Source organism: Corynebacterium sp. NML180780 (assembly GCF_007786415.1).
GTDB classification, from domain to species: domain Bacteria; phylum Actinomycetota; class Actinomycetes; order Mycobacteriales; family Mycobacteriaceae; genus Corynebacterium; species Corynebacterium gottingense.
Window position 1 is genome coordinate 55,811 of sequence record NZ_VNKN01000005.1, and the last position, 112,813, is coordinate 168,623.

General features: G+C 65.5%; 110 protein-coding genes, 1 tRNA gene and 3 pseudogenes (2 of these 114 cut by a window edge). 52 read left to right on the top strand and 62 right to left on the bottom strand.

The window, feature by feature from the left end; translation table 11 throughout:
- A protein-coding gene (metG, locus tag FPP74_RS04285; RefSeq protein WP_244213324.1) for a methionine--tRNA ligase crosses the window boundary here: on the top strand, positions 1-700 show its 3' end. 1,154 nt of this gene lie to the left of the window's left edge; only the last 700 of its 1,854 coding nucleotides appear in the window; the start codon falls outside the window, past its left edge; it ends in the stop codon at positions 698-700.
- A gap of 4 nt (positions 701-704) precedes the next feature.
- Positions 705-1,502, top strand: a complete 798-nt coding sequence (locus FPP74_RS04290; RefSeq protein ID WP_144717235.1) for a PHB depolymerase family esterase — start codon at positions 705-707, stop codon at positions 1,500-1,502.
- Here the strand turns inward: FPP74_RS04290 and FPP74_RS04295 are convergent.
- Both FPP74_RS04295 and FPP74_RS04300 read right to left on the bottom strand, forming a co-directional pair.
- Positions 1,499-1,957, bottom strand: coding sequence for a GyrI-like domain-containing protein (locus FPP74_RS04295; RefSeq protein WP_144717236.1), 459 nt, complete (start codon positions 1,955-1,957; stop codon positions 1,499-1,501). The genes FPP74_RS04290 and FPP74_RS04295 overlap by 4 nt on opposite strands.
- Before the next feature lie 22 nt (positions 1,958-1,979).
- Positions 1,980-2,375 (bottom strand): DUF3806 domain-containing protein, encoded by a 396-nt coding sequence (locus tag FPP74_RS04300; protein WP_144717237.1) that lies wholly within the window; start codon positions 2,373-2,375, stop codon positions 1,980-1,982.
- A 12-nt stretch (positions 2,376-2,387) separates the two neighbouring features.
- On the opposite strand from FPP74_RS04300, the gene FPP74_RS04305 reads away from it, so the two are divergent.
- The 7 genes from FPP74_RS04305 (at position 2,388) to FPP74_RS04335 (ending at position 10,306) form a co-directional block, all read left to right on the top strand.
- Positions 2,388-3,224 (top strand): TatD family hydrolase, encoded by an 837-nt coding sequence (locus FPP74_RS04305; RefSeq protein ID WP_144717238.1) that lies wholly within the window; start codon positions 2,388-2,390, stop codon positions 3,222-3,224.
- A 164-nt stretch (positions 3,225-3,388) separates the two neighbouring features.
- A complete protein-coding gene (locus FPP74_RS04310; RefSeq protein ID WP_144717239.1) occupies positions 3,389-4,531 on the top strand; it encodes a resuscitation-promoting factor in 1,143 nt (380 codons plus the stop codon).
- 39 nt (positions 4,532-4,570) lie between these two features.
- On the top strand, positions 4,571-5,419 hold the full coding sequence (gene rsmA / locus FPP74_RS04315; RefSeq protein ID WP_144717240.1) for a 16S rRNA (adenine(1518)-N(6)/adenine(1519)-N(6))-dimethyltransferase RsmA: 849 nt from the start codon (positions 4,571-4,573) through the stop codon (positions 5,417-5,419).
- Positions 5,416-6,402 (top strand): 4-(cytidine 5'-diphospho)-2-C-methyl-D-erythritol kinase, encoded by a 987-nt coding sequence (locus FPP74_RS04320; protein ID WP_144717241.1) that lies wholly within the window; start codon positions 5,416-5,418, stop codon positions 6,400-6,402. Before rsmA ends, FPP74_RS04320 begins: the two co-directional genes overlap by 4 nt.
- Before the next feature lie 13 nt (positions 6,403-6,415).
- Positions 6,416-8,218, top strand: a complete 1,803-nt coding sequence (locus FPP74_RS04325; RefSeq protein ID WP_144717242.1) for an ABC-F family ATP-binding cassette domain-containing protein — start codon at positions 6,416-6,418, stop codon at positions 8,216-8,218.
- A 145-nt stretch (positions 8,219-8,363) separates the two neighbouring features.
- Positions 8,364-9,527 (top strand): NRAMP family divalent metal transporter, encoded by a 1,164-nt coding sequence (locus FPP74_RS04330; protein WP_186439386.1) that lies wholly within the window; start codon positions 8,364-8,366, stop codon positions 9,525-9,527.
- A complete protein-coding gene (locus FPP74_RS04335; RefSeq protein WP_370511789.1) occupies positions 9,518-10,306 on the top strand; it encodes a putative hydro-lyase in 789 nt (262 codons plus the stop codon). Before FPP74_RS04330 ends, FPP74_RS04335 begins: the two co-directional genes overlap by 10 nt.
- Before the next feature lie 6 nt (positions 10,307-10,312).
- On the opposite strand, the gene FPP74_RS04340 is transcribed toward FPP74_RS04335, so the two are convergent.
- The 4 genes from FPP74_RS04340 to FPP74_RS04355 all read right to left on the bottom strand — a co-directional run bounded on the left by FPP74_RS04340 (position 10,313) and on the right by FPP74_RS04355 (position 15,147).
- Positions 10,313-12,061, bottom strand: a complete 1,749-nt coding sequence (locus tag FPP74_RS04340; protein WP_144717245.1) for a biotin carboxylase N-terminal domain-containing protein — start codon at positions 12,059-12,061, stop codon at positions 10,313-10,315.
- Positions 12,054-13,610: an urea amidolyase family protein gene (locus tag FPP74_RS04345; RefSeq protein WP_144717246.1), complete on the bottom strand. Its 1,557-nt coding sequence runs from the start codon at positions 13,608-13,610 to the stop codon at positions 12,054-12,056. Before FPP74_RS04345 ends, FPP74_RS04340 begins: the two co-directional genes overlap by 8 nt.
- Positions 13,607-14,377, bottom strand: coding sequence for a LamB/YcsF family protein (locus FPP74_RS04350; RefSeq protein ID WP_095535722.1), 771 nt, complete (start codon positions 14,375-14,377; stop codon positions 13,607-13,609). Before FPP74_RS04350 ends, FPP74_RS04345 begins: the two co-directional genes overlap by 4 nt.
- Before the next feature lie 128 nt (positions 14,378-14,505).
- Positions 14,506-15,147 (bottom strand): GntR family transcriptional regulator, encoded by a 642-nt coding sequence (locus tag FPP74_RS04355; protein WP_095545963.1) that lies wholly within the window; start codon positions 15,145-15,147, stop codon positions 14,506-14,508.
- Between the two features lie 191 nt (positions 15,148-15,338).
- Between FPP74_RS04355 and FPP74_RS04360 the strand changes: the two genes are divergently transcribed.
- The gene (locus FPP74_RS04360; protein ID WP_095276950.1) at positions 15,339-15,665 is read left to right on the top strand and encodes a putative quinol monooxygenase; all 327 of its coding nucleotides are present in this window, start codon (positions 15,339-15,341) and stop codon (positions 15,663-15,665) included.
- 47 nt (positions 15,666-15,712) lie between these two features.
- Positions 15,713-16,594 carry a polyphosphate kinase 2 gene (gene ppk2, locus FPP74_RS04365; protein WP_095537708.1) on the top strand — a complete coding sequence of 294 codons (882 nt, stop codon included), beginning with the start codon at positions 15,713-15,715 and terminating at the stop codon, positions 16,592-16,594.
- 2 nt (positions 16,595-16,596) lie between these two features.
- On the opposite strand, the gene FPP74_RS04370 is transcribed toward ppk2, so the two are convergent.
- Entirely contained in the window at positions 16,597-17,160 is a 564-nt protein-coding gene (locus FPP74_RS04370) for a DNA-3-methyladenine glycosylase (protein WP_095535719.1), read from the bottom strand.
- Positions 17,157-17,951: an HAD family hydrolase gene (locus FPP74_RS04375; RefSeq protein ID WP_144717247.1), complete on the bottom strand. Its 795-nt coding sequence runs from the start codon at positions 17,949-17,951 to the stop codon at positions 17,157-17,159. The genes FPP74_RS04370 and FPP74_RS04375 overlap by 4 nt, the downstream gene beginning before the upstream one ends.
- Positions 17,952-18,013: 62 nt before the next feature.
- On the opposite strand from FPP74_RS04375, the gene FPP74_RS04380 reads away from it, so the two are divergent.
- A complete protein-coding gene (locus FPP74_RS04380; protein WP_144717248.1) occupies positions 18,014-19,015 on the top strand; it encodes a 3-hydroxyisobutyryl-CoA hydrolase in 1,002 nt (333 codons plus the stop codon).
- 6 nt (positions 19,016-19,021) lie between these two features.
- On the opposite strand, the gene FPP74_RS04385 is transcribed toward FPP74_RS04380, so the two are convergent.
- Positions 19,022-19,207: a hypothetical protein gene (locus FPP74_RS04385; RefSeq protein ID WP_095276937.1), complete on the bottom strand. Its 186-nt coding sequence runs from the start codon at positions 19,205-19,207 to the stop codon at positions 19,022-19,024.
- 277 nt (positions 19,208-19,484) lie between these two features.
- On the opposite strand from FPP74_RS04385, the gene FPP74_RS04390 reads away from it, so the two are divergent.
- A complete protein-coding gene (locus tag FPP74_RS04390; RefSeq protein ID WP_095537704.1) occupies positions 19,485-20,936 on the top strand; it encodes a glyceraldehyde-3-phosphate dehydrogenase in 1,452 nt (483 codons plus the stop codon).
- 8 nt (positions 20,937-20,944) lie between these two features.
- Positions 20,945-21,385 carry a hypothetical protein gene (locus FPP74_RS04395; protein ID WP_144717249.1) on the top strand — a complete coding sequence of 147 codons (441 nt, stop codon included), beginning with the start codon at positions 20,945-20,947 and terminating at the stop codon, positions 21,383-21,385.
- Here FPP74_RS04395 and FPP74_RS04400 read toward each other — a convergent pair.
- Together FPP74_RS04400 and FPP74_RS04405 are read right to left on the bottom strand one after the other, a co-directional pair.
- Complete coding sequence (locus FPP74_RS04400) at positions 21,363-22,481, bottom strand: glycosyltransferase family 1 protein (protein ID WP_144717250.1); 1,119 nt, start codon at positions 22,479-22,481, stop codon at positions 21,363-21,365. The two genes, FPP74_RS04395 and FPP74_RS04400, sit on opposite strands and share 23 nt — an antisense overlap.
- Before the next feature lie 4 nt (positions 22,482-22,485).
- A complete protein-coding gene (locus FPP74_RS04405; RefSeq protein WP_144717251.1) occupies positions 22,486-23,682 on the bottom strand; it encodes an NAD-dependent epimerase/dehydratase family protein in 1,197 nt (398 codons plus the stop codon).
- A gap of 295 nt (positions 23,683-23,977) precedes the next feature.
- Here FPP74_RS04405 and FPP74_RS04410 point away from each other — a divergent pair, with 295 nt between their 5' ends.
- From FPP74_RS04410 to FPP74_RS04435, 6 genes are all read left to right on the top strand, one after another.
- Entirely contained in the window at positions 23,978-27,298 is a 3,321-nt protein-coding gene (locus tag FPP74_RS04410; protein WP_186439379.1) for a YPDG domain-containing protein, read from the top strand.
- Positions 27,299-27,310: 12 nt separating this feature from the next.
- Complete coding sequence (locus FPP74_RS04415) at positions 27,311-29,626, top strand: hypothetical protein (RefSeq protein ID WP_144717253.1); 2,316 nt, start codon at positions 27,311-27,313, stop codon at positions 29,624-29,626.
- 515 nt (positions 29,627-30,141) lie between these two features.
- The gene (locus FPP74_RS04420) at positions 30,142-32,289 is read left to right on the top strand and encodes a hypothetical protein (RefSeq protein WP_144717254.1); all 2,148 of its coding nucleotides are present in this window, start codon (positions 30,142-30,144) and stop codon (positions 32,287-32,289) included.
- Positions 32,290-32,325: 36 nt separating this feature from the next.
- Positions 32,326-33,840 (top strand): YPDG domain-containing protein, encoded by a 1,515-nt coding sequence (locus FPP74_RS04425; RefSeq protein ID WP_144717255.1) that lies wholly within the window; start codon positions 32,326-32,328, stop codon positions 33,838-33,840.
- Positions 33,810-36,107 (top strand): hypothetical protein, encoded by a 2,298-nt coding sequence (locus FPP74_RS04430; RefSeq protein WP_144717256.1) that lies wholly within the window; start codon positions 33,810-33,812, stop codon positions 36,105-36,107. The genes FPP74_RS04425 and FPP74_RS04430 overlap by 31 nt, the downstream gene beginning before the upstream one ends.
- A 190-nt stretch (positions 36,108-36,297) precedes the next feature.
- A complete protein-coding gene (locus FPP74_RS04435) occupies positions 36,298-37,749 on the top strand; it encodes a DASS family sodium-coupled anion symporter (protein WP_095535706.1) in 1,452 nt (483 codons plus the stop codon).
- A 4-nt stretch (positions 37,750-37,753) separates the two neighbouring features.
- Here the strand turns inward: FPP74_RS04435 and FPP74_RS04440 are convergent, their stop codons facing one another.
- Positions 37,754-38,158: a hypothetical protein gene (locus FPP74_RS04440; RefSeq protein WP_095553206.1), complete on the bottom strand. Its 405-nt coding sequence runs from the start codon at positions 38,156-38,158 to the stop codon at positions 37,754-37,756.
- Positions 38,159-38,167: 9 nt separating this feature from the next.
- On the bottom strand, positions 38,168-39,652 hold the full coding sequence (locus FPP74_RS04445; protein WP_143340120.1) for an HNH endonuclease signature motif containing protein: 1,485 nt from the start codon (positions 39,650-39,652) through the stop codon (positions 38,168-38,170).
- A gap of 214 nt (positions 39,653-39,866) precedes the next feature.
- On the opposite strand from FPP74_RS04445, the gene FPP74_RS04450 reads away from it, so the two are divergent.
- Positions 39,867-41,003, top strand: a complete 1,137-nt coding sequence (locus FPP74_RS04450; protein ID WP_095553204.1) for a YihY/virulence factor BrkB family protein — start codon at positions 39,867-39,869, stop codon at positions 41,001-41,003.
- Here the strand turns inward: FPP74_RS04450 and FPP74_RS04455 are convergent.
- Both FPP74_RS04455 and FPP74_RS04460 read right to left on the bottom strand, forming a co-directional pair.
- Positions 41,000-41,575, bottom strand: coding sequence for a TetR family transcriptional regulator (locus FPP74_RS04455; RefSeq protein WP_158221598.1), 576 nt, complete (start codon positions 41,573-41,575; stop codon positions 41,000-41,002). The two genes, FPP74_RS04450 and FPP74_RS04455, sit on opposite strands and share 4 nt — an antisense overlap.
- Positions 41,556-43,910 carry an MMPL family transporter gene (locus FPP74_RS04460; protein WP_095553202.1) on the bottom strand — a complete coding sequence of 785 codons (2,355 nt, stop codon included), beginning with the start codon at positions 43,908-43,910 and terminating at the stop codon, positions 41,556-41,558. The genes FPP74_RS04455 and FPP74_RS04460 overlap by 20 nt, the downstream gene beginning before the upstream one ends.
- A gap of 83 nt (positions 43,911-43,993) precedes the next feature.
- On the opposite strand from FPP74_RS04460, the gene FPP74_RS04465 reads away from it, so the two are divergent.
- On the top strand, positions 43,994-44,884 hold the full coding sequence (locus FPP74_RS04465; protein ID WP_095537759.1) for a patatin family protein: 891 nt from the start codon (positions 43,994-43,996) through the stop codon (positions 44,882-44,884).
- Between the two features lie 21 nt (positions 44,885-44,905).
- Positions 44,906-45,790, top strand: coding sequence for a patatin family protein (locus tag FPP74_RS04470; protein ID WP_095553201.1), 885 nt, complete (start codon positions 44,906-44,908; stop codon positions 45,788-45,790).
- On the opposite strand, the gene FPP74_RS04475 is transcribed toward FPP74_RS04470, so the two are convergent.
- Complete coding sequence (locus tag FPP74_RS04475) at positions 45,777-47,366, bottom strand: peptide chain release factor 3 (protein WP_095548458.1); 1,590 nt, start codon at positions 47,364-47,366, stop codon at positions 45,777-45,779. The two genes, FPP74_RS04470 and FPP74_RS04475, sit on opposite strands and share 14 nt — an antisense overlap.
- 63 nt (positions 47,367-47,429) lie before the next feature.
- Between FPP74_RS04475 and FPP74_RS04480 the strand changes: the two genes are divergently transcribed.
- The 3 genes from FPP74_RS04480 to FPP74_RS04490 all read left to right on the top strand — a co-directional run bounded on the left by FPP74_RS04480 (position 47,430) and on the right by FPP74_RS04490 (position 50,063).
- Positions 47,430-48,782, top strand: coding sequence for a TrkH family potassium uptake protein (locus tag FPP74_RS04480; protein ID WP_095548457.1), 1,353 nt, complete (start codon positions 47,430-47,432; stop codon positions 48,780-48,782).
- Positions 48,775-49,449, top strand: coding sequence for a TrkA family potassium uptake protein (locus tag FPP74_RS04485; RefSeq protein WP_095548456.1), 675 nt, complete (start codon positions 48,775-48,777; stop codon positions 49,447-49,449). The genes FPP74_RS04480 and FPP74_RS04485 overlap by 8 nt, the downstream gene beginning before the upstream one ends.
- A 77-nt stretch (positions 49,450-49,526) precedes the next feature.
- Positions 49,527-50,063 carry an NADPH-dependent FMN reductase gene (locus FPP74_RS04490; RefSeq protein WP_095535697.1) on the top strand — a complete coding sequence of 179 codons (537 nt, stop codon included), beginning with the start codon at positions 49,527-49,529 and terminating at the stop codon, positions 50,061-50,063.
- Between the two features lies 1 nt (position 50,064).
- On the opposite strand, the gene pth (FPP74_RS04495) is transcribed toward FPP74_RS04490, so the two are convergent.
- Positions 50,065-50,643 (bottom strand): aminoacyl-tRNA hydrolase, encoded by a 579-nt coding sequence (pth, locus tag FPP74_RS04495; protein ID WP_144717257.1) that lies wholly within the window; start codon positions 50,641-50,643, stop codon positions 50,065-50,067.
- Between the two features lie 4 nt (positions 50,644-50,647).
- On the opposite strand from pth (FPP74_RS04495), the gene FPP74_RS04500 reads away from it, so the two are divergent.
- Positions 50,648-51,559, top strand: coding sequence for a nitronate monooxygenase (locus FPP74_RS04500; RefSeq protein WP_095553198.1), 912 nt, complete (start codon positions 50,648-50,650; stop codon positions 51,557-51,559).
- A gap of 581 nt (positions 51,560-52,140) precedes the next feature.
- On the opposite strand, the pseudogene FPP74_RS12405 reads toward FPP74_RS04500, so the two are convergent.
- The 9 genes and pseudogenes from FPP74_RS12405 to FPP74_RS04540 all read right to left on the bottom strand — a co-directional run.
- A pseudogene (locus FPP74_RS12405) lies at positions 52,141-52,938 on the bottom strand (fumarylacetoacetate hydrolase family protein); the annotation flags it as partial.
- A 9-nt stretch (positions 52,939-52,947) separates the two neighbouring features.
- On the bottom strand, positions 52,948-53,511 hold the full coding sequence (pth, locus tag FPP74_RS04510; RefSeq protein ID WP_144717259.1) for an aminoacyl-tRNA hydrolase: 564 nt from the start codon (positions 53,509-53,511) through the stop codon (positions 52,948-52,950).
- Between the two features lie 20 nt (positions 53,512-53,531).
- Positions 53,532-54,185, bottom strand: coding sequence for a 50S ribosomal protein L25/general stress protein Ctc (locus FPP74_RS04515; RefSeq protein WP_095276890.1), 654 nt, complete (start codon positions 54,183-54,185; stop codon positions 53,532-53,534).
- 192 nt (positions 54,186-54,377) lie between these two features.
- Positions 54,378-54,530, bottom strand: coding sequence for a hypothetical protein (locus tag FPP74_RS12180; protein ID WP_165765816.1), 153 nt, complete (start codon positions 54,528-54,530; stop codon positions 54,378-54,380).
- Positions 54,531-54,628: 98 nt separating this feature from the next.
- Complete coding sequence (hisC, locus tag FPP74_RS04520; protein ID WP_144717260.1) at positions 54,629-55,663, bottom strand: histidinol-phosphate transaminase; 1,035 nt, start codon at positions 55,661-55,663, stop codon at positions 54,629-54,631.
- Positions 55,664-55,669: 6 nt separating this feature from the next.
- Complete coding sequence (locus FPP74_RS04525) at positions 55,670-57,031, bottom strand: amino acid permease (RefSeq protein ID WP_255456064.1); 1,362 nt, start codon at positions 57,029-57,031, stop codon at positions 55,670-55,672.
- Between the two features lie 79 nt (positions 57,032-57,110).
- Positions 57,111-58,088, bottom strand: coding sequence for a ribose-phosphate diphosphokinase (locus tag FPP74_RS04530; protein WP_095535692.1), 978 nt, complete (start codon positions 58,086-58,088; stop codon positions 57,111-57,113).
- 9 nt (positions 58,089-58,097) lie between these two features.
- Positions 58,098-59,537: a bifunctional UDP-N-acetylglucosamine diphosphorylase/glucosamine-1-phosphate N-acetyltransferase GlmU gene (gene glmU, locus FPP74_RS04535; RefSeq protein ID WP_095276884.1), complete on the bottom strand. Its 1,440-nt coding sequence runs from the start codon at positions 59,535-59,537 to the stop codon at positions 58,098-58,100.
- Between the two features lie 66 nt (positions 59,538-59,603).
- Entirely contained in the window at positions 59,604-60,839 is a 1,236-nt protein-coding gene (locus tag FPP74_RS04540; RefSeq protein WP_095276881.1) for an MFS transporter, read from the bottom strand.
- Positions 60,840-60,919: 80 nt separating this feature from the next.
- On the opposite strand from FPP74_RS04540, the gene FPP74_RS04545 reads away from it, so the two are divergent.
- Entirely contained in the window at positions 60,920-62,377 is a 1,458-nt protein-coding gene (locus FPP74_RS04545; RefSeq protein WP_233125716.1) for a multicopper oxidase family protein, read from the top strand.
- On the opposite strand, the gene FPP74_RS04550 is transcribed toward FPP74_RS04545, so the two are convergent.
- Positions 62,352-64,394, bottom strand: a complete 2,043-nt coding sequence (locus FPP74_RS04550; RefSeq protein WP_095276878.1) for an acyltransferase family protein — start codon at positions 64,392-64,394, stop codon at positions 62,352-62,354. The two genes, FPP74_RS04545 and FPP74_RS04550, sit on opposite strands and share 26 nt — an antisense overlap.
- Positions 64,395-64,663: 269 nt before the next feature.
- On the opposite strand from FPP74_RS04550, the gene FPP74_RS04555 reads away from it, so the two are divergent.
- Together FPP74_RS04555 and mfd are read left to right on the top strand one after the other, a co-directional pair.
- Positions 64,664-65,347 carry a TetR/AcrR family transcriptional regulator gene (locus FPP74_RS04555; RefSeq protein ID WP_095276876.1) on the top strand — a complete coding sequence of 228 codons (684 nt, stop codon included), beginning with the start codon at positions 64,664-64,666 and terminating at the stop codon, positions 65,345-65,347.
- Positions 65,344-68,976, top strand: coding sequence for a transcription-repair coupling factor (gene mfd / locus FPP74_RS04560; RefSeq protein WP_144717261.1), 3,633 nt, complete (start codon positions 65,344-65,346; stop codon positions 68,974-68,976). The genes FPP74_RS04555 and mfd overlap by 4 nt, the downstream gene beginning before the upstream one ends.
- Positions 68,977-69,389: 413 nt before the next feature.
- Here the strand turns inward: mfd and FPP74_RS04565 are convergent, their stop codons facing one another.
- The gene (locus FPP74_RS04565) at positions 69,390-70,274 is read right to left on the bottom strand and encodes an NgoMIV family type II restriction endonuclease (RefSeq protein ID WP_095276872.1); all 885 of its coding nucleotides are present in this window, start codon (positions 70,272-70,274) and stop codon (positions 69,390-69,392) included.
- Complete coding sequence (locus FPP74_RS04570; RefSeq protein WP_095535688.1) at positions 70,271-71,296, bottom strand: DNA cytosine methyltransferase; 1,026 nt, start codon at positions 71,294-71,296, stop codon at positions 70,271-70,273. The genes FPP74_RS04565 and FPP74_RS04570 overlap by 4 nt, the downstream gene beginning before the upstream one ends.
- A gap of 156 nt (positions 71,297-71,452) precedes the next feature.
- Here FPP74_RS04570 and FPP74_RS04575 point away from each other — a divergent pair.
- Positions 71,453-71,526, top strand: a tRNA-Leu gene (locus tag FPP74_RS04575).
- A 4-nt stretch (positions 71,527-71,530) separates the two neighbouring features.
- Here FPP74_RS04575 and FPP74_RS04580 read toward each other — a convergent pair.
- Genes FPP74_RS04580 through FPP74_RS04600 form a run of 6 tightly spaced genes read right to left on the bottom strand, consistent with a single transcriptional unit; the run spans position 71,531 to position 76,427 of the window.
- Positions 71,531-72,322, bottom strand: coding sequence for a hypothetical protein (locus FPP74_RS04580; protein WP_133064748.1), 792 nt, complete (start codon positions 72,320-72,322; stop codon positions 71,531-71,533).
- Positions 72,323-72,349: 27 nt separating this feature from the next.
- Positions 72,350-73,906, bottom strand: a complete 1,557-nt coding sequence (gene crtI, locus FPP74_RS04585; RefSeq protein ID WP_144717262.1) for a phytoene desaturase family protein — start codon at positions 73,904-73,906, stop codon at positions 72,350-72,352.
- Positions 73,907-73,943: 37 nt separating this feature from the next.
- Positions 73,944-74,702, bottom strand: a complete 759-nt coding sequence (locus FPP74_RS04590; RefSeq protein WP_144717263.1) for an SDR family NAD(P)-dependent oxidoreductase — start codon at positions 74,700-74,702, stop codon at positions 73,944-73,946.
- A gap of 44 nt (positions 74,703-74,746) precedes the next feature.
- Entirely contained in the window at positions 74,747-75,322 is a 576-nt protein-coding gene (locus FPP74_RS04595; RefSeq protein ID WP_255456065.1) for an FAD-binding domain-containing protein, read from the bottom strand.
- Entirely contained in the window at positions 75,319-75,414 is a 96-nt protein-coding gene (locus FPP74_RS12410) for a deoxyribodipyrimidine photo-lyase (RefSeq protein ID WP_205691175.1), read from the bottom strand. The genes FPP74_RS04595 and FPP74_RS12410 overlap by 4 nt, the downstream gene beginning before the upstream one ends.
- Positions 75,415-75,434: 20 nt before the next feature.
- The gene (locus FPP74_RS04600) at positions 75,435-76,427 is read right to left on the bottom strand and encodes a suppressor of fused domain protein (RefSeq protein WP_144717264.1); all 993 of its coding nucleotides are present in this window, start codon (positions 76,425-76,427) and stop codon (positions 75,435-75,437) included.
- Positions 76,428-76,543: 116 nt separating this feature from the next.
- Here FPP74_RS04600 and FPP74_RS04605 point away from each other — a divergent pair, with 116 nt between their 5' ends.
- A complete protein-coding gene (locus tag FPP74_RS04605) occupies positions 76,544-77,347 on the top strand; it encodes a Bax inhibitor-1/YccA family protein (protein ID WP_144717265.1) in 804 nt (267 codons plus the stop codon).
- 91 nt (positions 77,348-77,438) lie between these two features.
- On the opposite strand, the gene FPP74_RS04610 is transcribed toward FPP74_RS04605, so the two are convergent.
- The 3 genes from FPP74_RS04610 to FPP74_RS04620 form a co-directional block, all read right to left on the bottom strand.
- The gene (locus FPP74_RS04610) at positions 77,439-77,936 is read right to left on the bottom strand and encodes a hypothetical protein (protein ID WP_144717266.1); all 498 of its coding nucleotides are present in this window, start codon (positions 77,934-77,936) and stop codon (positions 77,439-77,441) included.
- Between the two features lie 68 nt (positions 77,937-78,004).
- On the bottom strand, positions 78,005-78,523 hold the full coding sequence (gene greA / locus FPP74_RS04615; protein WP_095276849.1) for a transcription elongation factor GreA: 519 nt from the start codon (positions 78,521-78,523) through the stop codon (positions 78,005-78,007).
- A 126-nt stretch (positions 78,524-78,649) separates the two neighbouring features.
- Positions 78,650-79,135, bottom strand: a complete 486-nt coding sequence (locus FPP74_RS04620; RefSeq protein WP_255456066.1) for a DUF4307 domain-containing protein — start codon at positions 79,133-79,135, stop codon at positions 78,650-78,652.
- Positions 79,136-79,268: 133 nt separating this feature from the next.
- On the opposite strand from FPP74_RS04620, the gene mca reads away from it, so the two are divergent.
- Genes mca through FPP74_RS04635 form a run of 3 tightly spaced genes read left to right on the top strand, consistent with a single transcriptional unit; the run spans position 79,269 to position 81,244 of the window.
- Positions 79,269-80,129 (top strand): mycothiol conjugate amidase Mca, encoded by an 861-nt coding sequence (gene mca / locus FPP74_RS04625; RefSeq protein WP_144717267.1) that lies wholly within the window; start codon positions 79,269-79,271, stop codon positions 80,127-80,129.
- Positions 80,126-80,440: a hypothetical protein gene (locus FPP74_RS04630; RefSeq protein ID WP_095535680.1), complete on the top strand. Its 315-nt coding sequence runs from the start codon at positions 80,126-80,128 to the stop codon at positions 80,438-80,440. Before mca ends, FPP74_RS04630 begins: the two co-directional genes overlap by 4 nt.
- 15 nt (positions 80,441-80,455) lie before the next feature.
- Entirely contained in the window at positions 80,456-81,244 is a 789-nt protein-coding gene (locus FPP74_RS04635; RefSeq protein ID WP_186439380.1) for an isoprenyl transferase, read from the top strand.
- Positions 81,245-81,260: 16 nt separating this feature from the next.
- On the opposite strand, the gene coaA is transcribed toward FPP74_RS04635, so the two are convergent.
- Complete coding sequence (gene coaA, locus FPP74_RS04640) at positions 81,261-82,196, bottom strand: type I pantothenate kinase (protein WP_095276839.1); 936 nt, start codon at positions 82,194-82,196, stop codon at positions 81,261-81,263.
- 168 nt (positions 82,197-82,364) lie between these two features.
- On the opposite strand from coaA, the gene glyA reads away from it, so the two are divergent.
- A complete protein-coding gene (gene glyA / locus FPP74_RS04645) occupies positions 82,365-83,657 on the top strand; it encodes a serine hydroxymethyltransferase (RefSeq protein ID WP_095276837.1) in 1,293 nt (430 codons plus the stop codon).
- A 4-nt stretch (positions 83,658-83,661) separates the two neighbouring features.
- Here the strand turns inward: glyA and FPP74_RS04650 are convergent, their stop codons facing one another.
- On the bottom strand, positions 83,662-84,012 hold the full coding sequence (locus FPP74_RS04650; RefSeq protein ID WP_095276835.1) for a DUF5997 family protein: 351 nt from the start codon (positions 84,010-84,012) through the stop codon (positions 83,662-83,664).
- Positions 84,013-84,036: 24 nt separating this feature from the next.
- Between FPP74_RS04650 and FPP74_RS04655 the strand changes: the two genes are divergently transcribed.
- From FPP74_RS04655 to FPP74_RS04670, 3 genes are all read left to right on the top strand, one after another.
- The gene (locus FPP74_RS04655; RefSeq protein WP_095276833.1) at positions 84,037-84,702 is read left to right on the top strand and encodes a LysR family transcriptional regulator; all 666 of its coding nucleotides are present in this window, start codon (positions 84,037-84,039) and stop codon (positions 84,700-84,702) included.
- A 164-nt stretch (positions 84,703-84,866) separates the two neighbouring features.
- A complete protein-coding gene (locus FPP74_RS12185) occupies positions 84,867-85,469 on the top strand; it encodes an LGFP repeat-containing protein (RefSeq protein ID WP_095276831.1) in 603 nt (200 codons plus the stop codon).
- A gap of 113 nt (positions 85,470-85,582) precedes the next feature.
- Entirely contained in the window at positions 85,583-86,113 is a 531-nt protein-coding gene (locus FPP74_RS04670) for a GNAT family N-acetyltransferase (protein ID WP_095276829.1), read from the top strand.
- Positions 86,114-86,187: 74 nt separating this feature from the next.
- On the opposite strand, the gene FPP74_RS04675 is transcribed toward FPP74_RS04670, so the two are convergent.
- The 5 genes from FPP74_RS04675 to glpX all read right to left on the bottom strand — a co-directional run bounded on the left by FPP74_RS04675 (position 86,188) and on the right by glpX (position 91,543).
- Positions 86,188-87,765: an MDR family MFS transporter gene (locus FPP74_RS04675; RefSeq protein WP_095276826.1), complete on the bottom strand. Its 1,578-nt coding sequence runs from the start codon at positions 87,763-87,765 to the stop codon at positions 86,188-86,190.
- Positions 87,738-88,382, bottom strand: coding sequence for a TetR/AcrR family transcriptional regulator (locus FPP74_RS04680; RefSeq protein ID WP_133064045.1), 645 nt, complete (start codon positions 88,380-88,382; stop codon positions 87,738-87,740). The genes FPP74_RS04675 and FPP74_RS04680 overlap by 28 nt, the downstream gene beginning before the upstream one ends.
- Before the next feature lie 45 nt (positions 88,383-88,427).
- Positions 88,428-88,943 carry a hypothetical protein gene (locus FPP74_RS04685; RefSeq protein WP_095548439.1) on the bottom strand — a complete coding sequence of 172 codons (516 nt, stop codon included), beginning with the start codon at positions 88,941-88,943 and terminating at the stop codon, positions 88,428-88,430.
- A gap of 57 nt (positions 88,944-89,000) precedes the next feature.
- On the bottom strand, positions 89,001-90,401 hold the full coding sequence (locus tag FPP74_RS04690) for a class II fumarate hydratase (protein ID WP_095548438.1): 1,401 nt from the start codon (positions 90,399-90,401) through the stop codon (positions 89,001-89,003).
- 122 nt (positions 90,402-90,523) lie between these two features.
- The gene (gene glpX, locus FPP74_RS04695; protein ID WP_144717269.1) at positions 90,524-91,543 is read right to left on the bottom strand and encodes a class II fructose-bisphosphatase; all 1,020 of its coding nucleotides are present in this window, start codon (positions 91,541-91,543) and stop codon (positions 90,524-90,526) included.
- A gap of 231 nt (positions 91,544-91,774) precedes the next feature.
- Between glpX and FPP74_RS04700 the strand changes: the two genes are divergently transcribed.
- On the top strand, positions 91,775-92,350 hold the full coding sequence (locus FPP74_RS04700; RefSeq protein ID WP_095276816.1) for a DUF4245 domain-containing protein: 576 nt from the start codon (positions 91,775-91,777) through the stop codon (positions 92,348-92,350).
- On the opposite strand, the gene FPP74_RS04705 is transcribed toward FPP74_RS04700, so the two are convergent.
- Together FPP74_RS04705 and xseA are read right to left on the bottom strand one after the other, a co-directional pair.
- Positions 92,347-92,622 carry an exodeoxyribonuclease VII small subunit gene (locus FPP74_RS04705; RefSeq protein ID WP_095537665.1) on the bottom strand — a complete coding sequence of 92 codons (276 nt, stop codon included), beginning with the start codon at positions 92,620-92,622 and terminating at the stop codon, positions 92,347-92,349. The two genes, FPP74_RS04700 and FPP74_RS04705, sit on opposite strands and share 4 nt — an antisense overlap.
- 10 nt (positions 92,623-92,632) lie before the next feature.
- Positions 92,633-93,883, bottom strand: coding sequence for an exodeoxyribonuclease VII large subunit (gene xseA, locus FPP74_RS04710; protein ID WP_095545707.1), 1,251 nt, complete (start codon positions 93,881-93,883; stop codon positions 92,633-92,635).
- A gap of 154 nt (positions 93,884-94,037) precedes the next feature.
- On the opposite strand from xseA, the gene FPP74_RS04715 reads away from it, so the two are divergent.
- Positions 94,038-95,009, top strand: coding sequence for a 4-hydroxy-3-methylbut-2-enyl diphosphate reductase (locus tag FPP74_RS04715; protein WP_095276810.1), 972 nt, complete (start codon positions 94,038-94,040; stop codon positions 95,007-95,009).
- Positions 95,010-95,012: 3 nt separating this feature from the next.
- Here FPP74_RS04715 and FPP74_RS04720 read toward each other — a convergent pair whose 3' ends face one another.
- Genes FPP74_RS04720 through FPP74_RS04730 form a run of 3 tightly spaced genes read right to left on the bottom strand, consistent with a single transcriptional unit; the run spans position 95,013 to position 98,119 of the window.
- Positions 95,013-95,642, bottom strand: coding sequence for a DUF6542 domain-containing protein (locus tag FPP74_RS04720; protein ID WP_186439381.1), 630 nt, complete (start codon positions 95,640-95,642; stop codon positions 95,013-95,015).
- Between the two features lie 11 nt (positions 95,643-95,653).
- Entirely contained in the window at positions 95,654-96,697 is a 1,044-nt protein-coding gene (locus tag FPP74_RS04725; RefSeq protein ID WP_144717270.1) for a DNA recombination protein RmuC, read from the bottom strand.
- 30 nt (positions 96,698-96,727) lie between these two features.
- On the bottom strand, positions 96,728-98,119 hold the full coding sequence (locus FPP74_RS04730) for an AI-2E family transporter (protein WP_370511792.1): 1,392 nt from the start codon (positions 98,117-98,119) through the stop codon (positions 96,728-96,730).
- 87 nt (positions 98,120-98,206) lie between these two features.
- On the opposite strand from FPP74_RS04730, the gene ychF reads away from it, so the two are divergent.
- On the top strand, positions 98,207-99,292 hold the full coding sequence (gene ychF / locus FPP74_RS04735) for a redox-regulated ATPase YchF (RefSeq protein ID WP_144717271.1): 1,086 nt from the start codon (positions 98,207-98,209) through the stop codon (positions 99,290-99,292).
- On the opposite strand, the gene FPP74_RS04740 is transcribed toward ychF, so the two are convergent.
- A complete protein-coding gene (locus tag FPP74_RS04740; protein ID WP_095278920.1) occupies positions 99,293-99,643 on the bottom strand; it encodes a VOC family protein in 351 nt (116 codons plus the stop codon).
- A 327-nt stretch (positions 99,644-99,970) separates the two neighbouring features.
- On the opposite strand from FPP74_RS04740, the gene FPP74_RS04750 reads away from it, so the two are divergent.
- Together FPP74_RS04750 and FPP74_RS04755 are read left to right on the top strand one after the other, a co-directional pair.
- Entirely contained in the window at positions 99,971-100,252 is a 282-nt protein-coding gene (locus FPP74_RS04750) for a type II toxin-antitoxin system RelE/ParE family toxin (protein WP_095537047.1), read from the top strand.
- A gap of 8 nt (positions 100,253-100,260) precedes the next feature.
- Positions 100,261-100,566: a HigA family addiction module antitoxin gene (locus tag FPP74_RS04755; RefSeq protein WP_095537046.1), complete on the top strand. Its 306-nt coding sequence runs from the start codon at positions 100,261-100,263 to the stop codon at positions 100,564-100,566.
- A gap of 3 nt (positions 100,567-100,569) precedes the next feature.
- Here FPP74_RS04755 and FPP74_RS04760 read toward each other — a convergent pair.
- From FPP74_RS04760 to relB, 4 genes and pseudogenes are all read right to left on the bottom strand, one after another.
- Positions 100,570-101,360 (bottom strand): annotated as a pseudogene (locus tag FPP74_RS04760) (alpha/beta hydrolase).
- A gap of 21 nt (positions 101,361-101,381) precedes the next feature.
- On the bottom strand, positions 101,382-101,825 hold the full coding sequence (gene arfB, locus FPP74_RS04765) for an alternative ribosome rescue aminoacyl-tRNA hydrolase ArfB (RefSeq protein ID WP_095548359.1): 444 nt from the start codon (positions 101,823-101,825) through the stop codon (positions 101,382-101,384).
- Between the two features lie 61 nt (positions 101,826-101,886).
- Positions 101,887-102,171, bottom strand: coding sequence for a type II toxin-antitoxin system RelE/ParE family toxin (locus tag FPP74_RS04770; protein WP_095545698.1), 285 nt, complete (start codon positions 102,169-102,171; stop codon positions 101,887-101,889).
- 8 nt (positions 102,172-102,179) lie between these two features.
- Positions 102,180-102,395: a type II toxin-antitoxin system RelB family antitoxin gene (relB, locus tag FPP74_RS04775; RefSeq protein WP_165765720.1), complete on the bottom strand. Its 216-nt coding sequence runs from the start codon at positions 102,393-102,395 to the stop codon at positions 102,180-102,182.
- A gap of 171 nt (positions 102,396-102,566) precedes the next feature.
- Here relB and FPP74_RS04780 point away from each other — a divergent pair, with 171 nt between their 5' ends.
- A complete protein-coding gene (locus tag FPP74_RS04780) occupies positions 102,567-102,932 on the top strand; it encodes a DUF2200 family protein (RefSeq protein WP_255456068.1) in 366 nt (121 codons plus the stop codon).
- A gap of 61 nt (positions 102,933-102,993) precedes the next feature.
- Here the strand turns inward: FPP74_RS04780 and FPP74_RS04785 are convergent, their stop codons facing one another.
- Together FPP74_RS04785 and FPP74_RS04790 are read right to left on the bottom strand one after the other, a co-directional pair.
- Positions 102,994-103,305 carry a hypothetical protein gene (locus FPP74_RS04785; RefSeq protein ID WP_255456069.1) on the bottom strand — a complete coding sequence of 104 codons (312 nt, stop codon included), beginning with the start codon at positions 103,303-103,305 and terminating at the stop codon, positions 102,994-102,996.
- A gap of 182 nt (positions 103,306-103,487) precedes the next feature.
- Positions 103,488-104,102, bottom strand: a complete 615-nt coding sequence (locus tag FPP74_RS04790) for an HdeD family acid-resistance protein (protein ID WP_186439382.1) — start codon at positions 104,100-104,102, stop codon at positions 103,488-103,490.
- A 309-nt stretch (positions 104,103-104,411) separates the two neighbouring features.
- Between FPP74_RS04790 and FPP74_RS12190 the strand changes: the two genes are divergently transcribed.
- On the top strand, positions 104,412-104,570 hold the full coding sequence (locus FPP74_RS12190) for a hypothetical protein (protein ID WP_186439383.1): 159 nt from the start codon (positions 104,412-104,414) through the stop codon (positions 104,568-104,570).
- A 525-nt stretch (positions 104,571-105,095) separates the two neighbouring features.
- On the opposite strand, the pseudogene FPP74_RS04795 reads toward FPP74_RS12190, so the two are convergent.
- Positions 105,096-105,290: pseudogene (locus tag FPP74_RS04795) on the bottom strand (aminoacyl-tRNA hydrolase); the annotation flags it as partial.
- Between the two features lie 122 nt (positions 105,291-105,412).
- Between FPP74_RS04795 and FPP74_RS04800 the strand changes: the two are divergent.
- Entirely contained in the window at positions 105,413-105,775 is a 363-nt protein-coding gene (locus tag FPP74_RS04800) for a DUF2200 family protein (RefSeq protein WP_144717274.1), read from the top strand.
- 22 nt (positions 105,776-105,797) lie between these two features.
- Here FPP74_RS04800 and FPP74_RS04805 read toward each other — a convergent pair whose 3' ends face one another.
- From FPP74_RS04805 to FPP74_RS04815, 3 genes are read right to left on the bottom strand one after another with little or no spacing between them, the layout of a single operon-like run.
- Positions 105,798-106,550: an ABC transporter ATP-binding protein gene (locus FPP74_RS04805; protein WP_095278917.1), complete on the bottom strand. Its 753-nt coding sequence runs from the start codon at positions 106,548-106,550 to the stop codon at positions 105,798-105,800.
- Between the two features lie 4 nt (positions 106,551-106,554).
- The gene (locus FPP74_RS04810) at positions 106,555-107,679 is read right to left on the bottom strand and encodes an iron ABC transporter permease (protein ID WP_144717275.1); all 1,125 of its coding nucleotides are present in this window, start codon (positions 107,677-107,679) and stop codon (positions 106,555-106,557) included.
- Positions 107,680-108,885, bottom strand: a complete 1,206-nt coding sequence (locus FPP74_RS04815; RefSeq protein ID WP_144717276.1) for an ABC transporter substrate-binding protein — start codon at positions 108,883-108,885, stop codon at positions 107,680-107,682.
- Positions 108,886-109,106: 221 nt separating this feature from the next.
- On the opposite strand from FPP74_RS04815, the gene FPP74_RS04820 reads away from it, so the two are divergent.
- Genes FPP74_RS04820 through FPP74_RS04840 form a run of 5 tightly spaced genes read left to right on the top strand, consistent with a single transcriptional unit; the run spans position 109,107 to position 111,926 of the window.
- On the top strand, positions 109,107-109,910 hold the full coding sequence (locus FPP74_RS04820) for a type II CAAX prenyl endopeptidase Rce1 family protein (protein ID WP_186439384.1): 804 nt from the start codon (positions 109,107-109,109) through the stop codon (positions 109,908-109,910).
- 47 nt (positions 109,911-109,957) lie between these two features.
- Positions 109,958-110,407: a VOC family protein gene (locus FPP74_RS04825; protein WP_095278913.1), complete on the top strand. Its 450-nt coding sequence runs from the start codon at positions 109,958-109,960 to the stop codon at positions 110,405-110,407.
- A gap of 11 nt (positions 110,408-110,418) precedes the next feature.
- Positions 110,419-110,907 carry a GNAT family N-acetyltransferase gene (locus FPP74_RS04830; RefSeq protein ID WP_144717292.1) on the top strand — a complete coding sequence of 163 codons (489 nt, stop codon included), beginning with the start codon at positions 110,419-110,421 and terminating at the stop codon, positions 110,905-110,907.
- Positions 110,908-110,939: 32 nt separating this feature from the next.
- Positions 110,940-111,404: a hypothetical protein gene (locus tag FPP74_RS04835; RefSeq protein ID WP_095278912.1), complete on the top strand. Its 465-nt coding sequence runs from the start codon at positions 110,940-110,942 to the stop codon at positions 111,402-111,404.
- 21 nt (positions 111,405-111,425) lie between these two features.
- Positions 111,426-111,926, top strand: a complete 501-nt coding sequence (locus FPP74_RS04840) for a 2'-5' RNA ligase (protein WP_144717278.1) — start codon at positions 111,426-111,428, stop codon at positions 111,924-111,926.
- On the opposite strand, the gene FPP74_RS04845 is transcribed toward FPP74_RS04840, so the two are convergent.
- Positions 111,859-112,813, bottom strand: partial view of an FUSC family protein gene (locus FPP74_RS04845; RefSeq protein WP_144717279.1) — the 3' portion only. The gene runs 134 nt beyond the window's last position; only the last 955 of its 1,089 coding nucleotides appear in the window; its start codon lies off the right edge, out of view — the gene reads right to left on this strand; it ends in the stop codon at positions 111,859-111,861. The two genes, FPP74_RS04840 and FPP74_RS04845, sit on opposite strands and share 68 nt — an antisense overlap.

The following is a 112,813-nucleotide window of genomic DNA, read 5'->3' on the forward strand; positions in this document are numbered from 1 at the left end:
GGCCGGCCCCGAGAACAATGACACGGACTTCACCTGGGACGAGTTTGTCCGCCGCGTGAACAACGAGCTCGCGAACGGCTGGGGCAACCTGGTCAACCGCACCGTGTCCATGGCGCACAAGAACTTCGGTGCCGTGCCCACCCCGGGACACCTCGACGACGCGGACCGAGCCATCCTGGACCTGGCCGAGCAGACCTTCGCCACCGCCGGCGAGGACCTGTCCAAGGCGCACTTCAAGGCGGCGATTACGAAGGTCATGCACGTCGTCGGCGAGGCGAACGCCTACATCGCGGACCAGGAGCCGTGGAAGCTGGCAAAGGATGACACGCAGCGTGAGCGCCTGGCCACCGTCCTGTGGACCGCCCTGCAGGTGGTCTCGGACTGCAACGCAATGCTCACCCCGTTCCTGCCGCACACCGCGCAGAAGGTCCACGAGACCCTCGGCCGCTCCGGCGTGTGGGCCGCGGAGCCGCGCATCGAGGAGATCACCGACGACGCTGACTACGACCTCGTCGGCGTCGGTCTGCCGGAGAAGGGGCAGACGTACCTGACCATCACCGGCGATTACACCAGCCAGCAGGCGGTGTGGCAGCGCGTGGACATCGAGGCCGGCACTGAGCTTGCCAAGCCGAAGCCGCTGGTGGCCAAGCTGGATCCGGAGCTGGGGCAGACGGGCCCCGAGTGGGCGCCCGTCCAGTAGCAGGGTGACCGAGCAACGACCGCGGAAGCGCTCGCTGGAATTCGGCGGGCGCACGCGCACCTGGGTCGAGGTCCCCGGCGGGGACACCGGCACGCTGATCCTGTTTTTGCACGGCTCGCGCCAGTCGGGCAACGTCGCACGCAACTTCACGGACCGCACCTTCGAGTCGCTCGGACACACCATCATCTACCCGGACGGGGTGGGCCGTCACTTCAACGACCTGCGCCGCGGCTTCCGCGAGTCGGCCCGCACGCTCGGCGTCGACGACGTCGGCTTCCTCACCGCGCTCCTCGCGCGTTACCCCCACGAGCGCGTCATCGGCTGCGGATTCTCCAACGGGGGCCAGATGCTCATCCGCATGCTTATCGACGCCCCCGCCACCCTCCACGCAGCCGCCCTCTTCGGGGCATCCATGCCCACCGAGGAGAACACGCTTCCCCCGCGTGACCCATCGCACGCCTGGAACCCGACCCCGATCCTGTGCGTGCAGGGGACCGCCGACCCGCTCGTCCCGTACGAGGGAGGCATGGCCGGTATCGGCGGCAACAACCGCGGCGTGACCCGCTCGGCGGTCGATTCCGCCGCGTACTTCGCGGCGCGCAACGGCGCCTCGTTTCGGGGGCGGACGCAGCTGAGCGAGCACGTCCACCTCGATACCTGGGACGGGGATGCCCCGGTGCACCTGGCCACCATCGAGGGCTTCGGCCACATGGTGCCGTGTGCAAAGGACCTTGACCCGCGCCTGGGGCCGGGGACGCGCGAGGTGACGGGGGCGGGGCTCGTCGACAAGCTGCTTTGCTAGCGCAGGTGCAGGTAGAGGTCCGTCACGGTATCGGACATGAGCTCCTCGAAGCTGCCCGCGCCGAGCGGCTCGCCGGCGGCCTCGGCCTCGGCGGCGAACTCGCGCCACGCCCCAGAGAGTTCAGTGCGCGGGCCGGTGTGGCGGTGGACAAGCGCCGTCGTCGCATCGAAGTGCGCCAGCTCGACGCGGTCATCGCCAGTATCCCCAGCGAACGGCTCCACCAGTGGCAGATCCTGCTCGTCCACCACAAAGCCGACGCCGACGTCGAAGGTGCCGTGAGGTTCGGACAAGATGTAGGCGCGCGCGGCCCCTGGCTCGGCGCCGGTGGAGATGAGGAACTCGCGCAGGTTGGGCAGAGCCTGGCCGGTCAGCGCGGCCATCTCGGTGGGGCTGACGGTGTCGCGCACGAGGATTGCGGTGTGCGCGGGGACGGTGACGCGATCAAAGGAAGCCATGGGCTTGAACCTAGCAAAGTGCTCACAGGAACTGCTGCACGAAGGCGGTGAGCTTGCCGGGCTCGGCGTCCTCGAAGCGGGCGTCCACGATCACCATGGGGGCGGCGTACTTCGGTGCGGCGGTCTCGATGTCGCGGGCGACGACGAGGTCGGTGCCGTAGTCGTCGAAAAGCAATTGCCACGCAAAGCCGTGGTCGCGCACGAGCGCGGCCCCAAGCGCTGCGCCGAAGATTCGGGCGGTTTCGCCGCGCGGGTAGCCGCGGCGCACGTCCTCGGGGAGCCGGTGATAATACCCGAGCGTGTGCTCGAAGCTCTTCACCACCGCGTCGACGTCGCCGTTGATGCCACGGCCGGCGGCCTCGGCCAGGTCGCGGTCGAGCTGGGTGCGGGTCTGCGGGTCCAAATCTTGGAATGCCATAGGCTCTACTGTATGAGCAAAAAGAAGCCACGCCCCACACCAGTGCCCGCAGAACGCGTCGCCAAGCTTATCGACGCCCACACCCACCTCGCCTCCGCCGGCGCCCGCACCCGCGACGAGGTCGATGCGATGGTGGCCCGCGCCGTGGACGCGGGCGTCGAGCGGATGTGCACCGTCGGCGACGGGCTGGACGAGGCCGAGCTCGCGCTGGCCGCGGCCCACGCGAACGAGCGCGTGTTCGCTGCCTGCGCGATCCACCCGACCCGCGCGCACGAGCTCGACGCGCCCACGAGAGACCGCCTGCGCGAAATGGTCCAGGACGAGCGCTGCGTGGCGGTGGGGGAGACCGGCATCGATACCTACTGGCTCAAGCACGACGCGGACGGCACCGCCCCGCTGGACGTGCAGGAGGAGGCGCTGCGTTTCCACATCGACCTGGCGGTGGAGAGCGGGAAGGCGCTCATGATTCATAACCGCGAGGGCGACGCCGAGCTCATGCGCATTTTGGCGGACGCGCCAGCCCCGCGCGAGGTGATGCTGCACTGCTTCTCCTCGCCGGTGGAGGTGGCGCGCGAGGCGATCGAGCGAGGCTACGTGCTGAGCTTCGCGGGAAACGTGACGTTCAAGCGCAACGACGGCATGCGGGAGGCGGCGGCGCTCGCGCCGGCCGGCCAGCTGCTCATTGAGACGGATGCTCCCTACATGACACCGGAGCCGTTCCGGGGCGCGCGCAACGAGCCGTCGCTGATCGGGCACACGGCAAAGGTGGTCGCCGAGGCGCGGGGAATGGCGGTCGAGGCGCTCGCCGAGGAGGTCTCGGCAACGTTTGATCGCGTGTTCAACGTGTGACAAAAGTGGTGCCTGAGGAGGGAGAAGCGCCGAGTGGCGGCACGTTTGCGATAGGGCTGTGGAGTGCGACACGCGCGGAGGTCACAATCTTGTAAACCCCGCGCCGTTACCGTATTGTTACCGCAGTAGTACACGGTCGTATCACAGAAGGAACCATCCCCGCTATGTCCCGCACCACCTCCCGCACCCCCGCTGCACGGCGCGTTGTGGCCAGCACTGTGGCTGGCGCCGCGATCGTCGGCAGCGCCACCGCTGCCGTCGCCGCGCAGAAGGACATCACCGTCGACGTGAACGGTGAGGCCACCAACGTCTCCACCTTCTCCGGCGACGTGAACAAGGCCCTCGAGGCCGCCGGCGTGCAGGTGAGCGACAAGGACGTGGTCTACCCGGCGCCGGGCGAGAAGCTGGCCAACGGCGACACCGTCACTGTGCGCACCGCCAAGCCGGTCGCCGTGGTGGTTGACGGCGTGGCGCAGGAGCTGACCTCCACCGCCGCCACCGTGGGCGATCTTATGGACGAGGCGGGCCTGGCGGCCAACGCCGCGACCGACGTGGACCGCGACCAGCCTGTGACCGAGGGGCTGAACGTGGATGTGACCACCCCGAAGATCGTGGCCATCAATGACGGCGGCAACGTCACCTACACCTCCGCCGCCGCGAAGACCGTCGGCGACCTGCTCGCCGAGCGCGGCGTGACCTTCGACTCCAACGACCGCCTCAACGTCGCCCTGGATGCGCCGGTGACCCCGAACATGCAGATCACGCTGGACCGCGTCGAGCTGCTCAAGGACCGCGAGATCATGGACGTGAAGGCCCCGGCCGAGTACGTCGACGACCCGGAGCTCGAGGAGGGCACCGAGGAGGTCCGCAAGGAAGAGGTCCTGGGCGAGAAGCAGGTCGTGCGCCACACCGTCGTGGTCAACGGCGTGCCGGAGGAGACCTTCATCGCGTCCGCGCACGAGACCAAGGAAGCGCGCCCGGCCGTGATCCACCGCGGCACCAAGAAGGCCGCCAAGTCCGAGCAGGGTAACACCGGCGCCGCCGCCCCGTCCGTCGCGGGTGGCTCCGTGTGGGACACCATCGCGCAGTGCGAGTCCGGCGGAAACTGGGCCATCGACACCGGCAACGGTTTCCAGGGCGGCCTGCAGTTCACCCCGGGCACCTGGGCCGGCTTCGGCGGCACCGCCTACGCCCCGAGCGCCAACCAGGCGACCCGCGAGCAGCAGATCGCCGTGGCCGAGAAGGTCCAGGCGGCGCAGGGCTGGGGCGCATGGCCCGCCTGCACCGCCAAGCTGGGCATTGGCTAGTCGCTCCGCGCCCCACCCGGCTGGGTAAGCTGGATCCCCATGAGCCAATCCCACCTGCTGGGCCCCGTCGAGATCCGCGAGCTCGCCACCGAGCTGGACGTCACCCCGACGAAGAAGCTCGGCCAAAACTTCGTGCACGACCCGAACACGGTGCGCCGCATCGTCGCCGCCGCGGAGCTGACCCCGGACGACGTCGTCGTGGAGGTCGGCCCCGGGCTCGGATCGCTCACCCTCGGCCTGGTGGACACCGCCGCCCACGTCACCGCGTTGGAGATTGATCCGCGGTTGGCAGGCCGGCTGCAGCAGACCGTCGAGAAGCGTGCCCCCGACCACGCCGCGAAGCTGACGGTGACCAACATCGACGCGCTCGCGGTGACCCGCGCCGACCTGGACGTCGCGCCGACCGCGCTGGTGGCAAACCTGCCCTACAACGTTTCCGTGCCGGTCCTGCTGCACCTGCTGGAAGAGTTCCCCACCATCCGCCGCGTGCTGGTGATGGTGCAAAAAGAGGTCGCTGATCGCCTCGCGGCCGAGCCGGGCTCGAAGATCTACGGCGTGCCGAGCGTCAAGGCCGCGTTCTACGGCGACGTTTCGCTCGCCGGCACCATTGGTAAGCACGTCTTCTGGCCCGCGCCGAACATCTCCTCGGGCCTCGTGCGCATCGACGTCACCGCTGATGCCGCGCGCCGCGCCGTGCGCCCCAAGGTCTTCCCGCTTATCGACGCCGCGTTTTCCCAACGCCGCAAAACCCTGCGCTCGACCCTCGCCCAGGTCTACGGCACCCCCGCGGCCGCCGAGGAGGCGCTCACGGCGGCCGGGATCGACCCCGGACTGCGCGGCGAAAAGCTGGGGGTCGAGGACTTCATCCGGCTCGGGGAGGCGCGATGAGCAACGGTGCGCAACGCTTCTCCGCATCCGCCCCCGGCAAGGTCAACCTGCATCTGGGCGTTGGCGAGGCCCGCTCGGACGGCTACCACGACCTGGTCAGCGTCTTCCAGGCGGTGGATCGCCGCGAGACGGTGACGCTGGTCGTGCAGGACGCGCCCCCGGTGTCCACCGGCAGCGTGGTCACCGGTATGACCACCACGTTCGGGGTGCGGCGCCCGGAGGAACACATCGACGCCCCCTTCAACCTGGCCTGGCGCGCCGTGGACGCGGTGGTGGACGAGTACCGCCGCAGCGGCGCGGAGATAGTCACCGCGCTGCCGCCGGTGCACATCGAGGTGGACAAGCAGGTCTTCGTCGCCGGCGGGATGGCCGGCGGCTCCGCCGACGCGGCGGCCGCGCTCGTGGCGGCGGACGCCTACCTCGCCGAATTTGCCGGCAGCGAGCTCGGCCGAGACACGCTTCACCGGCTCGCCGCAGAACTGGGCGCGGACGTCCCATTCTCGCTCATGGGCGGCACCGCGCTCGGCACCGGTCGCGGCGACGAGCTCGTGGAGATGCTCACCCGCGGCAGCACTCACTGGGTGTTCCTCAACCCCAAGGTGGGTATCCCGACTGGGCAGGCGTTCGGCCTGCTCGATGACTTGCGGCACAATGACCCCGCACTCGTCCCGCGCCTGGGCACCGCCACGGTAGCGCGGGCCCTGACGCGGGGCGACGCCCACGAGCTCGGCCGCGCGATGCACAACGACCTCGAGGCGGCCGCCACGACCATGCGCCCGATCCTCGTGGAGATCCTCGCCTTTGCCGGAGCGCTGCCCGGCGTCGCGCGCTCGATGGTGTCGGGCTCCGGGCCGACGATCGCGCTGCTGTGCCGCGACGCCGCCGCGGCCGAGCAGGTGCTGGGACAGGTGCGCGAGCGCTACCCGGACTACGAGTCCTTCGGCGCCACGGGACCTGCGCCGGGGGCACAGGCGGCACAGTAAACTCAGGTTCGTTATGGCGAATCTGATCAATCTGGAAAACGTGTCCAAGACGTGGGGGCTGAAGACCCTGCTGGACGGGGTCTCGCTCGGCGTGCAGACCGGCGACCGCATCGGCATCGTCGGCGTCAACGGCGGCGGTAAGACCACGCTGCTCGAGGTGCTCACCGGCATCGAGCCGCCGGACGCGGGCCGCGTGTCGCACAATTCGGACCTGCGCATGGCGGTGGTGACGCAGCGCTTCGACCTGGACGAGCAGCTCACCGTAGGCCAGGCGGTGGTGGAGCCGCTGGGGTTGCAGACGTTCGAGTGGGCGTCGAATAGCAAGGTGCGCGAGGTCCTCCAGGGCACCGGCGTCGCGGAGCTCGGCCTGGACACCCAGGTGGGCAACCTCTCGGGCGGCGAGCGTCGCCGCGTGAACATCGCCGCCGCTCTCGTGCAGGACCTGGACCTGATCGTGCTCGACGAGCCGACTAACCACCTGGACGTGGAGGGGGTGCAGTGGTTGGCCAAGCACCTGCTCTCGCGCAAGCTCGCCGTGGTGGTGGTCACCCACGACCGCTGGTTCCTCGACACCGTAGCCACCCTGACCTGGGAGGTCCACGACGGCACGGTCGACGTGTACGAGGGCGGCTACAACGACTGGACGTTCGCCCGCGCCGAGCGCGCCCGCCAGGCCGACGCGATTGAGCAGCGCCGGCAAAACCTGGCGCGCAAGGAGCTCGCGTGGCTGCGCCGCGGCGCCCCGGCCCGCACCTCCAAGCCCCGCTACCGCATCGAGGCCGCCGAGGCGCTCATCGCGGACGTGCCCGCCCCGCGCGACTCGATCGAGCTCATGGCCTTTTCCAAGCAGCGCCAGGGCAAGGTGGTCATCGAGCTGGAGGACGCGCGCATCGACGCCCCCGACGGCCGGACCCTCGTGGACCACCTCACCTGGCGCCTCGCCCCGGGCGAGCGGATCGGCCTCGTCGGCGTCAACGGCTCCGGCAAGACCACGCTGCTGCGCACCCTCGCCGGCGAGCACGCGCTTCACGACGGCAAACGCGTCGAAGGCCAGACCACCCGCATCGGGTGGCTGCGCCAGGAGCTCGACGACCTGGATCCCTCCCGCACCGTCATCGACGCGGTGGAGGACGTGGCCAACTACGTCCACGTGGGCAACAAGGAGATCTCCGCCTCCCAGCTCGCCGAGCGGCTCGGGTTCTCGCCGAAGCGGCAGCGCACCCCGGTGCGCGACCTCTCGGGCGGCGAGCGGCGGCGCCTGCAGCTGACCCGCGTGCTCATGAGCGAGCCGAACGTGCTGCTCCTGGACGAGCCAACCAACGACTTGGACATCGACACCCTCCAGGAGCTGGAAAATCTGCTCGACTCCTGGCCGGGCACGCTCGTGGTGATCTCGCACGACCGCTACCTCATCGAGCGCATCGCGGACGTCACCTACGCCCTGTTCGGCGACGGGAAGCTGACCAACCTGCCGGGCGGGATCCAGCAGTACCTGGACCGGCGCGTGGCCACGTCCACGTCGTCGGGTCCCCTGGATTTGGGGGAGAAGGAGCACGGGGGCGTCGAGAAGCAACAGGCCCTGAGCTCGCAGGAGGCACGCGAGCTGCAGAAGAAGATGAAGGCGCTGGACCGCAAGATCGCGAAGGCGGACGAGCAGATCGCCGCCGTGGAGGGCGAGATTGCTGCGATGTCCGCGCAGGACGCGCCCGACTTCGAGGCGATCGGGGCGAAGACGAGGCAGGTCGGCGAGCTGAAAGACCAGCGCGACGAGCTGGAGATGGAGTGGCTGGAGCTGGGTGAGCAGCTCGAGGGGTAGGGCGCAGTGGCGCGTAGGTCACATGATCGCCTAACATTACGTGGGTCACTTTCCCGCGTATAACGAAATGGGGGTCACCGCAATGGCCACTCAAGAGCAACAGACCAGAGAAGCCGCGCAAGGCTCCGGCAAGGGGATCGGCGCGATGGTCGGCGCCGTCTTCCTCATGGCGACCTCGTCCATCGGCCCCGGGTTCCTCACCCAAACCTCGGTCTTTACCGTCCAGATGGGCGCAGCACTCGGCTTTGCCATCCTGTTGTCCATCATCGTGGACATTGCGATCCAGCTCAACGTGTGGCGCGTCCTGGGCATCTCCGGGCTGCGCGCCAACGAGCTGGGCAACATCGTGCTGCCTGGCCTGGGCTGGTTCATGGCGGCGCTGGTGTTCATCGGCGGGCTGGTCTTCAACATCGGCAACATCGCGGGCACCGGCCTGGGCGTGAACGCCATGCTGGGGCTGGACCCGAAGATCGGCGGCGGCATCTCCGCGGCGATCGCCGTCCTCGTCTTCCTGTCCAAGCGCGCCGGCGTGGCGCTGGATCGCATCGTGGTGGTGCTCGGCGCCATCATGATCCTGCTCATGCTCTACGTGGCGATCGTCTCGCAGCCGCCGGTGGGGGAGGCGCTGAAGCAGACTGTTCTGCCCGAGCGCGTCGACTTCCTCACCATCACCACCCTGATCGGCGGCACCGTCGGCGGCTACATCACCTTCGCCGGCGTCCACCGCCTCATTGACTCCGGTAACTCGGGCTTGGAAAACATCAAGCAAATCACGAGCTCTTCGGTGCTGGGCATCATCGTCATTGGCATCATGCGCGTGCTGCTCTTCCTCGCCGTGCTCGGCGTGGTGGCCACCGGCGTGGCGCTGTCCGAGGACAACACCGCGGCGGACGCCTTCTACCAGGCGGCCGGCGAGTTCGGCCTCCGCGCGTTCGGCCTCGTCCTCTTCGCGGCCGGGCTGTCCTCGGTGATCGGCTGCTCCTACACCTCGGTCTCCTTCGTCACCACGCAGCAGACCTCGGAGCGCACCCGCAACCTGCTTACCGTCTCCTTCATCGTGGTGTGCGCGGTGGCGTACCTGCTCATGGGCGCCGCGCCGCAGATGCTGCTCATCTTCGCGGGCGCGTTTAACGGCATCATCCTGCCGATCGGCTTCGCCGTGGTGATGTGGGCCGCGTGGCGCCGCCCGGACCTGCTCAAGGGGTACCAGTACCCGAAGTCGCTGCTCATCATCGGCTTCGTTGTGCTGCTCGGCTCCATCGTCCTGGGCGTGATGTCCCTGACGAAGCTGGGCGCGCTGTGGGCATAAACCCGGCAGCCATGACTCCGGCGGAGGCGCGCGCCTACTTCCGCGAGCACAACGTCACCACGACCGCAGGCTTCGCGCCGGGCAACGTGCAGGCCAACCTGATCGCAGTGGACAAGCAGCACGCCTTCGATTTCCTGTTGTTCGCGCAGCGCAACCCGAAGCCGTGCCCCGTCATTGGCGTCCTCGAGCCCGGCCAGGTCAGCTCACACCTCATGGAGGGCGGCGACATCCGCACGGACATCCCCGCCTACCGCATCTACCGTCACGGCGAGCTCGCCGAGGAAACCACCGACGCTACCGCCTCTTGGGGCGAGGACATGGTCGGCTTCCTCATTGGTTGTTCGTTCACGTTTGAGCGGGCGCTTCTCGACGCCCACGTCCCCGTCGCCCACATCGCCCAGGGCCGCAACGTGCCCATGTACCGCACGAGCCTGCAGTGCGAGCCCGCCGGCGTATTCGCGGGCCCCATGGTGGTGTCCATGCGCCCGATCCCGGCCGGCCAGGTCGCAGACGCGGTGCGCATCACCTCGCGCTACCCAGCGGTGCACGGCGCGCCCGTGCACGTGGGCGACCCCTCCCTGATCGGCATCGAGGACCTCGGGCAGCCCGACTTCGGCGACGCCATCGACATCCCGGCGGGCGCCGTCCCCGTGTTCTGGGCGTGCGGGGTGACCCCGCAGTCCATCGTCATGCACTCGAGGCCGGACCTGGCCATCTGCCACTCGCCGGGCAAGATGCTCATCACGGACGTGCACGACGCCGAGTACCAGGTGCCCTAGCGTCCCCTAGGAAATCGTGGCGATCGTCGCGTTCGCCTTCACGCGCTCGCCCGCGGCCGCCGCCAGGGAGATCTGGCCGTCGCGGGTAGCCTTCACGCTGGACTCCATCTTCATTGCCTCGATGGTGGCCACGGCGTCGCCCTTGGACACCACGTCGCCGTCGGCAACGAGCCACTCGACGATGGTCGCCTCGTACTTCACCGTGACTGCGCCAGCGGCATCAGCGGTACCGGGAGCAGGCTCGGCGTCGCCGCCCGCAGCTCCGCCGCCGGAGAGCAGCGCGACCGGCACGCCGACGGTGTGAAGTTTGCCGTCGATTTCGATGACCAGGGACGTGCGATCGTCGTAAATGTGCTCAATGTCCTCCACCTCGTGCTGCGCCGAGGGCGAGTAGTTGTGGTCGACCCAGTCGGTGTAGACGTCGAGCGAGTCGCCCGTGAGCTCCGGCGCGGTGATCATGTCGCGGTGGAACGGCAGGACGGTGCGCACGCCGCCGATGGAGAACTCCTTGAGCGCCTGCTCGGCGCGGCACATCGCGGTCCCGCGGTCCGGGCCCCAGACGACGAGCTTGCCCATCAGCGAGTCGTAGTAGGCGGGGATGGTCCACCCGGTCATCACGCCGGAGTCGACGCGGATGCCGGGGCCGGTGGGCAGGTCGAAGCGGGTGATCGTGCCGGGGGAGGGGGCGAAGCCGTTGGTGATGTCCTCGGCGTTGATGCGGAACTCGAAGGCGTGGCCGTTGACCTCGGGGTCCTTCCCGGCGAAGGAGAGGGGCAGGCCCGCGGCGACGCGGAACTGCTCGGCGATGATGTCCACGCCGGTGACCTGCTCGGTAATGGGGTGCTCCACCTGCACGCGGGTGTTGACCTCCAGGAAGGATACCGTGCCGTCCTCGGAGACGATGTATTCCACCGTGCCCGCGGACTGGTAGCCGGCCTGCTGGCAGATGGCGCGTGCGCCCTCCTCGATGGCGGCGCGCTGCTCGTCGGTGAGGAACGGCGCCGGTGCCTCCTCGATGAGCTTCTGGAAGCGGCGCTGGGTGGAGCAGTCGCGGGTGCTCAAGACGGCGACGTTGCCGTGGGCGTCGGCAAGCACCTGCGCCTCGACGTGGCGCGGGTGGACGAGGAACTTCTCCACGTAGCACTCGCCGCGCCCGAACGCCTCTTTCGCCTCGCGGCCCGCGGAGGCAAAGCCCTCCTCGATGTCGGCCTCGTCGAAAACGACCTTCAGGCCGCGCCCGCCGCCGCCGAACGCCGCCTTGATGGCGATGGGCATGCCGTGCTCGGTGGCAAAGTCGCGCGCCTCTTCCCAGGTCTCCAGCGGCTCCCCGGTGCCGGGGGCGAGCGGCGCGCCGACCTTGACGGCGAGCGCGCGGGCGGACAGCTTGTCGCCCAGCAGCTCGATAGCCTCCGGCGGCGGGCCGACCCAGCGCAGGCCCGCTTCCTCGACGGTGCGGGCGAAGTCGGCGTTTTCGGACAGGAAGCCGTACCCGGGGTGCAGGCAGTCCGCGCCGGCGCGGTGAGCGATGTCGATCAGCGCCGGGATGTTCATGTACGTCTCCGCCGAGGTCTTGCCCGGCAGGAGGTAGGCCTCGTCCGCCACCTGGGTGTGCAGCGCGCCGGTGTCCGGCTCGGAGTAGACGGCGATGGAGCGGATGCCCAGGTCGCGGGCGGTGCGCGCGATGCGCACGGCGATCTCTCCGCGGTTGGCAATTAGGACGGCGGTAAGCGGCTGGTGCGGGGTGGCGTTAGTCATTCTTTTCCTCAAACAGTTCGAAGCGGATGGTGCCCCCGGGCGGGAGCTGGGTGGCAATGTCGACGTCCTCGTTGATCACCGTGGCGATGACCGGGTAGCCGCCGGTGACGGCGTGGTCGCGCAGGAACACGACGGGCTGGCCCGACGGCGGGATCTGCACGGAACCGGCGACCATGCCCTCGGAGGGCAGCTCCTCGGTGCGCGCCCGCTCGAGGCCTTGCTCGGAGTCCAGCCTCAGGCCGACGCGGTTGGATTCCGCGGTGACGGTGTAGGTGGTGGAGAGGAACTGCTCGATCGCCGCGGGGCTGAACCAGTCGTCGCGCGGCCCGAGCACCACGCGGACGGTGCCCGTGGTGGTCGCGCCCTCCTTGCGCACGCGCAGTGGGTTGGACAGCAGCGCGTTCGCGGACTGGGGTCGCGTGAGCGACATGGCGATGGTGTCACCCGCGCGGATCGGATCGGGACCGAGCCCGGAGAGCATGTCTGTCGCGGCGGAGTCCAGCTCCGTGTCGGCGATGAGCCCGCCGCGCACCGCGATGTAGGTGCGCATCCCCAGGCGGGCGGGCGCCACGACGACCTCCGCGCCGGCGGGCACGATCGTCGGCGTGGCCAGCAGGGCGGGGCGGCCGCCTACCGTCACGTCCGCGTCGGCGCCAGTGACGCAGATGACCGTCTCAGCCAGCGCCGTCAGCGTCAGCCCGCCGATGTTCTCCAGCAGGGTGGCGTTGCGCTTGTTGCCCACCGCGGCGTTGGCGGTACGCGCGCTCGCCCGGTCCGCCGACCCGGACGTGGTCACGCCGAGGTTGCCGTTGCCCTGCCGGCCCAGGTCCTGGTAGAGGGTCTGCATGCCCGGGTCTTCCACGGAAAAGATGGGGCGGCGCGGCGGCGTGGCCAGGTGGTGGTGGCTCGTCTCGGTGGCGTCCTCGAGCGTGTCAACGGCGCGGTAGTGAACCCGGTCGCCGGGTGCGACGAGCGCCGGCGGGGTCGCGGCGGAGTCCCACATCGGGGTGTGCGTGGTGCCGATGAGCTGCCAACCGCCCGGTGAGGTGCGCGGGTAGACCGCGGAGAACTCGCCCGCCACGGCCACGGCGCCGGCGGGCACCTCGGTCCGCGGGGAAGTCAGTCGCGGCACGCTCAGTGCCCGCGCCGGGTCCTCCGGCACGCAGTAGGTAAAGCCGGGGGCGAACCCGCCGAAAGCCGCGACCCACTTCGTGGAGGTGTGCCACGCAATCAGCTCGTCCACGCTTATGTGCAGGGATTCGGCCAGGGAGGCGGTGTCGGCGCCGTCGTAAAGCACTGCGATCTCCACGTCGCGAGGTGCGCGCTGCTCGGCGGAGCTCGGGCTTATCGACGCCAACCTCCCCGCCGCCTCTCGCGTCGCCGTCGGGGAGTCGAAGGTGAGGAGCACGGTGCGGGCTGCGGCGATGACGTCGGTCTGGCGCGGCAGCGGGTTCGCTTTGAGGAAGGCGTGCCAGTTCATCACGGTGGTCAGGTCGGGCAGGTCCACCATGAGCCCGCGGGTGCCTACCGGGGTGATGCGTACGCTCATAGGAAGCTCGCGATCGTGATTCCGGACTGGCCGAGCCGCTCGACCACGCTGCGGGTGAGCTCGACGGAGCCGGGCGAATCGCCGTGGACACAGACAGACTCGGCCTGCACCTGCACCTCGGTGCCGTCGATGGCGGTCACGGAGCCGGTTGCGGCGACCTGCAGGACGCGCTGGGCGACCTGCTCGGGGTCGTGCATCACCGCGTTCGGCTCGCGGCGCGACACCAGCGTGCCGTCCGGGTTGTAGCCGCGGTCGGCGAAGGCCTCGCGGATCACGCGCAGCCCAGCGCGCTCCGCAATGTCGCAGGCCACGCCACCCGGGAGCAGCATGACGGGTAGGTCGCGGTCGAAGGCCTTGATGCCGTCAATGACCGCCTTGGCCTGCGCCTCGTGGTGCACGATCGCGTTGTAGAGGGCACCGTGGGGTTTGACGTAGCGCACCTGCAGGCCCTGGGCGCGGGCGAGCGCGTCGAGGGCGCCGATTTGGTACAGCGTTTCGCTGGCAAGCATGCCCGGCTCGTAGTCCACGAAGCGGCGGCCAAACGCGGCCGGATCGTGGTAGGCGATGTGGGCGCCGACCGAGACGCCGTGTTCCGCGGCGGCAGCCAGCGTGGCCGCGATGGTGTGGGGGTCGCCGGCGTGGAAGCCGGTGGCGACGTTGGCGCTCGACACCATGCCGAGCATGGCCGCATCGTCGGCGACGGGGTTGCCGGCCGTGGTTTCTCCCAGGTCGGCGTTGAGGTCAATGGTGGTGCTCACAGGCGGCATCCCTTCTCACAGCTGAAGCATTGAACGTGGGCGACGGAATGCATGGTGCGGCTCACACGAGGCGGGTGCTAGCTCGTGGGCCACAGGCAGATCCTGACACAGTTATACTCCGCCACGTATGCGGTGGGCTAAATCGGTTCGCCGTTGTTGATCTTGGCAATCAGCTCGTTGACCATCCGCCCCTGCTCTTCCAGCGATTCCTGCAGGTAATCGGACGCCTCCTGCCGGCGCTCCTCAAGCAGGAGCTCGACGAGATGCTCGTTGACGTCAATGAACTGGCGGTGAAACGTTGGCTGCTGCTGCACGATCGGCAGCGTGGCCAAGCGCAAGAAGGCGTCGAGCTGGTCCATCGTGTCGCCCAACGTCTTGGACCCCATCGCGGAGAGGACGACGTGGTGGAACGCCTGATTGATCGCGGAGACGAGGTCGTCATCGTTCTGTGCGATCGCCTCCCGTGCTTCCTCGTTGAGCAGGGTGAGCCGCTCGATGTCGAGGTGCTCGCCCCACAGCAACGCCGCGGGCTCGATGGCGGCGCGGGCGCGGTAGGTGTCCGTGACAAACTCGGGGGAGGGGGTGGCCAAAAATACGCCGCGGTTGGGAAGTCGCTCGCACAGCCCCTCCGACGTCAGCATGGCAAACGCCTCGCGCAGCGTGTTGCGCGAGACGCCGAAACGTTCGGCCAGCGCTACCTCGTTGAGCTTCTGGCCAGGCGAAAACTCGCCACGCGAGATGGCGCGGCGAACTTCGGCGGCAACATTTTGGGCAAGCATGGCATCCGGCTCGAGGTGGGGAAGAAGACAACATATTTACGGTACTCGCTACAGCCGGGTGGAGGAGGGGAAACTCCCCCTTTTATGCACCGGGCCGAGCGCGAGCGCGTACATTGCAGACAAGCGTAGCGCAGAGTTGTTGAACAATTGGCGCGCAACCCCATCCGCCAAGTCCGGGTACGGTGGTCCACATGATTTTGATTAACGTACGATTCAAGCCGCTTGATGAGCACGTAGAGAACTTCCGCGAGGTCGTGTCGGAGTTCACCAACGCCAGCCGCGCCGAGGACGGCTGCCTCTTCTTCAACTGGTACCGCTCCGAGGATGACCCGAAGGAGTACCTGCTCGTTGAGGCGTTCAAGGACGACGCCGCTGAGGCGCACGTCAACTCGCAGCACTTCAAGGACGCCCAGGAGCTGTTCCCGAAGGTCCTGAAGGAGACCCCGACCATCATCAACACGCTCATCGAGGGCAAGACCGAGTGGGACGAGATGGCGGAGTTCAAGGTCAACCGCTAGGTTGAGCATTTTGCTCGGCAGCTTTCATCCTGGGTACGGTGAAAGACATGAGCGAAGAACATGCGGCGAAGAAGCCGCCGAAGCTTTCCAAAAAGGCGTACGAGCAGGAGCTCGTGCGACTCCAGGCGGAGCTTGTGCAGATGCAGCAATGGGTCGTGCGCACCGGCGCGCGCCTCGTCATCGTGATGGAGGGGCGCGACGCTGCCGGAAAGGGGTCCGCGATCAAGCGAATCACCCAGTATCTCAACCCGCGCACGTGCCGTATCGAGGCGCTGCCAAAGCCGACCGAGCGTGAGCAGGGGCAGTGGTACTTCCAGCGCTACGTCGAGCGGCTCCCAGCAGCGGGCGAGATCGTGATTTTTGATCGCTCCTGGTACAACCGCGCCGGCGTCGAGCGCGTGATGGGCTTCTGCTCCTCGCAGGAGTACCGCCGCTTCCTCCACCAGGCCCCGATTTTCGAGCGTCTCCTGGTAGAAGACGGGATCATGCTGCGCAAGTACTGGTTCTCGGTGTCCGACGAGGAGCAATACAAGCGCTTCCAGTCCCGCAAGGAGGACCCGCTGCGCCAGTGGAAGCTCTCGCCAATGGACTTGGAGTCCATCACGCGCTGGGAGGATTACTCCCGCGCGAAGGACGAGATGTTCATCCACACCGACATCCCGTCCGCGCCCTGGTACACGGTGGAGAGCGAGGACAAGAAGCGCTCGCGCATCAACGTCATCTCGCACCTCCTTTCCACGGTGCCCTACGAGCACGTCGAGGTGGACCTGCCGGAGATTCCGGAGCGCCCGGAGATCACCGACTACGAGCGCCCCCCGCGCGAGGAGTTCCGCTACGTGCCGGACGCCGCCGCGAAGCTGGAGCAGCGCCGCGTTGAGTCGGAAAAGCCCGGCAAGAAGCACAAGAAGGGCAAAAAGAAGAAGAAGTAGCGTTACTGCTTCGGGTACCCGCGCGGCGTGGACACGGTGGGGTCGCGCGGGATCCAGAACCTGAGTGGGGCGTCCGCGTTTTTGCTAATACCAATGCGCGGCCCGGCCACCCATTCCGGCTCCGTCTCTCGCGGCGTGAGCTCAACTGGCGTCCCGTTGTCCGCGAGCTCGAGCCCCAGCGCCTGCCCTAAATTCCCTGGACCGCGCGCCAGATTTGCAAAGGGAATCCGGTTGCGATCAGGCCGCTGCCGTCGCTTCCGCGCCAGCGGCTCGCCCGCGATGACTTCGCCGCCGCGCATGAGACAGCCCTGCCCGTCGCCCTCCGGCGCGCAGACAATGTTGCCGTTGAGGTGGATCCCGTACGACAGGTAGACGTACAGCCGCCCGCCCGGCCCGAACATGGCGGCGTTGCGGGCGGTCTTCCCCCGGTGCGTGTGCGCGGCCGGGTCGCTCGCGCCCGTGTAGGCCTCCACCTCGGTCAGCCGCACCGTCACGCCGCGGTGCGTGATCAGGCACCCCAGCAACTGCGGGGCGACGAGGTCAGCGGGTTGTGCGAAGTCGATCATTTGGCCCATTGGGCAAGCTTATCGACGGCCGCGTGCTCCCCATTCGTCCCAATGACCTCATGCGCAATCGCCTTGAGGTCCGGGTGCGCGTTCCCCATCGCGACGGCGGTGCCGGCGGCCTGCAGCATGGAGAAGTCGTTGAGGTAATCGCCGATCGCGGCGGTGTCCTCCCGCGCGATGCCGAGGGTTGCCGCCAGCGCGGTGAGCGCCGCGCCCTTGGACGCGGCCGGCGGCATGATGTCCAGCCAGTGCTTGGAGCTCACGAGCGCCTCGAGCTCCGGCACCGTCTCCCGGACCCAGGGCAGGCCGTCCAACTCGGCGTCGCCGTCGACGAAGAGGGCGATTTTGACGATGCGGTGCGCGGGGGCGTCGGCAAGCGTGCTGACCCGCTCGTTGGCCAGGTAGTACTTGTCCACCTCGCGCTGCACCTCGGCGGGGGTGTCGGCGAGCGTGAAGGAGGCCTCGGGCGTGCACATGACGGGGTGGGCGGTGAAGGGGGCGTGCGGGAAGGCGTCGACAAAGCGGCGCACGGTGTCCTCCGGCATGGTGGTGGCGGACACGATCTCGCCCAGGTGCTGGACCACGGCTCCGTTTTCCGCAATAAAGGTGTCGGGCTCGTTGCGCGTGAACATGGCGCGCAGCGTGGCCAGCTGGCGGCCGGAGGCGGGGGCGACGGTGATGCCGGCGGCGCGCGCCCGGTCGAGCGTGTGCCAAAAGTGCTCGGGGATCGCCCCGCTGGGGGCGAGCAGCGTTCCGTCCATATCCAGGGCTACTAAGCGCGGGGCATTCATTCTTCACACCATACCCGCTGTCTCTACACCCGCACTCGCTGTGATGTGCAACACTAGGGAGTATGACTGAATCCTTGAACACCGAATTGCTCAACGTCGAAGTCCGCGGCACCACGGGCATCATCACGCTCAACCGGCCGAAGGCGCTGAACTCGCTCAACGGCGAGATGATCCACGGCATCTACACGGCGCTGCGCGCGTGGGAGGCAAACGACGCGATCACGCAGGTGATCGTCCGCTCGAGTTCCAAGCACTTCTGCTCGGGCGGCGACGTGAAGTACGCGCGCGAGGGCGTCCTCGCCGGAAAGGCCGAGGAGATCAGCGCGTTCTTCGCCGAGGAATACGAGATGAACAACTACATTGCCAACTACCCCAAGCCGTATATCGCGCTGGTCTCCGGCGTGGACATGGGCGGCGGCATGGGGATCTCGGCGCTCGGCTCGCACCTGGTGGTGCACAAGGACGCGTTCGCCTCCATGCCGGAGATGAACATCGGTTACATCACGGACGTGGGCCAATCCTGGAAGCTGCAGCACCTGCCGGCCCGCCCGTCGCTCGCACTCGGGAAGTTCCTTGGGCTGACCGGCTACCGCATGACTGCGGACGACATGCTCGCGCTCGGCCTGGCCTCGCACAAGGTGGAATCTTTTGAAGGGCTTGTAGAAAAGCTTATCGACGAAGGCGTCACCGCCCTCGACGCCCTCGCCCTCCCCGCCGGCGAGAGCGGGCTTGCCCGGTGGTACGAGCAGATCGAGGAGGTCTTCGCCGGATCGTGGGCCGAGATTGAGGGGCGCCTCGACGCCGCTGGCGAGTTCGGTGCCAAGGTCCGCGAACTTACCGCGCAGGCCTCGCCCTCCGCGCTCGTCGCCGCGGCCGAGCTTTTTCACGCCAACGCCAACCAAGACCTCGCTGGCTCCCTGGACAACGAGCGCGTGCTCGGCGAGCTGATGCGCGGAGAGCCGGACTTTGCGGAAGGTGTGCGCGCGGTGCTGGTGGATAAGGATCAGGCGCCGTCGTTCGCGCCCCAGCCTTCGCCGGAGAAGTACAGGGAGGTGCTGAAGTAGGGGAGGTTAAATCAGAAACGTCTCCACTGCGCGGACGATCGAGTCCCACAGGCCGATGACCGAGTAGCTCAGGTCGTCGAGGGAGGCCTGCCACGATACGGGGAGGATCTCCGTCGTCGGGGTGAAAAGGGCGTCGCGAAGGTCCTGCGCGCCGGAATGCATGTTGTAGTTCAGCTGCGAGCTCAAATCCATGGCAGACATGCTACGCCGAAGTAGCGGTGTTGGCACCGCAGGAACTCCCACCTCTGAGCGAAAGTACGAACCGGGGTGTGCGCGGAAACTGGCACCGAACCAATCAAAGGTGTGATGTGTGCGCCGGGGAATGTCTAGGTGACACGCGGTTTTCTTTAGGGCGAACTCTCGTCATCGCGCGCGGCCGGGCGCGCTAATATAGGGGAGCATGTGAGTCTTCGGAATGCCCCCGAACCGAACATGATTCGTACACCAACGACCGTATTTGAGGACTACAGTGACACAATCAACTACCCCCGCCGCTGACTGGAACCACAAGCTCACCCTCGCGCAGGAGATGCTCCCGCTGATCAGCCAGCTGCACCGCGAACACAACGCGGTCACGTCTATCTACGGCCGCCTGCTCCTGGGGGCCACGGACATCGACATCATCAAGGCGCACCGCTACGCGCGCCGCATCGTTGAGCGCGAACTGCCACTGGATGACACGCTGCCCATCCTGAAAGAACTGGTCAAGATGGACCTGGGTACCGCGTCGATCGACCTGGGTCGCCTGGCAAAGAACTACTCCCGCACGGATGGCAAGGATCTGCGCGAGTTCCTGGAAGAGGAGCTCGCCGAGGTCGTCGGGACCTCCTCGGAGCTGCAGGCTCGCGACGTTGTCCTGTACGGCTTCGGGCGCATCGGTCGTCTGCTCGCCCGCATCCTCATTTCCCGCGAGGCTGCCTACGGCGGCGTGCGTCTGCGTGCCGTCGTGGTGCGCAAGAAGGGCGAGGACGACATTGTGAAGCGCGCGTCCTTGCTGCGCCGCGACTCTGTCCACGGCGCGTTCGACGGCACGATCACCGTGGATAAGGAAAAGGAAATCATCTGGGCGAACGGCACCCCGATCCAGATGATCTACGCCAACGATCCGGCTGAGGTGGACTACACCGCCTACGGTATCAACGACGCGATTGTGGTGGACAACACCGGCGCGTGGCGCAACCGCGAGGGGCTGTCCAAGCACCTCGAGTCCAAGGGCGTGGACCGCGTCCTGCTCACCGCGCCGGGCAAGGGGGACATCCCGAACATTGTCTACGGCATCAACGAAGGCATGATTGGCGACGAAAAGGTGCTGTCCGCTGCGTCGTGCACCACGAACGGCATTACGCCGGTGCTCAAGGTGATCAATGACCGCTACGGGGTCAAGCACGGCCACGTCGAGACCGTGCACGCGTACACGAACGATCAGAACTTGGCGGACAACTTCCACAAGGGCGATCGCCGCGGCCGCGCCGCCGGGCTGAACATGGTGCTCACCGAGACGGGGGCCGCAAAGGCCGTGTCCAAGGCACTGCCGGAGTTCGAGGGCAAGCTGACGGGCAACGCCATCCGCGTGCCCACCCCGGATGTGTCGATGGCGGTGCTCAACCTGGATCTGGAGACCGAGGTGGAGAAGGAGGAGGTCAACAACTTCCTGCGTCGCGTGTCCACGGACTCCAACTTGCGCCAGCAGATCGACTACATCCAGTCGCCCGAGGTCGTCTCGACGGACCTGCTGGGCACGACGCACGCCTCCGTGGTGGACGGCCTGGCCACGATCGCCTCCGGCAATCACCTGGTGCTGTACGTCTGGTACGACAACGAGTACGGCTACTCCCACCAGGTGGTGCGCGTGGTGGAGGAGATCGCGGGTGTGCGCCCGAAGATCTACCCGGAGCGCAAGGCTCCGGAGAGCATCAAGTAACTATGGGCATGCGTCGTAAGTTCGCCGCCGTTGCCAGCGTGTTCGCGCTGGCCGGCTGCGGTGCGCACGGCACCGAAATGGGGTTGCAGGACGCCGCGCTCGCCGGAGACTTCACCGTCGCGGATGTGGCGGGGCCGGGAGTGGAGCGGGCGTACGTATTCTGCCCGTACTCGGACAAGGCCGAAGCGCAGCGCCTCGGCTTCAACCCAGACGACGTGCCCGGCATTGACGGCGATGTCCAGGCTTGGGAGACCGCCTCCGGCATCGGCGTGATCGCAGACGGCCGCGCAGACATCGAGTGGTTCGACCCGCGCAACGTTGATGCCTGTGGTCCGGGTGTGGCCCCTTACCAGGAATTTGATCCTTCGGCGAGGGTGCGGACAGCGACGGAATCCCGCGAATACGCGGGCGGGGAGACCGCTGAGGTCACCGTCCTGCGTTTCGAATAACCTCGTCGTAGTAATCGACCACCTGCTCTGAGGAAGCTCGCCACGTCCAGCGCTGCGCTTCCGCCCGGGCTGCGGTGGAAAGCTGGGTGCGCAATGCGTCGTCTTGGAGCACGCGCACAATTTCATCGGCCCACGTGGTTTCCGGCGCATCTGGATCCACAAGGATGCCAGTTTCGCCGTCGTCAATGACAAAGGGCAGGCCGCCGGCGTTGGCAGCCACGACCGGAAGGCCCGACGCGAAGGATTCAAGTGCGGCGAAGCCAAGCGTTTCGGTGGCGGAGGGGAACAACAAAACATCGCCGGAAGCGTAGGCGGCAGCGAGCTCGGCCCCCGAGAGGTAGCCGGTGAAGACGGCCCAGTCGGGAGCGCTGGAACGTACCTCGTCGTAAAGCGGGCCCTCGCCCACGAACGCGATACGCGCACCAGGAACTCGCTTGCGGACTTCCTCCATGATGGGGAAGCAGCGCTCGACGGATTTTTCCGCGGAGATACGGCCGACGAACATCACGAGCGGGCCGCCGCCCAGGCGCTCGCGCATTGACACTGAACGAGCCTCGGGGGTAAAGCGCTGCGTGTCGACGGCCTTCGGCCACAGTCGCACGTTAGGGATGCGATACTCAGCAGCTTTATCCATCATCGGACCGGATGTGACCAGATTGATTGCTGCACGGCCGTGGAACGTGCGAAGGCCCCACTTCGCAATGGGTTTGACCCACGGAATGCCCAGCTTGACGCAGTATTCCGGCACATCGGTGTGGAACGAGGCGAGCATGGGAAAAAAGCGCGAGATGACAAGCGATGACCAGCCAGCGGTCCAGATTGGGTTGACCGCGTGCACAATGTCGGGGTTGAACTCGCGGAGGCGACGAAACGCCTTCGGCCCGAGCATGCCGTGTTTGACCTCCGGGTAAACCTTCAGCGCCCGCGAGGGGATAGGCACGACCTCGAAGCCTGCATACTCCTTGGGAGGGGTGCCCGGTGCAAAGATGATGACTTCGTGCCCCATCTCTGCCAGCTGGTCGAGGTGGCGGGTGATGCGTGTGACCACCCCGTCGATTTTGGGCAGGAAGACCTCGCTGATAATCGCGATGCGCATGCGCTTACTGCTCGCCGGTGGGGACGCCGGCAGTCTGCTTCGCCGTCCACAGCGAGCGCGCCGGGATCTTCGAGCGGTCCGCCCGGTCGGCATACTTGCGCGCCACGTCCTCGACCTCGGTGAGCAGGCCCTCCGCCAGCTTGGTGGGCTCGAGCCCGAGCCCGATAAAGGTGTCGTTCTTCACGTGTAGTTCGTTCTCGGCGGATTCCTTGCGCGGGTTCGGCACCATCTGCACCTCGGCGCCAGAGAGCTTTGCGACGAGCTGCGCCAGGTCCCGCACGCGGTGCGTCTCCGTCATCTGGTTGAAGATCTTCACGCGGTCGCCCTTGGCAGGCGGGTTTTCCAGCGCAATCTGGATGCACTTGCACATGTCCTGGATGTGGATGAAGGCGCGCGTCTGCCCGCCGGTGCCGTGGACGGTGAGCGGGTAGCCCACGGCGGCCTGCATGAGGAAACGGTTGAGCACGGTGCCGTAGTCGCCGTCGTAGTCGAAGCGGTTGATGAGGCGCTCGTCGCGCTGCGTCTGCGCGGTGTGGGTGCCCCAGATGATGCCCTGGTGGAGGTCGGTGATGCGCAGCTCGTCGTTCTTGGCGTAGAAGGCGAAGATGCTCTGATCCAGCACCTTGGTCATGTGGTAGACCGACCCCGGGTTGGTGGGGTAGAGGATCTCCTGTTCCACGGTGGTGCCGTCCTCGGTGTCCACCTTGATGTCCAGGTAGCCCTCTGGGATCTCCATCCCGGCGGTGCCGTAGCCGTAGACGCCCATGGTGCCCAGGTGGACGACGTGCACGTCCAGCCCGGATTCCACGATGGCCACGAGCAGGTTGTGCGTCGCGTTGACGTTGTTATCCACCGTGTATCGCTTCGCCCGCGGCGTCTTCATGGAGTACGGCGCGGCGCGCTGCTCGGCGTAGTGAATCACTGCGTCCGGCTGGAACTCCTGGATAAAGGCGAGCAGCCCCTCGTAGTCCTGCGCGACGTCGAGATGGCGGAAGCCGATCGTGTGCCCGGAGATTTCGTTCCACGCCTGCAGGCGCTCCTCAATGGAAGCGATCGGGGTCAGGGAGGTCACGCCCAGTTCCTCGTCGATGGCGCGGCGTGACAGATTGTCCACAATCACCACGTCGTGGCCGAGGTCGGAGAGGTGCAACGAGGCCGGCCAGCCACAGAATCCATCCCCACCAAGAACCGCAATCTTCACTTCCGAACAACCTTTCCGTCAACACATGCAAAAGCTTGTCGACGCTGAGCGCGCCGACACCTCCGGTTCACGATACCCAGCACGCGCCTCCTTTGCTGAGTAAAACGACTCCGCTCGCGCAGAAGTTGGCCCGTGTTTCGCAAACGTGCAGTTTAGGCATATCTGTAGTTAAATTAATGGAGTTACCTGTGTTGCCCTCTAGGAAAGTCTAGGAATTGATATGGTGCGGGGTTTTCGGAGCCGTAATTTCGCCGTAGCAACAGTCGTTGCTTGTCTCGCGTCCGGTGTCGTCGCCGTGCCGCCCACCCTACTCCCGGTCGCGCACGCGGCCGATGTGCTTGATGAGGCAGCCGGGTTTGCGCTCTACGCCACGACCGATGACCAAAGCATCAACGCGCGGCGGAGCTGGGGCGGGCTTTTCAAACTCGAGGACGGCGACTATGAGTCGAAATCGGTCCGGTCCGTGCGCATGTACTTCCTGCCTGACCGGGTAGCGGACCCGAACTACCCAGCGCCAACGGGCCGCTATTCCAACGTGGATCGTTTCTTCCCCGCAGAGGAGAAATATCAGGTTCAGCTGAAGACGAACGGAAAGGTGACCGAGGACTTCGGCGCGGTGACGGGCTACGGGTTCGAGGACGCCCGCGGCTACAAATGGCTGGACATTACCCTGCCCAAGACAGTGACCATCGGCCAAGCGGAGGCGCTGTTCATCAGCAACGCGGCTGGCGCGGACACGTTGCCCTGGCGCGCATACAACTCATCCGTCGGCGCCCGCGGGTTTGCAGAGCCGCTCGACGCGCAGCCCGCCACCATCCACAGCAAGGTGGTGCGCGCCGACTCCGCCGAGCCGGCCGAGGGCGTCGAGGTCTCGCTTGTTGGCGCCGACGGCAAAACCCTCCAAACCCAAACCACCGACGCGGACGGTACCGTCACCTTCGCCGACGTGGAACCAGGCCGAACCTACACCATCAAGTCGGGCACGCTGGACGGGTACTTTGCCGAGCAGCCAGTTTCCCTCACCGTGGCGAGCGGCCAGGAATACACTCCGACCCCGATCGAGCTGACGCCCATCGGCGTGACGGGCCGCGTGATCGACGATCACCAGAATCCCGTCGAGGGCGTCCCCGTCTCCATCGGCGAGTTGGAAACCACCACGGACGCCAACGGAACGTTTACCCTCACCCACGTGCCGGAGGGGGAACAAAAAATCCGTGTCGGAGCCTCGACGCGCACGCTGCCTAAAAGCAGAGGCGTGAGGGTCGAGCCCACCGAGCGCAACCGGGCGGGGGACATCACCGTCGCCGCGCAACCGGGCGCGATTACCGGCAAAGTGGTCGATTCCTCCGGCACCCCCGTCGCCGGGGTAAAAGTAAGCGCCGACCAGGACGATACTGTCACCGTCGCCGTCACGGATCCAGACGGTTTTTTCCGGTTCCCTGACCTGGAGCCGGGCGCGTACGACATCTCTGTGTCCGCGACAGAAACGATCGAGGGCGGCGTGCACCAGAGAGTGCCCGTCGCTCCGGGCGAGACTGCGATTGCGGACATTTCGGTCAATCTGTTGCCCGGTGCGCTGTCCGGGGTGGTCGTCTCAGACCGCAAGACCCCGATAGCCGGAGCCACAGTGAAGGTGCACGCTGAGGAGGACCCGGCCCGGGCAGTTGCCGCGACCACGGACGACAAAGGGGCATTCCAGGCTGCGGGGCTCACCCCGGGAACCTACGTCGTCGACGTGGTTGCGGATGGTTATACAGCGCGCACCACGAGCGTAGTGGTTTCGCCCAATAAGACTGTGGCGCTCGAGGTCACGCTCGCACCAACGCCAACTCCGAAGCCAGCTCCCACGACGAAGAAGACCACACCGAAGAAGACCACACCGAAGAAGACCACACAGAAGACCACCACAAAGCCCAAGCCGACCCTCACCACGAAGAAGCCCGTACCCAAGCCGACCCCCACCACGAAGAAGCCCGCACCCAAGCCAACTCCCACCACGAAGAAGCCCGCACCCAAGCCCACGCTCGCACCGGTTGAGAACTTCGGCTGGGGCGACATCGAGGTCCGCCCGGGCGAGATCGAGATCGCAAACCCCCAAAAGTCCGCCGGCAGAGGCGTCGCCTTCGTCGTGGATGGGGTCACCCGCCAAGACGGGCAGCCGCTTCTCGACGCCACCTGGGTCACCGTCGACCAGAACGGCACCGTCGCAGCAGCCCCGCAGGCAAATGTCGCCCCGGGGAAGTACACGGCGGAGATCCGCAACTCCACCGGAGGGCACAACGTTGTGACCATCACGGTCGGGAAGCCGCAGTCTGAGGCTGCGCTGTACGACGTGTCCTACGAACCGCGCACCGTCCGCGCGGGGGAGCGGGCCAGCAGCCCGAAGCCGGCCGCGACCCGCACGATCACCCCGGAGAAGTACGGCTGGCAGCCGTTGCCGGCGGGCACCGGGTACCGCATCATTAAAAACCCGAACGCGACCGTCACCAGCGACGGCCGTGTGGAGCTGAAGGTGCCGAAGGACGCGAAACCCGGCAGCACCATCAAGGTGAAAGTCGCCATCACCTTCCCCGATGGGTCGAAGGACGAAGCGATCGTCCCGTTTGAAATCGTCGAGTCCCCGATCGCGGACCGCCTCGCACCGAGCTACGAGGCCGGAGTCCTGGTCGGGCCCGGGCAGCACACGATGATCACCGCGCATACCTCCAAAGGCGTGCCGGACGGTACCGAGTACGCGCTCGACGAGGACGCCGAACTTGGCGGGTGGGTCGTTGGCGTGAATCAGCGCACCGGCGTGCTCGACGTCACCGCCCCGTCGGCCGACGCCAAGCCGGTCAAGGTCCCGGTGAAGGTCCGCTTCCCGGACGGGTCGGAGCGCACCATCACTGCGAGGATCGGCGTGGCCACCGCAACGGCGCCGAAGCGCGGCACCACGCTGACCTACCCAGTAACCGTCGCCAATACGGGCCGCGCCGTCACCGCGAAGCCAAAGGGCTCCGTCCCCGAGGGCACCGTCTTCGTCCTCATGGACGACGCAGGCATGCGCGTCGACGTTGACCAGCGCACCGGCAAGGTCCGCGCCGATGTTCCCGCGAACGCGCCCGCCAACGCCACGTACACCGTCCGCGTTCGCGCCCAGTACCCGGACGGCACTACCGCGCTGCTCCCGCTAAAGGTCACCACCGATTCGCAAGCACGCCGTGACAGCAAGGACAGCAAGGACAGCAAGGGCACCGCGACCGCGCCGAAGGGGACCACCTTCGGTCTCTCTGAGAAGTTCAACGAGCCGGGGTGGTACGTGAGCGTCGATAAGCGCACCGGCAAGCTCTCGGTCGACGTGGACGACACCGTCACCAAGAAGAAGTCGGTGCAAGTTCCAGTGGTGGTCTCGTACCCGGACGGTTCGCAGCGGATCAAGAATGTCGAGGCCAACGCCCCGGCCCTGCAAACCGTGACCCCCACCCCGCAGGACGCGCCGTCGGGCGCATCGTCCGGGTACAGCTGGGTGCCCATCGTCCTCGGCCTCCTCGCCGCGATTGGCGGGGTGGGCTACGCCGCGTTCGTTAACCAAGACCACATTCGTCGGATGCTCTCACAGTTCGGGATCCGGATCTAAAAGGTGAATACCATGCATACTTCCCTGAAAACCGTTGCCATCGCCCTGTGCGCGTCCCTCACGCTCGGTGGCGTCGCCGTCCCGCAGGCCTCCGCAGCCACGGAGCAGCGAGAAATCTCCGTGCGCGTCCACGGCGAGACCCCCAACGCCGAGCAGGGGCGGATCGACGGCGAGGTCCGCAAGGACTCCCGCGCCCGGCTCGCCTACGTCCACCCTGCGGCCGCGGTGGGTATCCACGAGTTCACCGTGTACTCAAACATCTGGATCGATGGAAAGAACCTCGCACCCAACTGGGGCGCGTCAACCGACGTGCGCAAGGACGGCGGGGCGGACGTGATCACCTACACCTACACGGACGCCCGCTCGGACGTCGAGATCACGCGCACCTTCCGTATCTACGGGAACCGCATCGACGTCGACGTACGGGCGCGCAACGCGGGCAAGCAGCGCCGCCAGGTAGACATCGAGCTGGCCAACGAGCTGCAGAACCCCTACCAGGTGAGCGCCCGCGAGACGAAGGCGGACACCTACAAGGTGGGGCCGGAGTCCGAGGGGTACGACACCACCGTGTCCTTTACAGACCCGAACTTTTCCGGCACCCGCGAGCAGCTGACGCAGGAGCAGAGCAAGGGGATCGGCGAAGGGACGCCGAAACTCCAGGCCGGCGAGTGGATCGAGGTGCTGGATCCTGGCGAATCGGTGGAGGCGCGGGCGTCGGTAAGCGTGGCGGCGCAAGAGTCCGCGATTGACACGGACGGCGACGGGCTGCGCGACGAGTGGGAGCTCAAAGGCCTGAAGCTGGAGGACGGGACCGAACTGCCGATTCAGAAGTGGGGCGCCGATCCCGAGCGCCCGGACCTTTTCCTGCAGCTCAACTGGATGCAGGCAGAGTGGGAGACCCTGAACTGCGCACGCAAGGATGACTTCGCGCCGACGGTGAAGGAATTCGAGCAATTCGCCGGTTGCGCGACCGCCAACGTTAACTCGTACCGCCCTTCCACCTCGACCCTCCGCGACCTGGAGGACGTCTTTGCCAAGGAGGGCATCGCGCTGCACATCGACGCGGGCGAGACCTACCAGAGCGCCTCGCTCGCGGGCTACGAGGAGCCCCACGGCGGGAAGACCGAGCGCTTTGAGCAGTACTACTTCCAAGACAAGTCGCAAGCTCAGCGCCTGCTCGGCGAGCGCGATCGCCTGCTTGGGCCCCGCAAGGCCGTGTTCCGCCTTGGCATCATCGGCGACAAGATGGCGGAGGGGAACCGTTCCTCCGGCGTCGCGCTCGTCCGCGATTCCGCCTTCTACATTGCGGACCACAAGGACATGACCACGCAGGAGCAGCTGCGCAACACGATCTTCCACGAGTTTGGACATACGCTGGGCCTGGGGCACTCAGGGCCCGAGGTGCCCGACAACCCGCTCTCGGGGGACGTGTACGTGCCGGAGTACAAGTCCGTGATGAACTACCTGTACCAGTTCAGCTACTTCGACTACGCCAAGGAGCCGACCGACGCGAGGGTAAACGCCTGCGTCAAGGGCGGCGGGTGCGGTGAGCAGTCCGTGACCATCCCCGCTGACTGGTCCAACCTGGACCTGCCCGGCTTCAACATCGGCCAGGGAAATGTGACGACGGGCTCCGGGCAGCTTGACGACGACGACCAGTCCGAAAAAACTCCCCGCAAGCTGGCAGAAAACGCCGCCGTTGCCAACGTGGGCAAGGCCGGCTTCCAGATGGACACCACTGCAAGCGGCGACAACGGCATCGTGACCGCCAGCGAAGAGAACTTCGCTACGGGCACCATCAGCAACCTTGGCGCCGACGCGGAGCGGTTCACCCTGGTGGCCAACTACCCGGGCGGGCAGCGCTACACCGAGGAGATCACGCTCGCCGGGATCAAGGACAAGCGCTCGGAGCGCGAGGTGAGGATTCCGATCCGCAACGCGAACAGCATCAGTGGCCCGACCCTGCCGGTCAACGTGCAGATTTTCAACCACTCGGGCGAGAGCGTCTTCACCGACCGCTACGAGCTCTCGGTGCTGGACTACACCGCTGAGGAGGCGGAGCGCGTGCTCAACGACGTGCTCAAGTCCGACGCCTCGCCGCAGGTGAAACGGATGGCCAAATCCAAGCTGGACGGCGTGACAGATCGCGCCCCGGCAGCGGCCACGAAACTGAACACGAAGACGCCGACGGAGAAGCAGGCGGAGAAGCCGGCCCGGCAGCAGGAGGAGCCCGTTTCTGCAGTTGCGATCGTAGTCGCCGTGCTGCTTGCACTCGGCGGAATTGCCGCTGCAGGGGCCGGGTGGGCGCTGAGTCAGGGGCTCATCTAGCGCCAAGTGTGGTAAAAATCACTAAAAATAATGCGCTTGTCCCGCGTTGCACTGCGGGGCAAGCGCATTATTGACAAGCGTTGAATTGTCCATATCTGTCCCGGCTAAGGTATTCACGTGGCCTAAGAGGATGCCCAAGCCGAACCTTAATGAAGAAATGTTGACTTGTGCTAGTTAACGGCCGAACGCCGGCTCAATTCTGAGAAAAGGATACTGATTGTGTGATTTAGCCTTACAGCTTCTCATCTGATAGGACACTCCTCGGTGAATAATATGCACTCTAGGATTGTTCAACAGGCTGCGAAAGCTTTCGGACATCTGATGTACCGGTGTCTATGAATTGGCGATTGGTCGCGGTTTTGGAGCAAGGGGAGTTGTTAATCTGCGGTTTTGGGGTAGCTTAAGCAGTTGACACCAGAACTGAACTGATAAGCATTGGCTCATGTATCGACCGTGAATATTTTTTATGCATCGGCGCATACATGGTCAGGGTAAGAATGTTGAGGAGCAGCCGCATGAGGAAGCTGGCATCACGCTGCATCGCAGTCGCGCTCGGTGCAGCGCTCGTCGTGGGCGGGCAGCCCGCGGTCGCCGGTGCCGTCGAGGCAAAAGTGGACGCTTCCCGCCTGACGCAGTTCTCCCACCACGACGAGGATTCAGTTGCGGGTACCCAGTCGAACACGCTGTACACCGATATTCTTGTCAACGGCGCCCGCATCATGGCACCGGACAACGCGCCAGTCACCACGAAGGATGAGCGGGGAGCGCGGGTGACCACTGCTCAGTACGCAGACGCCGCGAGGGGAGTGCAAATCGAGCGGGTCGTGCGCACCACCGACACCGAGATGACGGTCGAGGTCACCGCCACGAATCAGGGCTCCGAGGACGCCTACTTCCAGCTGGACCTGACCAATTCCATCAACACCAACCGCACGCTCACCGGCAGTTTCGACGGCGAACGCTTCACCGTCGGCCCGGATTACGGCGGCTACGACACGTTGGTGGAGTTCGCAGACCCCGGTTTCTCCGGTGTGGCAAACAGCTTCAATGCGACCACCGCGACCGACGAGGTCGGCTACGTCGACCCCGATGGCGCACAGTTCCAACGTGGCCGCTGGTTCCGCTCGGTCGACCCCGGCGACCAGCTCACGGCAAAGGCAACGATCACCTTTGACACGCAGGACTCCGCCGTGGACAGCGATCGGGACGGCCTGCCCGACCAGTGGGAGGAACAGGGCGTCACGCTTGACGACGGCACCCAGCTCCCCCTCAACGAATGGGGAGCAGACCCGCACCGCCCCGATGTCTTCCTGCAGCTGAACTGGATGGAATCCGAGTACGAAAAACTCGGCTGCCTGAACACGCCGGACGCCGAGCAGTGCGACACTGCGAACACCCGGACCTACCGCCCGCCCCGCCACATCCTGGATGAGCTGGCGGACAAGTTTGATGAGCACGGCGTTTCCCTGCACATCGACGCTGGCGAGACCTACTCCAACATCCCGAACTACGACACCCGCCACGGTGGACAGACCGAGGGATACGAGCGGTACTACTTCAGTAACTCCATCCCCGGCCTGCGCATGGTGGACAACGTCAACCGCCTGCTGGGCCAGCGTGCCTCCGTCTTCCACGTCGGCGTGATCGGTGACCAGATGAACCCGAGCAACTACTCGGTTGGCACCTCCCTCGTGGGCGATAATGGTTTTTACGTGGCCAAGCACGAGCGCATGACCGAAGACAGCCAGTTGCGCAACACGATCATGCACGAGCTGGGCCACAACCTGGGCCTCAACCACAACGGCTCGTTGAAGTTTGAGGGCAAGGTGCCAAAATCTGACTACCTGCCCAACTACAAGTCCGTGATGAACTACCTGTACCAGTTCTCCTATTTCGACTACTCGGACGTGGAGGCCGTGTCCGGCGGTCCGCTCCCGGAGGAGTGCAACCGCTCGGGCGTGAACTGCTACCGCGGCGACTACCGCGTCCCCGCGGACTGGGACAACTTGCTTATTAACTCCCTGCGCCTCGGCGGCCACGTCGGTACCGCGGGCGTTGACGCGCGCAAGGTCGACACCGCAGCACTCAGAAAGCTGGACAAAGAGATGGAGCGCGCCGACGCGAGCGGTGACCGCGTCGAGGTCGAGGTCACCGACGAGGGCGACCTGACCAGCGGCAAGCGCGGCGAGGTGACGCTCAAGCTCACGAACCCGGGCCTGGATCTGCACCGCTACGAGGTCGCCGTCGGTGGCAACACCCAGCGCGTCGTGCTCGGCGGCGTTCGCTCCGGCAAGAACACGACGACCATCACTGTGCCCGTGACGCCCACGGAGCCGGGGGCATTGCCTCTCGACGTCCACGCGACCGATGAGCTTGGCAACACCACCTTCGAGGACCGCTTCGCCGTCCCGGTTGCTGAGGACTCAAACACCGACTCGACGCCGATGGGCGGGGCTGTGAAGTCGAGCCCGGCGATCGCGCAGGTGCACAACGAGACCACGCCGACCACCAAAGCAACACCGACCACGAAGGCAGTGCAAGCCCCCAAGGCAACGCCCAAGCCGGAAAGCGGCAGCAGCTCGGCGGCCATCGTCGTGCCGCTGCTCCTCCTGTTGGCTATTGCAGGTGGCGCAGCGGCGGCGTGGGCGAGCGGCCTCATTTAAACTCTTCAACAAAGCTCAACAGCGCAAGGCGGAATAATGAACTGGACAACGACTCCCATCGTGGCGTGCGCGGCGGTCACCACCGCATTGGTCGCCCCGGCGGCGCTCGCGGCCGACACCGCCCGCTACACCCTGACGGTTGCAACCCCGGCCGGGCCGCTTGAACACGTCGACGTCGAGCTCACTGGCCGCGGCGGGTCGTTCCAGGCCACGACCGATTACGCGGGCAGAGTGTCATTAGACGTCCCGGTCGGCACGTACGCCTACCGCGCGACCTGGGGCGGGGAGGAGTACACCCAGTCTGGGATCGAGCTCACTGCAGATCTGGAATCGAGCCTGATGATCCCGGGGCCGGAGCGCACGGTCGACTACGCCTGGAGCTCAATCAACGTCGCGGCGGGAAGCCGTGCAACCGTGGTGCCGACCGTGACGGGCAATAAGAGCGGGGTCACCGTGGAGCGCATCGACGGCCCGGAGTGGGCCGAGGTGTTCACTGACGGCACGGTCGAGGCCATGCCCCCGGCGAACGAGCAACCGGGTGCGCACGACCTGATTGTGCGCACGTCGGCGGGGCAGGTCGAGACCATTCCGGTGCGCGTGACCGGACCGCAGGACCCGAAGGACGTGATGTACCCGGTGACGCAGGTACGGGTCGGGAGCAAGGTGCGGAGCGCGGCACCGACGGTGACCATCTGGCACCAGGGGCGCGAGTTTTCCAGCCAGCCGGTCCCGGGGGGAATGACGTTCCACACCGTCTCGGAGGGCGCGTGGGTGGACGCCAACACTGGCCAGGTCACGCTAGACACCGCGGCGTCGGGCGCCAAGGCGGGCGACTCGGTCACGGTGCCGCTGGAAGTCGGCCTGCCCAGCGGCGCCACCGTTGAGGCCACGGCCGTCTTCCAGGTCAACGACCTGCCAACCGCGGAGCAGATCCACCCCGGCTGGGAGACGCTCACCGCGGCGCCAGGGGAGCGGGTGACGGTGGAGCAGACCGGTGACGCCGACGTTCCCGCGGACGCTCAGTTTGTGTGGCGCCGCGCGGACAACCCGGAGCTGAAGGGGTGGGCCATCTCCGTCGATCCAGCGACGGGCGCTGTCTCCGCCACTCCGTCGGACACGGCCAAGGACGCAGACGTCAACGTGCGCGTGAGCTACTCGGACGGCTCTCAGTCGACGGCGCCGGTGCACCTCCGGGTGGCACCGAAATCAGCGTCCCAACAGCACACGCTGCGACCGGGGCAGGAGGAGGAAATTCTTGCTGGTGGGGGAACGGATGTGGTGATCGTCGATAGTGGCGGCGCAGACGTCACCGTGGACAAACACGGAGCGGTGAAGGCGTCGGTGCCGTCGGACGCGATGCGCGGTGCGGTGTACCCGGTCAAGCTGCGCGTCGACGGGAAGGAGACGACCGTCACCCTGACTGCGGACGCGCCGGACCAAAGCGCAGACTTCAGCAAGGCGTGGTGGATCCCGGTGGTGATGGTCGCGATGGTGGTCGCCGGAGCCGTGGGCAACTGGGCATGGACCACCTTCTCTGGGGGTGCCCGGTGAACCTGAGGGGAGCGGGGGCCGCCGCGATTGCTACGGCGATGATCGCGATGGGGACTACGAGCCCGGCGAGTGCGGGCGTGGAGGACATGCCCTTTGGCGTCCACATGACGCCCAGCGCCGACGACGAGGGGTTCGCGGTGATGGACATCTCGAAGGGGCGCACTACGACGTTTACGTTCGAGCACCCCTATTCCGTGGCGGGGATTATGGCCGGCAGCTTCGACGTCGCGCTGCGCGCCGACGGCGGCAGCGTCCGTTATCTGCCGAGCGCGACGAGTGTGCGCACATCGTCCAAAGGCGGCACAGATGTGGTCACGCTGACGCACGAAGATGCGTCGCAGGGCGTGAAGGTGGAACGCACGTTCACGGTGGGGAAGAAGTCCATGGCTGTCGACGTCACCCTGACCAACCTGCGCAACGAGGACCGCGAACTTAGCGTGGACATGAACTCGCGCATCACCGCCTACGGCAAGGACCGGGCGAGCTTTCGGGACGGCGCGTTTATGATCGCCCCGCGGGACGGCGGCTACGAGACGACGTTGCGTTACAAGGACCCCACGTCGTCCGGCGTCGCGACCGACAAGGACGCGACCACAGCCGAGGGCAAGGTCGGGAGCGTGGGCGCGGATGGCGCTTCGTTCCAGCGCGGGCGCTGGGAGCGGGCGGTTCCCGCGCAGGGCAAGCTGCACGCTAGCATGACCATGGACATCGCCACGCAGGGATCCGCGGTGGATTCGGACCGCGACGGGCTTCCGGACGCGTGGGAGCGCCAGGGCTTCACCACCGCGAGCGGGGAGCAGTTCCCGTTACAGGCGTGGGGCGCGGACCCGCACCGGCCCGACCTGTATCTGCAGCTCAACTGGGCGAAGTCCGAATGGGAGACGTTGGGGTGCGACCGCGAGCAGCGCTTCGGCGCGAGCGCGGAGCAATTCGGCGAGTTCGCGGCGTGCAATGCGGCGAACGCGAACGTGTACAGGCCGTCGAGAAGCTCTCTCCTGGAGCTCGTCGACCTCTTCGATCAGCAGGGGATTAACCTGCACATTGATGCCGGCAGCCTCTTCAACAACATCCCCAACTATGAGGAGCGCCACGGCGGCGCGACCGAGGACTTCGAGCCGTACTACTTCAAGGACGCCGACCATCACTCCCGCTTGGCCGCTGACCGCGACCGGCTCCTCGGTCCGCGCGAGTCCGTCTTCCGCGTCGGCATCATCGGCGACCAGCTGGCCAAGGATGATTACACCACCGGCATGGGGCTGGTGAGCGATTCGGTATTTTACGTGGCGAAGCACGAGGGGCTGACGGGCCAGGACCAGGTGCGCAACACGATTTTGCACGAGTTCGGCCACAACCTGGGCCTGACCCACACCGGGTCCGCGCTGTCGGATACGCGCGTGGAGACAACTGACCTGCTGCGCAATTACGAGTCCGTGATGAACTACCTCTACCAGTTCGCCCGTTTTGACTACAGTGACACGGTGGCCAAGGGCAACGGCGACGATCCGCATTGCGGCGACTACACCTGCTACACCGGGGCCTACGAGGTGGCCCCGGACTGGGAGCACCTTGACCTGGGCGGCAAGTTCATTGGGAAGGTCAACGCCACCGTCGGCGCGGACGATTCCGTGGTCACCCACGACCATATGCTCGTGCGGGACCTGGAGATCGCGGCCGCCGAGCACAACGCGGGCCAGGCGGGCTTCAGGCTTTTCGACGCTTCCACAAACTCCATCGTCACCTCCCGGAACGACAACAGCGTCACTGCCCAGCTCCGGAACCTGGGGCTGGACCTGGACGATTTCACCGTCGACGTCTCGTACCCCGGCGGGCACTACTCGGATACGATCCGCGTGCCCGGCCAGCTGGCGGAGACGCCGTCGGCGACCTTCGACATCCCGATCACCGGGGTGCAGCACCTCAAGGGCGCAACGATGCCGCTCGACGTGGCGGTGCGCAACAAGGACGGTGAGGAGGTGTTTGCCGAGCACTACGACCTGTCGCTCCTGGACTACTCTGCAGAAGAGGCGAAGCAGGTGCGTGAGGAAGTGCTTGCGGACCCGGATGCCCCGAAGACCCTGCGCGAGCTCGCAGAGGCAAAGCTGGGTGCGCCGATTGGGCCGACGGAGACGCCGACTGACACGCAATCTCAAGAGCCCGGGCGGGGGTCCAGCACCACCGACATTGTGATCGCGGTACTCGCGGCGCTCGGCGGCGTGATCGCGCTCATCGCGGGCGGCGCCTGGTCTGCGGGAATGCTTCCGTTTTAATGCCTGGTAGTGCCCGGTCCTGACCGTTTGTATTCTTTTGTTTCGCCCAATTTCCCTGGTTAGAATTGGTTATAACACCACTTTCGGTAGGGAGGCTCTCGTGGCATCGGCTGCAACTCAACCAGCAAAACCGCACCAAACGGCGGATTCGGGAACGGTGACGCGGGGAGGGGGTGACGAGGGGGCGTCGATGAGCAAGGGGAAGCTCATTTCGTTTTTCCTTGCGTTTATCGCGCTCATCGTGGTGCTGCTGATCCCCATTGACAGTATCGAGTGGCAGGGGCAGATCGCGCTCGGAATGCTTGCGTTTGCCGTGATCATGTGGGTGACCGAGGCGGTGAGCTACCCGGTCAGTTCGGTGCTGATCATCGGACTCATTGCCATGCTCGTGGGGCTGTCGCCCGATCCGGAAAATCCGGGCGAGATTTTCGGTACGGGCCCGGCGCTGAGCATTGCGCTCGGGGGCTTCTCGTCGGGCGCGGTGGCGCTGGTCGCGGCCGCGTTGGCGCTGGCCACGGCGATGCAGGCGACGGGGCTGCACCGGCGCATCGCGCTCAACGTGCTCAAAGTTGCGGGCGAGAAGACGTCGCACATTGTCGCCGGCGCGATCGTGATTTCTATCATCCTCGCGTTCTTCGTGCCGTCCGCAACCGCTCGCGCGGGCGCCGTGGTGCCGATCCTCCTGGGCATGGTGGCCGCGTTCGGCATGACGGTGGATTCGAAACTGTCGGCGCTGCTGGTAATTACTGCGGTGCAGGCGGTGTCGATCTGGAACGTCGGTATTAAGACTGCTGCGGCGCAAAACCTTGTGGCCATCGGTTTCATTGAGGACCAGATGGGTCAGACCGTGTCCTGGGGCAAGTGGTTCCTGTGGGCCGCGCCATGGGCGGTGCTGATGTCGATTGCGCTGTACTTCATCATGCTCGCTGTCATGAAACCCGAGGTGGATCGCATTGAGGGAGGGCGCGAACTGGTGCAGCAGCAGCTGGACGAGATGGGGCCGATGACTGGCGCAGAGAAGCGCCTGACTGCGATCGCCGTGGTCCTGCTTCTCTTCTGGGCGACCGAGGGGCTGCTGCACCCCATCAACTCGTCCACGATCACGCTCGTGGCGATCGGCGTGATGCTCCTACCGGGCATCGGGGTGATGGACTTCAAGTACGCGCAGAACCACATCAACTGGGGCACGCTGATCGTGTTCGCGGTGGGCATCTCGCTCGGCTCGTTCCTCCTGAAAACGGGCGCGGCGACCTGGCTTTCGGAGCAGACGTTTGGCGCGCTGGGCATTTCCTCGATGCCGATCCTCGCCACGATCGCGATCGTGTCCCTGTTCAACATCATCATTCACCTGGGATTCGCGTCCGCGACGTCGCTCGCTTCCGCCCTGATCCCGGTGTTCATCGCGCTCGCTGCGACGCTCGACGTGCCGAATGGCGGCATCGGCTTCGTCATCATCCAGCAGTTTGTCATCTGCTTCGGGTTCTTGCTGCCCATCTCCGCCCCGCAGAACATGCTGGCCTACGGCACGGGCGCGTTCACCACGAAGCAGTTCCTCCGGGCGGGCATCCCGCTGACCATCGTGGCGTACTTGTTGATCTTGCTCCTTTCCGCGACGTACTGGAAGTGGATGGGGCTGGTGTAGCCGCCTAGTCGCCCTCCAGCACAAGGCCCAGGTGCAGCGAGTCCAGCTCGTGCGCGCCGGGGCCTTGTTGCGTGGTCGCAATTTCACGACCGGTTGCTTCGGTCACTGGAATGAGCCATCCGAGGTTCGGGTCGAGCAGCGGGTCTGCTTGCTTGTCCATCGGGACGAACGTCACGGGACGTTCGTTTTTTGCGACAAGTTGCACCGGACCGTTCGCCTCCTGAAGAGCGGGGAGCGCGGCGGGCGTTGTCGTGATGATCACCATCTTTTCGTCGGTGTCGGGGGACAGGTTCGCGGTGTGAACGTGCAGGTGCGTGACCTCGAATCGCTCAAATTCCTCCGGGTACTCCACGAGCGGCAGGGTCGGGTCGCCCGCGAACAGTGCGCGGATTCGCTCAAGAAATGCCATGGTGCGAGTCTAACCGGCCTCCGGGAGCGGAATGTTGGCGTCGTCAAAGCGCAGGTTGTCCGGGTTGTCCTCCCATTCATAGTCGGGAAATGGTGCATCCACCGGTGGTGTGAGCCCCATCCACCATTCCGGTTCCGGGTGGAACGGAAAGCGCATGTCAAACTGTTCTTCGAGCTGGTCCAGCGCGAATTCACACTCGATGATGTCCTGATCTTTCTCGTATTGGTCCATAATCGCGTGTCCGCGCGCATGAAACTCCGCGGCCCGTTCGCGCCTGCGCTTCACTTCGCTTATCGACGCCTTCCACCGCGGATCCTCAGCACCCAACTGAGCGGTCAGCAGCCCGGAAGGCTCCGAAACCTCAAATGTGCCGTCCTCGTACAGCCAGATGGCGTCCCCGGTCGCGGGGTCGACGACGTAGAAGGCGCGGCGGTCGGTCTTGAGGTTATGGTGCCTCTGGCAGAGGCAGTGAAGGTTATCCACGCGTGTTTCCCCTCCCTCAGCGAACGGGATGCGGTGGTCCAACTGGCACTGCTCCGCGGGGTGGTTGCAGCCGGGGTAGATGCACGTGCCGTCGCGAGCCTCCACGAGCGCCCGCATGTCTGCCGTCGGCACGTAGCTGGGTGTCGTGTTTTCGCGAACGCCGTCCATGTCGGCGACGGAGGGCGGGGTCTGCGCGCACATCTCGTCGAACGCGATCGTGGCGTCAGGCTCGGTCCAGCCGAAGCCCGGGATGAACACTGGCTGCCCCGCCTCGCGCCCCTTCGGCGCGTATACCTGGATTCGCGCCTTCGCTGCCGGCGTGATCTCGCCGGTGAGCAGTTTCACCACGGTGTCGTGCGAAGACAGCTTGTGCTCCAACCCGCATTGCTGCACGAACGCGCGCACGGCGGCCAGTGTCGCGGTGTCCGTGGTCAGGTTCATCATGCCCTTTGTTATCCCACCGAAGTCCTCGAGGAAGAACTCGGCTCCGTGGTCCCGGCGGGCCTCGCGCTCCTTCCGCTTCTTCGGGTTGTAGCCCAGAGCCGGGTCGATGCGCCGGATGTGCGCCCGCAACTTTCGCGTGACGGCCGCGGGGTCGGGGAACGGCTGGCTCTGCCGGGTGGGCGTGAACTGTTCGACCAGGAAGTCGTCGATACCGGCGAGGATCTCCGCGTCGGCGTCGGGACCGAGCTCCTCCAGCTTCCGCCGGATCGCGGTCAGGTGCCCCAGCGTGAGCAGCTTTTGCTCGTTGTGCAGCGCACGCAGCCGCGGCAGATCCGTCAGACGGTGATACGACAGCACCGCGGAACGGATGACAGAGCGGGAGTAGCCCGTGGCCTGAGCAAGCTTATCGACGACCACGTCGAAGTCCTCGATGTTCACGCCGTCGTCGCTAAAGCGCGAGTACAGTGCGTGCTCCGATTCACGGAGGCTGCGGCCAAGGTGCGCATCGCTGTCGTGGGGTCTGTCTATTCGGAAGTAGGGGCGAGGTGGGGCTTGTTGAGTGTTCATGCCTTGCACTATAAACGTGGCACCCAACACTGGTTCGAAGATCGGTGGCAAAAATAGAATGTGCGTTCTAAACTATGACGATATGGTGCACACTTACTGTTCGAACAAATGAGCAAAGAATGTCCGTGCGAACATAAAATGCTGCTCTGGAAGCGCGCTGGTTTTCACCGTGTCAGGACAAGGTCAACGAGCAGAAAACCGTTACGCTGGCACTATGGAAGATGCCGAAAAGGGCCCTGAGATTGCGTCGCGACGCGTCGACTTCGTGTTGCCCTACGGCATCGGCGAACCGGAGTTCCCTCCGTCGGAAGATACGTTGCCCAATCCCCTCGGTCGCAGGAACCGGCTGGGAAAGGCTGGTTGGACGCTCGTGCTCAAGCGGCTGTTTGCAGACTTTTCCACGGACGCCATGGTGGATCGAGGCGCCACGCTGACCTACTACACGGTGCTGTCCCTCGCGCCCATGCTGGTCTCGGCGTACGCCATCGCGACCTTGCTACTCGGGCGCGATCCGGGGGCGGTCGATCAGCTCCTGGACGGGCTCGTTGAGGTGTACGTGCCGGAGGCCCTTCGCGGAGAGGCGATGGATCTGATGGAGACGATTGTGGGCACTCCGTCGCAAAGCACTGTGGCGTTGATCGTCTCGCTGCTGATCTCGCTGCTGTCTGCGTCGGCGTACGTGCGGAGTTTTTCGCGCAACGCCAACCTGGTCTATGGGCGCTCGGAAGGGCGAAACGTGGTGGTCACTTGGGTGACCATGTGGCTGATCACGCTGATGCTCGTCGTCGGTGGGCTGGCGATCCTGATCGGGACGCTGCTCACGGACGGCATCGTGCACAGCGTGCTTGGGCCGGTGGCGCGGCCGCTCGGTGTGGAGGATGTGCTGACCTACCTCACGGAGAAGTTCCTGCCGGTGTGGGTGTATTTGCGGACGCCAGTGATCGTGCTGATGGCGATGATCCTGCTGTCGCTGTTGTACTACTTCACGCCAAATGTGAGGCCGGGGCGGTTCAGGTTGCTGACGGTGGGATCGTCGTTAGCCCTGTTCGTCGGCTTCTGGTTGTGGTGGGGGTTCGGGCTCTACATGTCCACGTTCGGCGTGCGATCCGCGTACGGGGCGTTCGGGACCGTGATCGCGGTGCTGGCGCTCGTGTGGGTGATGAACATCGTGCTGCTGGAGGGCGTGAAGGTGGACGCCGAAGTCCTCCGCGCGAAGGAGCTCCAGGTGGGGTACGACTCTGAGAGGCACATCCAGGCCCGGCCACGCTCCAGCGAGGGCGCCCGGTGGCGCCTGCAGCTGGAGCGGTGGATCGCGCGGACAGCGCGCGAGGTGAAAAACGCGCGGAACTAGCGGCTCGCGCGCACGGCGGCGAACGCCTTGTGCAGGAGGGCCTGGCTGTCGGCACTCGGCGTGCGGAGGTGCCGCTTGAACGCCACACTCGCGGCGGACCCGTAGGCGCTGAGTAGCACGAGGACTTCGAAGGGGGCCAGCTGGGGTGCGCGCTCCTGTAGCGCGCTGACCACCGGGTCCAGGATGCGCTCGCGGTCGTCGTTCGGGCAGGCGGAGCCACGAATCAGCTCAAGCCGGTCCGAGGTGAGCAGCAGGGTCGACGCCGAGTGCAGCTTGACCCCGTCGCCGGTGAGTGCGTCGACGCAGATCTGCTCGAACGCCTCGGTGAGCCCGAGCTCGGGCGGGAGGCGGCGAATATCCTCGCCGATCTCCGCAAAGGTGCGTTCCACAAAGACCAGCAGGGCGGCGTCCAGGTCCGCGAAGTAGTTGTGGAACGTGCGCGGGGACACTTCCGCGGCGGCGGCGACCCGGGCGACGGTGAGCTTCTCTGACCCCTGGTGCAGCAGGATGTGCGCCGCGGCGTCGGAAATCACCTCGCGGGTTGCCTGTTTCTTAGACTCGCGCAGGTTCATGGTGTTCCACCGTTTGCTGCAGGTGCTCGCCCTCAATGTCCAGGTTGGGCAACACCTTGTCCAGCCAGTTGGGCAGCTTCCACGCGCGATCATCCAGCAGGTACATGGTGGCCGGGATGATGGTCATGCGGACCACGAAGGCGTCGATAAGCACGCCCACAGCGAGCGCGAAGCCCATGGCCTTGATGAAGGGCTCGTCGATGAGCATGAAAGCGGCGAACACGGAAATCATGATCAGGGCGGCGGCGGTGACCACGCGCGCGCCGTGTTTGAAGCCGTTGGCGGTGGCGTTGCCGGCGGTCTTGCCGCGCGAGACGAAGCCCTCGCGCATGCGCGTGACCAGGAAGACCTGGTAGTCCATCGCCAGGCCGAAGGTGAGGCCGATGAGCATGATGGGCAGGAACGACAGCAGCGGCTGCGGGTCGGAAATGATGCCGAACATGCCGTCCTGGAAGATTGCCACGGTGATGCCGAAGGTCGCGGCCATGGAGAGCGCGAAGCCGAGCGCGGCGATGAGCGGGACCCACAGGGAGCGGAACACGAGCATGAGCACGATGAACGCAAGCCCGATGACGATAGCGATGTAGGGGAGCAGCACGTCCTGGAGGCGCTGCGAGATGTCGTCGAAAATCGGGGTGACACCGGTGATGCCGAACTCGCCGCTGGTGCTGCCGGCGAATTCGGACTGGTAGTCGCGCAGCCGCTCGAGCGTCTCCGTGGTCGCCGGGTCGGTCGCGCCCGTGGTCGGATTGATGAGGACCTGCGCCGCGTCCATAGTGTCGGTGGTCTGCACGATCTGCGCGTTCTCGACACCTTCGGTCTCGTTGAAGGCGGTCAGCGCATCCTGGAATGCGGCGGGGCGATCCTGCTCGGCGACGTTGGCCACGTCAACGAACGCAATCATGGGGGCGTTGCGGCCGGGGCCGAAGGCGTCCGAGGTCATCTCGTACGCCTCTCGGGCCGGGGTGCCTGGCGACGCCGTGCCGTCGGTCGGCATGGCCAACCGGAGACCCGCAGCGGGGATGGCCAGGATGCCAAGCAGGGCGACCGACGCCAGCAGCATGACCCACGGGCGCTTGCGGATGATGCGGGCCCACTTCAGGCCCATCGTCGGCTTTTCGTCCTCCGGGTCCGGCACCTTCGGCCCCGGGACGCGGCCCGCAAAGACGCGGGTGCCCAAAAGGCCCAGCATCGCCGGCAGGAAGGTGGTGGACACCAGCACAGCGAGTGCGACCGTCGCGGCGGCGGCGTACGCCATGGTGGACAGGAACGGGATGCCGATGATGGACAGCGCGGCGAGCGCGATGAGCACGGTGAAGCCCGCGAACACCACGGAGCCGCCCGCCGTGCCCAGGGCCATGCCCATGGCGTGGGCGCGCGTGCCCTTGTCCATGGTGCGCAGCGCCTGCGCCAGTTCCTTCGGCGTGAGGTCGTTGAGGCCGGCGCCGTTGATGAGCTCGTTGCGGAAGCGCGCCACGATGAACAGCGCGTAGTCGATGCCCACGGCCAGGCCGATCATGGAGGCCAGCATCGGCGTCATGTCCGAGATCGTGTCGGTAAACAGCGTGGCCAGCTGGACGCCGAGCAGGCCGACGCCCACGCCGATCACGGCGGAGAGCAGCGGCATGCCGGCGGCGACGAAGGAGCCGAACGTGATGAGCAGGACAACCGCTGCCACGGCCAGGCCGATCAGCTCGGAGGTCATGTTCATTTCCTGCGACTGGAACGCCATGCCGTTGTACTGCACGTTGAGCAGTTCGGAGCCGTCGTACTTGTCCAGCACGTCGGTGATCTCGCTGCGCTGCTCCGACGAGATGTCCATGACCGCCGCGGCGTTAAACGTGACGTCCACGGTCCCGGTCTTCTGGTCCGGGCTCACGGGAGAGAGTTGCGCGAGGTCCTTTTCAACCTGCTCCGGGGGGACCCCCTGAGCCGTTTTTGCCTCGGTCAGCTGCTGCTGCATCCCACCGGCGGCGAGCACGGGGTTCACGATGGCGTCGGTATCGGCGAGCGCGTCGGAGGACTTCAGCTCACCGAGCATCTCGTCCACCTTTGCCATCACGTCCTGGTCGGCGAGGGTGCGGTCACCCTCCGCCTGGATCACAACGGTGCCGGTGGGCGCGCTCGTGAGATCCGCGTCAGTGCCAAAACGCTCGCTCATCTCCTCCTGCGTGATGGTGGAATCCATGTCCGGCATGGAGAACGAGGGGTTGGGCGCCTTGGCAAAGTTGGAGGCGAGCACCCCGGCGCCGATGAGGACAACTATCCAAAAGGCCAGGAACGGCCATACTTTTCGGTATGACCAGCTGCCTAGCTTGTACAAGAAACTCGACATGCTGCACAGCGTATGCAAACTTGCACGCAGTGCGCAAGGTGATACCTTGGGGCGCCGATACGAAAACGTTTAGGATGAAGCACATGACTGTTGAGCCGGAAATTGACGCCCGCGACGTCGCCGTCATCTTCGAAGGCGGAGGCACCAGAAACTCGTACACAGCTCCGGTGGTGGAAAAGCTCATCGCGGAGCACGTGCAGTTCGGCTGGGTTGGCGGCATTTCCGCTGGTGCGAGCCACGCGCTCAACTTCGCCTCGCGCGACGCGTACCGGTCAGAGAAATCCTTCACCGACTTCGTGGGCAACCCCGAGTTCGGCGGCTGGCGCACCATGGTCCGCGGCAAGGGCCTGCTCAACGGCGAGTTCATCTACGAGGGCTACGCGGACCAACTGCCGTTCGACATGGAGACGTTCCTTCGCACGGAGGAAGAGGTGCACCTCGAGGCTGTCCGTGCGGACACGGGGGAGACTGTCACCTACAACCGCGAGGACATGCAGACCATCGAACAGATCAATATCGCAGCACGCACCTCGTCGACACTGCCGCTCGTGATGAAGATGCGCGAGGTCGACGGTGTGCCCTACGTCGACGGCGCGCTGGGGACCTCGGGCGGCATCCTCATCCAAGCGGCGAAGGACGCCGGCTACTCCCGCTTTCTCGTCGTGCTCACCCGCCCGCGCGACTACATCAAGCCTCCAGAGAAGCGCCAGCGCGCTTTACGACGCATCCTGCGCAAGACCCCCAACGTCGTCGACGCAATGGTCGCACGCCCCGGCATCTACAACGCGGCGCGCGCCGAGGTGAAACGCCTGGAAGCGGCGGGTGACGCGTACGTGTTCTACCCCGAGCACATGGGGGTGGAGTCGACCGAGCTGAACGTGGACAAGCTGAAAGCCAACTACGCGGCGGGCCAGGAGCAGCTGGCGCGCGAGTGGCCCGCGATGCGCGAGTTCCTCACCCAGCGGGATCGCTGATCCAGCCCTAAACTTTGGCGCATGATTGATGCGCAAGACGTGGCCCTGATTGTTGAAGGCGGCGGGATGCGCAACTCGTACACCGCACCCGCCATCGTTCGTCTCATCGAGCAGGTGAAGTTCGGCTGGGTCGGCGGCGTCTCCGCGGGCGCCGTACACGCGCTGAACTACGCGTCGGCGGACGTGCGCCGCGCCCGCGCCGCGTTTACCGAGCTAGCCTCGCACCCGCACTTCGGCGGTGTGCTCAAACTGGCGCGCGGCAAGGGGTACTTCAATTCCGAGTTCCTCTACGGGCAGGCGGAACAACTCCTTCCGTTCGACTTCGCCACCTTCGCCGCGTCCTCCACCCAGGTGCACGTGGAGGCGATGCGCGCGGATACCGGTGACACCGTCAGTTGGGGCAGGGACGACTTCTTGCGCGACCCGTCGCTCGTGGCAAGGGCGGCCCGCGCGTCGTCGACAGTGCCCAAAGTCATGCCCATTACGCTTATCGACGCCGCACCCTACGTCGACGGCGCCCTCGGCACCTCCGGGGGCCTACTCATCGACGCCGCGCGCCGGGCCGGCTTCACGCGCTTCGTCGTCTTAGCCACCCGCCCCCGCGATTACTGGAAGAAACCGCTGGTCCAGCCTGCGGCCGTGCGGGGCATGTTCCGCCGCTACCCGGAGATCGGCAACGCGCTACACGTGCGCGCCGGACGCTACAATGCCGCCAAGCGGGAGATTCTCGCCGCCGAGCGGGCAGGCGATGCGCTGGTCTTCTTCCCCGACAACATGCAGGCCGAGTCGATTGAGCGCCGCCCCAGCAAGCTGCAGAGCAATTACGCTGCTGGCCAGGCGCAGCTCGAGCGCGAGTGGGAACGGTGGGTCGAGTTCCTCGCTGCTCCGGCGCCTAGTCTGCGATAAGCGGCTCGATCGTCAGCTCGGGGTGCTCCTTCTCCACGAAGGCCAGCTTCCATTTGTCGCCGAACAGGGCGATAATTTCGCCGTCCGTGCGCGTGAAGATCTCCACGCCACGCTGGCGGCCCAACTCGTCGGCGGACTCCGCGTCGGTGCGGCGCGCCACGGAGTAGGGAACCGGCTCGGTGACGGTCTCCACGTTGTACTCCACCTCCATGCGCGCCTGCATGACCTCGAACTGCATGGGGCCCACGGCCGCCATCACCGGGGCGGCGTCGCCGCGCAGGTCGTTGCGCAGAATCTGGACGACGCCCTCGGCGTCCAGCTGGTCGAGTGCCTTGCGGAACTGCTTGTACTTGCCCAGCGACTTCGCCCGGAGCGTGCGGAAGTGTTCGGGCGCGAACTGCGGCATCGGCGGGTACTGCACGTTCTTACCGGTGAAGATGGTGTCGCCCGGGGCCAGTGAGCCCGCATTCACAAGGCCGATGATGTCGCCCGGGTAGGCGGTATCTACGGTGTCGCGGTTTCGGCCGAACACAGTGAGGGCGTACTTGGTGGAGAAGGTGCGGCCGGATTGGGCGTGCGTGACCTGCATACCGCGGTCGAACTCGCCGGAGACCACGCGCATGAACGCCAGCGTGTCTCGGTGGTTGCGGTCCATGCCCGCCTGCACCTTAAAGACGATGCCGGAGAAGTCGCCGTCGAGGTCGCGCTCCTCCTTCGGGCGCGGGGCGGGCGCGATCGCGCACAAGGTGTCCAGGATCTGGTGGACGCCGAAGTTCAGCATTGCGGAGGCGAAGATGATCGGGGAGGTGATGCACTGCTCGAACAGCTCCTGGTTGTGCAGGGCGCCGTCCGCGGCGAGCAGCTCGACCTCTTCCACCGCGGTGTCCCACACCTCGCCCTCCTTGCCGGAGGCGTCGTCCGGGGCGTAGTGCTCCTCGGGCGCGATGGTGGAACCGCCGGCGGTGCGGATGAAGTGGACGTACTCGTCGGCCTCGCCGTCGTCGCTGATGTGGGCGAGGCCGCGGAAATCACCGGCTTCCCCGACCGGCCAGTAGAGGGGAGTGGGCTGCAGGTCGATTTCGTTCACGATCTCGTCGACAAGCTCGAGGGGCTCGCGGCCGATACGGTCCCACTTGTTCACCACGGTGACGATTGGCAGGCCGCGGGCCTTGCAGACGCGGAAGAGCTTCAGGGTTTGCGGCTCGAGGCCCTTGGCTGCGTCGATAAGCATGACTGCCGCATCGACGGCGGAGAGGACGCGGTAGGTGTCCTCGGAGAAGTCGGCGTGGCCCGGGGTATCCACCAGGTTGATCACGTAGGGCTCGCCCTCGTGCCCCTCCGGCGCGTACTCGAACTGGAGCGCGGAGGAGGCGACCGAAATGCCGCGGTCTTTCTCCATGTCCATCCAGTCGGACACAGTGGACTTGCGGTTGCCCTTGCCGTGGACGGCGCCCGCTTCCGAGATGATGTGTGCGTGCAGCGCCAGCGCCTCGGTAAGCGTGGACTTACCGGCGTCGGGGTGGGCGATGACGGCGAAGGTGCGGCGGCGCTTGGCCTCGGAAGTGAGAGAACTCATGCCGCAGAGTGTAGCCGCCAAGGGGTAGTGCGGAGGAATCGCTTGCGTCTATACTTCACCTTTGTGAAGCGCTTGCTTTTCTTGCGATCGCTCGGCCCAGCACGGCTGACCGCGATCGGGTTCCTGCTGCTCATCCTGAGCGGCACGGGGTTGCTCATGCTCCCCTTCGCGGAGGTGGGGGCGGAACACGCCTCGTTCCTGGCTGCGCTCTTTACCGCGACGTCTGCGGTCTCCCTGACCGGCTTGGTCGTCGAGGACACCGGCACCTTCTGGAGCCCCGCCGGGCAGGCCGTCATCCTGCTGCTCATCCAGCTCGGCGGGTTAGGGATTATGTCGCTGGCGTCGCTGTCCGGGCTGTTGCTCACCGGGCGCATCAGCTTGAAGGCGCGCAAGACTGGCGCCTACGAGGGGCGCCCCATCACCGCCGGAGGCATCCGCCGGACCCTCATCTTCACAGTTGGGTTCACGGCGATCGCCGAGGCCACCATCGCGGTGATCGTCGGCGCGCGGCTCATGGTGGGCTACGGGTACTCGTTCCGCCGCGCCGCCTGGGAGGGCGTCTTCCACGCCGTTTCCGCGTTTAACAACGCCGGGTTTAGCACCCACAGCGACAACCTCGTGTCCTTTGCGTCCGACGCCTGGATCCTCATGCCGCTAGCCGCCGCGCTGATCGGCGGCGGCCTCGGGTTCCCAGTGTGGGCGGAACTGGTGCGACTGGTGCGCCGGAAGTCCAACGCCGTCCACCGCATCTCTATTACCGCCCGCATGACGCTGGCTGCGACGGCGTTCCTGCTTGTCGCCGGCACCGCGTTCGTCGCGGCGACGGAATGGACCGGCGTGCTCGGTCCCATGCCGGTGGGGGTGAAGCTGCTCAATGCCTTCTTCGCCAGCGCGTCGCCGAGGACTGCGGGCTTTAACGCTGTTGATTATGGGCAGGCGCACCCGATCACGCTGATGGGCACCGACGTCCTCATGTTCCTCGGTGGAGGCTCGGCTGGCACAGCGGGCGGCATCAAGGTGACCACCGCGTGCGTGCTGCTGGCGGCGATGGCGGCCGAGTTCACCGGTCGCGAAAAAACGACGATCGGGCACCGGAGCCTGCCGCACTCGGTGACCAGACAGGCGCTCGCGCTGAGCTTCGCGGGCGTCATGGTGGTCACTCTTGGCGTGGCGGCCCTGCGTGTCTTCGACCCGCAGTTCACCGGTGACCAGGTGTCCTTCGAGGTCATTTCCGCATTTGCAACGTCGGGGCTTTCCACCGGCATCACGGCGGGGTTGTCGTCGGCGTCGCAAATCGTGCTCTGCTTCATCATGTATCTGGGCCGCGTAGGCCCGACCACCCTGGTGGCGGCGCTGTCGGCGAAGATGCTCGATAGGCGCTTTAGCTACCCCGAAGAAAGGCCGTTCATTGGCTAAGTTATTTTCCCGCGCGACGATTGACATTCCGCCCGTCGTAGTCATCGGGCTCGGCAGATTCGGCACCGCCTTGGCCAGCGAACTCATGGCGAACGGGGTGGAGGTGCTCGGCGTGGACTCCAGCGAGAAGATTGTCCGCGAGCGGGCGCCGTACCTCACCGAGGCCCTCGCCGCGGACACCACGGACCCGGAGGCGATGCGGCAACTGGGGATCGAGGATGTCGAGCGCGTTGTCGTCTCCATCGGCTCCCACTTGGAGGACTCCATCCTGACCACGTCCAACCTCGTCGAGCTGGGGGTGCAGGACATCTGGGCGAAGGCGGACTCGGAGGCGCACGCGCGCATCCTGCACCAGATCGGGGCCAACCACGTGATTCGCCCGGAGCGCGACACGGGCAGGCGCGTGGCCCACCTGTTGGGTGGGCACTTCCAGGACTTCGCGGAGATCTCCACCAACTACGGCGTGACAAAGATGGCGGCGCCCGCGTGCGTGACGGGGCGCCCGCTCGACTTGGCTCAAGTGTGGAGGAGCCAGCATGTCCAGCTCGTCTCGGTGAAGCGGGATGAGGGGTGGGCACCGCTCACCGACGGCACCCAGCTCACGCCGTCGGACCGCATCGTGGCGGCGGGCAGCCCGCGTGACCTGGAGCACTTCTCGCAGCGCTGATTTGGCTGACATTGTTGGGGGAGCGGTGTAGAGTGAGGAGTCGAAATTGTAGACGAATCAACAAAAGGGTTGCATCTATGAAGATCGGAATTTTCCTCGGCTCCATTCGCAAGGGTCGCGCCGGCGAGGCCGTCGCCCGCTGGGTCTCGGACGCAGCTGAGAAGCGCGACGGCTTCGAGTACGAGCGGCTCGACCTGTCCGAGTTCAACGTTCCGCTGCTCGACGCGGAAATGGTGCCGGGCGCCGCAAACAAGCAGTACGAGGACGAGGCCACCACCGCGTGGTCCAAGGCGGTCGACGCTTGCGACGCCTTCATCTTTGTCACCCCGGAGTACAACCACTCCGTACCGGGCGCGATGAAGAACGCCTTCGACGTGCTGGGTGCCGAGTGGGCCGGGAAGCCCGTCGCGTTCGTGTCCTACGGCGCTGATAACGGCCTTCGCGCGGTGGAGCACTGGCGCCAGATCGTTGCGAACTTCTCCATGTTCGGCGTCCGCAACCAGGTCGCGCTCTCCCTGTTCGAGGACTTCGCCGACGGCGCCTTCGCGCCCCGCGAGCAGAAGCACCAGTCCCTGGAGAACGTGCTCAACGACCTCGAGCAGGCGCTGTCCTAATCTAGCGCCCGTGGATCTCGTTCTGCGCCGCCGCGAGCCCGCGGGCGCAGACGAGGCGCGCAGCTTCCGCGGCTGTCTCGATCGCCTCGTCCCCGGAGAGCGGCCCGAGCACCCAGTCCGGCACGGGCGTCCCCTTCGGCGGGCGGCTAATGCCGACGCGGACGCGCACGTAGTCGCGGGTGCCCAGGTGCTCCGTGATGGACTTGAGCCCGTTGTGCCCATTCTCATTGCCGCCCAGCTTCACGCGCACTTTCCCCGCCGGGAGGTCCAGCTCGTCGTGGATCACGACGATCCGCTCCGGCGGCACGCCGAACGCTGAGACGGACTCGCCCGACAGGTTCATGAAGGTGGTGGGCTTGGCAAACGTTACGTCGTCAATGTGCTGCACGAGTGCGCGACACTTCGGCGCGGGGCGCAAATCTTTGGCACACTGGTCTACGGCCAGGAAACCGGCGTTGTGCTTCGTGGTCTCATATTCGGGGCCGGGGTTTCCCAGCCCCACCACGAGCCACTCGGTGTGGGGGCTGGCCGGTGGCTGGGATGTCAGTCGCTTCAGAAAATCGAACACGGGGACAAGCATAACCATGGACCTACCACGCATCGTCGCCGCACCGATGGCGGGCGGACCAACCACGCCGGCGCTGGTCAACGCGGTCAGCTTCGGCTTTCTCGCGCTCGGCACCTGCACCGTCGAGCAGGCTCGCACGTGGCTCGGCCAGTGCACACCGCCGTTTGGCGTGAACCTCTTCGTACCGCAGGTCGAGCCTTCGCTTATCGACGTCGAACTCATCGCCTCCGAACTCGGCACCGACGTCCCGAACGTGGATGTCACCGGGGGCTTTGAAGAAAAGTTCGAGCTCGTCCTGGAGGCCGCGCCACCCATTGTGAGCAGCACCTTCGGGCCGCTGGACCCGGAGCACGTGGAGCGGTTGCACTCCGTCGGTTCGGAGGCGTGGGTGACCGTGACCCGCATCGAGGATGCGTGGGAAGCGATGGGCGAGTCATGGAACGCCGACGGCGTCATCGTGCAGGGCCCAGAGGCGGGCGGGCACCGCAGCACCTGGTCGCCGCTGGAGGTTCCGGACACCCGCTACCTGGACACCATCGTCGAAGAGGTGGCGGAATTCGGCGCGCCGTTCATCGCCGCGGGCGGGGTGCGGGGGCCGGAGGATGTGGCACGGCTGCGGGATCTGGGCGCGTCGACCATTGCGTGCGGCACCGCCTTCCTTCTGTCCGATGAAGCCGGTACCAGCCAGCGTAACCGCGAGCTGCTGCGCACCGACCGGAGAACCGTGGTGAGCAAGGCGTTTTCCGGCCGGTGGGCGCGCGGCCTGGAAAACGAGATGACCAAGCGCTACCGCGACATGCCGCCGATCTACCCGTACCTGCGCCCGATGACGAAGGATCAGGATTACTGCCTGGTGGGCAAGGACCGCGGGGAGCTGATGGAGGCGCCGGCGAAGGAGATCGAGCGCTACCTGCTGGGCGAACGTTAGTCGCTCAGCGCCAGCTCGAACACGAGGCCGCTGCAGGTGATCCGCGCGGCGCGGGTGCCTTCCCACTCGGGCGCGAAGCCGACGTCCCTGAGCGCGTCGACGACCTCCTGGCCGACGGCGTCGTCTGCGTCGGTGTTCGGCGCATCCAGCGAGGCAAACCCGAAATAGAGCTTGCCGGTGTGGATGAGGCCGTCCACGTCCTGCGTGGTGCAGTAGGCGTAGCCGCGGCGGCCCTCGCGTGTGGCCCGATCCGCGCCCTCGTCCGCGGCTTCGGCCTTGGTCCAGCCCTCGTCGAAGGAGAAGGAGAGACCGCGGTCGGCGAGCGCGTCCCTGAAGGCCTCGAGTTTGGTGGCGTCCTCGGAGGGGGAGGGGATGCAGCGGGCATATTCGGCGCGGATGTCGTCGAGAAGCGAAAGGGCGTCGACGTTGTGCTCGTCCTCGTAATGCGCGGTGATTTCGGCGGCGCTCCAGCCGTGGCAGAGCATCATCGCGATGTCGCTCTCGTCCGACTCTGGTTCGTAGAGGTACTCGGAGGGCGGGAACGCACTGGCGAGCATGGCGTGCTGTCGCCGCAGGATGCGGGTGGTGTTCTCGATCGCGCCGAGGCCGTCGATCTCCACGCGGACCGTGTCGCCGTCGGCGAGGTAGCGCTTGGGGTCGCGCGCGTGGCCCACGCCCGCCGGAGTGCCAGTGGCGATCACGTCACCCGGGTTGAGCGGGTAGAGGTGGGAGATGAACTCGATGAGCTTGGCGGGGGAGAAGACGAGATCGTCGGTGGGGGCCTGCTGCATCACCTCGCCGTTGACGGTGGTGGTCAGGGTGGGGCCGGGCTGCCACTCGGTGTCCAGCCACGGTCCGAACCCGGCGGTCTTTTCTAATGATTTTCCCTGGTGCCACTGCTTGGTGCGCTTCTGGATGTGGCGCTGGGTGTAGTCATTGATCACCGCGAAGCCGGCGATGTGTGCGTGCGCATCCGTTTCCCGCACGCGCCGGGCGTACTTTCCTACCACCACAGCGAGCTCGCCTTCGAAGTCGAGCGTATCCGCGTTGAAGTCGGGGATCTCCGCGTCATCGTAAGGGCCGATGAGGGCCTCGGGGAACTTGATGAAGAGGGTGGGGACGTCGGGGCGCTCGTGCCCCATCTCCTCGATGTGCTTGGCGTAGTTGAGCCCGACGCAGATGATCTTGCTTGGGCTCGGAATCACGGGCGCTAGCTGGTCGTGGGAAAACGAGACACGTTCGCCCTCCTGCCAGGAATCCGACTGGAGGAGCGCGCCGACGTCCGGGAAACCTGGGTAGGTGACCGCGGTGGTGTCGGACTCGAGGCGGGCGGCGACGGTCAGGTCATGGCCGGGGACTCTCAGGGTGACTAAGCGCATGCCACAAACTTATACGGATTGGCGCCACAAATCTGCCGCATCGGCCGCGGCGATGGAGAGCTCGACCTGCTCCCGGGAAGAAAACGGCTTGAGCACGTAGTCCGCCGGGGCCATGCGGCCGGGCGGGCGACCAATGCCGAGCGCCAGCTTGTGGTAGGGCTTGCCGCCCAGGGATTTGGTGACTGACTTCAGCCCGTTGTGCCCGTGGTCCCCGCCACCGGTGCGGAGCTTGACCTGGCCGAGCTCGAGATCCAGCTCGTCGTAGGCGACGTAAAGGTTGGACGGGGGAACGCGGAAGTAGTCCGCGAGCGCCTTGATCGGCCCGCCCGAGACGTTCATGAAGGCCCGGGTGCGCGCCAGGATGACCTGGCGGTCGGGCAGGAGGCGGCCGGCGGCAAGCTCAGCGACCTCGGTGTTCGTGCGTTTGTGCACGGCGAGTTGGGCCGGCATCGGTGTGGCGCGGGAGCAGAGCTCGTCGATAAGCGCGATGCCCGCGTTGTGGCGCGTGCCGGCGTAGGTGGGGCCGGGATTTCCCAGCCCCACAACGAGGAGGGGCGAATCAGAAGTAGACACGGCCCCTCAGCATATCGTGTTTACTCCTCAGAGTCGCCAGACTCCGCCTCGTCCTCGGTGGATTCAGCGCCAGCCTCGGCGCCGCCCTCCTCGGCCTCAGCAGCGGCTTCCTCGAGCTCCTCGTCAACCTGCTCGTAGGTGACGTTGACCAGCAGGTCCTCCGGGTCGGACAGCAGAGTAGCGCCCGCCGGCAGGGTGACGTCGCCAGCGGTGATCTGGTCGCCGATCTCCTTGCCCTCGACGGACACCTCGAGCTCGTCCGGGATGCTCAGGGCGTCGATCTCGATCTCGATGACGTCGTTCTCCACCAGGACGACGGCGTCCGGGTGAGCCTCGCCGGTGGTGATGACCGGGACCTCGACGTTGACCTTCTCGCCGCGCTTGATGCCAAGCACGTCGATGTGGTCGATGTCCATGGAGATGACGTTCTGGTCGATGTGCTTGACCATGCAGAGCAGCTTCTCGCCGTCGAGGTCGAGCTCGAGAATAGCGTTCACGCCCTCGTTACGGATGATCGCGGAGATCTCGATGCGGTCCACGGAGAAGTGAACGTTGTCGATGCCGGACTCGTAGAGGACGCCCGGGATACGACCCTCGCGACGCAGGCGGCGGGCAGCGCCCTTGCCAAACTCTTCGCGCTTTTCAACCTTGATGACGGTCGGGGTAACAGCCATGATGTGACTCCTTTATAGTTTCGGGCCACAGGAAAAACCTGCGACCACTGAACGGAACAGGTGCTCGTCGAGTGATCGCAGGCTTGCTCATCACTGCTCACTCGAGCATGAGAAAAAGTCTGGATACATATCGCGCCGATAACGGCTATACAGCCCTCGCCGAGACGTGGAAAGTGTAACCCACCAGCGACATCAATCCAAACTCTTGGAGGAGCGGATGCCCAGGCGCGAGCAGACGAGGTACGCCACCGTTTCCGCCTCGAGCTCCTTTATTTCGGTGTGCAGGTACAGGCGCTCGCGCTGCTCGGGGGTCCAGTGCTGGGGCTGAGCAGCGTTGTCGTGCATCGGCCCGAGGTGGCCAGGCTGTACAGTTCTGCAAGGACGGCGTCGACGGTGCCGAGGTTGAACTCCAGGCCCGCGAGCGTACGGAGCGAGGTGAACGTCTATTCCAATATCTGGTGAAGGACGCGCAGGCAGGCGTCTGTCTCGTCTTCGTTCGTGACCGTGATGCGCACGCCCTCTGGAAACGCGCGCACAAGCACGCCGTGCGCGGCCATGCGCTCGGCGAAATCCTGTGGGGCACCCGGAATCCAGACGAAGTTGGTCTGCGACTCCGGCGTGCCGAAGCGGGACAGCGCCTCGACCAGCCTGGTCCGCTGAACACACGTCTCGTCCACACGAGCCTGCAGCTCCGCGCCCGCGCTCAGGCAGGCGACGGCCCCCGCCTGCGCGACGGAGCTGACAGAAAACGGCACCGCCACCTTGTTCAGGGCCTCGATGATGGCGGGGGCGCCGAAGGCGTAGCCCACGCGCACGCCGGCCAGGCCGTACGCCTTGGAGAACGTGCGCAGGCCCACCACGTTGGGGTACTTCGTGATTTCCTCGGTGGCCACCGGGGTGTCGGCGGCGCGGTTGTACTCAAAGTAGGCCTCGTCGAGCGCGACCTTCACGCGCGGCGGGACCGCGGCCATGAATGACTCCCACTCCGCGGTGGTGATCGTGGTGCCGCTCGGGTTGTTCGGGTTGCACACGAAAATGAGGCGGGTGGCATCGGTGATTGCCTCGGCCATCGCGGCGAGGTCGACGCGGTGCTGCGCGTCCAGCGGGATCGGGCGCGGCGTCGCCCCCGCGACCTGCGCGAAGATGGGGTAGGCCTCGAACGATCGCCAGGGAAAGATCACCTCGTCGCCGGGCTGCGCAGTGGCGGTGACCAGCTGCTGGCACAGCGCCGAGGAGCCGGTGCCCACAGCGACCTGGTCGACGTCGACGCCAAGGTGCGCGGCCAGGGCTTCGCGCAGCTCCACCGCGCCCATGTCGGGGTAGCGGTTCGTGCCGTCCAGCGCCTTCGTCATCGCCTCCACCACGGTGGGCAGCGGTCCTTCCGCGGACTCGTTGGAGGAGAGCTTGACGGTGCCGGGCGCGAGTTCGCGCGCGCCGGGGACGTATGCGGGAAGGGATGAGAGGTCGTGGCGGATCATGCCTGACTAGTTTAGGACCTCATCGTGCTTCCGGAGGGCACTTATCACGCTCAGTGCGACGACCCAGGCAATGAGCGCGAGCAGCCCCACGCGGTAATCCGGCAGGCACGCCATGAGCACGAGCACCAGCAGGTAGAACCCGGCGCAGAGCCAGTTGGCAACGGGGGAGAACGGCGCGCGGAAGGAAGACTGCCCGCCGCCCGCGCGGAAGCGGAGGTGGGCAAAGCTTATCGACGCCCACGTGATCAGCTCCGAACCCACGATGATGGCAAGCAACACCGCGAAGACCTTCCCCTCGAAGAAGTAGTTCAGGATGACGACGACGCCCATGAGCGTGGCGTCGAAAAGCAGTGCTCGAAGCGGAAGGCCCTTCTTGGTGGTGGCGGAGAACCAGGCGGGGGCCTGGCCGTTGCGGGAGAGGTCGCGGAGCATACGGCTGCCGGAGTACGTCATGGTGTTGCACACCGAGGCCACCGCCACCAGGATCACCAGGTTGAGCAGGTGCGCTGCGCCGTCGACGCCAACCGCCGTGAGCACGCGGATGAACGGGCTGGCGGAGGAGCCCTGCTCGTCCCACGGGGCGAGGAGCAAGATGACGCTCATGCCGCCCAGGTAGAACAGGAGGATGCGCCAGATGACCGAGTTGACGGCGCGCGGAATGGACTTCGACGGGTCCTGCGCCTCGCCCGCGGCCGTGCCGATGGACATGATGCCGCCGAATGTAAACGTCACCGCGACCAGGGAGAACAGGACGCCGGTGGCGCCGTTGGGGAAGAACCCGCCGTGGATGAACAGGTTGTCGGTGCCCACCGCGGGCTCTGGTCCCAGTCCCAAGACGAGCACGATGCCCAGCACAATCATGAGGGTGAGCGCGATGACCTTGATCAGGCTGAGCCAGTACTCGGCCTCCGCGAATACGCTCACGCGCGCCGCGTTGATGGTCACCACGACCAGGAGCGTGACCAGGGCGGTGAGCCAGTGGGGGATGGATGGGAACCAGAAGTCGAGGAACGTGCCCATGGCGGTCAGCTCGATCATGCCCACCACGATGGTGGTGAACCACCAGTTCCAGCCCGCGATGAAGCCGGCGCGCGGGCCGATGAACTCGCGGGCGTAGGCGGCGAACGAGCCGGAGACCGGGTGGGCGACCGCCATCTCGCCCAGCATGCGCATGAGCAGGTAGACGATCGCGCCGACGATGAGGAACGCGAGCAGGACCGCGGGGCCGGCGTAGTTGATGGACTCGGCGGAGCCGAGGAACAGGCCGGTGCCGATCGATGAGCCAAAGGCGATCATCTGCATGTGGCGCTGCTTCACGCCGCGCTGCAGGCCACCATCGCTTTCTGGCGGTGTTGCTACGTCGGACACGGGACTCCTCACAATTCATTGCGGCCCCCGTACCGGCGTGCGGTCACGGGGGCTTATGGGAAAGTACGGCGGTGGGCTACTACGCCTGGCCCTCGAAGAGGGTGGTCACCGAGCCGTTTTCGAAGATCTCGCGGATCGTCTTGGCCAGCAGCGGGGCGATGGACAGCACCGTCAGGTTCTTCCAGCCCTCGGTGGACTGCGGCAGGGTATCGGTGGTGATGACCTCCTCGGCGCCGCACTGGCTCAAGCGCTCGCGCGCCGGGTCGGAGAACACGCCGTGGGTGCAGGCGATGACGACGGACTTCGCGCCCGCCTCCTTCAGCACGCCGACGGCGCCGGCGATGGTGCCGCCGGTGTCAATCATGTCGTCCATGAGGATGCAATCCTTGCCCTTGACGTCGCCGACGACGCGGTTGGACACGACCTTGTTCGCGGCGTCGATGTCGCGGGTCTTGTGCACGAACGCCATCGGGGCGTCGCCCATCGCGTTCGCCCACTTCTCCGCAGTCTTCACACGGCCGGCGTCGGGGGAGACCACGACCAGGTTGTCCATCGGGTACTTGGATTTGATGTAGTCCACCAGGATGGGCTGGGCGTGCATGTGGTCGACCGGGCCGTCGAAGAAGCCCTGGATCTGGTCGGTGTGCAGGTCCACGGAGACAATGCGGTCGGCGCCGGCGGTGGTGAGCAGGTCCGCGATGAGGCGGGCGGAGATCGGCTCGCGGCCGCGGTGCTTCTTGTCCTGGCGGGCGTAGGGGTAGAACGGCAGGATCGCGGTGATGCGCTTCGCGGAGCCGCGCTTGAGCGCGTCGATCATAATGAGCTGTTCCATCAGCCACTTGTTCAGCGGCTGCGCGTGCGACTGCATGACAAAGCAGTCGGCGCCGCGGACGGACTCCTCGAAACGGATGAAGATCTCCCCGTTTGCAAAGTCGCGGGCGGTGGTGGGAACGAGGTCAATACCGAGCTCGTTGGCCACCTGGTTCGCCAGCGCCGGGTGGGCGCGGCCCGAAAAGACCTTGAGGTCCTTGTGGCTTTCGGTTGAGTATCCAGTCATTGCGATCCTTTAGCTCTCGCGTGCGTTCTTGGCAGCCTTCGCAGCATCGGTGTCCGGGCGGCGCTTTTCCACCCATCCCTCGATGTTGCGCTGGCGGCCTTCCTTGATGGCGAGTGCGCCTGCAGGCACATCTTCCGTTACCACTGTACCCGCGCCGGTGTAGGCGCCATCACCGATGTTCACCGGGGCGACAAACATGGTGTCGGACCCGGTGCGGCAGTAGTCGCCAATCGTGGTGTGGTGCTTGTTCACGCCGTCGTAGTTGGCAAAGACGGAGGAGGCGCCGATGTTGGACTCGCGGCCCACGGTGGCGTCGCCGATGTAGGTGAGGTGCGGGACCTTGGAGCCCTCGCCGATCTTCGCGTTCTTGGACTCGACGAATCCGCCGAGCTTGCCGCGCGCGCCCAGCTCGGTGCCGGGGCGGATGTAGGTGAACGGGCCGACGGTTGCGTCCTCACCGATCACGCCCAGCTCGCCCTGGGTGCGCACGACCTTGGCGCCGGCGTGCACCTCCATGTCGGTCAGCGTGGTGTCCGGGCCGATCTCGGCGCGGTCGCCGATCGAGGTGGCACCCCACAGCTGCGTGTTGGGATAAATGATCACGTCCTGGCCGATCTCCACGTCTACGCCGATCCAGGTGGTCGCCGGGTCGACCACGGTGGCGCCCCCGCGCATCGCCTTCTCCACCTGGCGGCGGTTCAGCTCCTTGCCGGCGGCAGCCAGCTGCACGCGGTCGTTCACGCCGGCCAGCTCGCGGGCGTCGGGCGCCACAAAGGCCGCGACGGTCTTGCCGTCGCCGCGGGCGATACCGAGCACGTCGGTGATGTACAGCTCGCCCTGTGCGTTGTCCGAGTTGATGCGGGTCAGCGCGTCGCGCAGCACGGCGCCGTCGAACGCAAAGACGCCGGAGTTGACCTCCTTGACGGCCTTCTGCTCGTCGTTGGCGTCCTTCTCCTCGACGATCTCGCGCACGTCGCCGGACTCGTCGCGGATGATGCGGCCATAGCCGGTGGGGTTCTGGAATTCCAGGGAGAGCACCGTCACGGCGGCCTGCGCCCGCTCGTGCTCGCTGATGAGCGCCTCGATGGTCTCCGGCTGCAGGAGCGGGACGTCGCCGTTGGTGACCACGACGGTGCCGTCGAAGTCCGGGATGGCGGTCAGGCCGCACTGGACCGCGTGGCCGGTGCCGTTCTGCTCCTCCTGCACCGCCTGGAGGATGGTGGTGTCCATCTCCTGGGCAATCTCGTCCACCGCCGGAGACACTTGGTCGCGCTGGTGGCCGACGACGGCGACGACGTGCTCCGGGTGCACGGAGGCTGCGGCATGCAGCGAGTGGGAGAGCAGGCTGCGCCCACCGATCTCGTGCAGCGTCTTCTGCTTCGTCGACTTCATGCGGGTACCGGCGCCTGCGGCGAGCACAACGACGGCGCACTGGGAGTGGTTTGGCACTCTTGGCTCCTTATGTATGGCTTTGAGTTGAGTAACTATCGTCCTGTTTACGTTAACGCATAACGCCTACGCGTTGCGGGCAGAGACATCCTTCAGGTTCGCGGCGGAGAACACACCAACGAAGCCGACGAGGGCCAGGAACACCAGCGTGGTCTGCGGTCCGAGCACCGAGATCGCCGAGGAGATCGCGCCGACCACCAGCAACACCACGCCCATCACGGTGTTCGCGGCCCCCGTGATCATCGTGCGGCGGTCGCCGTCCGCCATGTCCACCAGGTACGTCTTGCGGCTCACGCGCACGGCGGTGTGCGCCAGGTTGACCACGAAGAAGCCCAGCGGCATGATCCACGCGTTGGCGGCCGCGGGCAGCAGGTTTGCGCTCGCGACGAGCAGGAGCAGGCTTATCGACGCCACCGCCGCCGCCCAAGCCATCGTCGTCTTCGACGACTTATCGGACCAGATGCCGGAGATGCGCCCACCAATGAGCGCCGCGCCGCCGGAGGCAATGATGAACGAGCCCAGGTTGGAGAGGTTCGCGCCCTCCGATTGCGCCAGCACCACGATAAAGGGGGTGGACAGGGCGGTGACCAACATCAGCGAGCGCACGACGAGGAACTTCTGCAGCTGGCGGTCGCCCTTGACCAGGTCGTAGGTGGCCTTCGCCCAGTTGGTGTTGGACGCAGGAGTCGGCTCCTCGGCGGGCTCCTTGATCGTGCCAAAGACCAGCGAGGCGAACGCCCACGTGGACGCGCCGCCAGCCAGCAGCGCCACGATCACCCACCGGGGCAAGTCGTTGGGGAGAAAAGAGAGGAGAAGGCCGACGGCGAGGGTGAAGCCGCCGGACAGCGCGGCGGCGCGGCCCGTGATCCGGCCGCGGCGCCCCTTCTCAATGGTGCGCCCCTGCACGTCCTTGCCCGCGATGGAGCACAGCGCGCGGAACACCGCTTGCGCTGCGAGGAGGACGACGACTGCGGCGCCGAGGGCGGTGCCGTCGATAAGCATTGCACTGAGCGCGATCAAGCCTGCGGAGATCGCCTGGCCCCACGAGCCGATGAGCCAGGCGCGTTTGCGCTGCGCCTGCGAGGTGACCCACGGGCTGAGCGCGGCCTGGGGGAGCATCGAGCCGGACTCGCGGATCGGGACGAGGAAGGAGGTGAAGACGTGCGGCACGCCCGCCGCCGTGAAGAGCCAGGGCAGGACCGTTTTGGGCGCGACGATCTGGTCGCCGATGCCTTGCAGGCCGTTCGACCAGATGAACCTGCGCGCGTTGTACTCCTGATGTGGTTTCGGGCTGTTGCTCATGTGGGGAATAGTAGAGTTGAGGGGTGGCGTGCGCAGAATGAGGCGCACCAAACTTTTCGGCTGAGCAGGAGGCTTTGACCGTGGCACGCGGTATCAATCGGCGGACCTTTTTCCGGGGCATCGTCCTCTCGAGTGCGGCGGTACTCGCCGCTTGCGCGAGCGGGCAACCCACCCCGCGCGGGGCGAAAGAGGAGGCACGGCCCCTGCCTATCCCTCCGTTGGACCAGGGCCGGTTGGTCGGGGGAGCGCGCGAGTTCGAGCTGACCGCGCAGGAGGGGCACGCTGAGATCCTGCCCGGGGTGCGCACCAAGACCTGGGGCTTCAACGGCGATTTCCTCGGCCCGACCCTGTACATGCGCAACGGCGAGACCGTGCGGATGACGGTGCGCAACCAGGTGAGCGAACCCACCGTCGTGCACTGGCACGGCATGCACCTTCCCGCTGATGCGGACGGCGGCCCCGCGCTCGCCTTCGCGCCGGGGGAGCAGTGGCAGCCGGAGTGGACCGTGCGACAGGACGCCGCCACCCTCTGGTACCACCCGCACCCGCACGGGGTGTCCGCGCTGCACGCGTACCGCGGCCTCGCCGGAGGCATCGTGATTGCCGACGACGACGCGGACGCCCTCGGCCTTCCCAGTACCTACGGCGTGGACGACATCCCGGTGGTGATCACGGATGCCAAGTTCACCGACGACGGCCAGCTGGACGAGACGATCGACCCGACCTACGGCCTGCTCGGGGACACCCCGCTGATCAACGGCATTACGAAGCCGAAGCTGGAGGCCCGAGCGTCGCGGCTGCGGCTGCGCCTGCTCAACGGGACCACCATGCGGTTCCACAACCTCAGCTTTGGCACGCCGGTCCACGTCATCGCTACGGACCAGGGCTTGCTGGAGCGCCCCGTCGAGGTGGATTCGATCCTGCTCAGCCCGGGCGAGCGCGCCGAGGTCATCCTGGACCTTGAGGCGGGCAAGACCGCGAAGCTGCGCAGCATCGGGGTACCGGACGGCGGCGGACTCCCGGACGAGGAGGTGGCCAACGGCTTCGGGCTGGGCGACACGTTCGACCTGCTGGAAATCACGGGGCCTGCGTCCGGGAGCAGTGGGGACCTGCCGTCCTCGCTCGCTGCGGCGCCGGAGGTGAGCTCCGACGATGTCCAGGCAGCGGTGGAGCGAGAGTTCCGCCTCAACGGGTTCCAGATCAACGAGCAGTCCATGGACATGGACCGGATCGACTTTGTCATTGATAAGGAGGGGCCGGAGGTGTGGACCGTGACCAACGAGAACGCGGATTGGCCCCACAACTTCCACATCCACAACGCGCGCTTCCGCGTGCTCGGCGTGGAAGGCGGCGAGTTAGCGTTCACGGACGGCTGGCACGACACCGTCTACATCCCGCCGCTGGCCACGGTCCGCCTCTACGTGGACATCCCGTTCCTCCCCAACCCCGAGTACGCCTTCATGTACCACTGCCACATGCTGTTCCACGAGGACGAGGGGATGATGGGCCAGTTTAAGATTTTGGACCGTCCGCAGTAACCTCCGCGTCCTTCGGGATGTCGCTGGTCTCGATGCCTTGTGGGAATGCGTGGGACAGTGCTGAGGCGAAGTGCTTCCCGCGCGCGTCGTTGCCCGTGGCGTTGTAGTGCACCTCGTCTCCGGCCAGGAACCAATCCAGGTGGCCGCGGGCCTCGGACGCCCAGTCGTAGACCACGACGTCGCGACGCTCTGCCGCGACCTTGCGGAGTGCGTCGTTGAACTCCTGCATGTTCTCGTTGGAGTAGAAGCCGTTGCTCGGGTTGCCGGTGGCGGCGGTCGGCCACATGACGCGGTAGCCGTCGAGAAGCTCGAGCATCGTGCGAATGTTGGTCTCGATCTCGCCGGTGGTGTCGTAGCCGTAGGAGCGGGCGGCGTCCGCGTTGGCCGCGTCATTGACGCCGGTGGCGATCACCCAGCAGGTGTCCTCACCGGGCACGCCCATGTTTTGGAGCTGCTGGACGGACTCGATGGCAGACGGATAGTTTTCGCCGTTGCCGCTAAACCCTTGGTTGGTGGCGCGAGCGCCGAAGACGCTCGTCTCGACGCTGTCCGCCCCGGCGTCCAGGTAGCGGTCGATCGCGGTTTCCGCGCCCTCGGGGAGCTGGCCGGGGTCGAACATGCCGATTGAGGTGGAATCGCCCACGTGGATGACCTGGCCGCAGGCGGTGGTGACGTCTGCGGCCTGGTCGCTCCACGACGCCGCCTGCTCAGTGGTAGTCATAGATTCGGTCGTTTCCTCGGCCTCCTGTTCCCTGTGACCGCTGCTCTTCGCGGAGTTGGGCAGCGCCATCGCCGGCTTCGCGGGGCTGCCGGTGTCCGTGGCGAACAGGGCGGGGATGCCGATGGCGATCACGCTGATCAACGTCACCGTGGACCCCAGCGATACTGGGCGCAGCGCCTGCAGCGGCTTCGTCTTGTACGCCTTGAGTGGGCCGAACACACCGTGGCGGCGGATCGGGTTTTCAAACAGGGTCCAGCTGAGCGCTGCGAGCGCCACAGACAAACCGACGGTGAGCACGGAGGCCCAGAACAGGTGCTCCTGCAGCCACGTATCCGGCATGAAGTAGATGACCGGCATGTGCCACAGGTAGATGCCGTAGGAGCGTTCGCCGATCCAGCGCAGCGGCTCCCAGCCGAGGATCGCGGGCCAGGGGCCGCGCGTGCCCAAAACGGCGTAGATGGCCAGGACAGTCGCCGCGTTGAGCAGGAGGATGCCACCCTTGTACAGGAACATGTTCTCCTGGGCGACCACCATGCTCAGCGCGATGATGCCGGCAAAGCCGACTGCGCCGACGAGCGTGCCGGCCACCGGTGAAGCAGCCACCTGCTTCCCGGCGTTGCGGCGCGCAGCGACGATGATGGCGAGCGCCGCGCCCAACAGCAGGCCGCCGGCGCGGGTGTCGGTGCCCTCGTAAATGCGGGTCGGGTCCACGTCGGGTGTGGCCAGTGCCCACATCCACCCGAAGGAGGCGGCGGCGAGGAGGACGGTGGCGGTGGCGACGAACCAGGGGCGGCGCAGCACCTTGAGCAGGACCCAGAGCAGGAGCGGCCACAGGAGGTAGAACTGCTCCTCGATGGCAAGCGACCACATGTGGTCGAGCGGGCCGGGCCCGTTGAACTGGTCAAAATAGGACGTCCCGGTGGCGATGTTGTGCCAGTTGTTCACGTAGAACACCGAGCTGATGGCCTCGAAGGCGCGGTCGCGCAGGTGCTCGGCGTCGAAGGCGACCGAGAGGAGCAGGACCGTCAGGACGGTGGCCAACATCGCCGGCGCGAGACGACGGAACCGGCGTAGCCAGAAGGTGCCCAGGTGCAGCGAGTTGTCGCGCAGGTGGCCGTTCATCAGGTTGAGCGTGATGAGGTAGCCGGAGAGCGTGAAAAAGACGCCGACGCCGAGTAGCCCACCGCCAAAGCCCGGGAGGTTCAGGTGGTACGCAATGACCAACAGCACCGCGATCGAGCGGAGCCCGTCGAGCGCAGGGACATACCGGGTTGAGCCGTGAATTGGGCGCGGCATAGGGGAGGCCTTCCGACTAGCTGTTAAAACCATGGCAGTGTAGTCGGAAAAGGATTAAATTTACTATTTGAGCCACGCGAACCCGCTGCATAAAAAGCTTCCCCACCAGGACTCGAACCTAGAATGACGGTACCAAAAACCGTAGTGTTGCCGATTACACCATGGGGAATGACAAGAAGATAGTCTAGCGTATTGCGCGCGATTCCATAAAATGTCTCCAGCGGTGAGGCCTCGACGGGTGCGGGCCGCGCGGACGTAAAGTAGTACGCATGGCTCGTCAGCGAATGACCGGCAAACAGCGCCGGGACCAACTCATTGCCGTGGGCTGCGCCGCCTTCGCGGAGCGCGGCCTCGACGGCATCTCGGTGGAGGAGCTCGCCAGCCGGGCTGAAGTGTCCAAGCCGGTCATCTACGAGCACTTCGGCGGCAAGGAGGGGCTCTACCGCGCCGTCATCGACGTGGAGATGCAGAAGCTGGAAACGCGGATCTCCGCGGTGATCCAGGATGGGCGGTGGCGCGAGCGCATCGAGAAGGGGGTGGTCGCGGTGCTGGAGTACGTCGAGGAGGAAACCGACGGGTTCATCATTATCGTCCGCGGCCAAGCGCCGGGGGAGGAGCCCACTTACACCACACTGCTCAGCCGCGTCACCTCGCAGGTCTCCGCGCTGTTGGCGCAGGCGTTCCGCCAGCGTGGATTAGATGACTCGGTTGCGGCGTTGTACGGTCAGGCGCTGGTCGGCACGGTTTCCAACACCGCGCTGTGGTGGCTGGACGAGCGCCAGCCGGACAAGTACACCACCGCCGCCCATATCGCCAACATGTGCTGGAACGGGCTCCGCGGCCTGGAGGCGCAGCCCCACATCGTGCCGTGTGAACTTTCGGCTGCGGGTGGGGGCGGAGAAGGTGGCGTCGAGAAGCACTACAAGCCCACGGATGGGGAGAAGGACGAATGACACAGGACACCGTGCCCGCGCTTGGCGGGCTGCTCACCATGGCCATGACCGACCCCAAGCTCAAGGGGCTGGTGGCCAACGTGGGGATGGATTCGCTGCACGTGACGGGGCTGGACCAGGCGCGCGCCTGGGCAGCCGGGGCGATCGCGCGCGAGGTGCCGCTGCTGCTCATTACCGCCACGGGGCACGAGGCGGAGGACCTCGCTGCGGAGCTCAAGGCGCTGCTCGGCGAGGCGAAGGTGGGGCATTTCCCCGCCTACGAGACGCTGCCGCACGAGCGGCTCTCGCCTGCGCCGGACGTTGTGGGGCGGCGCTCGAAGGTGCTGTGGGAGATGCCGCGGGTGATCGTGGCCGCCGCGCGCGCCGCGTGCCAGCCCGTGCTCCCCGCGACGGAGCCGATCCGGATCGAAGCCGACCGCGAGTACGACTTTTCCCAGCTCACCGAGCGGATTTCCTTGTTCGGCTACGAGCACGTGGACATGGTGGCCAAGCGCGGCGAGTTTGCCACCCGCGGCGGCCTCATCGACATTTTCCCCACCACCGCCGAGCAGGCCGTCCGCATCGAATTCTGGGGCGATGAGGTCACCGACCTGCGCAGCTTCTCCGTCGCGGACCAGCGCGCCATCGACGAGGTCGCGGCCGTCGAGGTGTTCCCCGCCAGGCAGTTGCTTATCGACGCCACCGTGTCCGCCAAAGCCGACGAGCTTGCCAGGAAGTTCCCGTCCAACCCGACCCTGGTGCAGCTGCTCACCCGCGTGTCCGAGGGCATCCACGCCGACGGCATGGAGGCGCTCATCCCCGCGCTCACCGAGCAGAAGTACGCGGCGCTGCCGGAGCTGATGCCGTCCGGCGCGATCGTGATGGTGACCTCCCCGGAAAAGGTGCGCACCCGCATCGCCGACCTGGAGGCCACTGACCACGAATTCCTCGAGGCCGGCTGGGAGGCCGCCGCCATGGGCGCTGAGGGACCCGTCGCCGTGGAGGGCCTCGACTTGTCCGCATCCTCCTTCCGTTCCTACGAGTCGCTGGAGGTTTCCGCGCGCAACGCGGGGGCGGCGTGGTGGACCTTCGCACCGCCCGGCATGTTCGCCGCGGACGACACGGAGACGCTCCCGCTCGAGTTCGACCCCGCGCCCGCGCCGAAGGGCGACCCGAAGGAGATTGAGAAGCTCTACGCCACCCTGAAGCTGCACGTGCAGCAGAACCACGGCAAGGTCGCCTTTGTCGCCCCGGCGAAGGGCTCAGTGGAGCGCACCGCGGAGCGCCTGCGCGAGCACGGCGTCTCCGCGCGCATCGCCACGCCGGGGCTCGAGCCCGTCGACGGCGCCGTGACCCTCTACCAGGCGCTCAGCCACGCGGGCATGGTGTTCCCGGGTCCGAACCTGGTCGTGGTGACCGAGACGGACGTGACCGGCAACAGGGTCGGCGACATCGCCGGCGCCAAGCGCCGCGCCCCGCGCCGCCGCAACCGCGTCGACCCGCTCGCGCTCACGCCGGGCGACTTTGTCGTCCACGACACGCACGGCATTGGCAAGTTTGTGAAGATGGCCGAGCGCACCATCAAGACGGGCGACGAGGACTCGCGGCGCGAGTACATCGTGCTGGAGTACCAGCCCGCCAAGCGCGGCCAGCCCGGCGACCAGCTGTGGGTCCCCATGGAATCGCTGGACCTGCTGAGCAAGTACACCGGCGGCGAGGCCCCGCGCGTGAGCAAGATGGGTGGCTCGGACTGGAAGAACACGAAGCGCAAGGCCCGCGCGGCCGTGCGCGAGATCGCCGGCGAGCTCATCGAGCTCTACGCCAAGCGCCAGGCCGCGCCGGGCCACGCCTTCGCCCCGGATACGCCCTGGCAGCAGGAGATGGAAGACGCGTTCCCGTTCGTGGAGACGGAGGACCAGATGGCGGCCATCGACGCGGTCAAGGACGACATGGAGAAGCCGACGCCGATGGACCGCGTCATCGTCGGCGACGTCGGGTTTGGCAAGACCGAGGTAGCCGTCCGCGCCGCGTTCAAGGCCGTGCAGGACGGCAAGCAGGTCGCGGTACTCGTGCCGACGACGCTGCTGGCCCAGCAGCACTACAACACCTTCGCCGGACGCATGGACGGCTTCGGGGTGACGGTCCGCGAGCTGTCCCGCTTCACCTCGGCCAAGGAGGCGAAGGAGATCACGGGCGGGCTTGCCGACGGCTCCGTGGACGTAGTCATTGGCACCCACCGCCTGCTCACCACCGGCGTGCAGTGGAAGAACCTCGGCCTGATCATCGTGGACGAGGAGCAGCGCTTCGGCGTGGAACACAAGGAGCACATCAAGGCCCTCAAATCCCACGTGGACGTGCTCACCATGACGGCGACGCCGATCCCGCGCACCCTGGAGATGAGCCTGACCGGCATCCGCGAGATGACCAGCATCACCACGCCGCCGGAGGACCGCCACCCGGTGCTCACTTACGTGGGCCCACAGGAGGACAAGCAGGTTGCCGCGGCGATCCGACGCGAGCTGCTGCGCGACGGCCAGGTCTTCTACATCCACAACAAGGTCTCCGACATTGAGAAGACCGCCCGCACCCTGCGCCAGCTCGTGCCGGAGGCCCGCGTGGTGGTGGCCCACGGGCAGATGAGCGAGCAGGTGCTCGAGCAGACCGTGCAGGGCTTCTGGGACCGCGAGTACGACGTACTGGTGTGCACCACCATCGTGGAGACCGGCCTGGACATCGCCAACGCAAACACGCTCATTGTGGAGAATGCCCAGAACATGGGCCTGTCGCAGCTGCACCAGCTGCGCGGGCGCGTGGGGCGCTCCCGCGAGCGCGGCTACGCCTACTTCCTCTACCCGAAGGAAAAGACGCTTACAGAGACCTCCTACGACCGCCTGGCCACGATCGCCCAGCACAACGACCTGGGCGCGGGCATCGCGGTGGCGCAGAAGGACTTGGAGATGCGCGGCGCCGGCAACGTGCTGGGCGCCGAGCAGTCCGGCCACATCGCCGGTGTCGGCTTTGACATGTACGTCCGGCTCGTCGGCGAGGCGGTCGAAACGTTTAAGACCATGATGGACGGCGGCACCGTCGACGGCACCGACCAGGGCCCCAAGGAGATCCGGGTCGATTTGCCTGTCGACGCCCACATCCCGGAAACCTACGTCAACGCAGAACGCCTACGCCTGGAGATCTACCGCAAGCTCGCCGAGGCACGCGAAGAACAGGACCTCGCGCGCGTCACCGAGGAAATGGTGGACCGCTTCGGGCCGATGCCGGTCGAGGTGTCGCGCCTGATGGCCGTGGCGCGGCTGCGCCACCAGGCGCGCAAGGCCGGGGTCTCCGACATCCTGGTGCAGGGCACGCGCATCAAGTTCCACCCCGTGGAGCTGCCGGACTCCAAGCAGGTGCGGCTCAAGCGCCTGTACTCGGGGGCGAACTACCGCGCCGCCGCGAAGACGCTCCAGGTGCCGATGCCGCGCGAGTCGAAGGCCATCAACAGCCCGAACCTGCGCGACGTGGAACTCGTCCAGTGGGTGGCGGACTTCCTGTCCAGCATGTTCGATGTTGAGGAGATTGACGTCAACGGCCCCAAGCCTGCCGGAGGGGAGGGCAAGAAGGGCAAGAAGAAGGTCATCTCGGTCAGCGAGTAAGCAGCCGATTCGGGGAGATGGGCACCAAGAAAATGCTCCGCATTGGGGCCGGTGGTGACCGGGGAAAAGAACCGCCCGTTCGCTTCGTGGCAGGAGTAGTGCCATGCGCGTCTCGACTGTGCCAGGACGTTGAGCCGTGACGACTGCCTTTCGTGACGCAGGAGTTCGCACCGAACGGGCGCAGGCGGGGTGGAACCAGGTTGCGGTGGATGCGCCCCTCGACGATGCCCTGAATACGAAGGCTGCAAGCGTTGGCGCCAGCCCGCCTCTTGCATGACGGCAGTCAGTTCAGCAGCAGGTGCCCGCGAATAGCGGATTGCGACTAACCACGAGCGCCTCCAATATGAAATGTGAGACCGAATGCTGCGCCGATGGGTACAGGGAAAGTGGACGCAGGGCTACTGAGCATTTAATTAGACCGAAAGATCAAGTGGAAGGTCAGCGATGTCACGCAGGCGGTCACCGTCTACCAAGGTATGCATTAATTCCTTGGCGTCGTCGCTTCCCTTCTCTTCAATCGCGATCATAAGCTCATTCAACGCAACGTGGTACACCATGTCGACGTCGCCAGTGCCCAGAGCAAGACTAGCTATCCTGCTCATCGTTGGTTCATTTGTGACAGCGATAATATGCGGAGACCGACCTTTTCGGTTTCTAATCAGATTGAGCGCTTCCGCACGCGTATTCTGAGATCGGTCGCTCCTCATTGTCCATTTGCAGGAGATGACAGCGTGCACATGCGCGGTGGGAGCCGCGCGGTTTGCAGCGCGTACAGGGGAGAGGGTACCAGTGTGTTCATCGACGATGACACGGTCTTGATTTAGCACGTCGTCTGAGATTGCATTTCGGAGAACCAAAATGTCCGGTGATATGACATAGTTGTTGCCCAGGGACGCGCCTAAGTCGGGGTTAAGGCGGATTGCTTCTGCCAAACTCGCAAGGTGCGTATATGGCTCATACACTGCGAGATGGTCTCTACGGCGTGAGCTGCCCACATTGAGGATGGACCAATCGCCCGGGCGCACAGATTGCATATAGGGGAACGTTGCTTCCAGGAATTCAGCAATGATGTGTTCGAAGCCCGCTCCAGCGCTCTGTCCAGGCTTTTTCTTGGCAGTGTGTGCATGGAGCTGTTCCGCGACGTGGAGAGAAAGCGCCCGGGACGATGACTGACTCTTGTCAGCGTTTGATGCGATCTTGCCAAGTGGTGTCTCCGCGATGGAAAGGGTGCCTGATTCAACAAGTTGCTGATGTAAGGCGCGGCGCGATGATGTAATTAAAGCTGGACGCGGTTTCATGATGATAGCTCCTCGAGTAACGGTGCGTTAGGGATGATCGCTGTGGCCGGGGAGAGGCCCTGCAGAGGCTCCTTTCGTAGTGCAGATGCAATTCGAACACCGATCGCGTGGGCCACAGGTGGTGGGAACGCGTTCCCCACCTGTTTCCACGCCGCAGTCTTGCCCCCCTCCCATTTCCACTCTGGAGGAAAACCCTGGATTACGGCGCCCATCTTCACGGTGAGGCGAGGTAAATTTTCAGAGAGATCGGTTGGAAAATCCGGGTGAGGAGGCTCTTCTGCGATACTTGTGCCACGGACGCCTAATTTCTTCCAAGCTTCTCGGGCTCGGGTTGGACCGACATCTGGTCCGCCGTGTTTCTTAGATCCGCCGACGAGAGTCGGCCCAATGGCGTTTGCCTGTTGCGCCCAGCGTTTTGCGCCTGGCCAGCCGTTTGCACCCATAAGCGGTTCGAGAGCCTGCCCTACCGTGAGGCGGTTCTCGTATGGCGTTGGCCAGGCGAAATACTCGGCATACTCCTCTTTCAGTGCAACCAAAATGAATCGCGGCCGAAGTTGGGGTACTCGATAGTCTGCAGCAGTAACGAGTTCCCAGTACGACTGGTAGCCAAGCTCTGCGAGTTGGTTGACGAGTTTATCTCTGTAGGCCGCAAAACGAGGCTGCGCCAGTCCCTTAACGTTCTCCAGCAATACTGCCTTCGGGTTTGAGCTAGCGATGAGTTCGATCGCGCGAGGGAATAGATCGCGTTCATCGTCTTGACCTAATTGCTTTCCCGCGATGGAGAACGGCGGGCAGGGGACACCACCTGCAAAGAGGTCGAGGTTGTCTGTGTAAGGGGAAATATCAAACTCTAAAACATCGTGGTGAATTACATTCCACTCCGGACGGTTCGAGCGAAGTGTTGCCACTGCGTGATCATCAATTTCCACTACAGCTCGGTGGTGAAAGCCTGCCTGCTCAAGACCGAGCGCTTGACCGCCAGCTCCAGCACAAATTTCTACCGAGGTGAGTTGTTTTTCCATCGTGAGACCTACTTTATATAGTGCTTACCGTTTGGGGTAATGAGTCTACTTTTGGAGCCAACACCAAGAGGATGGAATCGAAAATATGTTCTTAATCTCAGGAGGGGTAGGCAATTCTTAGTGCGTCGGGGGTGCAGGGTACGATGACTGCCTGTTGCCCCTATAGCCCAATCGGCAGAGGCAGTCGACTTAAAATCGATTCAGTGTGGGTTCGAGTCCCACTGGGGGCACCGATTAGCTCACCGCGTCAACGGCGTCCTGCAGCAGCCGCGTGACCTGCTCCGGGTCCTCGCCGGAACCGGTGATTTGGACAACGGTGTTGCCAAAGCGGCCGTAGACCGTCTCTCCGGTGTAGGACATTGCGCCCTCGACGGTGGTTACGCCGGAGAAGGAATCGTCCGCGCCCTCAAATTTCAGGTCCGACTTCTCGTACGTGTTGTGGGAAGAGACGGCCTGCTCTCCGGTGCCGGACGTGATCGTGATGTCCGTGCAGTCGCCGCTGTAGACGTCGCTGCGCTTCAGCAGATCCTTCGCGTCGTCCTCGTTGCCAAATTCCGCGACGACCAGGTCCACCGACGGACCGCTTTCGGGCATCTCTGCCGGCTTGGACAGCAGGGTGGATTTCGAGTGCTTGGTCATGAGGTTGTCCAGGACCTTGGTCTCGTCTGAGAAGTCGCACTGCGGCGGATCCACGGTGACATCGCCGGGCGTCTCCATCGACTGGTCGTCGCCGCCCATCTGCTCGTAGAGCGCATTCAGGTCTGTTTCCTCCGCGGTGGGGTACTTCTCCTTGAACGCGGCGATGACCTTGTTGGCCTCTTCGCCGTACTCGGCGGGCGGCTCGCCGGTGCCTCGGTCTTCCGCCGGCGCAGCTTCCACGGGACTCTCAGTGCTCTCAGACGCTGGGGACTCCTGCGATGCCGTTGCGCTCGTGTCGGTGCTGGTCGAGTCATCGGCCGAGCAGCCGGCAAGCGCCAGGCTCACCGAGGTCAGCAGTGTCGCGGCAATTACGGTGTGTCGTTTCATGCGACCGACCATACGTGATCGACGCCGTCAGGCGGTAGGTAAAGGCCCAGAACTTTTATCGCCGCGGAGCCGTTTCACCACGTTCTCGGCAGAAATGAGGCACATCGGCACGCCTACCCCCGGCACCGTCGTCGCGCCCGCATAGTAGAGGTCGTCCAGTGTGCGAGACGCGTTGCGCCCGCGCAGAAACGCCGACTGCCGCAGCGTGTGCGCCGGGCCGATCGCGCCTCCGGACCACGCGCGGTAGCGGTCCGCGAAGTCTGCGGGCCCGACCGTCTTATGCACGACGATCCGCTCGCGCAGGTCCGGGATGCCGCACCACTCCGCGATCTGCGTCAGGGCAGCGTCGGCGATCGCTTCGACGCTTGTCGACGCCCCGCCTCCGTACGCATCTCCGCCCCCAACATCCGTCTGGGCGGGCACCGGGACGAGGACGAAGAGGTTCTCGTGCCCCTCGGGCGCCGTGCCGGGGTCCGTGGCCGACGGCTTGGATACGTAGATTGAGCGCGAGGCGCCCAGGGGACGCGCGTTGACGGGGCCGTCGAACACCGCGTCAAAGTCCGTGCCCCACTCGCGGCTGAACAGCAGGTTGTGGTGCGCCAGCTGAGGCAGTGCTCCGCGCACCCCCAGGGTGAGCAGGACGGCGCTGACCCCGGGGTTGCGCTTGGCAAAGTAGGGCTCGTCGTAGGTCCTCTTGTCCGCCGGGAGCAGGCGTGTTTCGGTGTGGTGGAGGTCGGCGGCGGAGACGGTGGCGTCGAAAAGCAATTGCTCCGTGCCAACGCGCACGCCCGTGGCGCGGCCGCCGGAGTGCGTGATGGCGGTGACCTCCGTGCCGAGGCGGAAGCGGACGCCCTGCTCGCGGGCGATGCGGTAGATGGCGTCGACGACGGCGGCGAATCCGCCCAGCGGGTAGCGCACGCCCTGGGTGAGGTCGGTGTGGCTCATCAGGTGGTAGAGCGACGGGGTCTTCGACGGGTGCGACGACAGGAACACCGCCGGATAGGTGAGCATCTGGCGCAGGCGGACATCGCTGAAGCGGCGCGCCACGAAGCGGTCGAGCGGGGTGGTGAGGAACCTGGCCAGGTCGGCGTAGCCGGCGCGCACCTCCGGCGCGAGGAACGCGGCGGGGGAGGAGAATGTGGTGTAGAGGAAGTGGCGCAACGCCAGGTCGTAGGTGCGCTCGGCGGAGTCGAGGTATTCGGTGAGTTTCGCGCCCGCGCCGGGCTCGATGGACTCGAAGAGCGCCGCAGCGCGCGCGGGGTCCGCGGGGACGTCGAGTGGCGCCTGCCCCTCGGGGAACAGGCGGTACGCGGGGTCCAGCGGAACGAGGTCGAGCAGCTCCTCCGTGCGGTAGCCAAAGAGCGCGAAGAAGTGGTCAAACGCGTCCGGCATGAGGTACCAGGACGGGCCCATGTCGAAGCGGAACCCGTCGAAGGTTTCCTCCCCGGCCCGCCCGCCAACTGCGTTCAAGCGCTCGAAGACGGTCACCTCGTATCCCTCGCGGGCCAGGAGCGCGGCGGTGGCGAGGCCGGCGAACCCGGCGCCGATCACGGCTGCGGTTGGGGTCGAGGCTGAAGTGGGCACGGGGAGTACACCTTTCTTTTAGAGGGGGCTAGATAGCCTAGATAGCAGTGTATCCGCCGTCGACGAGGTGGTAGGAGCCGTTGACAAAGGAGGCTTCGTCGCTGAGCAGGAAGCGGACCATGGCTGCGACCTCCTCCGCGCGACCGAGGCGAGCCTGCGGGTGGCGGGCAATGAGCTGCTGGCGCATCTCCTCAGACAGGCGGTTGAGCAGCGGGGTGTCGATGTAGCCGGGGCCGACGGCGTTGCAGCGGATGCCCTTGGCGGCGTAGTCCGCGGCGATGGACTTGGTCAGCCCGATCACGCCGTGCTTCGCGGCGGCGTACGCCGCGATCCCGCCTTGACGGGCGACGGAGCCGTGGATGGAGGACATGTTGACAATCGCGCACGGGATTCCATCCTGCTGCGTAAGCATCTGATTGAGCTGGTAGTGGCAGCCGTAGGCGACGCCGTTGAGGTTGAGGTTGATGATTCGGTCCCAGTCCTCGAGTTTCTTCTCCGCGAGCGGGACTTGGTCACCGATACCGGCGTTGTTCACCGCGAGGTGGAGCGCGCCGAACGTCTCCACAGCGAACTTCACTGCTGCTTCGTTCTCTTGCGCGCTCGCGGCGTCCTGCTTGAGCGCGGCTGCGGTGCCGCCGGCCGCCTCGATGTCCTGGGCGACTGCACGGGCGGCGTCCTCGTTGATGTCGGCGACGACGACCTTCGCGTCGTTTGCGGCGAGGTCGGCGGCAACGGCCTTGCCGATGCCGGATGCTGCGCCGGTGACCAGCGCGACGCGGTTGTCAAAGATGCCCATAGGGATGTCCTTTCGGTGGAGGTGGATGGGATCTTCGCACCAGACTAATGATGCGCCGCGATGTCGTCGTAGGCCGCTAACGCCACCTTGCGGGATGCCTGTACATCCACCATCGGCCCAGGATAGGCGGGGGTACTCACCTCGGGTACCCAGCGGCTGACGTACGCGCCGTCAGGGTCGAACTTCTGCTGCTGCGTGAGCGGATTGAAGATACGGAAGTACGGCACGCCCGTCTCCCCGCGCTGCCAGCGGGCGAGCTGCTCGAGGTGTTGCGCATCGGGGTCCATCTCTGGGTGCGCGACCGCGTGCCATACGGTCGCCGGGGGTGCAGTGAGCCGCAAGTGTTGCGCTCCACTCGGGCTCGTCCACGCTTGTCGACGCCCCCTCGACCCCCTCCAATCCCTCAACGGCAGGGGCGGGTGTGGGGGGAACGGAGGGGCGTCGAGAAGCATGCCCTGTGCCTTCTTGGAAAAGGGCGTGAATACGCGGTAGGGCGTGCCGGAAGCAGTGCGGACCTCCCAGGGCTCGGTGAGCAGGAAGCCGGGGTGCGAGACCGCGCCGGTGGCCTCCTTGACCTGCGCGTCGATGTCGGTGAGGTGGTAGCGGCGGTTCCACGTCACCGCGGCGCCCAAGCAAGCGCCGCATTGTCGTGCAGGCGCAGGTCGTCACGGAACCACACGAGGATGGTGGGGGCGATGGTGTCGTGGCTCATTGCACCGATGCTCGTGCGGTTTAGCGCTGCGTATCCACGACGTGCAACTCGAGCGGGGCGGTGACGAACCAGTACGTCCCCGGTTCCGCGTCCAGTTTGGCCAGGATTTCGTTGCGCACGTCCGGGGAGGTGGGCACGCGCAGACCGTCCTCCTCTGCAGTGATGGCTCCTGGGAGGTCGGGGTCGAACAGCAGCCAGTTGTGCTCTGCGACCAGGGCGAAAGGCCTGCCGAAGGGGAGGCGGTGGCGCATGGCGCGTAGGATCGCGCGGGCGCCGTCGACGGAGACGTCGATACGCCCGGTGCCCTCGACACCGAGCAGCCGCGACTCGACGGCGCCCACGGTCGATCCCTCGCGGGCGGTGGCCGCGGTGACAATGCGGCGGGCGGGGCGGTGCGTGGCTACGTCCGCGCGCGCCGGATCGCTCAGCCCGAGGGGGAACGTGTCTCCGAGTACACCGGTGAACTTCAGCGGGTCCCACGCCAGCGCGTCCTCGAGGTCGCGCGCGGTCAATCCCACGGCGTAGGTGAAGCGGACCATGGCCAGGCGCGAATCGACGACGCCAAGCAGCGGGTCCGCGACGAAGCTGAACGCGGAAAGCCGCGCGCCATCTGCGACCGGCGCGTGGAAGTCGAAGTAGTGGCCGGGCTCGATGGGGCGGCCAGTCCTCCGGATGTGGCGGACCAACTGGCCCAGCACCGCCGCGGGCCAACCCGGGGGAAGCGGCGCGCCGGCTGCGGGAACCCGGAGCGTCAGCTCGGTGTGCGTGCCGGCGAGCGGGAGCGAGGAGCGCACCGGCGCCAGACCGAACGTGCTGAACAGGTAGTGGTCCACCGGGTGGCTGATCCGGAAGGCCAGGATTTCCACGTCCCCGTACTGCGCAGCAAACGGGTGCGCATCCCCCGTGAGCTCGAGCAGCCGCTCGCGCACGGCGTCGCCTACCGCGGCGGGGCGAAACCGTTGCTGGTGGGCGCGGGAAAACAGCTCCGGCGCGCCCCATTCGGGCAGATGCATACTCACACTTTAGGCCCGTGTGCCGCGAGCTTCATACGCGGATGGGAACTATCTGGGAAGGTGGGGCGTTACATAAGGTGACACGGACGATGGACAAGGAAAGGAATGGAAACCAGATGCGAAGTAGCAATCCGGTACTGAAGAACTTGCCCCAGGCCCAGCAGCAGGGCTACGGATACGGAAACAACGAGCACACCCCCTACGGTGGCGTCCAGACTGAGGCCCCGCGGGCCCCGCAGGACTCACAGCGCCCGATGACGGTGGATGACATTGTGTCGAAGACCGGCATCACCCTCGCGGTGATCGTCGCGTTCGCCGCGGTGAATTTCGCCCTGTGCATGGGCGTGAACCAAGGCATCGGCATGATCCTGACGTTCGTCGGCGGTATCGCCGCGTTCATCACTGTGCTGGTCCACTCGTTTTCCAAGAGCTTTGGCTCGCCGACCGTCACGCTGCTCTACGCGGCGTTTGAAGGCCTGTTTGTCGGCGGCTTCTCCTTCCTCATCGGCGGGACGGCCGGTGAGCTCATCTTCCAGGCAATCCTGGGCACGATCGGCGTGTTTATCGGCATGCTGTTTGTCTACCGCACTGGCGCGATCCGCGTCACCCCGCGCTTCAACCGCGCACTGACTGGCATGATCTTTGGTGTCGCCATCCTCGCGCTGGGCAACTTCCTGCTCGCCATGTTCACCGGTATCAACCCGCTGCGTGGTGACGGCGTGATGGCCATCATCTTCAGCCTCGTCTGCATCGTGATCGCCTCGCTGTCCTTCCTGCAGGACTTCGACCTGGCCGACAAGCTGGTGCGTTCCGGTGCGCCGGCAAAGGAGGCATGGGGCGTCGCCCTCGGCCTGGCAGTGACGCTCATCTGGCTCTACACCGAGATTCTGCGCTTCCTGTCCATCTTCAATGATGATTAATCACTGAATACCAAACGCGCCCGGCCCGCACCTTGCAAGGAATCAAGGTTGCGGGCCGGGCGCGTTTCGCGTGCCCTGAGGCGGGGCGAAGTTACATGTCGCGCTCCGGGTACACCTGCGCGCCGTCCACGGTGATCGTGGTGTAGGCCAGTACGCCGTTGACAACCTCCGGTTCGGACAGGGAGACGGCGATGTCCTCCGGCTCCTGGCCCGGGGCCACGCGGGTGCCGGTGCCGGTAGCGGCGTCGGCCTCCCAGGAATCCCAGACGATGTCGCGCAGCAGGTTGCCCTGGTCGGTGCAATCCAGCACCAGCTCGGTCGGGCGCTCCAGCTCGACGGCGCCGCAGTTGGCGATGGTGGGGGTGCCGTCAGAGGCCGTGATAGTGGTCGGCTGCGCGGATGCGGTGCCGGATGCAGCTGCGGTGCCGGACGGGGTCGCGCCGTAGGAAGCCAGCGAATCCGGGTCCTGGCTCTTCGCCGTGTCGACCTTCTCGGCGGAGTCAACCTGGTGCGGCGGGTGGCAGGCGGAGAGGGAAACTGCTGCCACGGCGAGCATGCCGGCCGCGGCCTTACGGGAAACGGAAATCACAGGTTTGATCCTTCAGTTAGTTCTAAGAGCGTGCAATAAAGCGGGGATGAGGCTGCGTGCTAGTGGTACTAGTCGCGCGGCGTGGAAGCCTTAACAGAATCATACGGCTCCGCGGAGAGAATCGTCACCGAAATCTCGCGGCCGTTCGGCGCGGTGTACTTGCGCGTATCGCCCTCGGAGGCGCCGACGACGGCTGCGCCAAGCGGGGAGTTCTCGGAGTAGGTCTCCAGGTCCTTGTTGTCGGTGGATGCAGCGCGGGTACCGATGAGGAAGGTCTCCTTATCGTTCTCGTCGCCGTTGTAGTACACGTGCACGACGGAACCGACGTGCGCGACGCCCTCGATGACGCCAGTGCGCTCGGTGGTGGAGTTGGCCAGCAGTTCGGAGATCTGCTTGATGCGGGCCTCTTCCTGGTCCTGCTGCTCACGAGCCGCGTCGTAGCCCGCGTTCTCCTTGAGGTCGCCCTCCTCGCGGCGCTCGTTGATCTCAGCAGCGATCACCGGGCGGTTATCAATCAGCTGCTGCAGCTCTGCCTCGAGCTTGTCCTTCATTTCCGGGGTGATGTACTGCTTTTGCGTCTCAGCCATGCGGAAAACCCTTCCCTCATACGTCAAAAACGAGCCCGCCTGTTTCCCAGGCCGGGCCCAGTCCGACGGATTACGTGGTCATACTCGTACAAATATACAGGCGGATCTTAACACACTGCCCGCAGGCTACCGGGCCGCGTAGTAGGCGCTTTCCGCGTCCATATAGTCCGGAATCTTCTCCGAGCACCCGTAGACGCGCCCCGACGCGAGATCGCCGCGCACCGGCATGTCAACGGCGAGTCGCTCCATTTCCTCGCCCCCCGCGGGGATGACCACTTCACGGCGACCGATCTCCGCGTGGTGGTAGTCCACCGCGGTGACGATGCAATAGGACGGCACGTCAGTATCTTCGCGGGTCACGTCGATCCACAGCCGCGAGGTCGAGTCATCGACCTTCTCCTGCGAAATGAAATCTGCGCTGATCGGCTGCGCGGACCGCTCGCTCATCACGCGTGCCACGGCAAAAATGGCAAAACCCACCAGCAGCACCGCAGCGATCGCCATGATGCGCCCGGGCAGTTTGCTTGTCGACGCCCCCGTGCCCCCTCCGTACCGCGTCCGCGAAGTACCGCCGTTGCCTGGTGCTGCGGATGTATTCGAGGTAGTGGACACTGCGGCGACCTCTCCTTCTGGGTTAGCGGCGCGGGAGCGAACGATTGCTTCGCACTTGATGGTACTAAGATGGGCCGGAGTTGAAGCACTGTCCCCTACAAAAGTTGGAGTTCTCGTGACTGGTTTGCGGCTGATGGCAATCCACGCACACCCGGACGACGAATCGTCTAAGGGCGCGGCGACGATGGCGAAGTACGCGGCGGAAGGCAATCGCGTCAAGGTGGTTACCTGCACTGACGGCCGCCGGGGCGACATTTTGAACCCAGCTATGGATCGCCCGGGGGTGCTCGACAACCTCATCCAGGTTCGCGAGCAGGAGATGGCCCGCGCGGTTGAAGCACTCGGCGTCGAGCACGAGTGGATGGGCTACCAGGACTCCGGGCTGCCGGAAGGGGACCCGCTGCCCCCGTTGCCAGAGGGGTCGTTCGCCGTGCAGGATCCGGAGGCGGTGGCGGCCAAGCTGGTGGCGTCGATACGCGCATTCCGCCCGCACGTCATTATCACGTATGACGAAAACGGTGGCTACCCGCACCCGGACCACATCATGGTGCACACGATTTCCATGTTGGCCTGGGAAAAAGCGGGTGATCCGGAGTTTGCGCCCGAGGCGGGTGAGCCGTGGACGCCGCTGAAGCTGTATTACAGCCACGGGTTTATCCTGCAGCGGATGCGTCTGCTGCAGGAGCGACTCTACGCGCAGGGCAAGCCGAGCCCGTACGAGCTGATGATTGCGCGCTGGGAGCAGAACCAGGCCGACGTGATGAGCCGCGTGACCACGCAGGTGGAGTGCGGCGAGTACTTCGCGCAGCGCGAGGCGGCGCTCACCGCGCACGCCACCCAGATCGACCCGGCCGGCGCGTTTATGGCCAGCTCGGTGCAGGACCAGCGAGACGCCTGGCCCACCGAGGAGTTCGAGCTCGCGCAGACCAGGGTGAAAACGCACTTGCCGGAGGACGACCTGTTCGCCGGCATCGAAGAGGAGGCCGCGAAATGAGCATTGGGTTCACAGCATCGTTGACCGCGTCCGCGGTGAACGCGTCGAGCTACGTGCTCGCGCAGGCGCCCGCGGAGACCCCGGTGGGGCCGGACTTTGGCAAGGCATCGCCAATCGGCCTGCTCATCCTGGTGGTGTTGGCCGTAGTGATCCTCTCGCTCGGGTTTGCCTTCCACCGCCGCTACTCGCGGTTCCGGCGCCGCCAGCAGTTTGCCGAGGCGCACGGAATTGACCCGTTCGACCAGGAGGCGCTGGACGCCGCGATGCGCGAGGCCGGCGTGCTGGACCTCGGGAAGAAGCGTATTTTCTAAGCGCGAGCGCGCCACATGAGTAGAGTGAGGACTGTGACGTTGCTGGAGAAGGTGCTGTACCCGCTGTACGAGCTGCGCTTGAAGCGCGAGCTGCGCGGCAAGAAGCGGCCCAAGCATATCGCTGTGATGGCGGACGGGAACCGTCGGTGGGCGCGCGAGGCCGGGCTGACCGACATCTCCCAGGGGCACCGGGCAGGCGGCGCGAAGATCGGCGAGCTGGTGCGCTGGTCCGCGGAAATGGACGTTGACGTGGTCACGCTCTACCTGCTCTCCACGGAGAACCTCCAGCGCACCTCCGAAGAGGTGGAGCTGCTCTTTGACATCATTTCTGACGTGATCGAGGACCTCGCGACGGAACACTATTCGTGCCGCGTGCGCCTCGTCGGCCACCTTGACCTGCTGCCGCCGGACGTGGTGGAGCGCATGCAGCGCTCCGCGGAGTCAACCACGGGGAAGGCGGGGCTGACCGTCAACATCGCCGTCGGCTACGGCGGGCGCCAGGAAATCGTGGACGCGGTGCGTTCCCTCATCCGGGACGAAGCCGCCCGCGGCACCACGACAGACGCGCTGGCCGAGGCGGTCACGGTGGACTCGATCGGGGAGCACCTCTATACCTCGGGTCAGCCGGACCCCGACCTGGTCATCCGCACCTCGGGCGAGCAGCGGCTGTCCGGGTTCCTGCTCTGGCAGGCCGCCTACTCCGAAATCTGGTTTACGGATACCTACTGGCCCGCGTTCCGCAAGATCGACTTCCTGCGCGCGCTGCGCGAGTACTCCCAGCGGTCGCGTCGGTTCGGGAAGTAGGGGGCGCTGACAAGCGCTACAGCTTGCGCATGCGCACGCGCTGTACCGTATGGTCGAAGCCCTTGCGCAGCACAAGCGAGGCGCGGGGGCGCGTGGGCAAGATGTTTTCCACCAGGTTCGGCAGGTTGATGGTCTGCCAGATTTCGCGGGCGCGGTGGGTCGCCTGGGCATCATCAAGCTGGGCGTAGTCGGCGAAGTGGGCGCCCGGCTCGCGGAACGCGGTGTGGCGCAGCTTGAGAAAGCGCGAGATGTACCAGTGCTCGATGTGCTCGACCGAGGCATCCACGTAGATGGAGAAGTCGAACAGATCCGAGACCATGAGCGTGGGGCCGGTCTGGAGGACGTTGAGGCCCTCGAGGATGAGGATGTCGGGCTGGCGGACCTCGATGTACTCACCGGGCAGGATGTTGTACGCCGTGTGCGAGTAGATGGGCGCCTTGACCACGGGCTGGCCGGACTTGACCTCGGTGACGAAGCGCATGAGGTTGCGGCGATCGTAGGATTCCGGGAAGCCCTTGCGCGACATGAGGTTGCGCTCCTGGAGCACCTCGGTGGGGTAGAGGAACCCGTCCGTGGTGATCAGGTCCACGCGGGGATGCGACTCCCAGCGCTGCAGCAGGAGTTGGAGCACGCGCGCAGTGGTCGACTTGCCCACGGCCACCGAACCGGCCAGGCCGATGATGAATGGGACGTGGCCGGGGTCGCCGCCGATGAAGGTCTCGGTGGCGTTGGTGAGCTTCTGGCGGGCGCGGACCTGGAGGTGGATGAGACGCGATAAGGGGAGGTAGATGTCCTCGACCTCCTGCAAGTCAAGGTTTTCGCCGATACCGCTGAGCTTCTCCGCCTCCTCGGCGGTGAGCACCTGCGGCATCGCCGCGCGGCGCTCGCGCCAATCCTGGCGGTGGAAGTCCAGATAGGGGCTTGAGTCCGCTCCCCGTACACCTTGAGCCATGGGCCCCATTGTTCCACTCGCTGGAACACTGCTCGCGCTCAGGGCAGGGCTTGAAGAGGGCTGGAAATTGCCCCCGTGGGTGTGGGGTGGCGTTTATACTGCTAGAAAGTCACCGCGCTGCGGGGATTTTGCCATCGAATCTTGAACCATTGAAAGGACCCGGAGCACGTGTCTGAAGACTTCCGTTACCAGGACCTCGCCACCTTCGACCCCGAAGTACACGAGGCCATCGTCAACGAGCTGAGCCGGCAGCGCAACACCCTGGAGATGATCGCGTCCGAGAACTTCGTGCCGCGCGCCGTCCTGCAGGCACAGGGCTCTGTGCTGACCAACAAGTACGCCGAGGGCTACCCGGGCAAGCGCTACTACGGCGGCTGCGAGCACGTCGACGTGGTGGAGGAACTGGCCCAGGAGCGCGCAAAGCAGGTCTTCGGCGCGAAGTTTGCCAACGTGCAGCCGCACTCCGGCGCGCAGGCTAACGCCGCTGTCCTCATGGCGCTGGCGGAGCCGGGCGACACGATCTTGGGCCTGAGCCTGGCGCACGGCGGCCACCTCACCCACGGCATGAAGATCAACTTCTCCGGCCGTCTTTACAACGTCGCGGCCTACGAGGTGGAGCAGGACACCCACACCATCGACATGGCGAAGCTGCGCGAGCAGGCGCGCGAGGTCAAGCCGAAGGTGATCATCGCCGGCTGGTCCGCCTACCCGCGCCACGAGGATTTCGCCGAGTTCCGCTCCATCGCGGACGAAGTCGGCGCGTACCTGTGGGTCGACATGGCGCACTTTGCGGGCCTGGTTGCCGCCGGGCTGCACCCGTCGCCGGTGCCGCACGCCCACGTCGTGTCCTCCACGGTGCACAAGACCATCGGCGGCCCGCGCTCCGGCTTCATCCTCACCAACGACGAGGACCTGAACAAGAAGCTCAACTCCGCGGTCTTCCCCGGCCAGCAGGGCGGCCCGCTGATGCACGTGGTGGCGGCCAAGGCGACCGCGTTCAAGATCGCCGGCATGCCGGAGTTCAAGGACCGTCAGGAGCGCACCATCGAGGGCGCGCGCATCCTCGCCGACCGCCTCACCCAACCGGATGCGAAGGAGGCCGGCGTGGACGTCGTCTCCGGCGGCACCGACGTGCACCTGGTCCTCGTGGACCTGCGCAACTCCAAGATGGACGGCCAGCAGGCGGAGGACCTGCTGCACAGCGCGGGCATCACCGTGAACCGCAACGCCGTGCCGTTCGACCCGCGCCCGCCGAAGGTCACCTCCGGCCTGCGCATCGGCACGTCCGCGCTGGCCACCCGCGGCTTTGGGAAGGAGGACTTCACCGAGGTCGCAGAGATTATTGCGGAGGCCCTGATCAAGGGCGAGGCCGCCGACACCGAGGCCCTGCACGCGCGCGTCGACGCGCTGGCGGAGAAGTACCCGCTCTACCCGGGCCTCGAAGACTGGAAGATGCTCTAGGGCGCTAGTTGTCGCTGCGCTGCTCGGCGTGCGCCGCGCGGGCCTCGCGCAGCCACTCCGGCTGGTCTGCCAGCAGCTCGCTGATCTCCTTGGAGGTCAGCGAGCGGTCCATCTCGTGCTTCTTCAGCGCGGTGATGGAAATGCCCAGCTTGCGGGCGACCTCGGGGCGGGGGTGCGGCCCGTTGTGGCGCAGCTCCTGCAGCCACTCGGGTGGATTCTGCTGGAGCTCTCGCAGCTCAGCATGGGTAACCGACCCGTCCTGAAACTCCTGCGGGGTGGCGGGCAGATACACACCGAGCTTCTTCGCGGCGGTTTCCGGCTTCATGGCCGTGCTGGACGGCGTCTCATTGCTCATGCTGCACACGGTAGCATTCTGGGCATGCTCTCCCTCGTCTTCGTCACAGGTTCCGCGCCCAGCAAATGGATCCGGCGCTATCAGGAGGCCACGGGGGACTCCGTCGAGGCCATCGATGCCGCCGACCCCTGGGCAGTGCTTATCGACGCCCCCTCGTCCCCACCCACCGTCGCCTTGCTCCGCCTCCCGGACCCGCGCCTCGACGCCGCGAGCGAAGACTTCCACATGGTCCGCCTCTACGAGGAAGCCCCCGGGGTCGCCGTGCCCAAGGACTCCGTGTACGCGGAGGTGGGGGAGCAGGTCGCGGAATCGGACCTCGCCGACGAGTACGTGAACCTGCCGTTTTCGCACCGGCCCGACGTGGACGCGCTGCGCGAAGCGCTGCAGGTCGTCGCTGCGAACGTCGGAGTGGCGTACGGACCGCTGCCGTTGCTCAAGCACCTGTCGAAGAAGCAGGTCGTGCCGCTCGAGGTGGCGGGACCATCGGTCGCGCCGACGCCGATCGCGCTGGTGTGGCGCAAGGACGACGACTGCGACGCGATCCAGGACTTCGTGGGGATCACCAAGGGGCGCTCGGTGCGGTCCTCGCGCGCCAACGCGGCCCAGAAGAGCCATAAGAGCCACAAGAAGCGGAAGAAGGGGAAAGCGATCCAGCCGCGTGGACGGGGAAGGCGGCGCGGACGGAACTAGTGCGGGATGTGCACACTTTTTGTTTGCTATCCATGGGGATAGTGCAGGATTCTGCAAGGGGAGCGGGAGATTTTACCCCCGTTCGGGTGGGGTAAAACGGCGTGGGAATGTATAGCTTGCATAATGGTCACGTCACGTAAACGACACAACGAAAGGTTTTGTTTATGAGCATCTCCCGCAAGATCGTCGCTTCCGCAGCTGCGCTGACCCTGGCCACCGGCCTGGTCGCTTGCTCCTCCGACGAGGGCGACAGCGAGAACGGCACCACCGTGGTCGAGGAGACCGCGACCGAGACCGCTACCGCCACCGAGACCGCTGGCGCTGAGGGCGAAGACGGCGCTGAGGGTGCCGAGGGCGCTGCAGGCGCGGGCGCTGCTGCCGGCGCTGAGGGTGACACCACCGAAATCGCTACCGCGGACGGCGAGACCGCGATGGTCCCGAACGATCTGGCGGCGGCCATCGATAAGTACGCCGACCCGGCATGGGGCGAGCCGGCTTCCATCGAGGAGACCGCGAACGGCTGGATCGTCTCCTACGACGGCGAGCACTACGTCACCTGGAACGAGAACACCGGCGGCGCGCCGATCTGGGGCGAGATTGCGAACGAGTGGATCAACGGCAACCACGCCGAGACCCTCGGCTTCCCGCTCGAGGCGGAGACCCCGCTGCCGTCCGAGTCTGGCTGGATCCAGGAGTTCGAGCACGGCACCATCGAGTGGACCCGCGGCGACAACGGCGAGTTCGGCCCGATCATCAACCAGCACTAGTCTGGCGTAGCGTTACGCTATAGCTCGCGCCCCATTACCAGGAAAACCCTGGTGGTGGGGCGTTTTTCGTGCGCGGTTTGCGCGCTACTTCGAAGGCCATGACAATAGTGCGCATGGCCAAAAACGGTTTTAATATTCGTCCGATCCGCCCTGAGGACTACCCGCAGGTCCGTGAGATCTATGAGATGGGCTTGAGCACTGGAAACGCCACCTACGAGACGAAGGGGCAGACGTGGGAGGCGTTCTCCCGCGGTAAGATCATCGAGACCGTTTTCGTCGCCGTTGATGCGCTTGACGACGACAAGGTGCTCGGTTGGGTTGCCGCGGCGAAGGCGTCGTCGCGAAGCGTGTTCCATGGCGTGGTTGAGGATTCGATCTACACGCACCCCGATTCGCGCGGCATGGGCGTGTCCGGCGCGCTGCTGGACAAGCTGATCGAGACCTGCGTTGCGCTGGACAAGTGGTCGATTCACTCGTGGATCTTCCCGGAGAACACCGGCTCCGCGGGCCTGCACATCTCCCGCGGGTTTGAAAAGATCGGCACCTTCCACCACATGGCGAAGATGACGTACGGCGAGCGCGCCGGCGAGTGGCGCGACTCCGACATATACGAGCTGCTGCTGCCAAAGCCCGACGAAAAGTAGGTCCGAAGAACGCAGAAAAGGAGCCACCCTGGCGAGTGTCAGGGTGGCTCCTTTGTGTTGGTCAGTGGCTCTTCCTAGTCCACAGTTTCCTTCAGCGGATCCTCAGTGATCGGGATGAGCAGGAGGAAGGCGATGACGGCGAGCGGCACGATCATCAGGAAGACCGGGGTGAGGCCGTCGTTGTAGCTGGTCAGCACGACCTCGCGGATCGCGTCGGGCAGCTGCGCCACCTGGTGCGGCGTGAGGTTGCTGCTGCCGCCGCTGAACTGCTGGCCGATCGCCTGCGCCTGCTCGGGCGGCAGCTGTGCCATCGCCTCAGGCATGCGCTCCTCCATGTGGGTGCGCATGTTGTGGATGAACAGCGAGCCAACCAGGGAGGCGCCGATGGAGGAACCGAGCTGGCGGAAGAAGTTGTTCGTCGCCGTCGCGGTGCCGACCATGGCAACCGGGAAGGAGTTCTGCACGATCAGGACCAGCACCTGCATGACCAGGCCGAGGCCGAAGCCGAAGATGAACATGTAGATGCCCAGCATGACCAGCGAGGTCTCGACGGTGAGGCGGGAGAAGAGGAACATGCCGACGGCGGTGATGGCCATACCCACCAGCGGGTACATCTTGTAGCGGCCGGTGCGAGAGATGACAAAGCCGACGGTCATGCCGGTGCCCAGCATGCCCAGCACCATCGGAATCATCATGAGACCCGCGTTCGTCGGGGTCATCTCGTGCACCATCTGCAGGTAGGTGGGCAGGTAGGCGAGTGCGCCGACCATTGCCATCCCGAGCACCGTGCCGGCGGCGGTGGTGAGCGCCATGTTCCGGTTCTTGAACAGGCCCATCGGGATCATCGGGTTCTTCGCACGCAGCTCAACGAAGACGAATGCGACGATGGCAACCACGGCGATAGCGATCGTGGTCAGGATGGTCGTGCTGCCCCACTCGTACTGGGTACCGCCCCATGTGGTGGTGAGGATCAGGCTGGTGGTGCCGATAATCATCAGCACCATGCCGAGCCAGTCGGCGTTAAGCGGGCCCTCGGAACCCTTGCGCAGGCGAAGGACGGAGGCAGAAACCAGCATGGCCAGAATGCCGAGCGGGATGTTCATCCACAGGCCCCAGCGCCAGCCCGGGCCGTCGGTGAACCAGCCGCCCAGGACAGGGCCGAGCACGGAGGCGACGCCGAACATGGCGCCCATAACGCCCATGTACTTGCCGCGTTCGCGGGCGGGGACGACCTCGGCGATGATGGATTGCGAGTTCACCATCATGCCGCCGGCACCAAGGCCCTGCACGGCGCGGCCGATGATAAGCAGCGTCATGGTGTGCGCGAAGCCGCCCAGGGCGGAGCCGATGACGAAGAGGCCGATCGAGCCGACGTAAAACCACTTGCGTCCCAGGCCGTCGCCAAACTTGCCGTTGATCGGCATCGCGATGGTCATGGTGATGAGGAACGCGGAGATGACCCAGCTCATGTGGTCAACGCCGCCGAGTTCGCCGACGATGGTCGGCAGGGCGGTGGAGAAGATCATCTGGCCCATGGAGCTCATCAGCATGGTGAGCAGGAGGGCCGTGAAAATCAGTCCAATGTGTTGCTTTGCACCGCCTTCAACGACGGTGCTCCCGGTTGTTACGCCGGAGTTACCGGATTGTTCCATTTCAGTTCCTTTGTAAACTCAGTAAACATGGCGCCTGCGCGCAGCAGGTTGGCTTTCAGGGTGCCTTCCGGTCGTTCCGGAAGGTGGAGATAGCGGGAGACGGCGAAGAAGAAGATCTCCACAACTGCGTGGATTTCTTCCTCGACCGGTCCGTCGAGCTTTCGGTCTTGCGGATGTTGTGCAAAGTGCTTATCGACGGCACGCCACAATGCCTTCATCGCCTCCCTTTTGCGAACCATCGCGGCGCTCTCAAGCTCCACGTGCTGGTGGAGTAGCTTGCGCCGACGGGCGAGGTGCTCTTGGTCTGCGGCCTCGGGGTGCTCCTCGAGCGACTCGATGATGAGCGCGACAAGGTTGTCCGAGGGCGTTGACGCGATGGCCTCGAGTCCGTCTTCGGTGAGATCGAAGGGGAATGCTCCAAGGATTGCGTGGTCCTTGGAGTCCATGTAGTTGAAAAAGGTGCGCCGGGAGATGTCGGCGGCTTGGCAGATGTCCTCGACGGTCGTGTTGTCGATTCCGTGTGCCTCGACCAGGTCCATAGCCGCTTCAAAGATGCGCCGCCTGGTGCGCTGTCGCTTCACCTCCCACGCGTTTGCGGAAGACTGTGAATTTTGCACGGAGTGCAATCTTACACTCAGTGCAAAGTTTGGCAAATCGTCTGTTTATGCCCGGTCAAACCCGATTGAGAGGGTGCCGCCGGCGATCCGCTGGTCGTCCTCAAGGTAGGTGAGCTCGACGAGCCCGTTGTCGGGCACGGCAACCTCCCAGCGCGCGTCGGCGCCGTTCGCGGTCTCGCACTTGTCGGTGAGTGGGTGATGGTGGAGCGTGGCGTCGATAAGCGCACTGCACCCGCTGTTTGGGTAGGTGACGGTCGCCGTGCCGCCGCCGAACGTGGCAACGACCGGCCACGATAGCGTATTCGCACCATCGGTGGTCTCCGCGAGGCGGACGAAGGTGCCGGAGTAGGTGCCCGCCGGGGCGAGGTCCGGGCCGGGCGCGGACGGCTGCGCGGTGACGGTAACCGTGGCCGGGAGGGAATTGCTGTGCGGGTTGCTTGACCAGTACGCGGCGGCGAGCGCGACGCCGATGAGGGCGAGCGCGAGCGCGAAGACGCCGCCGGCGACCCACGGCTTGTTGGAGCCGCCCGCGTGGCGCAGCTCGGAAAAGGAATCAGGCATGTAAAAGTCCCCAGCTCGGTAGTGATACTGGGGACTTATCCTAACCGGCGGGGCCGATTAGTTGCGATCGGTGTTGGCCATCGAGAGCACGTCGAGGCGCTTGTCCAGCTCCTCTTCGGTGAGCTTCTCGCCATCGACAAAGCCGAGGTCGATCACGGCCTGGCGGATGGTGATGCCCTCCTTGATCGCGTGCTTGGCCACCTTCGCCGCGTTCTCGTAACCGATCGCGGAGTTCAGCGGGGTCACGATGGACGGGGAGGACTCGGCCAGGCCGCGCATGCGCTCGACGTCGGGCTCAATGCCGTCGACAAGCTTCGTGGCGAACTGGCGGGCCGTGTTGGCCAGCAGGCGCGAGGACTCGAGGACGTTGCGCGCCATCATCGGGATGAAGACGTTGAGCTCAAACTGGCCCTGGGTGCCGCCGAAAGCGATCGCGGCGTCGTTGCCGATGACCTGGGCCGAGACCTGGGTGGCGGTCTCGCACAGCACCGGGTTGACCTTGCCCGGCATGATGGAGGAGCCCGGCTGCAGGTCCGGGAGGTGGATCTCGCCGAAGCCGGCGAGCGGGCCGGAGCCCATCAGACGGATGTCATTAGCGATCTTGTAGAAGGAAACGGCCACGGAGCGCATCGCACCGGAGAACTCGACGAGCGCATCGCGGTTCGCCTGGGCCTCGAAGTGGTTGGCCGCCTCGGACAGGGCGTCAACACCGGTGAGCTTCTTCAGCTCCTCGGTGACCTTGCCGCCGAACTCGGCCGGCGTGTTGATGCCGGTGCCGACGGCCGTGCCGCCGATGGCCAGCTCGCCGAGGCGCTCGACAGTGCCCTGGACGCGCTGGATGCCCAGCTCGATCTGGCGGGCGTAGCCGGAGAACTCCTGGCCCAGGGTCACCGGGGTGGCGTCCATGAGGTGGGTGCGGCCGGACTTGACGACCTCGTGCCACTCGTCAGCCTTTGCGGCCAGGGACTTCTGCAGGACCTCGAGGCCCGGAATCAGGTCCTGGACCGCGGCTTCCGTCGCCGCCACGTGGGTCGCGGTGGGGAAGGTGTCGTTGGAGGACTGGCCCATGTTGACGTCGTCGTTCGGGTGGACCTCAACGCCGTTCGCCTTCGCGATGGAGGCGATGACCTCGTTGGTATTCATGTTGGACGAGGTACCGGAGCCTGTCTGGAACACGTCGATGGGGAACTGGTCGTTGTGCTTGCCGTCAGCGATCTCCTTCGCGGCGGCAATGATTGCGTCCGCCTTCTCGGCGTCCAGCTTGCCCAGGTCCTTGTTCACCTGCGCGCAGGCAGCCTTGAGCAGGCCGAGAGCGCGGATCTGCTGGTCTTCCAGGCCGCGGCCGGAGATGGGGAAGTTCTCGACGGCGCGCTGGGTCTGGGCGCGCCAGAGGGCGTCGACAGGCACCTTGACCTCGCCCATAGTGTCATGCTCGATGCGGTACTGCTGTTCTGTCATAACTAACGTCCTTTACTTACTTGCGTGGTTGGTCACAATATTCTTGAGCTCACGATTATGCCCCTTTTTCCCGCCGGGCGCGGTCGTCCCAGTTCGCGACCGCCCGATGTGGGGGAGGGGCGCTACTCGTGGGTGGGGTCCGAGTAGTCGACGACGGAGTACTGCTGCAGCTTGGCCAGCTTGTGCAGGGACTCCACGTAGCGGACCGTGCCGGACTTTGAGCGCATCACCAGGGAGCGGGTGGTGGCGCCGTTCCTGCGGTAGGACACGCCGCGCAGCATGTCGCCGTTGGTCACGCCGGTGGCGGCGAAGTAGCAGTTATCGGAGGTGACCAGCTCGTCGATGGTCAGAACGTGGTCGAGGTCGTGGCCCGCGGCGAGTACCTTCTCGCGCTCCTCCTCGGACTGCGGTGCGAGCATGCCCTGGATGTCGCCGCCGAGGCACTTCAGCGCGCACGCGGTGATGACGCCCTCCGGGGTGCCGCCGATGCCCATTGCCATGTCGATGGAGTTGGTGTCTTGCGCGGCGGCGATCGCACCTGCGACGTCGCCGTCCATGATGAAGCGGACTTTGGCACCGGCGGCGCGGATTTCGTCGACAAGCTGCTTGTGGCGCGGGCGGTCCAGCACGACCACCGTGACCTCGTTCGGGCGCACGCCCTTCGCCTTCGCGACGGACTGGACGTTCTCGGCGACAGACGCGGTGATGTCGATGTGGCCGGCGGCCTCCGGGCCGACCGCAATCTTGTTCATGTAGAACGCGTCCTTCGGGTTGTACATCGCCCCGCGGTCCGCAGCGGCGATGACGGAAATAGCGTTCGGGCGGCCCTCCGCCATGAGGCGGGTCCCGTCGACCGGGTCCACCGCCAGGTCGACGCGGGCGCCCTCGCCGTTGCCCACCTGCTCGCCGTTGAAGAGCATGGGGGCCTCGTCCTTCTCGCCCTCGCCAATCACGATGACGCCGTCCATGCTCACGGAGTTGATCATCTTGCGCATCGCGTCGACGGCCGCGCCGTCGCCCTCGTTCTTCTTCCCGCGGCCAACCCAGCGCCCCGAGGCCAGCGCTGCGGCCTCCGTGACGCGGACGAGCTCCATCGCAAGATTGCGGTCGGGGACGTACTCTGTGGACTTCGATTCAGACATCGAAATGTGGCCTCCTGGGCGTAAATACATGCATCGAACATCAACGGGGGTGAACCGACACCACACCGCACCGTCTCATTGTCGCACTTTTGCGCCCGGTTTCGGCACCGAATTCCACCAATTCGGGGGAAGATGCACCCCAGCAGGGCGGATGCGCGGCCCGCGCGTCGGTGCGGCCGCGGCGGCTGACAAATTCGGGGGTGGACCACGCCGCGTGCCATACTGGCCTACGTGGCAAGTAACAGCAGCACCCGCATCTTTCAGGACGGACGAAACATCGCGCTCAACATGGTGCTGATCGTGGTGATCATGCTCGTGGCGGTCGGCGCGACCGGTCTGTGCACCTTCAACCCCGGCAAGCCGGAGCAGGGGCCGGTACAGGAGGTCGACGCGCGTACGTTCCTGGACATGGAGGCCCGCTCCGTGAATTTCCCGGTGGTCTACCCCGAGGCGCCGGCGGGCTGGGTGACCAACTCCGCCCGCCGCGCGATGATCGAACAGGCGCCCGCGCCGACCGTCGGCTGGGTCACGGCCGACGGGGGCTACCTCCAGCTGACGCAGACGGGCGCCCCGCTGGACAAGGCGGTGCGGGGGGCCGACCAGAAACCGCGCGAGCTGCAGCGCTCCGTTGACGTGGGCGGCACGGAAGCGCAGGTGTACACCTCTGCGTCCGACGACGTGCGCGACCTGTGGGCCGTCGACGCCGGGCAGTCGCGGTTCCTCGTGACCGGCGCCGGCACCGAGGAGGAGTTCCGCGCGCTGATTGAGGCGGCGCTCACCGCGGCACCGCTGCCGGCGCAGAGTTAGTTGGACGTGTCGCCGTCGTCGCCGTCCTCGGAGCGGGATTGGATGGCGGCTTCGACGCGCTGCGACGCTCCGTCGAGAAGCACCTCGCACCGCTTGGCAAGCGCCTCGCCGCGCTCCCAGTACTTGAGTGACTCGTCGAGGCTCATCTGGCCGAGCTCGAGAATTTTCACCGTCTCAATGAGCTCGTCGCGGGCCTGCTCGTAGCTGAGGTCCTGCGGGTCCGGGAACGCGTTCTCGCCGGCCTCGCCCGCGCCGAAAGTGTTGTCTGCCATAGTGTCTCCTTTAATCTGCTGGTGTGTTGGCCATCGAGGCCGCGGTAATAGAGCCGTCGCCCACGCGGATGCGCAGCTGCGCCCCGGGCGGTGCCTGTTCAATGCTGGTGACCACGTCCGGCCCGCTGCCGTCGCGGGGCAGGACCTGGACAATCGAGTACCCGCGCGCGAGTGTCGCGGAGGGGCCGAGCGCCGCAACCTGCGCGCGTAACGACGCCACGCCGCTGCGCTCCTGCTGCAGCAGGTACGTCACATCGCGACGGATCTGCGTGCGAGCGCGCTCGAGTTCGTCGCGCCGCCTGGTGATGGGGGACATGGGGTCCGCGAGCGCGGGGCGACTCCGCACCGCAGCGAGGCTGTCCCGCTCGCGCCGCACCCAGCCGCGCAGCGCCGCCGCGGAGCGCTGGCGCGCCTCCGCGATAAGCGCGCGCTCCTGCGCCACGTCGGGCACGACGCGCTTGGCCGCATCGGTGGGCGTTGCCGCGCGCAGGTCCGCGACGTTGTCCAGCACCGGCGTGTCCGGCTCGTGGCCGATGGCGGAAACCACCGGAGTGCGCGCGGCCGCGACCGCGCGCTGGAGCGCCTCCTCCGAAAAGGGCAGCAGGTCCTCCACCGAGCCGCCGCCGCGGGCGATGATGATGACGTCCACGTCCGGGTTGCGGTCGAGCTGCTCGAGTGCCTCGATAATGGCCGGCACCGCGAGTGCGCCTTGCACCGGGGTATTGATGGTGCGGAACTGCACTGCAGGCCAGCGCTGCTGCGCCACGGACTGCACGTCGCGCTCCGCGGCCGAGCCCTTGCCGGTGATCAGCCCGATCGTGGTGGGCAGGTACGGCAGCCGCTGCTTCCGGGCAGGGTCGAACAGCCCCTCCGCGGCGAGCTGCTTGCGCAGCTGCTCGATGCGCGCGAGCAGCTCACCCTCACCGACGTGGCGAATCTCCGTGACCCACATAGAAAACGTGCCGCGCCCGGCGTAGAACGCGGGCTTGCCGCGCACGACAACGCGGTCGCCTTCCTTCAGCGGGGTCGGCATGTCGCGCAACATACCCGAGTTGACGGTGAGCTGTACGCTGACCTGTTCCTGCGTGTCGCGCAGCACCAGGTAGGACAGCTTCCAGGTTGGCTTCGCGTTGATCTGGGCCAGCTGCCCCTCAACCCACAGCCACCCGAGCCGCTCGATCCACCCCTTCACGGTGGTGTTGAGCTTGGAGACTGACCATGGCGCCTCGGGCGTGGTCTTCTCTTTCGCGGTTTCTGCCACCTTTTCTCCTTTCTTCCAAAGCCGAACTTACACAGCGCACTCGCACGGCACACGGGCAGAGCGCTTCTCGACGCCACCGCCGCCACGTACGCAGCGCCCCGGGCCGTGCGAAGCCGCCTATTCTTTTAGACGCAGATTGGGTACTGTCGGTTCCATGACTGATCAGGGTAAAAAAGTTCTTCTTGCTGCGCCTCGCGGCTACTGCGCCGGGGTGGATCGCGCGGTAGAGACGGTGGAGAAGGCGCTGGAAAAGTACGGCGCGCCCGTCTACGTGCGCAAACAGATCGTGCACAACAAGTACGTTGTGGAGACCCTTGAGCAGCGCGGCGTAATTTTTGTTGATGAGACCGACGAGGTGCCGGAGGGCGCACACCTTGTCTTTTCCGCGCACGGGATTTCGCCGGCGGTGCGTGAGTCCGCCGCGAACCTGAACCTGCGCACGCTTGACGCGTCGTGCCCGCTGGTGACCAAGGTGCACAACGAGGCGAAGCGCTTCGCCCGCGACGGCTTCCACATCCTGCTCGTCGGCCACGAGGGCCACGAGGAGGTCGAGGGCACCGCTGGTGAGGCACCTGAGGTGACGCACCTGGTCGACGGCGTCGAGGGTGTGCAGAGCCTGCCGGAGTCGTTGCAGGACCAGAAGCTGGTGTGGCTCTCCCAGACCACGCTGTCCGTGGACGAGACGATGGAGATCGTGACCAAGCTCAAGGAGCGCTTCCCGCACCTGCAGGACCCGCCGAGCGATGACATTTGCTACGCCACCCAGAACCGGCAGGCTGCAGTGAAGAAGATCGCGGCGGACTCAGACCTGGTTGTGGTGGTCGGCTCGCAGAACTCGTCGAATTCCAAGCGCCTGGTCGAGGTGGCGCTGGAGGCCGGTGCGAAAGACTCGCACCTGGTGGATTACGCCTCGCAGATTGACGAGGCGTGGCTCGAGGGCGTGAACACCGTCGGTGTCACGTCCGGTGCGTCCGTCCCCGAGATCCTGGTGGGCCAGGTCGTGGACTTCCTCGCGGAGCGCGGCTACACCGACGTTGAGGAGGTCACCACCACGGTGGAAACCATCACGTTCGCGCTGCCCCGCGATCTGCGTGCGCGGCGCACGAAGGAAAACTCCGCGAGCTAGACGCTAGTCGTAGAGGTTGTCGTTCAACCCGCCCCGCGTTCGCTGCGGGCGCGGGTTTTTCTCGCGCTCGGTCTTCGCGCGGTTGAGCAGCTCCTGCACGGACACGCTCGAGGTGCGCTCGCGCGCGCGGCGGCTCTGCACGGAGGTGCGCTGGTTGCTCTCTGCGACGCGGTGACGCTCCGCACTCTCGGAGCGAGCGCGCGCACGGTTTTGCCGCTCGACCAATTTGTAGCGGACCACCGCGATGATGATTGCGCCGATGGTGATGGTGATCAGCGCGGGAAACACTTCCGTGAGCGGGTAAAACACCGTGAGTAGTGCGGCGCGCGAGGAGGTGCCTCCGTTGGCGATCTGGCTGCGCGAGAGCACGTACCCCGTAGCCAACACCGCGATGACAAACATGATCGGCGCGGACGCGACGGTGAGGAAGAGCCCCTTCGGCTCGACGACGGTGGTGACCAGGATGACCCCGACGGCAAAGCAGGCCAGCAATGGCCAACCGATTTGGCCGATCATGGTGCACAGCAGTGCTCCGGTCACGAGGGCTGCGAACTGGATGCCAATGGCAGAGCCTGTCGGCAGGCCCTGGAAGGGTGCAGACGGGGCGTTGGTATTCCGGATCACGTGAGACACGGTGACACAGTTTACCCGGCAGCGTGCCGCGGACGCGATGTGGCAGGCGTGAGCGGCGCGGCGTGTGCGCGGCCCGTGGGCACCTCCATATCCTCCAGCCGCCGGGCGGTCACCATGACGCGCGAGTCCATCGACGCCAGCGTGGCGTTGTATGCTTCCACGGCCTTGTCCAGCGAGGCTCCCACCTTGTTGTAGTGCTCGCCCATCACGCGCAGGCGAGTGTGCAGCTCCGCGCCGAGCCGCTGGATCTCCTTCGCCTTTTCATTGACCGAGTCCTGCCGCCAGCCGAGCGCTACCGTGCGCAGCAGCGCGAACAGGGTGGTGGGGGTGGCGATGACCACGTCGCGCGCAAGCGCGTAGTCGAGGAGCTCCGGGTCGATGGTCAAGCCTGCGTCGAGGAACGGGTCCGCGGGCACGAACATGACCACAAACTCCGGAGTGGGTTGGAACGCCTGGATATAGGACTTGGATGAGAGCGTGTCCACGTGGCGGCGCAGCAAGTGCGCGTGCCGGCGCATGTATGCCTGCTTCTCCTCCGGGTCCTCCGTGTTCAACGCGTCCAGGTACGAGGAGAACGGCACCTTCGCGTCCACCACGACGTTGCGGTCCTGCGAGAGCCGGATCACCATGTCGGGGCGGACGCCTGGGGTGTCGATGCCGCCGCGCAGGTGCGCCTGCACGTCAAAGTCGACGTGCTCCACCATCCCGCCGAGCTCGACGACGCGCTGGAGCTGGATCTCGCCCCACCGCCCGCGTGTTTGCGGGCTGCGCAGGGCGTTAATGAGCTGATCGGTGCGGTCGCCCAGCCGGGCAGAGGTGCGGCCGATCGCCTGCACCTGGCTGGCCAGCGCGTTGCGGCCGACCGCCTGGTCCTTGTCCAGCTCGTCCAGCTGGCCCTGGAGCTGGGTGAGTGCACGGGCGACAGGCGCCAGGTCCGTCGGCGGCGCGGGCGTGGGGGTGTTGCGCCTGAGCCAGCTCATGCCGGTGAACAGTCCCGCGATGAAGCCGAGGAGGAGGCCCGTGGACAGGATGAGAAATGCGGTGGCGGTAGACATGCGCCCGAGTTAACCACACGCACCGAACACCTAATCCTTGGTTTCGCCCTCCGAGTCGGAATTTCCGAACATTTTGGCGAACCGGGAGTTCTCGTGGGCGTCGATAAGCTTCTTCCAGCTCGACGACCCCTGGGGCTCGTCCGCCTCGGGCTCCTCGACGACCGGCGGGGCGGTCCACTGGCGCTCCTTGCGCCACTCCGCGCGCTCGTGGACGGACTCCTTCTCCTCGATCTCCGCGATGGTGCGGCCTTCCTCGGTGACAAAGTCGAGCTCGGCTGCGAACTTCTCGCCGGAGTGAATGCGCAGGATGTCCAGGACGTAGCGGTAGCACACCGCGATCATCGCGGCCGCGGGCACGGCGAGGAAGCCGCCGATGAGGCCGAACAGGCCGCCACCGACGGTGACGGAGACCAGGACGATGACCGGGTGCAGGTTCATGGCGCGCGACTGCAGCATGGGGGAGAGGATGTTGCCCTCGAGCTGTTGGACCGCGCAGACGATGGCTAGGACGATGAGAGCCTCGGTGAACCCCAGGGAGACGAGGGCGACGAGGACGGCGAGGGCGCCTGCGGTGACCGCGCCGATGATGGGGATGAAGCCGGCGATGAAAGTGATGACGGCCAGCGTGAACGCCATCGGTACGCCGACGATGGCGATGCCGAGGCCGATAAAGACGGAGTCAACGAGCGAGACGATGGCCTGCGCGACGATGAAACCGCTCAGCGTCTTCCAGGCGCGCGTGAGTAGCTCGGTGGCGTGGAGGCCGGTACGGCCGCCCGTGGCGGAGCGTACCCACGGCAGGAAGCGGTGCCCGTCCTTGAGAAAGAAGAAGGTCAGCACAAGGAGGACCATGAGCGAGACCATGAGGCTCGCCGCGGTGCCCAGGCCGGAGAAGACGCCGCCGGCGATCGCGCCCGCCTGGTTTTGCATCCACTGGGCGACCTCGTTGATCGCCTGGCTGAGGTCGTCGGGGTCCATGTTGAGCGGCGGACCCTGCAGCCACAGCTGCATGCGCTGGATGCCTTCGAGGGCCTGCAGGTAGAGGACACGGGAATGCGAGACGATGTCCGGGGCGATGAGCAGGGCAATTGCGCTGAGCAGGCCGAAAAAGCCCAGCAGGGTGATCGTCGCGGCGAGGCCGGACGGCAGGCCCGCGTTGCGCATCCACGACGCGATGGGGGCCAAGACCGTACAGATGATCAGCGCCAGCACGATCGGCAGGACGCCGGCCCAGAATGCGCCGATGAGGTTGCCCAACGCGAACAGGAACACGGCGATGATGAGCAGGCGCAGCGTCAACATCGCGGCGCCCTTGACCCACGAGTTGATGACTACGCCGCGGTCCACGCGATCCTCCCGTTCGACCGCAGCGGTGTCCTGGGGGTCGGTGATGGTTTCGGTGTTTGCCTTGCTGCTACTCACCCGCACTATTGTGCCCCACTCGCATCCAAAGCGCTCGCACCCCCTGCGTGTCGGGGGAGGAGGCGAAGTGGGCTAGGATAGGCCGACGTGAGCCTTACACTTGGAATCGTCGGACTGCCCAACGTTGGTAAGTCAACCCTCTTCAACGCCCTGACGCGCAACGAGGTGCTTGCTGCCAACTACCCGTTTGCCACCATCGAGCCCAACGTGGGTCTGGTGGAGCTGCCGGACCCGCGCCTGGACCGCCTGGCCGAGATCTTTGAATCTGAGCGGATCCTGCCCGCGACCGTGTCCTTCGTGGACATCGCCGGCATTGTGAAGGGTGCCTCCGAGGGCGAGGGGATGGGCAACGCCTTCTTGGCCAACATCCGCGAGGCGGACGCGATCTGCCAGGTGGTTAGGGCGTTTAGCGACGACAACGTGATCCACGTCGACGGCAAGATCGACCCCGCGAGCGACATTGCCGTGATCAACACCGAGCTGATCCTCGCTGACCTGCAGACCATTGAGAAGGCGCTGCCTCGCCTGGAAAAGGACGGCCGCAAGGACAAGGACATCGCCGCGCAGGCCGAGGAGACGAAGAAGGCCCAGGCCGTGCTCGAAAGCGACCGCACGCTGTTCGCCGCCTCCAAGACCGGCGAAATCGATCTCTCCCTGCTGCACCACCTGCACCTGATGACGGCCAAGCCCTTCCTCTACGTATTCAACTCTGACGAGGACGTGCTGACCGACGACGCCCGCAAGCAGGAGCTGCGCGACGTCGTTGCCCCCGCCGACGCAGTCTTCCTCGACGCCCAGACAGAGACCGAGCTTTTGGAGCTTGACGACGAAGACGCGTCCGAACTCCTCGCCGCCGTCGGCCAGGACGAGCCGGGCCTGCAGACGCTGGCGAAGGCCGGCTTTGACACCCTGGGCCTGCAGACCTACCTGACCGCCGGCCCGAAGGAGGCGCGCGCCTGGACCATCCACAAGGGCGACACCGCCCCGCAGGCGGCCGGCGTGATCCACTCTGACTTTGAGAAGGGCTTCATCAAGGCCGAGATCGTTGCCTTCGACGACCTGGACGAGCTCGGCTCCATGGCAGAGGCACGTGCCCACGGCAAGGTGCGCCAGGAGGGCAAGGATTACGTCATGGTTGACGGTGACGTGGTGGAGTTCAAATTTAACGTGTAGCTAGGCTTCGGGGTTGCCCACGCAGAATTCGTTGCCTTCGGGATCCTGCATGACAGTCCACACCAATCCCGGCGCCTCGTGGGTAGTGAGTTCGGTAGCGCCTAGGTCTTTGAGGCGTTCGATAAAAGTTTCGCGCTCCGCCCCGCCAACGTCGATGTGCATGCGGTTTTTCCCAGGTGTCGGATCCTTAACGCGCTGAAATCCCAGCGCCGGGGTGGAATCAACCATCACAAAATCGCCGTAATCCGCGGCGATTTCGCAACCGGTTGCGGCGGACCAAAACTCGGCGAGCTTTGAGGGATCGTTGCAGTCGAAGGTGATCTGCCGGATCGTGAAATTGGGATCGCTCATGAGCATCATTTTAGGGGCGGGGCTTAAAATGCGCTGTCTGGTGTACGAGCGGAGTTAGAGCCTTCCGGCCTAATGGAGTGTTTTGTATCGCGAGGTTTTCTCCCGCGAGAAAGTAGGAACTCGATCTCGTAGCCATTTTCGGCTTCGGTGCCCCAAGTATCAACCTGATCTTCACTGATAGGCTTCCCTTGTATTGTCTTCACGGTAGTCACCGTAATGCGGAAACGGTGTTGTTGCGTAGGGTGGGAGTGTACTTGCATTCGGGTGAGCTAAAGCTTAACGTTGTGCGTTATTGACGCTTTGCGTTATGGGGGGATAGGGTAAGGCATGATCCAGTCGTTCGGGAACCGAGAGACCGAGCTGGTATTCCTGCGTGAACCAGTTCCGAAACTGGATCCTCGGATCCATAAGTCGGCGAACAAGAAGCTCCACCAGCTCGACGCTGCTGTATCCCTTGACTCTCTTCGCGTACCGCCCGGGAATCGCCTAGAGGCTCTCAAGGGAGATAGGAAAGGGACGTTTAGTATCCGAGTGAATAACCAGTGGAGAATTACATTCCGCTGGAAGGGCGCAGGGCCCGAACATGTGACCATTGAGGACTACCACTAAGGAATGCCATGTCGAACAAGCTGTACCCGCCGATTCATCCTGGGGAGATTCTCTTAGAAGACTTCATTGAGGGATTCGGAATCACTCAGCACAAGCTTGCTGTGTCTATCGGGGTTCCGCCCCGTCGCATTAACGAGATTGTGCACGGCAAACGTGGAATCACGGCTGACACCGCTCTTAGGCTCGGAAAATATTTTGGGGTGGAGCCGATATTCTGGATGAATCTGCAGAACCAGTATGAGATTGAGCTGGCGGAAGATAAGGCCCTCGCCGAGATCGAGCAGATTCAACCGATCCAAGCTGTCTCGGCGTAGCGCCTAATCCACGTCCCCGGAGCCTATCGGGACGTATCGCGCGAGGAAATCCAGCTGCTGCGCCACGTTGCGCTCGAAGGCGTCGCCGACGTAGATGTCGAAGTGCCCGCCGGGCTGCATGCGAACCTCTCCCTTCGGGGCCTTCCGCACGTGCCGCAGGGTGGGGCGCGGCGGCGCCAGCGAATCGTCCTCGCACACCGCGAGGTGCGCGGGGCACTGGATTTTGCGGGCGTCGCGGCCGGGGAAGTAGCGCACGATGTCGGCGCCGAAGCGGGCGGTGATGCCCGACGGCGTCTGGTCTCCAGGTGGGATCAGTGCTTCGATGCCGGCGAGCGCGGCGATCTTGGCCAACACCTTCGGCGGGAGCGCAAATGTCGATGCGAACCCGTTGGTGAACGGGCACTGGGAAATCACGGCCGCAACCCGCGGGTCGCGTGCGGCGGTGCGGATGGCGTGCCCGCCGGCGAACGAGGTGCCCCACAGGACGATCCGGTCCGGATCGACGCCGTCGAGCTGCCGTGCGTATGTAATTGCGTTGCGCCAATCCTCCAGTTGGCGGCGCACCTAAAGCAGCTGCCGCGGCTCGCCTGCGCTGGCACCGAAGTGCCTGTAGTCGAACACCAGGCAGCGGTAGCCGGCGCTGCTGAAGCGTTCGGCGAAGGCGTCGAGACGCATGTGGCGCACCCCGCCGAGGCCGTGCGCCATCACAAGCATCGGCGAGCCGAGTCGGGGACAGACAGCCACGCGGCGCAGGAGCCGCCCCCGGAGGGGAAGGACACGTCGGTTCTTGGCATAACGCGAGTCTATGGCGAGCGCTAGGGAATCTGGGGGCGCCGCCTCGTGGACTTGAGTTCTGAGCGCCGCATCTTCGCCTCTCGATGGCGCCGCACCGAGCCCCGCGTTGGCTTCGTTGTGCGACGCGGGGGAGGCGGCGGGGCGAGCGCCTCGCGCAAGAGCGCAGCCAGGCGGCGACGTGCCTCAGCGCGGTTGCGAATCTGCGACCGCTGGGTCGACGCGGTCACGGTGAGGACGGTGCCGTCAAGGCGGTGTTCGAGGTTGCGCAAGATGCGGTGACGTTGGGCGTCGGTAAGCGATGCGCACGCAGCAATGTCGAGGGAAAGCTGGACCTTGCTGTCGGTGGTGTTGACGCCCTGGCCGCCCGGCCCCGATGATTTTGCAAACCGCTCCGTTAGATCGGCGGCAGCGATGACCGCGCCACCGGGGATCCCCGGGCCGGGGGCGATAGTCAGGTCGTTCATGTCACCCACCCTACGTTCGCGCTGGGGTCGATGAAGAATGGAGAGCCTACCGTGAGCACGATTAATCGCGGTAGATCTCGCGGCGATGGCCTATTGAAAGCACCTCGATTGTGATTGTGCCTTCGTTGATGAGGGCGAGGATTCGGTACGCGCCGACGCGATAGCGCCACTCTCCGGTGTGATTCGCGGAGAGCCCTTTCCCGAATGCTCGTGGGTCGGTGCAGCCTTCCAAGTTGTCTTTGATCCAGGTGGCGATGAGCCGTGCATCAAAGCGGTCCATCTTTTTGAGTTGCTTGCGTGCGCGGGCCGTGAATTCGACTTTGTAGTGGCCGGACGGTGTGGTCATCGGGAGCGCTAATGATCGAGGTCGGCCAGGATGTCATCAAGGCTGAACCGCTCACCGGTGTCGTGAGCGAGAGCGTCGCGAAGCTCCTGTACATCGTGCGCGTCTTCGATTTTCTCCAAGATCGCAGTGCGGGCGAAGTCGGAAAGAGTGACTCCTTCGAAGCGTGCGTACCTGCGCACGAGCTCCGCATCGTTGTCATCCATCCGGATCGTCATCGTTGCCATGGTTGCCCCCTTGGTGAGTTTGAATACAGTGTATTCAGTAGTTGAGCAGCGCGCAATGGTTGGAGTGCTCGAACTGCGCAAGACGAGCAGCACACGTCATACCTCGCCACATCCGCCTAGCGTGGGATGCTCGGACATGAACACACAGAACCACTAAGGAGCAAGAGAGAAATGCGCATGAACGAACAGGCAAAGTTAGAGCGGGTTTTCGCTTACCCTTTTGGCGACATTTACGGCAACTACGTGGCCAAGGTCGAGAGGAAAGGGCACACGCGCGAGGAGCTCGAAGACGTCCTCGGCTGGTTCACTCAGTTGAGTCCCGCGGAGCTCCAGGCTGCGGCTGAGTCGGAGAAGACGTTGCGGGAGTTTTTCGCCGACCTCGCGCTTACCCCGAACGCGGAGTTGATTACCGGCAAAGTGTGCGGGGTGCGTGTGGAGGACGTCGAAAACGACCTCATGCGCCAGATCCGCATGATGGACTTGCTTGTCGACGAGCTCGCCCGCGGCAAGAAAATGGAAAACATCAAGCGCAGCTAGTTCAACATCGAGACAGGCGAGGATTCCCGGAAGCGCTGCTACATCCGGGGGTTCTGTCCCTTTAGGACACCGCGAAACCGGAGTCGGGCTCGACACCCAGCAGGGTCAGATCCACGGCGGTGCCGTGTTGATTGTGGGCGTTGACGATGGTCAGACCCAGCGGGGCTGCGTCTTCGACCTGGTTAAGCGCGGCGAAGGCCGCTGTTTGTTCGGTCTCGACGATCGAGCGGGTGAAAGCGGAGTCGGTCTGGGTGCCGTCCTCAAAGGCGATGACGTCAGCGTCTAAGGCCTTGAGCCCCGAGACGCCGTCGTTGACCAGACCTGCGGTGAGTCCAGAAATGATGACGACGAGCAGGGACATCAGCCCCAGCACGGCGCCCATTAAGAGAAAACGTGTGCGCGAAAAGCATTTCGCGCCAAGCGAGATACATGGTGAAACGTCCTGAAAATCCTGGTGGTAGTGCGACCGGGCGGCCGCGCACTACACGTAAGCAACAAGTTGTCGCCAAATATGGAAACAGGATGTCGCTACGGTGTTGGGGTGTCCATGCTCCGCTAGTGCTGCACGCCGAATGTCGCGCCGAATGACCTGCGAGCCCGCTGGATCTGCCACGCGAGGACAAGGCTTGTGATGCCGCAGACGATGCCCCAGATGCCCGCCGTCCACACCAAGGCGGTGACGGACTCGGCCGGATTGGAGATGATGAGCCAGATCATCAGTACTGCCAAAATGACGTAGATGATACCGATGCCCACGCCCCAGCCGCGGCTCGTACGCAGCAGGGTCACTGCACGGAACACCACGCTCAACGCGATGCACCACAGCACAAGCATTGCCGCGAAGAATCCGGTGCCGACCGGGGTAAAGAGGAGAATGATGCCGGCAATGATCGTCGCCACTGCAAAGAACGCATCCCAGCCCCAGCCGGGCAGGTCGTGGCGCAGGCGGAGGACAACCGCCAGCTCGCTTACCCCCGTCGTAAGGAGCCAGAATGCGATCACGTAGCCAATAAACGGGGTGAGTATCGCAGTGGCGCGAGCTGGCGAAGCGAGGACAAGCGCGCCGAAAATAAGGCCGATCGCCCCATGAGCGCAGAGCAGTCCGATGCTCCAGTTTATTGCGGAGCTGAGCCTGTTGCTGTGTGATTGTGGTGTGTAGGAGGTGGTCATGTTCTGTTCTCCTTTGAGCTGACGCGAGTAGACGGGCCGGTGGCGGCTCCTGCTATTCATTCTGCTCCGGGGGTAGGAAAATGCAACACATTTTTTGTATTGGGTATCCGCTTTTGGGGCCGCCGACGTGTGAACAGCTTGCGCTAAGGCACCACGGTGCGTCGATAAGCTGCAGTGCCGTAGCCTTGAGCACCATGGCCACGAAGTACAAGTTTTCCCTTCCGAATGAGCACTGGGCGCAGGTATCGACGCCCGCGAACATGGACTTTTTGCTCACCCGTCCCGAGGATGCCGAGCAGTCTGTGTTTTATGCCGCCGACGATCAGCGGGCTGACCGCCACGCTCGCCGAGGACGCCGATATGCAGGCGGTGATGAAGGACAACCTCGCGCGCTTAGAACAGGCCGGGCAGAAGCCGCGCGTGGAGCAGGGCGAGGTCAGCCCGGACGGCAACGCGGGCCTGCAGTAGGTCACGCTGAGTGCCTCCGCTGAGGACGGCACCCGCGGCGAGGTCGCCCAGCTGCAGAACTACCTCATCCTGCGCGAGCAGGGCGGTTCCACCCGCTGGGTGGTGATGGTGGTGCTCACCGCGGACGTGGGGCGGATCCAGGAGCTGGCACCGGAGTTTCAAAAGCTGCTCGACTCCATCGAGTTCGTCTAACCCACAATGTCACCGCGCTCCCGGTACAGGATGACGACGATGTTGTGCGACTGTTCGATGTGGGCGCAATGGATCTCTATGATGTAGATGGTATGGCTGCATAGCAGTATCACTTGAGGTACCCCGGTGGCTAACTTGTCCCCGGGGTACTTTTGTGTGGGTGCAATACCCCACATTCATATGTCTTATTTATGGTACATTACAGGGCCTTTCCTATATTGGTGACGCAGCGTATTAATCAGCGGCTTAGCTCTGCTCAGTCGCGCTGCGTCACCACCCCTTAGGCCCTTTCCTTCCTTTATCAGGGCGCCCTACAGGCGCCCTTAGGTGTTATAAGCGTTGACGCTGGGCATCGGTAAGCGATGCGCATGCAGCGACATCGAGGGAGAGCTGAACCTTGCTATCGGTGGTGTTGACGCCCTGGCCACCGGGTCCCGAGGATTTTGCGAATCGCTCCGTGAACTCAGCGCCAGCGACGATCGCACCGCCGGGGATCCCCGGGCCGGGCTGGATAAGCAGGTCCTTCATACCGCCCACCTTACGTTTGCACCGGTGCTGATGGAGAATCCGTAGCGACCTCGAACGCGCGGTAGTCTTGCACTTTGAATCTCAGCCGCATAGGCACACGCTTGCGTGAAAGAGGAGTACTTTTGAACGAACAAGCAAAGCTCGAGCGGGTCTTCGCTTACCCTTTTGGCGACATTTACGGCAACTACGTGGCCAAGGTCGAGAGGAAAGGCCACACACGCGAGGAGCTCGATGACGTCCTCGGCTGGTTCACGCTCCTTGAACCGAACGAGCTGCGGGTTGCAGCGGACTCGGGGAAGGCGCTGCGCGAATTCTTCGCGGACCTCACGCTCACCCCGAATGCCGACCTGATCACCGGCAAGGTGTGCGGGGTGCGAGTAGAGGAGGTCGAGGACGAGCTCATGCGTCAGATCCGCATGATGGACTTGCTTGTCGACGAGCTCGCCCGTGGCAAGAAGATGGAAAACATCAAGCGGGGCGAGTAGGTGAATAAAGGACCTGACCCGCCTAGACGGGGCAGATGACGGGGACGCCGGAGTCGCTGAGGATCTTGGCGCGGATGCCGTAGACCTCATCGAGCAGGTCCGGGGTGAGCACCTCGGTCGGTGGGCCCTGCGTCACGCGCTGCCCGGCCTTCATGACGAGGAGCTCGTCGCAGTAGCGGGCCGCGAGGTTGAGGTCGTGGATTGCCACAATTGCCAGCTTGTTGGTACCGGCGATCTCCTCGCGGATCAGTCGCAGGACTTCCACTTGGTGGCGGAGGTCGAGGGCGGAGGTGGGCTCGTCGAGAAGCAAAATGCTCGGTTCGCGCACAAGCATCTGCGCAATGCCGACGAGCTGGCGCTGGCCGCCGGACATCGCGGTGATCATGCGGTCGGAGAGGTGGGAGATGTTGAGGCGGTGCATGACGCGCGCGGTGGCGTCGACGGGGTCACCGCTGGTGCTGCCGCCGTGGTTGGCGGAGATCATGATGGATTCAAACGCCGTGAGCGATGCCCCGGAGAGGAGGTCTTGGGGGACGTAACCGACGTGGTTCGGGCGGTCCTTGTCCTTGACCTCCTGGCCGTCGATGGTGACGGTGCAGGAGCCGGAGGCGGCTTTCTTTACGCCGGCGAGTGTCTTCACCAGCGTGGACTTGCCAGCAGCGTTGGGACCCAGCAGCCCGACGACTTTGCCGCCGTCGAGCGGGGCGAAGCTCATGGCGTCGATGATGGTGTTGCGGCCGTACTGGACGGTGAGGTCATCAGCCTGAATAGTCATGGCGTTATCCTTTCCGCTGGGCGCGGGTGAAAATCAGGAAGACGAAGAACGGGACGCCGACGAGCGCGGTGATGATGCCGATCGGGATGGCCACCCCGGGGATGATGGACAGCGAGACCGCGTACGCGATGCTGAGCAGCATCGACCCGGCAGCTGCCGCGGCGGGGAGGAAGAACTTCTGGTCCTCGCCGACGAGCATGCGGGCGACGTGCGGGCCGACCAGCCCGATGAAGCCGATGATGCCGGTGAACGCGACCGAGGCTGCGGCCAGCACAGAGGCGACGATGAGGGTAGTGATGCGCAGTCGCTGCACGTCGACGCCGAGTGCGGCGGCGCGGTCCTCACCCAGACGCAGCGCGGTGAGCCGCCACGCGTTGACGATGCAGAAGGGGATCGCGCAGACGATGACGGCGGCGAGGATGATGTTGGCGGTCCAGTTGGCGCGCTGCAGCGAGCCCATGGTCCAGAAGACGATCTGCTGCAGCGCCTCGGTGTTCGCGCCGTACTGCAGGAGCGAGAGGAGCGCCTGGAAAAGGAAGGACAGCGCGATGCCGAGCAGGATCATCGACTGCGCGTTCGCGCCCTTCCACACCGAGGCGGCAGCGACGATGAGCGCCGCGATCAGCGCGGTGAGCGCGGCCATGGTCGCCAGGTTGAACTGCGGGTTGGGGATGAGGGCCCAGCCCATGACGATCGACACCGCGGCGCCGAATGCGGCCGCTGCAGAGATACCGAGGGTGAACGGCTCGGCGAGCGGGTTATCCAGGATGGTCTGCATCTGCCCGCCCGCCAGGCCCAGCGCGGCGCCCACGAGGACGGCCATCACGGCCGCGGGCAGCCGCAGCGTCCGGATGACGGTCCGAGTCTGATCGTCGACGCTTTCCGGGTTGAAGACGGCGTTCCAGACGTCGGCAAGCGACAGGTTCAGCGGGCCGACGATGATGGCGATGAGGAAGCTCACCGCCGCCGCGATAATCAGGCCCACGATCGCAAGTGCTTTTCGACGCCCACGCTTCCGGTACGAACGAATCGCGTCGTTCCGGGCGGTTTCCGCCGAGGCCGGGGCGTCTGCCCCGGCGCGCTCTGCGCCGCTGGGGTCGGTCTGTCGAAGGGCTGTCGAAGTGGTCATTTAAGAGCTTTCACTGTTGGGGTCGGCGAAAAACGCGCCGCTGTATTCGAAGGGGAGGAAGTCCTTGTGGAATTGCTCGAAGTCTGCGGCCGGGTCCATGTCCTCGAACTCCTCCGGGTGGAGCCACTTGGCAAAGGCCTCGAGTGCGAACACGTTGAAGGGGTTGTCGTAGAACTGGTGGTACACGGCAAAGTAATTACCGTTCTTCGGCGCGTCAAGCAGGTCAATGCCCGGGATCTTCAGCGGGCCGGAGCAGGACTCGATCGCGGTCTGTTCGTCCGCCTGGTAGCCCAGCTCGACGTGGTGGTAGGACTCGGACTTCGATGGGTCGCTTGCCCACTCGCCACCGGTGACGATGAGCTTCTCGGGGTTGATCTCCACGAGCTTTTCTGTAGTCAGCTGGGTGGAATCCGTGCCGAGCACCTCCGGGCCGAGGTTGTGGCCGCCCGCGGCCGTGACCAGGGTGCCGAGGTGAACGTCGCCAGCGACGGAGCAGCAGTCTTGGAAGCCGGCCGCGGTCCACACCAGCGTGTCTGGGCGGTCCTCGATGTTGGCTACGCGGTCTGTAATCGTCTTCACTTTCTCGTCGTAGAAGGCGTTGAACTTCTCCGCGCGCTCCTGCTGGCCCAGGAGCTCGCCCAGCATGGTCATCGATACGGTTGTGTTTTCCAGCGGCTTCTGGCGGAAGTCGATGAACGCGTACTTGATCCCCAGCGCGTCCAGGTTGGAGAGGAAGCCGTTCTCCTCGCTCGCCTTCTTTTGGTCGAGCGTCATGATGATGACGTCCGGCTTCTGTGCAAGGAGGTTCTCAGCGGTGACGTCGCCCTTCTGGATGGAGCCGATCATCGGCATATCCTCGGCTTCGGGGTAGTCTTTGAGCAGCCTTTCCTGCAGTGCCGGGGCCGCCTTGTTGAGGTCGTCGCCGTACGCGACCACGTTGTTGAATGGGTTGTCCTGCAGGGCCGCGGTGGCGTACACCGCGCGGCCCTCGGCGAGCACGATTCGCTCGGGGCGCGCCTCGAAATCGAGCGTGCGTCCGGCGGCGTCGGTGATGTGGACGGCGTCCGCGCTCCGCGCGGCGGACGAGGAGGCGTTCTGCGTCTCGGTCACCGCGGCGGTGTCGTCATCACTTCCGGAGCAGGCGGCGAGCCCGAGGACCGTGGCTGCGGAGACAAGGAGTGCTCCGGCGCGTTGGAAAAGTTTCAACTGCAGACCTTTCTTGCTTTAGGTAAGGCTCGCCTTTGCAAGCACTCCTTCTAAAGTAAGGCAAACCTTTCTTTGGGTCAACCCCCTGGTTTTCATTGTGCAATCCAATCCTTCTCACCGGCCTGAGCGGTGCCCAACGGACGACCGACGATCCACGGATGTAGCGTTGTGCCGGCTGTATGAAACCCGAAAGAATAGGAGAGGAAACTCAAGTGGATCGCGTGCGTGATTTCGCGTTCGGCGCAAGACAGCAACCGAACTACTCCTGGTGGAAACCGTTGGCCGAAATGCTCACCGTGATCGTCATGGTGATCGCGATGACAGTGGTCGTCGGGCTCTCGCTCGAGGCGGCGGGGCTCGACACGTCATCTCCGGACGTCGACGGCTGGTTTACCTACGCCACCGTGATCGTCGAGATTATTGCGGTGCTCGTGGCAGTCACACTGGTGGGGCGCCGCTCCGCGGCTTCGGTGCTGTGGAGTGGGAAAGCGCTGCGGCCGCTCGCGCTCGTCGCGGCATATCTGTTGGCGTTTGCCGTCATAGCCGTCACGCTGGGACTGATCAGCGTCTACGCGTTCGGCTCGTCGTGGGACAAGGCGTTCGCAGGCTTTTCCAGTACGTTCCCGCTCGAGCTCGTGGCGATTCTGCTTGCCGCGCTTGCCGAGGAAATGCTGTTCCGCGGGCTTGTCTTCCAGGCCTTTACCGCGTGGACGCGGCACCCGCTCGTCGGCGCGATCGCCGCTGCGCTCCTGTTCGTTGCCGTGCACCCCGCAGCTTGGAGCGAACCCCTCGCGTTCGCACACTTCTTCCTCGATGGCCTGCTCTACGCCTGGCTCGCCTGGTATTTCAACGGCATCGGCATCGCTGTCGCAGCACACGCGGCGTGGAATACTGCGGCAAGCCTGCAGGACTACGGGGTGCCGTTGTCGCTGGGCGGGACCGCAACGCAGTTCGTCGCGGCGGCGCTCGCGGTGGTCGTGCTCACCGCTGCGTTCCGTCGAGCACGGCGCCCCCTGCGCCCGTAACCTCCTCCGCCGGGCAACACCGGCGCTGTGCGTCTACGCTTGGCCGCATGGCAATTCACACATGCACCTATATCGCATTCCCCGGCAACGCTCGCGCGATGCTTGAGTTTTACCACTCCGTCTTTGGTGGCGAGCTCCGCATCCTCACCTACGGCGAGCAGCTGGACAACGGCGTGCAGTTCCCGTTCGAACCGCCCCGTGACAAGGTCGCGCACGCGTTGCTGCGCGGCCCGTTCACCATCTCCGGCGGCGACGACCTCGAGCACGACCGCGAGCAACTCAGCGCCAGCGAGTACGGCTTCACCGTCGAAGCGGACTCGCCCGAGGAGGCAAAGAAGCTTTACGACGCCCTCGCTGCAGACGGCGGCGAGGCGCGCATGCCGTTCGCCCAGGCGCCGTGGGGCGAGCACTTCGGCATGGTGGTCGACCGTTTTAACGTCGCGTGGAACGTCACCGCCCCGGGCGGCGACAACGGCGCCAACGCTGCGCAGGCGTAGCACGGTTGCGATTGGGCAGCGGGGCGCGGGTTGCCGTCGCGGGGGTTGACCGGGCGGGGAGCGTCGCAAAGCTCCTGCGCGACTTCAACGCGGAGTTTGCTACGCCGTGCCCGGGGCTGGACACGCTCACGCGGCGGTTCGCAGAGCTCATCGCTGGGGACCACGGGTACGTGGTGCTCGCGGAGTCGCCCGAGCCCGTCGGATTCGCCCTGCTGACGCTGCGCCCGAGCCCGTATTACGACGGCCCGATCGCAACGCTCGATGAGCTCTACGTGCGGCCTGGACTCCGGGGGAGGGGCATTGGCACCCGCCTCATGGACTGCGCGGAGGCTGAGGCGTGCGCACGACACGTGGGCGAGATGCAGATCAACGTGGACGCCGTTGATGCCGGTGCCCGTCAGTTCTACGAGCGGCGCGGATACACCAACATTGAGCCGGGCCAGGACGTGGCCATGCTGTGCTACATCCGGGAGTTTGGCTCGCCTGCCAGCACTGCGTAGCGATTCGCGGCCGTGCCGTACCCTTGGGCAGCATGGCCACGAAGTACAAATTTTCCCTTCCGAATAGCAACTGGGTCCAGGCGACCACGCCCGCGAACATGGACTTCCTCCTCGCCCGTGCGGCTGAGGCGGAGCAGTCCGTGTTCATGCCGCCGACCATCAGCGGGCTGACCGCGGCGCTGGCGGAGGACGCCGACATGCAGGCGGTCATGAAGGACAACCTCGCCCGGCTCGAGCAGGCGGGGCAGAATCCGCGCGTGGAGCAGGGGGAGGTTAGCCCCGACGGTAATGCGGGCCTGCAGCAGGTGACGCTGTCCGCCTCGGCGGAAGACGGCACGCGCGGCGAGGTCGCCCAGCTGCAGAACTACCTCATCTTGCGCGAGCAGGGCGGCGCGCAACGGTGGGTGGTCATGCTCGCGCTCACCGCGGACGTGGGCCGGATCCAGGAGCTCGCCCCGGAGTTTCAACAACTCCTCGATTCGGTCGAGTTTGTCTAACTCGGGAAACGACCGACTGGAATGTCCTCGCGCTCGCCGGAAAACATCCTGTTGCGCCTCCCCGACACGGAGGAAGAGCAGGTCCGCGGGATCTTTGACGCGCTGGAGCAGCGGGGATTCCCGCGCCAGCACCAGCGCCCCCATATCTCAGTGACGTTTGCACCACGGATGCGCCAGAGCGCGGTAGAAAGCGCGGCGGCGCTGCTGCCGCCACTGCTCCCCGCGAGACTGGATCGGGTGGGCACCGTCGTCTTTGGCACCAAGTCCAAGCAGACGGTCGCGTGGTTACTCGAGGCGCCGGAGGCGCTCGAGCGCGCCGCCCGACAGCTCAGCGCAGAGAACCCTAATGGGCGAGGGGAGCGGTGGGTACCGCACCTGACGCTGGGGCTGCGCCTACCAAAGGCAATGGTGCCCGGGTACATCGGAGCGCTCGCTGAGGTGACGGATCCGCACCTCAGGGCGTTGACTGCGGACCGGGCTGTGTACTACCGGCCGACTGTTGGCCAAGACCTGCAGCTTTAGGGAGCACCACGGTCGGGTACTTGCGTACGTAGCCGATCGCGATGATGACCAGCGCCGCGGCCGCGCCCAGGATCGTCTCAGCCGTGCGGGCAAGCAGCATCGGCGCGACGGGGGCAGCCTGCACCGTCTGGATCATCAGCAGCGCGGTTGGGGTGATGAAGCTGCCGGCGATGGTGTAGTTGCGGGTCACGTACATCTCAGTGAGGTACTGCAGCACAATGATCCACACCACGATCTGCCACCCCTGCATCGGGTGCGAGAGCAGGAAGCCCGCGACCAGGATGCCCGACAGCGTGCCCAGCACGCGCTCGATTGCGCGGAAGTACTGCACCTTGAACCGCGAGTTCACCAGCGGCGCGACCGCGGCCACCATCGCCCAGTAGAAGTGCGAGAGGGGGTCGATGAGCATCACCGAGAGCAGGCCGATCACGCCCGCGAGGAGCGGGGAGAAGAAGAAGCGGGCGGCCTCCACGCGCAGCCGCTTGCGGGGCACGGGGCCGGCGTCGGGGGCGCGCGACGGGCGCTCGGGGGCCTTCGCGTTGCCGCCGGGACCCTCGCCGATGTACTGGGAACACTGGCCGAGCACCAGGCAGAGCAGCGCCGAGCTGCCCGCGATGCCGAACGCCATGAGCGGGTGCACCGGGTCGCGCAGCGAGCCGACTGCGGCGACCGAGAAGATCACAAAGACGGAACCGGTCGGCTTCATGTCGGCGGCGAGGGCAATCGTCGCCCACACCGAGGACACCAGCGAACTGACCAGCAACAAGATCCAGGGGCTGAGGCCCACCCAGGCAATTGTTGCGCCGATCGTCACCGACAGGGTCAGCGCGCTCCCGGCCAGCAGATGGTGCTTGCGCCGCACCTGCGGGGTGGCGTGGCGGCCGTAC

Coding starts and splice junctions, on each gene's coding strand:
- FPP74_RS04350 (WP_095535722.1), bottom strand. CDS start 14,377: ATGCCGCCTGTGAGCACCACCATTGACCTCAACGCCGACCTGGGAGAA.
- FPP74_RS04770 (WP_095545698.1), bottom strand. CDS start 102,171: ATGACCACACCGTCCGGCCACTACAAAGTCGAATTCACGGCCCGCGCA.
- FPP74_RS04635 (WP_186439380.1), top strand. CDS start 80,456: ATGAGTAGAGTGAGGACTGTGACGTTGCTGGAGAAGGTGCTGTACCCG.
- greA (WP_095276849.1), bottom strand. CDS start 78,523: ATGGCTGAGACGCAAAAGCAGTACATCACCCCGGAAATGAAGGACAAG.
- FPP74_RS04385 (WP_095276937.1), bottom strand. CDS start 19,207: ATGGATTTGAGCTCGCAGCTGAACTACAACATGCATTCCGGCGCGCAG.
- FPP74_RS04320 (WP_144717241.1), top strand. CDS start 5,416: ATGAGCAACGGTGCGCAACGCTTCTCCGCATCCGCCCCCGGCAAGGTC.
- FPP74_RS12185 (WP_095276831.1), top strand. CDS start 84,867: ATGAGCATCTCCCGCAAGATCGTCGCTTCCGCAGCTGCGCTGACCCTG.
- rsmA (WP_144717240.1), top strand. CDS start 4,571: ATGAGCCAATCCCACCTGCTGGGCCCCGTCGAGATCCGCGAGCTCGCC.
- FPP74_RS04825 (WP_095278913.1), top strand. CDS start 109,958: ATGGCAATTCACACATGCACCTATATCGCATTCCCCGGCAACGCTCGC.
- FPP74_RS04475 (WP_095548458.1), bottom strand. CDS start 47,366: ATGAGTTCTCTCACTTCCGAGGCCAAGCGCCGCCGCACCTTCGCCGTC.
- FPP74_RS04840 (WP_144717278.1), top strand. CDS start 111,426: ATGTCCTCGCGCTCGCCGGAAAACATCCTGTTGCGCCTCCCCGACACG.
- FPP74_RS04705 (WP_095537665.1), bottom strand. CDS start 92,622: ATGGCAGACAACACTTTCGGCGCGGGCGAGGCCGGCGAGAACGCGTTC.
- FPP74_RS04550 (WP_095276878.1), bottom strand. CDS start 64,394: ATGCCGCGCCCAATTCACGGCTCAACCCGGTATGTCCCTGCGCTCGAC.
- FPP74_RS04530 (WP_095535692.1), bottom strand. CDS start 58,088: ATGACTGGATACTCAACCGAAAGCCACAAGGACCTCAAGGTCTTTTCG.
- FPP74_RS04580 (WP_133064748.1), bottom strand. CDS start 72,322: ATGAAACGACACACCGTAATTGCCGCGACACTGCTGACCTCGGTGAGC.
- FPP74_RS04300 (WP_144717237.1), bottom strand. CDS start 2,375: ATGGCATTCCAAGATTTGGACCCGCAGACCCGCACCCAGCTCGACCGC.
- glpX (WP_144717269.1), bottom strand. CDS start 91,543: ATGTCTGAATCGAAGTCCACAGAGTACGTCCCCGACCGCAATCTTGCG.
- FPP74_RS04780 (WP_255456068.1), top strand. CDS start 102,567: ATGCGCATGAACGAACAGGCAAAGTTAGAGCGGGTTTTCGCTTACCCT.
- FPP74_RS04435 (WP_095535706.1), top strand. CDS start 36,298: ATGAGCAAGGGGAAGCTCATTTCGTTTTTCCTTGCGTTTATCGCGCTC.
- FPP74_RS04630 (WP_095535680.1), top strand. CDS start 80,126: ATGAGCATTGGGTTCACAGCATCGTTGACCGCGTCCGCGGTGAACGCG.
- relB (WP_165765720.1), bottom strand. CDS start 102,395: ATGGCAACGATGACGATCCGGATGGATGACAACGATGCGGAGCTCGTG.
- FPP74_RS04570 (WP_095535688.1), bottom strand. CDS start 71,296: ATGGAAAAACAACTCACCTCGGTAGAAATTTGTGCTGGAGCTGGCGGT.
- FPP74_RS04755 (WP_095537046.1), top strand. CDS start 100,261: ATGTCGAACAAGCTGTACCCGCCGATTCATCCTGGGGAGATTCTCTTA.
- FPP74_RS04805 (WP_095278917.1), bottom strand. CDS start 106,550: ATGACTATTCAGGCTGATGACCTCACCGTCCAGTACGGCCGCAACACC.
- FPP74_RS04395 (WP_144717249.1), top strand. CDS start 20,945: ATGCGTCGTAAGTTCGCCGCCGTTGCCAGCGTGTTCGCGCTGGCCGGC.
- coaA (WP_095276839.1), bottom strand. CDS start 82,196: ATGGCTCAAGGTGTACGGGGAGCGGACTCAAGCCCCTATCTGGACTTC.
- FPP74_RS04565 (WP_095276872.1), bottom strand. CDS start 70,274: ATGAAACCGCGTCCAGCTTTAATTACATCATCGCGCCGCGCCTTACAT.
- FPP74_RS04605 (WP_144717265.1), top strand. CDS start 76,544: ATGCGAAGTAGCAATCCGGTACTGAAGAACTTGCCCCAGGCCCAGCAG.
- FPP74_RS04305 (WP_144717238.1), top strand. CDS start 2,388: ATGAGCAAAAAGAAGCCACGCCCCACACCAGTGCCCGCAGAACGCGTC.
- hisC (WP_144717260.1), bottom strand. CDS start 55,663: ATGATCCGCCACGACCTCTCATCCCTTCCCGCATACGTCCCCGGCGCG.
- FPP74_RS04650 (WP_095276835.1), bottom strand. CDS start 84,012: ATGAGCAATGAGACGCCGTCCAGCACGGCCATGAAGCCGGAAACCGCC.
- FPP74_RS04750 (WP_095537047.1), top strand. CDS start 99,971: ATGATCCAGTCGTTCGGGAACCGAGAGACCGAGCTGGTATTCCTGCGT.
- FPP74_RS04490 (WP_095535697.1), top strand. CDS start 49,527: ATGAAGATCGGAATTTTCCTCGGCTCCATTCGCAAGGGTCGCGCCGGC.
- FPP74_RS04445 (WP_143340120.1), bottom strand. CDS start 39,652: ATGAACACTCAACAAGCCCCACCTCGCCCCTACTTCCGAATAGACAGA.
- FPP74_RS04835 (WP_095278912.1), top strand. CDS start 110,940: ATGGCCACGAAGTACAAATTTTCCCTTCCGAATAGCAACTGGGTCCAG.
- FPP74_RS04325 (WP_144717242.1), top strand. CDS start 6,416: ATGGCGAATCTGATCAATCTGGAAAACGTGTCCAAGACGTGGGGGCTG.
- FPP74_RS04430 (WP_144717256.1), top strand. CDS start 33,810: ATGGACCACCTTCTCTGGGGGTGCCCGGTGAACCTGAGGGGAGCGGGG.
- FPP74_RS04740 (WP_095278920.1), bottom strand. CDS start 99,643: ATGAGCGATCCCAATTTCACGATCCGGCAGATCACCTTCGACTGCAAC.
- FPP74_RS04670 (WP_095276829.1), top strand. CDS start 85,583: ATGGCCAAAAACGGTTTTAATATTCGTCCGATCCGCCCTGAGGACTAC.
- FPP74_RS04455 (WP_158221598.1), bottom strand. CDS start 41,575: ATGAACCTGCGCGAGTCTAAGAAACAGGCAACCCGCGAGGTGATTTCC.
- FPP74_RS04540 (WP_095276881.1), bottom strand. CDS start 60,839: ATGAGCAACAGCCCGAAACCACATCAGGAGTACAACGCGCGCAGGTTC.
- FPP74_RS04655 (WP_095276833.1), top strand. CDS start 84,037: ATGCTCTCCCTCGTCTTCGTCACAGGTTCCGCGCCCAGCAAATGGATC.
- FPP74_RS12410 (WP_205691175.1), bottom strand. CDS start 75,414: ATGAGCCACGACACCATCGCCCCCACCATCCTCGTGTGGTTCCGTGAC.
- FPP74_RS04450 (WP_095553204.1), top strand. CDS start 39,867: ATGGAAGATGCCGAAAAGGGCCCTGAGATTGCGTCGCGACGCGTCGAC.
- FPP74_RS04725 (WP_144717270.1), bottom strand. CDS start 96,697: ATGTCTACCGCCACCGCATTTCTCATCCTGTCCACGGGCCTCCTCCTC.
- FPP74_RS04685 (WP_095548439.1), bottom strand. CDS start 88,943: ATGCCTGATTCCTTTTCCGAGCTGCGCCACGCGGGCGGCTCCAACAAG.
- FPP74_RS04375 (WP_144717247.1), bottom strand. CDS start 17,951: ATGAATGCCCCGCGCTTAGTAGCCCTGGATATGGACGGAACGCTGCTC.
- FPP74_RS04460 (WP_095553202.1), bottom strand. CDS start 43,910: ATGTCGAGTTTCTTGTACAAGCTAGGCAGCTGGTCATACCGAAAAGTA.
- FPP74_RS04715 (WP_095276810.1), top strand. CDS start 94,038: ATGACTGATCAGGGTAAAAAAGTTCTTCTTGCTGCGCCTCGCGGCTAC.
- FPP74_RS04340 (WP_144717245.1), bottom strand. CDS start 12,061: ATGACTAACGCCACCCCGCACCAGCCGCTTACCGCCGTCCTAATTGCC.
- FPP74_RS04465 (WP_095537759.1), top strand. CDS start 43,994: ATGACTGTTGAGCCGGAAATTGACGCCCGCGACGTCGCCGTCATCTTC.
- FPP74_RS04355 (WP_095545963.1), bottom strand. CDS start 15,147: ATGCTTGCCCAAAATGTTGCCGCCGAAGTTCGCCGCGCCATCTCGCGT.
- FPP74_RS04810 (WP_144717275.1), bottom strand. CDS start 107,679: ATGACCACTTCGACAGCCCTTCGACAGACCGACCCCAGCGGCGCAGAG.
- FPP74_RS04310 (WP_144717239.1), top strand. CDS start 3,389: ATGTCCCGCACCACCTCCCGCACCCCCGCTGCACGGCGCGTTGTGGCC.
- FPP74_RS04690 (WP_095548438.1), bottom strand. CDS start 90,401: ATGACAGAACAGCAGTACCGCATCGAGCATGACACTATGGGCGAGGTC.
- FPP74_RS04415 (WP_144717253.1), top strand. CDS start 27,311: ATGCATACTTCCCTGAAAACCGTTGCCATCGCCCTGTGCGCGTCCCTC.
- FPP74_RS04500 (WP_095553198.1), top strand. CDS start 50,648: ATGGACCTACCACGCATCGTCGCCGCACCGATGGCGGGCGGACCAACC.
- FPP74_RS04440 (WP_095553206.1), bottom strand. CDS start 38,158: ATGGCATTTCTTGAGCGAATCCGCGCACTGTTCGCGGGCGACCCGACC.
- FPP74_RS04295 (WP_144717236.1), bottom strand. CDS start 1,957: ATGGCTTCCTTTGATCGCGTCACCGTCCCCGCGCACACCGCAATCCTC.
- FPP74_RS04330 (WP_186439386.1), top strand. CDS start 8,364: ATGGTCGGCGCCGTCTTCCTCATGGCGACCTCGTCCATCGGCCCCGGG.
- FPP74_RS12180 (WP_165765816.1), bottom strand. CDS start 54,530: ATGCACGACAACGCTGCTCAGCCCCAGCACTGGACCCCCGAGCAGCGC.
- FPP74_RS04380 (WP_144717248.1), top strand. CDS start 18,014: ATGACTGAATCCTTGAACACCGAATTGCTCAACGTCGAAGTCCGCGGC.
- ppk2 (WP_095537708.1), top strand. CDS start 15,713: ATGAGCGAAGAACATGCGGCGAAGAAGCCGCCGAAGCTTTCCAAAAAG.
- FPP74_RS04360 (WP_095276950.1), top strand. CDS start 15,339: ATGATTTTGATTAACGTACGATTCAAGCCGCTTGATGAGCACGTAGAG.
- FPP74_RS04470 (WP_095553201.1), top strand. CDS start 44,906: ATGATTGATGCGCAAGACGTGGCCCTGATTGTTGAAGGCGGCGGGATG.
- FPP74_RS04425 (WP_144717255.1), top strand. CDS start 32,326: ATGAACTGGACAACGACTCCCATCGTGGCGTGCGCGGCGGTCACCACC.
- FPP74_RS04400 (WP_144717250.1), bottom strand. CDS start 22,481: ATGCGCATCGCGATTATCAGCGAGGTCTTCCTGCCCAAAATCGACGGG.
- FPP74_RS04555 (WP_095276876.1), top strand. CDS start 64,664: ATGGCTCGTCAGCGAATGACCGGCAAACAGCGCCGGGACCAACTCATT.
- FPP74_RS04345 (WP_144717246.1), bottom strand. CDS start 13,610: ATGAGCGTACGCATCACCCCGGTAGGCACCCGCGGGCTCATGGTGGAC.
- FPP74_RS12190 (WP_186439383.1), top strand. CDS start 104,412: ATGCCGCCGACGATCAGCGGGCTGACCGCCACGCTCGCCGAGGACGCC.
- mfd (WP_144717261.1), top strand. CDS start 65,344: ATGACACAGGACACCGTGCCCGCGCTTGGCGGGCTGCTCACCATGGCC.
- FPP74_RS04590 (WP_144717263.1), bottom strand. CDS start 74,702: ATGGGCATCTTTGACAACCGCGTCGCGCTGGTCACCGGCGCAGCATCC.
- pth (WP_144717257.1), bottom strand. CDS start 50,643: ATGCTTGTCCCCGTGTTCGATTTTCTGAAGCGACTGACATCCCAGCCA.
- FPP74_RS04675 (WP_095276826.1), bottom strand. CDS start 87,765: ATGGAACAATCCGGTAACTCCGGCGTAACAACCGGGAGCACCGTCGTT.
- mca (WP_144717267.1), top strand. CDS start 79,269: ATGGCAATCCACGCACACCCGGACGACGAATCGTCTAAGGGCGCGGCG.
- FPP74_RS04420 (WP_144717254.1), top strand. CDS start 30,142: ATGAGGAAGCTGGCATCACGCTGCATCGCAGTCGCGCTCGGTGCAGCG.
- FPP74_RS04515 (WP_095276890.1), bottom strand. CDS start 54,185: ATGGCTGTTACCCCGACCGTCATCAAGGTTGAAAAGCGCGAAGAGTTT.
- FPP74_RS04790 (WP_186439382.1), bottom strand. CDS start 104,102: ATGACCACCTCCTACACACCACAATCACACAGCAACAGGCTCAGCTCC.
- FPP74_RS04370 (WP_095535719.1), bottom strand. CDS start 17,160: ATGATCGACTTCGCACAACCCGCTGACCTCGTCGCCCCGCAGTTGCTG.
- arfB (WP_095548359.1), bottom strand. CDS start 101,825: ATGAACGACCTGACTATCGCCCCCGGCCCGGGGATCCCCGGTGGCGCG.
- FPP74_RS04600 (WP_144717264.1), bottom strand. CDS start 76,427: ATGCATCTGCCCGAATGGGGCGCGCCGGAGCTGTTTTCCCGCGCCCAC.